Source organism: Billgrantia campisalis (assembly GCF_022341425.1).
In the GTDB taxonomy this organism is placed as follows: Bacteria; Pseudomonadota; Gammaproteobacteria; order Pseudomonadales; family Halomonadaceae; genus Halomonas; species Halomonas campisalis.
Genome location: NZ_JABFUC010000006.1, coordinates 169,520 through 261,131, shown reverse-complemented (window position 1 = coordinate 261,131; position 91,612 = coordinate 169,520). Strand labels below are relative to the sequence as shown.

Annotated in this window: 87 protein-coding genes and 2 pseudogenes (1 of these 89 only partly in view); 29 read left to right on the top strand and 60 right to left on the bottom strand. The window is 66.1% G+C overall.

Going from position 1 to position 91,612, the window contains the following annotated elements; genetic code table 11:
* Positions 1-382: site-specific integrase (locus HOP52_RS09675; protein WP_238977166.1), on the bottom strand; the 382-nt coding region annotated here is incomplete at its 3' end.
* Positions 383-692: 310 nt separating this feature from the next.
* Here HOP52_RS09675 and HOP52_RS09670 point away from each other — a divergent pair.
* The 4 genes from HOP52_RS09670 (at position 693) to nfo (ending at position 4,404) form a co-directional block, all read left to right on the top strand.
* A complete protein-coding gene (locus HOP52_RS09670; protein WP_238977165.1) occupies positions 693-1,658 on the top strand; it encodes an integron integrase in 966 nt (321 codons plus the stop codon).
* 290 nt (positions 1,659-1,948) lie between these two features.
* Complete coding sequence (locus HOP52_RS09665) at positions 1,949-2,773, top strand: class I SAM-dependent methyltransferase (RefSeq protein ID WP_238977164.1); 825 nt, start codon at positions 1,949-1,951, stop codon at positions 2,771-2,773.
* Positions 2,774-2,845: 72 nt separating this feature from the next.
* A complete protein-coding gene (locus HOP52_RS09660) occupies positions 2,846-3,562 on the top strand; it encodes an aspartate/glutamate racemase family protein (protein ID WP_238977163.1) in 717 nt (238 codons plus the stop codon).
* Positions 3,559-4,404, top strand: a complete 846-nt coding sequence (gene nfo / locus HOP52_RS09655) for a deoxyribonuclease IV (RefSeq protein WP_238977162.1) — start codon at positions 3,559-3,561, stop codon at positions 4,402-4,404. Before HOP52_RS09660 ends, nfo begins: the two co-directional genes overlap by 4 nt.
* A gap of 23 nt (positions 4,405-4,427) precedes the next feature.
* Here the strand turns inward: nfo and HOP52_RS09650 are convergent, their stop codons facing one another.
* The 8 genes from HOP52_RS09650 to HOP52_RS09615 all read right to left on the bottom strand — a co-directional run bounded on the left by HOP52_RS09650 (position 4,428) and on the right by HOP52_RS09615 (position 11,839).
* The gene (locus HOP52_RS09650; protein ID WP_238977161.1) at positions 4,428-5,051 is read right to left on the bottom strand and encodes a LolA family protein; all 624 of its coding nucleotides are present in this window, start codon (positions 5,049-5,051) and stop codon (positions 4,428-4,430) included.
* Positions 5,052-5,053: 2 nt separating this feature from the next.
* On the bottom strand, positions 5,054-5,464 hold the full coding sequence (locus tag HOP52_RS09645; RefSeq protein ID WP_238977160.1) for a cupredoxin domain-containing protein: 411 nt from the start codon (positions 5,462-5,464) through the stop codon (positions 5,054-5,056).
* A 214-nt stretch (positions 5,465-5,678) separates the two neighbouring features.
* Positions 5,679-6,302, bottom strand: coding sequence for a response regulator (locus HOP52_RS09640; RefSeq protein WP_238977159.1), 624 nt, complete (start codon positions 6,300-6,302; stop codon positions 5,679-5,681).
* Positions 6,211-7,701 carry a cache domain-containing protein gene (locus tag HOP52_RS09635; protein WP_238977158.1) on the bottom strand — a complete coding sequence of 497 codons (1,491 nt, stop codon included), beginning with the start codon at positions 7,699-7,701 and terminating at the stop codon, positions 6,211-6,213. Before HOP52_RS09635 ends, HOP52_RS09640 begins: the two co-directional genes overlap by 92 nt.
* 112 nt (positions 7,702-7,813) lie before the next feature.
* The gene (locus HOP52_RS09630) at positions 7,814-9,139 is read right to left on the bottom strand and encodes a TRAP transporter large permease (protein WP_238977157.1); all 1,326 of its coding nucleotides are present in this window, start codon (positions 9,137-9,139) and stop codon (positions 7,814-7,816) included.
* 3 nt (positions 9,140-9,142) lie between these two features.
* A complete protein-coding gene (locus HOP52_RS09625; RefSeq protein WP_238977156.1) occupies positions 9,143-9,667 on the bottom strand; it encodes a TRAP transporter small permease subunit in 525 nt (174 codons plus the stop codon).
* 124 nt (positions 9,668-9,791) lie between these two features.
* On the bottom strand, positions 9,792-10,901 hold the full coding sequence (locus tag HOP52_RS09620) for a TRAP transporter substrate-binding protein (RefSeq protein ID WP_238977155.1): 1,110 nt from the start codon (positions 10,899-10,901) through the stop codon (positions 9,792-9,794).
* 500 nt (positions 10,902-11,401) lie between these two features.
* Positions 11,402-11,839, bottom strand: a complete 438-nt coding sequence (locus HOP52_RS09615) for a VapA/VapB family virulence-associated protein (protein ID WP_238977154.1) — start codon at positions 11,837-11,839, stop codon at positions 11,402-11,404.
* A 253-nt stretch (positions 11,840-12,092) separates the two neighbouring features.
* Between HOP52_RS09615 and HOP52_RS09610 the strand changes: the two genes are divergently transcribed.
* The gene (locus tag HOP52_RS09610) at positions 12,093-13,739 is read left to right on the top strand and encodes an FAD-dependent oxidoreductase (protein WP_238977153.1); all 1,647 of its coding nucleotides are present in this window, start codon (positions 12,093-12,095) and stop codon (positions 13,737-13,739) included.
* Positions 13,740-13,755: 16 nt separating this feature from the next.
* Here HOP52_RS09610 and HOP52_RS09605 read toward each other — a convergent pair whose 3' ends face one another.
* The gene (locus HOP52_RS09605) at positions 13,756-16,902 is read right to left on the bottom strand and encodes an ATP-binding protein (RefSeq protein ID WP_309675242.1); all 3,147 of its coding nucleotides are present in this window, start codon (positions 16,900-16,902) and stop codon (positions 13,756-13,758) included.
* Between the two features lie 267 nt (positions 16,903-17,169).
* Here HOP52_RS09605 and HOP52_RS09595 point away from each other — a divergent pair, with 267 nt between their 5' ends.
* The 5 genes from HOP52_RS09595 (at position 17,170) to HOP52_RS09575 (ending at position 20,438) form a co-directional block, all read left to right on the top strand.
* The gene (locus HOP52_RS09595) at positions 17,170-17,571 is read left to right on the top strand and encodes an antitoxin Xre-like helix-turn-helix domain-containing protein (RefSeq protein WP_238977152.1); all 402 of its coding nucleotides are present in this window, start codon (positions 17,170-17,172) and stop codon (positions 17,569-17,571) included.
* Positions 17,565-18,269: an RES family NAD+ phosphorylase gene (locus tag HOP52_RS09590; RefSeq protein ID WP_238977151.1), complete on the top strand. Its 705-nt coding sequence runs from the start codon at positions 17,565-17,567 to the stop codon at positions 18,267-18,269. The genes HOP52_RS09595 and HOP52_RS09590 overlap by 7 nt, the downstream gene beginning before the upstream one ends.
* A 149-nt stretch (positions 18,270-18,418) precedes the next feature.
* On the top strand, positions 18,419-18,751 hold the full coding sequence (locus HOP52_RS09585) for an MmcQ/YjbR family DNA-binding protein (RefSeq protein ID WP_238977150.1): 333 nt from the start codon (positions 18,419-18,421) through the stop codon (positions 18,749-18,751).
* A gap of 153 nt (positions 18,752-18,904) precedes the next feature.
* Positions 18,905-19,252, top strand: coding sequence for an antibiotic biosynthesis monooxygenase family protein (locus HOP52_RS09580; RefSeq protein WP_238977149.1), 348 nt, complete (start codon positions 18,905-18,907; stop codon positions 19,250-19,252).
* A gap of 328 nt (positions 19,253-19,580) precedes the next feature.
* Positions 19,581-20,438 carry an Nmad3 family putative nucleotide modification protein gene (locus HOP52_RS09575; RefSeq protein ID WP_238977148.1) on the top strand — a complete coding sequence of 286 codons (858 nt, stop codon included), beginning with the start codon at positions 19,581-19,583 and terminating at the stop codon, positions 20,436-20,438.
* 126 nt (positions 20,439-20,564) lie between these two features.
* Here the strand turns inward: HOP52_RS09575 and HOP52_RS09570 are convergent, their stop codons facing one another.
* On the bottom strand, positions 20,565-21,458 hold the full coding sequence (locus tag HOP52_RS09570; RefSeq protein WP_238977147.1) for a LysR family transcriptional regulator: 894 nt from the start codon (positions 21,456-21,458) through the stop codon (positions 20,565-20,567).
* A gap of 160 nt (positions 21,459-21,618) precedes the next feature.
* Here HOP52_RS09570 and HOP52_RS09565 point away from each other — a divergent pair, with 160 nt between their 5' ends.
* Positions 21,619-21,954: a hypothetical protein gene (locus tag HOP52_RS09565; protein WP_238977146.1), complete on the top strand. Its 336-nt coding sequence runs from the start codon at positions 21,619-21,621 to the stop codon at positions 21,952-21,954.
* Between the two features lie 213 nt (positions 21,955-22,167).
* On the opposite strand, the gene HOP52_RS09560 is transcribed toward HOP52_RS09565, so the two are convergent.
* Positions 22,168-22,656, bottom strand: a complete 489-nt coding sequence (locus tag HOP52_RS09560) for a MarR family winged helix-turn-helix transcriptional regulator (RefSeq protein ID WP_238977145.1) — start codon at positions 22,654-22,656, stop codon at positions 22,168-22,170.
* Between the two features lie 106 nt (positions 22,657-22,762).
* On the opposite strand from HOP52_RS09560, the gene HOP52_RS09555 reads away from it, so the two are divergent.
* The 4 genes from HOP52_RS09555 (at position 22,763) to HOP52_RS09540 (ending at position 24,776) form a co-directional block, all read left to right on the top strand.
* A complete protein-coding gene (locus tag HOP52_RS09555) occupies positions 22,763-23,722 on the top strand; it encodes a DMT family transporter (RefSeq protein WP_238977144.1) in 960 nt (319 codons plus the stop codon).
* A gap of 35 nt (positions 23,723-23,757) precedes the next feature.
* On the top strand, positions 23,758-23,898 hold the full coding sequence (locus HOP52_RS09550) for a VOC family protein (protein WP_238977143.1): 141 nt from the start codon (positions 23,758-23,760) through the stop codon (positions 23,896-23,898).
* A gap of 108 nt (positions 23,899-24,006) precedes the next feature.
* Positions 24,007-24,195, top strand: a complete 189-nt coding sequence (locus HOP52_RS09545) for a VOC family protein (protein WP_238977142.1) — start codon at positions 24,007-24,009, stop codon at positions 24,193-24,195.
* A 23-nt stretch (positions 24,196-24,218) separates the two neighbouring features.
* The gene (locus HOP52_RS09540) at positions 24,219-24,776 is read left to right on the top strand and encodes a GrpB family protein (protein WP_238977141.1); all 558 of its coding nucleotides are present in this window, start codon (positions 24,219-24,221) and stop codon (positions 24,774-24,776) included.
* Positions 24,777-24,876: 100 nt separating this feature from the next.
* On the opposite strand, the gene HOP52_RS09535 is transcribed toward HOP52_RS09540, so the two are convergent.
* From HOP52_RS09535 to HOP52_RS09520, 4 genes are all read right to left on the bottom strand, one after another.
* Positions 24,877-26,871, bottom strand: coding sequence for a methyl-accepting chemotaxis protein (locus HOP52_RS09535; RefSeq protein ID WP_238977140.1), 1,995 nt, complete (start codon positions 26,869-26,871; stop codon positions 24,877-24,879).
* Between the two features lie 203 nt (positions 26,872-27,074).
* Complete coding sequence (locus HOP52_RS09530) at positions 27,075-28,967, bottom strand: ABC transporter ATP-binding protein (RefSeq protein ID WP_238977139.1); 1,893 nt, start codon at positions 28,965-28,967, stop codon at positions 27,075-27,077.
* A 76-nt stretch (positions 28,968-29,043) separates the two neighbouring features.
* Complete coding sequence (locus HOP52_RS09525) at positions 29,044-29,499, bottom strand: PaaI family thioesterase (RefSeq protein WP_238977138.1); 456 nt, start codon at positions 29,497-29,499, stop codon at positions 29,044-29,046.
* A gap of 25 nt (positions 29,500-29,524) precedes the next feature.
* On the bottom strand, positions 29,525-30,127 hold the full coding sequence (locus HOP52_RS09520) for a LysE family translocator (RefSeq protein ID WP_238977137.1): 603 nt from the start codon (positions 30,125-30,127) through the stop codon (positions 29,525-29,527).
* A 98-nt stretch (positions 30,128-30,225) separates the two neighbouring features.
* Here HOP52_RS09520 and HOP52_RS09515 point away from each other — a divergent pair, with 98 nt between their 5' ends.
* Positions 30,226-31,620 carry an aminotransferase-like domain-containing protein gene (locus HOP52_RS09515; RefSeq protein WP_238977136.1) on the top strand — a complete coding sequence of 465 codons (1,395 nt, stop codon included), beginning with the start codon at positions 30,226-30,228 and terminating at the stop codon, positions 31,618-31,620.
* A gap of 114 nt (positions 31,621-31,734) precedes the next feature.
* Here the strand turns inward: HOP52_RS09515 and HOP52_RS09510 are convergent, their stop codons facing one another.
* The 10 genes and pseudogenes from HOP52_RS09510 to HOP52_RS19795 all read right to left on the bottom strand — a co-directional run bounded on the left by HOP52_RS09510 (position 31,735) and on the right by HOP52_RS19795 (position 40,851).
* Entirely contained in the window at positions 31,735-33,945 is a 2,211-nt protein-coding gene (locus HOP52_RS09510; RefSeq protein ID WP_238977135.1) for an OsmC domain/YcaO domain-containing protein, read from the bottom strand.
* Positions 33,946-34,157: 212 nt separating this feature from the next.
* A complete protein-coding gene (locus HOP52_RS09505) occupies positions 34,158-34,922 on the bottom strand; it encodes an SDR family NAD(P)-dependent oxidoreductase (protein ID WP_238977134.1) in 765 nt (254 codons plus the stop codon).
* A 195-nt stretch (positions 34,923-35,117) separates the two neighbouring features.
* The gene (locus HOP52_RS09500; protein ID WP_238977133.1) at positions 35,118-36,011 is read right to left on the bottom strand and encodes a dihydrodipicolinate synthase family protein; all 894 of its coding nucleotides are present in this window, start codon (positions 36,009-36,011) and stop codon (positions 35,118-35,120) included.
* Between the two features lie 82 nt (positions 36,012-36,093).
* Positions 36,094-36,429, bottom strand: a complete 336-nt coding sequence (locus tag HOP52_RS09495; protein ID WP_238977132.1) for a zinc ribbon domain-containing protein YjdM — start codon at positions 36,427-36,429, stop codon at positions 36,094-36,096.
* A 180-nt stretch (positions 36,430-36,609) separates the two neighbouring features.
* Positions 36,610-37,035, bottom strand: coding sequence for a GNAT family N-acetyltransferase (locus HOP52_RS09490; RefSeq protein WP_238977131.1), 426 nt, complete (start codon positions 37,033-37,035; stop codon positions 36,610-36,612).
* Between the two features lie 23 nt (positions 37,036-37,058).
* Positions 37,059-37,916, bottom strand: coding sequence for a glutathione S-transferase family protein (locus HOP52_RS09485; RefSeq protein ID WP_238977130.1), 858 nt, complete (start codon positions 37,914-37,916; stop codon positions 37,059-37,061).
* A 126-nt stretch (positions 37,917-38,042) separates the two neighbouring features.
* A complete protein-coding gene (locus HOP52_RS09480) occupies positions 38,043-38,537 on the bottom strand; it encodes a gamma-glutamylcyclotransferase family protein (RefSeq protein WP_238977129.1) in 495 nt (164 codons plus the stop codon).
* A 189-nt stretch (positions 38,538-38,726) separates the two neighbouring features.
* A pseudogene (locus HOP52_RS09475) lies at positions 38,727-40,330 on the bottom strand (IS1182 family transposase).
* 85 nt (positions 40,331-40,415) lie between these two features.
* Entirely contained in the window at positions 40,416-40,628 is a 213-nt protein-coding gene (locus tag HOP52_RS09470; RefSeq protein ID WP_238977127.1) for a type II toxin-antitoxin system HicB family antitoxin, read from the bottom strand.
* Positions 40,618-40,851, bottom strand: coding sequence for a type II toxin-antitoxin system HicA family toxin (locus HOP52_RS19795; RefSeq protein ID WP_422677700.1), 234 nt, complete (start codon positions 40,849-40,851; stop codon positions 40,618-40,620). Before HOP52_RS19795 ends, HOP52_RS09470 begins: the two co-directional genes overlap by 11 nt.
* 150 nt (positions 40,852-41,001) lie before the next feature.
* On the opposite strand from HOP52_RS19795, the gene HOP52_RS19840 reads away from it, so the two are divergent.
* The 4 genes from HOP52_RS19840 (at position 41,002) to HOP52_RS09450 (ending at position 44,628) form a co-directional block, all read left to right on the top strand.
* Entirely contained in the window at positions 41,002-41,286 is a 285-nt protein-coding gene (locus HOP52_RS19840; RefSeq protein WP_275298127.1) for a tyrosine-type recombinase/integrase, read from the top strand.
* Between the two features lie 180 nt (positions 41,287-41,466).
* Entirely contained in the window at positions 41,467-43,056 is a 1,590-nt protein-coding gene (locus tag HOP52_RS09460; RefSeq protein WP_238977126.1) for a BCCT family transporter, read from the top strand.
* Between the two features lie 119 nt (positions 43,057-43,175).
* Positions 43,176-44,081: a cation diffusion facilitator family transporter gene (locus HOP52_RS09455; RefSeq protein ID WP_238977125.1), complete on the top strand. Its 906-nt coding sequence runs from the start codon at positions 43,176-43,178 to the stop codon at positions 44,079-44,081.
* Positions 44,082-44,289: 208 nt separating this feature from the next.
* Positions 44,290-44,628, top strand: a complete 339-nt coding sequence (locus tag HOP52_RS09450) for a hypothetical protein (protein ID WP_238977124.1) — start codon at positions 44,290-44,292, stop codon at positions 44,626-44,628.
* A gap of 134 nt (positions 44,629-44,762) precedes the next feature.
* On the opposite strand, the gene HOP52_RS09445 is transcribed toward HOP52_RS09450, so the two are convergent.
* Positions 44,763-46,205, bottom strand: a complete 1,443-nt coding sequence (locus HOP52_RS09445; protein WP_238977123.1) for an FAD-binding oxidoreductase — start codon at positions 46,203-46,205, stop codon at positions 44,763-44,765.
* A 260-nt stretch (positions 46,206-46,465) separates the two neighbouring features.
* Here HOP52_RS09445 and HOP52_RS09440 point away from each other — a divergent pair, with 260 nt between their 5' ends.
* The gene (locus tag HOP52_RS09440; protein WP_238977122.1) at positions 46,466-47,173 is read left to right on the top strand and encodes a winged helix-turn-helix transcriptional regulator; all 708 of its coding nucleotides are present in this window, start codon (positions 46,466-46,468) and stop codon (positions 47,171-47,173) included.
* A gap of 60 nt (positions 47,174-47,233) precedes the next feature.
* Here the strand turns inward: HOP52_RS09440 and HOP52_RS09435 are convergent, their stop codons facing one another.
* Together HOP52_RS09435 and HOP52_RS09430 are read right to left on the bottom strand one after the other, a co-directional pair.
* Entirely contained in the window at positions 47,234-48,010 is a 777-nt protein-coding gene (locus HOP52_RS09435; RefSeq protein ID WP_238977121.1) for an alpha/beta fold hydrolase, read from the bottom strand.
* A 39-nt stretch (positions 48,011-48,049) separates the two neighbouring features.
* Positions 48,050-48,289 (bottom strand): annotated as a pseudogene (locus tag HOP52_RS09430) (GFA family protein); the annotation flags it as partial.
* 425 nt (positions 48,290-48,714) lie between these two features.
* On the opposite strand from HOP52_RS09430, the gene HOP52_RS09425 reads away from it, so the two are divergent.
* Positions 48,715-50,469 carry a putative bifunctional diguanylate cyclase/phosphodiesterase gene (locus tag HOP52_RS09425; RefSeq protein WP_238977120.1) on the top strand — a complete coding sequence of 585 codons (1,755 nt, stop codon included), beginning with the start codon at positions 48,715-48,717 and terminating at the stop codon, positions 50,467-50,469.
* 79 nt (positions 50,470-50,548) lie between these two features.
* Here HOP52_RS09425 and HOP52_RS09420 read toward each other — a convergent pair whose 3' ends face one another.
* From HOP52_RS09420 to HOP52_RS09370, 11 genes are all read right to left on the bottom strand, one after another.
* Positions 50,549-50,902, bottom strand: a complete 354-nt coding sequence (locus tag HOP52_RS09420; protein ID WP_238977119.1) for a DUF1428 domain-containing protein — start codon at positions 50,900-50,902, stop codon at positions 50,549-50,551.
* A 4-nt stretch (positions 50,903-50,906) separates the two neighbouring features.
* Positions 50,907-51,272 (bottom strand): YciI family protein, encoded by a 366-nt coding sequence (locus HOP52_RS09415; protein WP_238977118.1) that lies wholly within the window; start codon positions 51,270-51,272, stop codon positions 50,907-50,909.
* Positions 51,269-52,105 carry a YciI family protein gene (locus tag HOP52_RS09410; protein ID WP_238977117.1) on the bottom strand — a complete coding sequence of 279 codons (837 nt, stop codon included), beginning with the start codon at positions 52,103-52,105 and terminating at the stop codon, positions 51,269-51,271. The genes HOP52_RS09415 and HOP52_RS09410 overlap by 4 nt, the downstream gene beginning before the upstream one ends.
* An 81-nt stretch (positions 52,106-52,186) precedes the next feature.
* On the bottom strand, positions 52,187-53,416 hold the full coding sequence (locus tag HOP52_RS09405; RefSeq protein ID WP_238977116.1) for an RNA polymerase sigma factor: 1,230 nt from the start codon (positions 53,414-53,416) through the stop codon (positions 52,187-52,189).
* Positions 53,417-53,712: 296 nt separating this feature from the next.
* Complete coding sequence (locus HOP52_RS09400; protein WP_238977115.1) at positions 53,713-54,516, bottom strand: DUF2182 domain-containing protein; 804 nt, start codon at positions 54,514-54,516, stop codon at positions 53,713-53,715.
* Positions 54,513-55,142, bottom strand: coding sequence for a DUF1326 domain-containing protein (locus tag HOP52_RS09395; protein ID WP_238977114.1), 630 nt, complete (start codon positions 55,140-55,142; stop codon positions 54,513-54,515). The genes HOP52_RS09400 and HOP52_RS09395 overlap by 4 nt, the downstream gene beginning before the upstream one ends.
* 135 nt (positions 55,143-55,277) lie before the next feature.
* Complete coding sequence (locus HOP52_RS09390) at positions 55,278-55,862, bottom strand: TetR/AcrR family transcriptional regulator (RefSeq protein ID WP_238977113.1); 585 nt, start codon at positions 55,860-55,862, stop codon at positions 55,278-55,280.
* A 147-nt stretch (positions 55,863-56,009) separates the two neighbouring features.
* Positions 56,010-57,062: a serine hydrolase gene (locus HOP52_RS09385; RefSeq protein WP_238977112.1), complete on the bottom strand. Its 1,053-nt coding sequence runs from the start codon at positions 57,060-57,062 to the stop codon at positions 56,010-56,012.
* Positions 57,059-58,180 carry a heparan-alpha-glucosaminide N-acetyltransferase domain-containing protein gene (locus tag HOP52_RS09380; RefSeq protein WP_238977111.1) on the bottom strand — a complete coding sequence of 374 codons (1,122 nt, stop codon included), beginning with the start codon at positions 58,178-58,180 and terminating at the stop codon, positions 57,059-57,061. Before HOP52_RS09380 ends, HOP52_RS09385 begins: the two co-directional genes overlap by 4 nt.
* Before the next feature lie 50 nt (positions 58,181-58,230).
* The gene (locus HOP52_RS09375) at positions 58,231-59,460 is read right to left on the bottom strand and encodes an acetate/propionate family kinase (RefSeq protein ID WP_238977110.1); all 1,230 of its coding nucleotides are present in this window, start codon (positions 59,458-59,460) and stop codon (positions 58,231-58,233) included.
* Positions 59,457-60,875, bottom strand: coding sequence for a bifunctional enoyl-CoA hydratase/phosphate acetyltransferase (locus tag HOP52_RS09370; RefSeq protein WP_238977109.1), 1,419 nt, complete (start codon positions 60,873-60,875; stop codon positions 59,457-59,459). Before HOP52_RS09370 ends, HOP52_RS09375 begins: the two co-directional genes overlap by 4 nt.
* A gap of 203 nt (positions 60,876-61,078) precedes the next feature.
* On the opposite strand from HOP52_RS09370, the gene HOP52_RS09365 reads away from it, so the two are divergent.
* Entirely contained in the window at positions 61,079-61,486 is a 408-nt protein-coding gene (locus HOP52_RS09365; protein ID WP_238977108.1) for a RidA family protein, read from the top strand.
* A 10-nt stretch (positions 61,487-61,496) separates the two neighbouring features.
* On the opposite strand, the gene gntR is transcribed toward HOP52_RS09365, so the two are convergent.
* From gntR to HOP52_RS19605, 7 genes are all read right to left on the bottom strand, one after another.
* Positions 61,497-62,492: a gluconate operon transcriptional repressor GntR gene (gene gntR / locus HOP52_RS09360; RefSeq protein ID WP_238977107.1), complete on the bottom strand. Its 996-nt coding sequence runs from the start codon at positions 62,490-62,492 to the stop codon at positions 61,497-61,499.
* Between the two features lie 107 nt (positions 62,493-62,599).
* A complete protein-coding gene (locus tag HOP52_RS09355; RefSeq protein WP_238977106.1) occupies positions 62,600-63,112 on the bottom strand; it encodes a gluconokinase in 513 nt (170 codons plus the stop codon).
* A gap of 19 nt (positions 63,113-63,131) precedes the next feature.
* Positions 63,132-64,415, bottom strand: a complete 1,284-nt coding sequence (locus tag HOP52_RS09350) for a TRAP transporter large permease (protein WP_238977105.1) — start codon at positions 64,413-64,415, stop codon at positions 63,132-63,134.
* A 3-nt stretch (positions 64,416-64,418) separates the two neighbouring features.
* Complete coding sequence (locus HOP52_RS09345; protein WP_238977104.1) at positions 64,419-65,009, bottom strand: TRAP transporter small permease; 591 nt, start codon at positions 65,007-65,009, stop codon at positions 64,419-64,421.
* A 74-nt stretch (positions 65,010-65,083) separates the two neighbouring features.
* A complete protein-coding gene (locus HOP52_RS09340; RefSeq protein WP_238977103.1) occupies positions 65,084-66,154 on the bottom strand; it encodes a TRAP transporter substrate-binding protein in 1,071 nt (356 codons plus the stop codon).
* Positions 66,155-66,384: 230 nt separating this feature from the next.
* A complete protein-coding gene (locus HOP52_RS09335; protein WP_238977102.1) occupies positions 66,385-66,768 on the bottom strand; it encodes a hypothetical protein in 384 nt (127 codons plus the stop codon).
* 65 nt (positions 66,769-66,833) lie between these two features.
* Positions 66,834-67,673: a LysM peptidoglycan-binding domain-containing protein gene (locus HOP52_RS19605; RefSeq protein ID WP_275298126.1), complete on the bottom strand. Its 840-nt coding sequence runs from the start codon at positions 67,671-67,673 to the stop codon at positions 66,834-66,836.
* Between the two features lie 263 nt (positions 67,674-67,936).
* Between HOP52_RS19605 and HOP52_RS09320 the strand changes: the two genes are divergently transcribed.
* The gene (locus HOP52_RS09320) at positions 67,937-68,347 is read left to right on the top strand and encodes a glutaredoxin family protein (protein WP_238977101.1); all 411 of its coding nucleotides are present in this window, start codon (positions 67,937-67,939) and stop codon (positions 68,345-68,347) included.
* Here HOP52_RS09320 and HOP52_RS09315 read toward each other — a convergent pair.
* Together HOP52_RS09315 and HOP52_RS09310 are read right to left on the bottom strand one after the other, a co-directional pair.
* Positions 68,335-69,852 (bottom strand): PH domain-containing protein, encoded by a 1,518-nt coding sequence (locus HOP52_RS09315; RefSeq protein WP_238977100.1) that lies wholly within the window; start codon positions 69,850-69,852, stop codon positions 68,335-68,337. The genes HOP52_RS09320 and HOP52_RS09315 overlap by 13 nt on opposite strands.
* Positions 69,849-70,382, bottom strand: a complete 534-nt coding sequence (locus tag HOP52_RS09310) for a PH domain-containing protein (RefSeq protein WP_238977099.1) — start codon at positions 70,380-70,382, stop codon at positions 69,849-69,851. The genes HOP52_RS09315 and HOP52_RS09310 overlap by 4 nt, the downstream gene beginning before the upstream one ends.
* Positions 70,383-70,534: 152 nt before the next feature.
* Between HOP52_RS09310 and HOP52_RS09305 the strand changes: the two genes are divergently transcribed.
* The 3 genes from HOP52_RS09305 to HOP52_RS09295 all read left to right on the top strand — a co-directional run bounded on the left by HOP52_RS09305 (position 70,535) and on the right by HOP52_RS09295 (position 73,997).
* Positions 70,535-71,005: an aminoacyl-tRNA deacylase gene (locus HOP52_RS09305; protein WP_238977098.1), complete on the top strand. Its 471-nt coding sequence runs from the start codon at positions 70,535-70,537 to the stop codon at positions 71,003-71,005.
* Between the two features lie 198 nt (positions 71,006-71,203).
* Positions 71,204-72,919: a chloride channel protein gene (locus HOP52_RS09300; protein ID WP_238977097.1), complete on the top strand. Its 1,716-nt coding sequence runs from the start codon at positions 71,204-71,206 to the stop codon at positions 72,917-72,919.
* A complete protein-coding gene (locus HOP52_RS09295; protein ID WP_238977096.1) occupies positions 72,906-73,997 on the top strand; it encodes an extracellular solute-binding protein in 1,092 nt (363 codons plus the stop codon). Before HOP52_RS09300 ends, HOP52_RS09295 begins: the two co-directional genes overlap by 14 nt.
* Before the next feature lie 7 nt (positions 73,998-74,004).
* On the opposite strand, the gene fusA is transcribed toward HOP52_RS09295, so the two are convergent.
* The 6 genes from fusA to HOP52_RS09265 form a co-directional block, all read right to left on the bottom strand.
* Positions 74,005-76,050 (bottom strand): elongation factor G, encoded by a 2,046-nt coding sequence (gene fusA, locus HOP52_RS09290; RefSeq protein ID WP_238977095.1) that lies wholly within the window; start codon positions 76,048-76,050, stop codon positions 74,005-74,007.
* A 79-nt stretch (positions 76,051-76,129) separates the two neighbouring features.
* Complete coding sequence (locus HOP52_RS09285) at positions 76,130-77,140, bottom strand: ABC transporter ATP-binding protein (protein ID WP_238977094.1); 1,011 nt, start codon at positions 77,138-77,140, stop codon at positions 76,130-76,132.
* Entirely contained in the window at positions 77,140-78,123 is a 984-nt protein-coding gene (locus tag HOP52_RS09280) for an ABC transporter ATP-binding protein (protein WP_238977093.1), read from the bottom strand. Before HOP52_RS09280 ends, HOP52_RS09285 begins: the two co-directional genes overlap by 1 nt.
* Positions 78,123-79,463 carry an ABC transporter permease gene (locus tag HOP52_RS09275; RefSeq protein ID WP_238977092.1) on the bottom strand — a complete coding sequence of 447 codons (1,341 nt, stop codon included), beginning with the start codon at positions 79,461-79,463 and terminating at the stop codon, positions 78,123-78,125. Before HOP52_RS09275 ends, HOP52_RS09280 begins: the two co-directional genes overlap by 1 nt.
* Entirely contained in the window at positions 79,460-80,575 is a 1,116-nt protein-coding gene (locus HOP52_RS09270) for an ABC transporter permease (protein ID WP_238977091.1), read from the bottom strand. The genes HOP52_RS09275 and HOP52_RS09270 overlap by 4 nt, the downstream gene beginning before the upstream one ends.
* Positions 80,572-83,160 (bottom strand): ABC transporter substrate-binding protein, encoded by a 2,589-nt coding sequence (locus HOP52_RS09265; RefSeq protein WP_238977090.1) that lies wholly within the window; start codon positions 83,158-83,160, stop codon positions 80,572-80,574. The genes HOP52_RS09270 and HOP52_RS09265 overlap by 4 nt, the downstream gene beginning before the upstream one ends.
* Positions 83,161-83,369: 209 nt before the next feature.
* Here HOP52_RS09265 and HOP52_RS09260 point away from each other — a divergent pair, with 209 nt between their 5' ends.
* Positions 83,370-84,236: an SDR family oxidoreductase gene (locus HOP52_RS09260; RefSeq protein WP_238977089.1), complete on the top strand. Its 867-nt coding sequence runs from the start codon at positions 83,370-83,372 to the stop codon at positions 84,234-84,236.
* 22 nt (positions 84,237-84,258) lie between these two features.
* On the opposite strand, the gene HOP52_RS09255 is transcribed toward HOP52_RS09260, so the two are convergent.
* Entirely contained in the window at positions 84,259-85,227 is a 969-nt protein-coding gene (locus tag HOP52_RS09255; protein WP_238977088.1) for a YbgA family protein, read from the bottom strand.
* A 172-nt stretch (positions 85,228-85,399) separates the two neighbouring features.
* On the opposite strand from HOP52_RS09255, the gene HOP52_RS09250 reads away from it, so the two are divergent.
* The gene (locus HOP52_RS09250; RefSeq protein WP_238977087.1) at positions 85,400-86,521 is read left to right on the top strand and encodes a site-2 protease family protein; all 1,122 of its coding nucleotides are present in this window, start codon (positions 85,400-85,402) and stop codon (positions 86,519-86,521) included.
* 8 nt (positions 86,522-86,529) lie between these two features.
* Here the strand turns inward: HOP52_RS09250 and HOP52_RS09245 are convergent, their stop codons facing one another.
* The 4 genes from HOP52_RS09245 to HOP52_RS09230 form a co-directional block, all read right to left on the bottom strand.
* On the bottom strand, positions 86,530-87,534 hold the full coding sequence (locus HOP52_RS09245) for a M28 family peptidase (protein ID WP_238977086.1): 1,005 nt from the start codon (positions 87,532-87,534) through the stop codon (positions 86,530-86,532).
* A 21-nt stretch (positions 87,535-87,555) separates the two neighbouring features.
* Positions 87,556-89,910, bottom strand: a complete 2,355-nt coding sequence (locus HOP52_RS09240) for a TRAP transporter permease (RefSeq protein WP_238977085.1) — start codon at positions 89,908-89,910, stop codon at positions 87,556-87,558.
* Positions 89,911-89,986: 76 nt separating this feature from the next.
* A complete protein-coding gene (locus tag HOP52_RS09235; protein ID WP_238977084.1) occupies positions 89,987-90,934 on the bottom strand; it encodes a TAXI family TRAP transporter solute-binding subunit in 948 nt (315 codons plus the stop codon).
* Positions 90,935-91,150: 216 nt separating this feature from the next.
* Positions 91,151-91,612, bottom strand: partial view of a methyltransferase gene (locus HOP52_RS09230; RefSeq protein ID WP_238977083.1) — the end only. Its footprint extends 741 nt past the window's final position; only the last 462 of its 1,203 coding nucleotides appear in the window; its start codon lies off the right edge, out of view — the gene reads right to left on this strand; its stop codon occupies positions 91,151-91,153.

The window sequence follows — 91,612 nt, the reverse complement described above, 5'->3', positions numbered from 1 at the left end:
AGCACAGTTCGAGCATCATGCGATGCTTGGGGTTGTGGCACGCCGTCAGGATCCGACGGACTTCGTCGCGGGTTAGCAGTTCCGGAATCCGCTGCGGCTTCTTCGGTACCACCGGCGATACGTCCACCGAAGGCCAGTGCAACACCTGCAGGTACAGGAACCGCACGCCGTACAGATAAACGCGGCAGCTGGCGGCGGACAAACCACGTTCCTGGACCAGATGGTTGAAGAAGTGTTGCAGGTCATCGGTGCTCAAGGTGTCTGGCGGGCGGTGGAAATAACGCGCCAGATCCGTGATCACCATTAGGTAAGTGGTGTGGGTACGTTGGGCGAAGCCACGTTGACGCATGGCCTCGATCATCTTCTGTCGTAAGGCAGTCATCGTCATCACTCCTGTTCTCTGACCCACGTGGGTCAATGAACAGTGTGGTGCGATGGGGCAAAAGACAGGATTCGACGACAGCTACCGCGAAGCGGTTTAGTTCAACAGTGATTGGACTGCACGTCCTGATATTGGATGAACGCATCTGCTCGTTCAACAATGTTCGCCAGCATGCTTCTTCCCCCCCTAACCTATTGATTTTTCCAACACCAAAGTATAGCTCGGCCACTCATGCAGAATTCGCGCGCTTGCGCGTTTTGCCGGAACCAATAATACTGTATGTATATCCATATCAAGAGGGAGCTGCCGTATGGATACGCAGACCAGACCGCCAAAGCTGATGGACCGTGTGAAGGCCACCATGCGGGTGAAGCGCTACAGCCCGCGTACCGAAAAAACCTACTGTTACTGGATACGCTACTTCATCCGATTCCATGGGATCCGGCACCCCGCCAGCATGGGAGCGCCAGAGGTGCGTGCTTTCCTGGAGTACCTTGCAGTGGAACGCCAAGTGGCAGCCGCCACGCAGAACCAGGCCCTGAATGCTATCGTCTTCCTCTATCGCCATGTTCTCGAGCAGCCCTTGGGAGAAATCGGTGAATTTTCACGCGCCAGGCGCCCTCGCCGGCTGCCGGTGGTGCTATCCCACGAGGAAGTGATGCGCGTACTGGGCCACCTTTCTGGCTCCATGTATCTAATGGGGACATTGATGTACGGCTCAGGGCTGCGGCTCATCGAAACATGCCGCCTACGTGTCCGGGATATCGATTTCCAACGTCAGGTTATTACGGTGAGAGCTGGCAAGGGCGACAAGGACAGAACCACCCTGCTCCCTTCGACCTGTATTCCCGCCTTGCAGCATCAAATCTCCACGGCCAAACAGCAACTTGACTATCGCCTGCATCATGGCCGTGTACCGGTGACGCTACCCCACGCGCTGGATCGCAAGTACCCGAATGCGGGTATTTCCTTGGCTTGGCAGTGGCTTTTCCCCGCCACCCGGCCCTGCTGCGATATGGATGGCAAGGTTGTTCTCCACCATATCCACCCATCGGCAGTGCAAAGGGCGGTCAGACATGCCATGCGCGCCGCATCGCTACCACGCCCCGGCTCCTGCCATACTCTGCGACACAGCTTCGCCACTCAACTGCTGAGCCAGGGAACGGATATCCGTACGGTGCAGGAGTTGCTCGGGCACAAGAGCGTGGAAACCACCCAGATCTATACCCATGTGCTGGGCAAGGGTTTTGCCGGGGTCCGCAGCCCTTTGGGGTAGCGGCACGGCATGAAGTCCAGCCACGCTACCGCCCTACCCTGCACGCCGTGGTGGTGCGCTGGCATCCGTGAGGTAGTCCCGGTGTTCCTTCGATGGGTTTCGTCAGTCCAATCTCTCAGCGGCCTTAATTCAGCCAGAGTATGCAAGAGTGGCGATGGATGCAAAATGGCCGTTGGTCGCAGCTTGTCGGGCACGGCTCAGCTGCGCCGGAAGCCGCGCCAGCCGCTACACTGATGACGACACCCTACCCTTCGACATAGACGCCATGGGAAACCATGCGAGGGGGCCCTATGACCGGCACCATGCCTGATATCCAGACCATCAAGGACGGCATGCGCAAGACCTGGATGGCCGGCGATTTTGGAGAAGTCGCCAAATTCATCCAGCACCACGCCGACGACTTTATCGCCAACCGCCATATCACCCCCGGCCTGCGACTGCTCGATGTCGCCTGCGGCACGGGGAACCTGGCGATTCCGGCGGCCCGCGCCGGGGCATCGGTCACCGGCATCGATATCGCCGACAACCTGATCGAACAGGCCCGCAGCCGCGCGCGTGCCGAGGGCCTGGATATCCGCTTCGAGGTCGGCGATGCCGAGAACCTCGCCCTGCCCGACGCCTCCTTCGATGCGGTGGTGAGCATGTACGGGGCCATGTTCGCTCCACGCCCCGAGTACGCCGCCGCCGAGCTGGTGCGGGTGTGCCGCCCCGGCGGCACCATCGCCATGGCCAACTGGATGCCCGAGACCTTTATCGGCGAGATGTTCAAGGTCGTCGGCCGCCACGCGCCGCCTCCGGAAGGCGTGCCCTCACCCGCGCTCTGGGGAGACCCCGCGACGGTGCGGGAGCGCCTGAGAGAGGGCATTACCGAGCTGCGCACCTCACCGGTCACCGTCATCTTCGAGTACCCGTTTTCCGTCCCCGAGGTGGTGGAGTTCCACAGGCAGTTCTTTGGCCCCATCGAGCGCGCCTGGGCCCGGCTTGAGGACGACGGCCGCGAGGCCCTGCGCCAGGACCTGGAGGCCCACTGGAGCCGGCATAACGAAGCCACCGACGGCAGCACCCGGGTCGAGGCGCAGTATCTGGAGGTCGTCGCCACCCGGGCGACGTCCTGACGCGACGTTGTGCGCCGGATAGCACGCGGGCTAAGCTGCGGGGCATGGTAACGACAAGGAGTCACCTGCCCCATGAAGACCATCGGCATGCTGGGTGGCATGAGCTGGGAGTCCACCGCCAGCTACTATCGGGCGCTCAATGAAGGCGTCAAGGCGGCCCTGGGTGGGCTGCACTCGGCGAAGCTGTGTCTCTACAGCGTCGATTTCGCGGACATCGAGCGGCTGCAGCATGCCGGCGACTGGGCGGCCACCGCCGAGATACTCTGCCAGGCGGCCCGGTCGGTGGAGGCCGGCGGCGCCGACTTCCTGATCATTGGCACCAACACCATGCACAAGGTGGCGCCCGAGATCGAGGCGGCGGTCGACATTCCGCTGCTGCATATCGCCGACGCCACGGGCCAGCGCCTGGCGGACGATGGCATCCGTCGCGTCGGCCTGCTCGGCACCCGCTTCACCATGGAGCAGGATTTCTATGCGGGCAGGCTCACCGAGGGGTTCGGCATCGAGGTGCTGGTCCCCGATGCCCTGCAGCGGGACCTCATTCACGAGGTGATCTACACCGAGCTCTGTCAGGGCCGGGTGCTCGACGCATCGCGCCAGCGCTATCTCGAGATCATCGACTCCCTGCAGGCGCATGGCGCCGAGGCGGTGATCCTCGGCTGCACCGAGATCGCCCTGCTGGTTCAGCAGGCCCATACCTCGGTGCCGCTCTATGACACCACGGCCATTCACGCCGAGCAGGCCGTGGCCTGGGCGCTGAGCGAGTCGATGGGAGGAAAGCCCGCGTGAAATACCTCGGAGCCCACGTCAGTGCCGCCGGTGGCCCCGACCAGGCGGTGTTGCGCGCCGTGGAGATCGGCGCCGATGCCTTTGCCCTGTTCACCAAGAACCAGCGCCAGTGGCGCGCCAAGCCGCTGACCGACGAGGCCATCGAGGCCTTCCGCACGGCCTGCCGCGAGCACGGTTTCGGCCCGGGGCAGATCCTTCCCCACGACAGCTACCTGATCAACCTCGGCCACCCGGACGCCGCCGGGCTCGAGAAGTCCCGCGCGGCCTTCCTCGACGAGTTCCAGCGCTGCGAGCAGCTCGGGCTCACCCTGCTCAACTTCCACCCCGGCAGCCACCTGAAGAAGATCAGCGAACGCGAGTGCCTGACCCGCATCGCCGACTCGATCAACCTGGCGCTCGCCGAAACCCGCGGCGTCACCGCGGTGATCGAGAACACCGCCGGCCAGGGCACCAACCTGGGCTGGCGCTTCGAGCACCTGGCCGAGATCATCGATCAGGTCGAGGACAAGACGCGGGTCGGGGTCTGCCTCGACACCTGCCACGCCTTCGCCGCCGGCTATGACCTGCGCACGCCGGAGGCCTGCACCGCGACGCTGGACGAATTCGACAAGGTGGTGGGTTTCAGGTATCTGCGCGGCATGCACCTGAACGACGCCAAGAGCGAATTCGCCAGCCGCGTCGACCGCCATCACAGCCTGGGCCAGGGCAACATCGGGCTGGACGCCTTCACCACCCTGATGCGCGACCCGCGCATCGACGAGATCCCCATGGTGTTGGAGACCATCGAGCCGGCGATCTGGGCCGAGGAGATCGCCTGGCTACGCGCTCAGCAGCCGGCCTGATCGCGATAAAGCCAATCCTTGTGTTACGGCGAGAAGTGATCGGCCGGCAACTCGGGATCGAGGTCGATATCCTCGAACCGCACCACCTCGAGTCGGGTGCCCTGGTCATCACGGCTGATCACCTGCAGTGGAAACAAGGTCTCGCTGTCGAGCCACAGTTCGTAGCGGGCCACCTCCCCGACTCGCTGGTCCGGCGCACCCTCCACGACCAGCTGCAGGGCACGCCGGCCCTGGAGGCTGACCTCACCGAGCTGCTGGAGCGTGCCCTGCTCCTGCAGGCGCTGGATATTGCGCAGCAGGGTGCCTACGTCCGACTGGTCCACCCGGTGTCCCCGGGCGCTGCGCACCATGCGGTTGAGCGGACTGAGCGACACGCTCGGCCGATTTCCCGGGCTGCCGAACGGCCAGAGCTGCACCCGCCGGGTCTCGGGGCTGTAGATCAGCACGGCGCCGCGGTAGGGCATGATCAGGTCCATGCGAATGAAGCCGGGACGCCGATAGCTGTAGCGGATCACCTCCTCGCCGCTGTCGCCCTGACTGCGCAGGGTCAGTTGATAGGCGTCGAGCTGTTCGAAACGCGCCAGCGCCGCCGCCACCGGGTTTGGCTCGAGGCTCAGGACCACCATCATCAGCAGCTCCGGTAGCATGATCACTCCACCACTTCCAGCACCCCGACCATGCCCTGCTCGCGGTGGCTCCGGAAGAACAACAGGCGCTCATCGCAGTAGAACTCGACACGTCCCGGCAGCCGGGGGGTAAAGCGAATCAGGGTCCCCTCGGTATCGAGCGAAACCTCGATATCGAGTCCCATTTCGGCAGAGCGGATCACCAGACTGTGGGGCGTGAGACCATACACCCGGCGTGCCGTCAGCTCCACCGGTATGCCGGCCCGTACCACGATATGCTCGGGTTCGAAGTAGTAGTTGCCACCCACCTGGGTGATGCGTTGCACACCGTCAGGGTCCATTCTGGCCATCTGGGGCGTCGTCTCCGTCCACGCCTTGCTGGCGATCACTAGAAGGCTGCTGACCAGCCCCCACCACAGAACTCGCTTCAGCATACGGCTGTTCATGTCGCACCACCCGCTCCGGCTCCGCATTCGCCGTCCATTACCCTGACTTCAGCATAGCAGTGAGAACGACGGCTCTCGGCGCCCTGAGTTTCCCCGACGCGGCCTGGGGCTTGGTCATGCTCACCCCGGAAGGGCAGGAACAGTTCATCGCTGCGGACCCCGAAGGCTTTCAGCCCGCCCAGGGCCAGTGGGAGATACCGGGCTACTCCAGCTCCACCAGCCCATGGCGCATCGCGTAGCGAAACAGGCGCGCCATGGAGTTGGTATTGAGCTTGCGATAGATATTGCTGCGATGCGACTCCACCGTGCGAGCGCTGATGGCTAGCGCCTCGCCGATGTCGCGACTGCTCATGCCTTCGAACATGAGCTTGAGGACATCGGTCTCGCGCTGGGTCAAGCGCCCCTCCTTCTCCTCGAGCAGGGCCCTGGAGACGCTGGAGCCGAAATGGCTGCGGCCACTCGCCACCTCGCGCAAGGCGAAGACCATATGCTCGGCGGAAGCGTCCTTGAGCACGTAACCAGCGGCCCCGCAGGCGACGGCACGGCGGATGTACTCTTCATTGTCGTGCATGGTCAAGACAAGGACCCTGATAGCAGGACAAGTCTCCCGCAGAATCCTGCAGGCCTCGAGGCCGGAGAGGCCTGGCATGGTGATATCCGTTACCACCACGTCAGGCTGCAGCGCCTGCGCCAGCGTCAACAGCTCCTGCCCCGAACTCGCCACCCCGACAAGATCAATGCCCGGCTGGGCCTCCAGCCGGTAGCGCAGGCCTTCCAGAACCAGCGGATGATCGTCCGCCAAAAGTACGCTTATAGACCCGTCCATCGCTTCTCTCTCCGCTTGCCTTGCTGGTAGCACGCTGATACGGCACCTTGAGCCTGATGCGCACGCCCTTGCCGGGCGCCGTATCGATCGTCAGGCGACCACCCAGCAGGTCGACTCGATCCTGAATGTTGCGTAACCCCAGACCGCTGCCATCCTGTTCCTGGCTCTGATCGGGGCGCCAGGCGAAGCCTTCACCATCATCCTCTATCTCCAGGTACACCCAACTCCGACGCCGCCGCACCTTCACCCTAACCTGATGGACCCTGCCGGCGTGCTTCTCGATGTTGTGCAGGCTCTCCTGGGTGATGCGATACAGCGCCGTTGCCAAGACCGGCTGACACTGCCGGCTGTCGATGTTCGACTCGAACTGAATCTGGACGGGCTTGCGCTCCACCAGGCCCGAACAGAGACTCTCCAAAGCCGCCACCAGCCCCAGATCGTCTAGCATGCTCGGGCGCAGGTCATAAGCGAGCCGCCTGAGGTCCTGGATTCCCGTTTCGAGGATGCGATCAGTCGCGGCCAGAGAGGAGGAGGCGTCAAGGTGATCTCCTCGTCCCAGGGCGTCATCGACACGCTCCAGTTTAAAACGCGCCGACACCAGCAGCTGGTTGATGCCATCGTGGAGCTCGCGGGAGATCCGCCGTCGCTCCTTTTCGAGGAAGCTGAAGGTCTTCTGGGCCATCCTGACCATTTTGCGATTCGCCACACGCGCCTCGCTCAGGTTGACCGCAAGGCCGATCACCGCAATGACGAGCAGGCAGGAAGCGGTAAAGAAAGCCATCAGAAGAATCGTCTTGCGCGCATTCCCGACCATGTGCCGTTCCATCTGACTGACGACCAGTTCAACGTCATCCAGATAGAGCCCCGTGCCAACCATCCACCCCCAGTCATCCAGGCCAATGGAGTAGCTAAGTTTGGGTTCCGAGTTACCACCGGAGGGCTTGTCCCAACGGTATTCGGTAAAGCCACCACCCGCTTGCGCCTTCCGGATGAGCTCCTGAATCAGCAGGTTCCCATCTTCATCACGGAAGTTCCACAGATCCTGACCCGCCAGATGCTCCAGGCGGGGATGGACGATATTCACTCCATCGTAATCGTAAACGAAGAAGTAGCCATCGGAACCATACTCCATGCGACGAAAGGCATCCGCCACGCGTCCTTGTGCCTGATTTCTGGACAAAGCAGGGTCTTCGTATATGTCACTGATCGCCGTATAGGCCAACTCCATATAATTCTTTAGCTCAGCCTTTTTGGCTTGCAGCAACCCATCCTTGAGGATGTCCGACTGCACCCCACTCAACCGCGCACTCTGATGGATAGCAAAGAAAGTGACACCTGCAATGAGAACCAACAGAGGTAGCAAGGTGAGCAGCGTCAGTTTGGTTCTGAACGTGAACACTGGCGCACACCTGTTCATTTATTATTGTTGAGCGATAAGCCCCGCCAACCTCTATGTCGGACGAGGATTGGCAGGGCCTGATCGCCAATTTTGCCCTAACGATTATAGCAACTCACCATCCTACCACCGCGGGCAACCATAGCACTACCTCTGGGAAAACGATGATCAACGCCAGGGCCAGGACCTGGATCAGGACGAAAGGAATGGCCCCCTTATAGATGTCGCCCGTGGTGATCCCCGGTGGTGCCCCCCCCTTCATGAACAGCAGCGACCAGCCGAAGGGCGGCGTCAAGAAGGAGGTCTGAAGGTTCATGGCGATCAGGATGGCCACCCAGACCATGGACATGTCGCCCTGGCTTGCCAGGAAGGGCAGAAACAGCGGTACGGCGATATAGGAGATCTGGATCCACTCGAGGAAGAACCCCAGGAAGAAGATCAGCAGCAGCATGAAAATCAGCGTGCCATACATACCGCCCGGCACCCATTCGAACATCGCCTCGATCAGGAACTCACCGTCCAACCCCCTGAAGGCCAAGGCGAAGACCTGAGAGGCGATCAGCACGAAGAAGATCATGCAGCTGACGCGCAGCGAGGTCTTTACCGTATCGGTGAACACCGCGAACGTCATGCGCCCGGAGATGATCGTCAACAGCAAGGCTCCCACTGCCCCTACCGAGGCGGCTTCCGTTGGGGCGGCTACGCCACCAATGATCGAGCCCAGCACGGCGAAGATGAGCAACAGCGGTGGCACTACCACCTTGCAAAAATCCTTGCATAGCGCCAGCTTGCTGACGGCGGCGCGCTCATCTTCATCGATGGCGGGCACATCGGCGGAAAAGAAAAACGCTAGCACCAGCAGGTAGGCCAGATACATGCCGGCCAGCAGCAGGCCGGGCACCAGGGCGGCGGCGAAAAGGCTGCCGACTGAAAGGTTCATGATATCCGCCAGCACCAGCAGTACCAGGCTTGGCGGGATGATCTGCCCCAGAGTGCCGGCGGCACAGATGGTGCCGCACGCGACCGTCTTCTTGTAGCCGCGGCGTACCAGGGTAGGCATCGCCATCAGGGTCAGTGTCACGATCACCGCACCGACGATTCCCGTCGCCGCCCCCAGCAGCACACCCACGATGATTACCGCCAGCGCCATCCCGCCCGGTAGGCCACCACACAGGTGGCCAATCACGTCGAGCATACGCTCGGCGATCTTCGATCGCTCCAGCATCACCCCCATGAAGACGAAAAGCGGGATCGCCAAGAGAGTGTAGTTTGAGACGACACCGTAGATCCGCGAGGGCAGCAGCTCGAACAGCCAGCCATCGAAGCCAATGAAGCCGAATACGAAACCGACGAAAGCCACTACGAAGCCAACCGGAATGCCGGTCATCACCAGGACGAAAAAGGCAACGATCATGGCCAGAGCGTAATATTCCAACGGCATGACTCAGGCACTCCCAGCGTAGTGTTGAATAAGGCGCCTGCTGTTCTCCAGCGCCTGCCGTACCGATTCTGTCGCCACGAAGACGAAACCAACGACCACCATGGACTTGGGTATCCAACGCCAGGGAAGCCCTGATGAATTCGGTGAGCGCTCACCGCGAATCATCGAGCTCTCGGCGAACGGAAAGCTGTAATGGATAATGAGCAGTGCACAGGGCAGCGCCACCAGGATCGCGGTGATGAGATTCAGCCATATCATGCCCACGGGGCTGAACCGGCTCGACAGAATGTCCACGCGAACGTGGTCGTCGAACTTCATGGCATAGGCGATCCCCATCATCGCCATGACCGACAGCAGGTACCACTCCAGCTCCTGAGCCCAGACCGCTCCAATACCCAGGGCATAACGACTCAGCATATTACCGAATATCAAGGCGATCATGATGACCATGGTCACTCCGCCAATAAAACCGGCAAGGCTCGTGATACGCTCGAGCAGGCGCTCGAGCGACTTACAGAAACGCAGCATGTGAACTCCCCCTCCGGGCGGGCACCCGGTGGACGTCAGGCAAGGTAAGCGGGACTTTCGAAAGGCCAGACAGAAAAAGCCCTTGGCTTCGATGCGGTTGTCGAAGTCAAGGGCCTGGACGAGGTTAGATCATGCCCTGTCCATAGTGGCTAATGGTATTGGCGAATACGGTTTCGCTGTTGGCCTGCCAGCCATCATGCTTCTTCTTGAATTCCCAGAAGCTGTCGTTGATTCGCTTCACCAGCGGGTCCTTGTTGGCCTCGCTCGCGAGAATGTCGCGTGTCGCCTCGAACAGGGCCATGATGACGTCGTTGGGGAGGGTGTTGAACTGAACGCCATGGTTATTCATCAGATCTTGCAGGGCGTCGCCGTTCTGGGCTTCGATCCAGGTATGGGAAGTGATATTGCAGGCTGCCGCCGCATTGTGAAGCACGGCCTGGAGGTCACTTGGCAGGGAATTGTAGGCGTCCTTATTGACAATGACCTCGGTGGTGGTGGAAGGCTCGTGCCAGCCCGAAGAATAGTAGTGTTTGGCCGCGTTATGCAGGCCCAGTGCCCGATCGAGATAGGGCCCCACCCACTCAGCCGCATCGATGGCACCGCGCTCCAGGGCGGCGAATATTTCCCCTCCAGGCAGTAGTCGGGCATTGGCACCGATGGCATTGTAGACATCGCCGGCCAACCCCGGCATGCGGATATTCAGGCCGCGGAAGTCTTCGACACTGGTGACGGGCTCACGGAACCAGCCCACCGGCTGCGCGCCGGTACAGCCCACTGCCAGAGGGATCAGGTTGTAGGGCTCGTAGGTTTCCTTCCACAGTTCGTAGCCACCGCCATGCGCCAGCCAAGCATTGAACCCCTGAAAGGTCATGCCGAAAGGTACGGTGGTGAAATACTGGGCAGCGAACGACTCCCCGGCCCAGTAGTAGGAGCAAGCATGATTCAGCTGAACCTGTTGCCCCCGGGAAACGGCATCGAAGCCATCGAATGCAGGTATCAATTCACCGGCGCCATAGACCCGGATCTTGATGCGCCCCCCCGACATCTCTTCCACACGTTTAGCGAAGTCCGTGGCGGAGCCAGGCCCCGACTGGAAAAACGGAAACCCGGAGGGCCAACTGGTGGTCATGCGCCAGTTGAAGGTTTCCCGGGCCTTGACGATACTCGGCGCCATGACGGTACCCACTGCGGCGGCACCAGTGTACTTGAGGAAATTACGCCTGTTGACGCTCATAAAATCTTCTCCTGGCGAACTCGAAAAAAATTACAAAGCATCAAGAACGCCCTTGTTTGTTTTAATGATAAAAATCGAACTGGTCAGAAACCTGACCCGTGCAGAATAAACCGATGAAATCGAAAATAAATCCGAAGGATTTCGCAAATTACCCTGCTGTTATTTCTTAGGGTGCATCACGCAGATCGATGTCCGTAGAACTACCTAGATTGGGTACAACCGCATGCTGCCGGGTGCTCGACACCTGCCACGCCTTCGCCGCCGGCTATGACCTGCGCACGCCGGAGGCCTCTACCGCGCACTGGATGAATGCGACAAGGTGGTGGGGGGAGGTATCTGCCACGCTGATGCGCGACCCGCGCATCGACGAGATTCCCATGGTGCCGAAGACCATCGAGCCGGCGATCCGGGCCGAGGAGATCGCCTGGCTACGCGCTCAGGTCGAGGGGGGGTTGCGGGGCGCCGACGGCGCCCCGGGGGGACAAAGCCAATGGCGCGACTCAGCTCCAGCTGCCCTTGCCGCCGCCGATGCCGGTCACGATGGAGACAGCGCCCGACTGGAAGTGGCCCAGCAGCTTGCTGTGCCGGTCGAAGAACAGCACGCTCAGATAGACCGGCGTTGACTGAAACTCGAAGCTCACGGTATCGCGATAGAGCCGGTCGAGATCGTTGGTATAGACATGCCCGAAGAGCGCGCCGCCGCCCGGCGAAGAGGCCCCGCCGGCGTGCCCGTCGAAGGTCTTGCCATCGGTGATGTTGACCTGGAACTGGAGGTAGAAGATCAGGCTGGCCACGCTTCCGGTAGCCCCGTAGGCCTTCTCGGAGGTCACCAATGCCTCGACGGCGTCATCGATCTGCTCAGGTTCGAGCTTGCCATGCATGGCGACACGGAAGTCGTGGGCGATCAGCTGCTTATCAATATCATGGGGAGCGTTCATCGGTCGGTACCTCGTGCGAGTGTCGTGGCAGGGGTCGTGGAATCGGCGGCCGGATGAAGCCGACCGCGGCTTTGCCCTATCCATTCCAGTCCCGATGCCGCATGACGTCAGCATCAGCTCGGTATCACCGCCAGCACAGGCGCCGGCCGCAGCAAGTCCCAACGGATCACTTCGGTATCAGCTGGTTCTGCCCCCTTGGTTGCAACGCGCCCTTGACCGACCCTGAAGCAAACCAATGCTTGGGGAGTACCATATGGACAATGCACCGCTGCGCGTCGCCATCATTGGCGGCGGCGTCTCCGGCCTGTCGCTGGCCTACTATCTGCAGAAATATGGCGGCGAGACGGCCCGGGAGATCGAGGTCACCCTCTTCGAGCGCAAGACCACCCTGGGCGGCAACGCCGAGACGGTGTGGGTCGACCTGGGCAGTCGGCGCCAACCGGGCAAGCCCGATTCCCCCTATCGGCGCTGGGCCGACCTGGGGGTCAACGATGTCAATTTGGCCACCTACGATCGCCTGCGCGCCGTGCTCGGCGAAATCGGCGAGTTGGACCGCATGAAACCGCTGGAGAATACCGAGAGCTATTTCAGCCGTGACGGGACGATTGCCCTGACCGATGACCGCGACCTGGTCCACGGTGTCAGCGATCCCGCCCACGAGCTGAGCCAGGCCGAAGGGGGCAAGCTGGCGCCGCTGATCACCGTGGTGCATCAGAGCGCCATCGACCTGGTGGAGAGCCAGCGGATTACCCCCCGCTATACGGTGGACGACTTCTTCGACGGCTGCGTCGCCGCTCCCTCCGAGATGCTGGCCGCCGCTGCGGATCGTTTGAAAATCGACATCGACTGGCAGGACCCGGCACTACCGGCCCGCCTGGAGCGTATCCGCGGCACCATCTACTACCCCCGCATCTCGGCCATGTACTTCGCCGACGATCGCGGCCCCGGCGGCATGCCGCTCCAGGCCCCCTTCGAGTACTACCGTATTCAGGAGGGCGGCTCGCCCCCGGATCGCCGCTACTTCGAGCACGGCGCCCAGCACTGGCTGGAGGCCCTGGCCGCCCATATCGCCAACCCGCAGATCCAGGGGCCCAGGGTCACGATTCTGCGCGGTATCGAAGTGGAGGCCAGCCTCTCGCCGCGAGGCGTGACACTCACCGAGCGCAACGCCGCCGGGGAGCGGCGCTGGGAGGCCGACCTGCTGATCATGGCCACCCATGCCGAGGATGCCCTGCCGATGTTGACGTTCGGCGACGGCCTGGCCGACACCCAGCGGGCCCTGCAGCATATCCTCGGCAAGGTGCGCTACACCCGCGGCTTCGGCGTCTGCCACACCGCGGCCGCCCGTCTCCCGCCCAATCGCAACCTGTGGCGCACCTACAATATCGAAGTGCGTGACCGCGAAGACACCTTCTTCCCCTACCGGATCGACTATGTGGCCAATCGCCACCAGAACGATGCCGGCAATCCCGCCTACGACCGGGCCGGCCTGCCCCAGTACTTCGTCTCGCTGGTGGATGACCTCAACCGGATTCCCCGTCGCGAGATGCTCGACCGGCGCCCCTCCCCCCTGAACGCGCCCGCGGCGCTAGCGAACGCCACGCCCGGCGAGGCGGGCTACCGGGACCGGCTGCCACCATTGGACCCCGAGCTGGAGGCCAAGGCCTGGACGATGTTCAAGCACAATGTGCTGGATGCCGACTGCCTGGAGGCCCAGGCGGAGGTCGCGCGCTATAACCGGACCGCCGCCCGGGGGCGCCTGGAGGGCCGCCAGGACGTATGCCCGCTGCTGTTTGCCGGCGGCTGGACCCGCGGCGCCGGCCTGCAGGAGCAGAGCCTGGAGCAGTCCGCGCAGATCGTCGCCCAGTTGCTCGGGCATACCGGTCAGTCGGACGCGTGACGCCCCGGGCTGTCGACTACAGCCGCGCGGCGGCCAGACAGGGCAGCGTCATCCGCAGGCCGGCGGCTTCGCCCCGGCGCCAGCAGGCCCGCAGGGCCTCCAGGGCGCCGGCCTCGCCGCTCTCGTCGACATGCTCCAGCCAATCGGCATGGGCCTCGATCAGGGCGCGGTGGTGCTCGCCCCAGGCACAGGGCTCCGCCGCCATCAGCCGGGTCAGGCGCCGGGCATAGTGGCGGGCCGCGGCGGGGCGGTGGTCAAGCAGGCAGACCTCCGCCGCCGCGATCAGGAAACGGTAGCCGTTGTGCCCCACACAGCCGGTATCGAGCAGCGCCTCGCCCTGTTCCAGCGTCGCCAGGCGAGCCTCGGGGGTCTCCTCCAGCAGCGCCCGGGTGCCCAGCACCCAGGGGCCGATAAAGGCCTTGAGTCCGTGCTGTTCCACCAGCTGCCAGGCGCGCTCGATGCTGGCTCGCGCCTCCGCGGGCCGCCCGGTGATCAGCTCGACCCGGGCGCGACTCTCCAGCAGAAAGGCCTCGAAGCGCCCCGACCCCAGGCCGCGAGCCACCGACAGCGCCTGCGCGACCTGCTCGTCGGCGCCGTCGGGCTCTCCCTGGGAAATCAGGATCCAGGCCGCGGTCAGCCGCGCCACCACCTCGGCGCGGCGATTGCCGACCCGCTTGCCCAGCTCGGCGGCATCGAAGCAGTCGGTCAGCGCCGCCCCGGTCTCGTTGGCGTAGATGCGGGCCGTGCCCAGCATGAACAGGTTGGAGGCCTCCAGGTCGGCGTGGCCGTGCTCCCGGCAGAGTGCCACGCAGTGGGTGAACAGCTCGTGGGTGCTGCGCATCTGCCCCTCGGCATAGTGGGCATCGCCGAGCCCGCTCAGGGCCTGGATCTCGGTGCGCACATCGCCGCCGCGGCGGGCCTGCGCCAGGGCCCGGGTCTGATAGGCCCGGCTGGTGGCGAAGTCGCCCCGGGGAAAATAGAGGTTGCCCTTGAGATAGAGCGCCTCGGCCAGGGGCAAGGGGTCCTCCAGCGCCTCGGCCAGGGGCAGCAGCTCGTCGAGTATCGCCTCCTCCGCCTCCAGGGCATCGAGCATGTTCAACGCCCGGGCCAGCCACAGGTCCGCGGTGATGCGCTGCCGCTCCTCCTGGGCAAAGCGGCGAGCCGCCTCGAAGTACTCCCGCGCCGCCTGAATACGCCCGGTCGCCATCGCGACCTGGCCCTGCAGCAGCGTCAGCCGGTACTCATCCTTCGGCGCATAGTCGATGGACTGGCACTGGGTCAGCAGCGCCAGGGCCTCCTCGTGCCGGTAGCGGGCCATTTCCGCGACCACCGCCTGCAGGAAGGCGCTTGGCGCCTCCAGGGAGCGTGCCCGATGAAGGTGGCGCGCCCGCAGCCCCGGCTCCGCCTCGCCATAGTGCTCGGCCAGGCGCAGGTGCAGGCGGTCGCGCTGTACCTTGGGAATCCCTTCATAGATGCCCTGCAGGATCAGGTCATGCACGAAGCGGTAGCTCCCCTCGCCCAGGGGACGCACCAGACTATGGCGCTGGGGGAGATCGGGCCGGTAGTCGGGCTGTCCCAACAGCTCCCGCAAGGCTGGCAGGGAGAAGCGCTGCCCCATGGCGGCGACGATGCACATGGCACGACGATCCAGGTCGGTGAGCTGGTCCAGCTTGGTCTGTACCAGGTTGGCCAGGCTCGCCGGCAAGCTGCGGTGGGGATGAAACAGCAGCAGCTGGGTCAGAAACAGCGGGTTGCCCTGAGCCTGGGTCACGCAGCGCGCGGCGTGCTCGGCGGGCACCGTGCCGAAGCTGGCCACCAGGGTCTCGGCCTCCTGGGGGCGCAGCGGGGGAAGCTCGATCAGTGTCAGCGGCGACTCGGGCAGCTGCGGCCTTAGGCGGGTCTCCAGCGGGTCCTGCTCCAGACGCGAGGTGAACAGCCAGATCACCGGCGCTTCCAGGGTCTCCTGGAGCAGCCCGGTCAGGGTGCCCAGCAGGGCCTCATCGGCCCAGTGCAGATCCTCCACCACCAGCAGCTGAGGGCGATGAATGGAGCGTGCCAGGATGATGTCGCGCAGTGCCTGGATCAGGCGCTGCGCGCGGGTCTCGGGGGTCATGGCCGCATAGAGACGCCGTGCGTCCGCCGGCTGGGCCAGCCCCAGCAGCGGACGCAGCAGCATGGCATGATCCTCCGGCAGGCGCAGCGCCGACAGGTGGGCGAGCAGGTGCGCCTCGTCCATCGTCTCATCCATCGCCTCGCCGGACCTCTGCAGTAGCGAACGCGTCAGCTGCATCAGCGGGCCTTCGTCGGCGCGGGTGCCGAAGTCCAGTACCTCGGCCTGATGGTGATCGGCATGGGCCGCGGCCATCTCGGCAAACTCGGCGCTAAGGCGGGTCTTGCCGATGCCGGCCACGCCACGGATGTAGATCAGATGGCCCGCCTGGTAGGCCCGGGTGCTCTCCAGAATGGCGTGCAACTGACCCAGCTGCACCCGGCGCCCCACCAGCTCGAAGCGGGCCTCCTGGGCCTCGTCCCGGGGGTGGCGATAGCGCAGCCAGGCCCCGCCCTCATCGTCGAAAACGAAGCGCTCCGCCAGCTGCACCGCCACCCCTCGCTCGACCCAGACGCCGCTCAGCCCCTCCGCTCTCGAAGGCGTGGCGCCAGCCGGCCAGCGACCGGCCTGGAGGTAGACGCCCCGGGCCACCCCCTGCTCCACCAGGGTCACGGCGCACAGCAGGCCACGCTGAGCATCGCTACGGTAGGCCCGGGGTAGCCCGAAGAGGGCCGCCCCCTCCTCCGTCAAGCGGCCGCCGAAATGCTCGACCCAAGTGGCCAGACTCATCGTGTCGGCGGCCACGGCGTGCAGCTGGATCAAGACGCGCTCGAGCTCCATGTCTTCGATCTCGGACGCTGGCGCGGCGGCGTCCTGACCGGCATCCGCCGCCAGGGCCTCGACCTCGACGCCGTAGATCTCGGCCAGGTGGCGGGCGGTGCGGTAGAGCACCGGCCGGCCGCTCTCGGCCCGCTTGATGGAAGCGATGGAGACGCAGAGGCGACGGTCGAAGCAGTGCTCGGCCAGGGCCTCCTGACTCAGCCCTAGCTGCTTGCGATGGTGTTTCAAGCGCTGGCGATCCAGCCTCAAGCGTCCGTCTTGGGGGTGTATCACGATGGGCTTCCTTTCCTGAGCACGCGCGACCAAACAACCGTCGCGCCTCATGCGTCATATCATATGAGCAAACAGTCATCCTAGCAGATCAAGACCCGGCACCAGAGTAGTAGCGGGACGATGGCTGGCACCGGCCGCCGGAGAACTTGGCGCCGCCAGGATGATCGACTGCGGCGATGAAGGCGGAGCTCGAAACCCAGGCTCGCTTTGTATCCATAGGCATTCATAGGTTAATATTGTGTCTATAGACACCGAGAGAGTATCGACATGAGCGCGATGGAAGCTGCAACCCACCGCAAGTCCACTGCAGCGACCGGGCTGAAGGCGGCTGTCGCGATTCTCGAGAAGTGGGGCGCGACCGGTGAGCAGGGCACGGCGATATTGCGTGTCTCCCGTAGCACCTATGCGCGGGCGAAGCGGCGCGACCCGGCCTGGGAGGTCAGCCTCGATGCCGACCAGCTCGCTCGCATCAGCCTGGTACTGAACATCCATTCGGCGCTGCGGGTGGTCTTCGACAACCCGGAGAACCTCTACGGCTTCATGTCCATGGCCAACCACAACGGCTTCTTCCATGGCCGCACGCCGCTGGAAGTGATGGCGCAAGGTGACTTCATCTCTCTCTACGAGACCTTCAAGCGGATCGACTCCCTGCGGGGGGCGCAATGGTGAGCCTGGGGGCCCTTCCCCGGCTACCAGGCAAGCAGCGGCGCGCCTACCGCCTGGTGAACTCCAAGTTCCCGCCGATCAACGTCTTCGATGACGTCGCCAGTGCCGAGGAGTTCCAGGCGCTCTATGAGCTGCAGGCGCTGACCAATCCACGCTTACAGAACGAGGCCGGTCGCCTCGACCTGATCCCTCCAGAAGCGATCCCCTTCGGCATTCCCGGATGCTCTTATGCGGTGGCGCCGTTCACCCATGTGAATCCTGATGGCTCGCACTTCAGTGACGGCAGCTTCGGCGTCCTCTACCTGGGAGACACCATGGATACGGCCCTGGCCGAGGTGCAGCACCATCAAGAGGCCTACTGGCGCCATGTTCCCGACCTGAGCTACGAGCGCTTCGTGTTTCGCGGCCTGGCCTGCGATTTCGACGAGGCGGGAATGGCGGATGGCTTGACGATTCACCGCGAGCACGAGATCTATTCGCCGGACGACTACCGCGCCTCTCGCCAACTGGGATTAGCCCTCAAGGAAGAGGGCACGCCGGGGCTGCGCTACCATTCGGTTCGCGCTTCCGGCGCCACCTGCTGGGCTCTCATGACCCCACGGCCGGTCGCGTCCATGGTGCAAGCCGCTCACTTCGAAATGATCTGGAGCGGCACCATCGTCGCGGTCAACCAAGTGGCGGCGGTGGCCGGCTCTCATTGAGTGCATTGACCCGGTCGCGATCCTCTCCCGCCGTCATGAGGCTTGCCCCACCGCCGCCCTGGATGCCCAGAGCGCCAGCTGGCAGACAAGGCCGGAAGAGCGATCTATCCTGAGAACGAGCCCCGTCCGGAGCATCTAGGGAGGCGGTGATGACAGAAGCCGAATTTCGTGCCCTGGCCCTGGGCCTGCCCGGGGTGGTGGAACATGCCGAGCAGGACCATCCCGACTTCCGGGTCGGCGGCAAGGTCTTTGCCCTGCTCGGTCGCCCCGAGACGACCTGGGCCACCCTGCTGTTGTCCGCCGAGGACCAGCCCGACATCGTCGCGGCCTGCCCCGAGGCCTTTCGCCCGGCCCCGGGCGGCGCGCCCGGCCACACCCAGGTCCACCTGAGCGAAGCGCCCCACCCGCGGGTCCGCGAAGCCTTGATCGCCGCCTGGCGGGACAAGGCCCCGCGACGCATCCGCGACCACTTCCGCGAATAGCCCACAGGGCCACGCCGGCCCATCGCCTCCCCCCTTTACCTATCCCCATAGTGGGTCGCCACCCGCCTGGCCAGATTCACCGTACAGCGGGCACGACAGGCGGAGGAGCGATGGCTCGCTCCCCTTCCAGCATGCCCAACAAGGAGTCCCGACATGATCGCCGTTATCTTCGAGGTCGAGCCCAAGCCCGGCCGCCGCGACCACTACCTGGACATCGCCGCCGAGCTGCGCCCGCTGCTGGACGAGATCGACGGCTTCCTCTCCATCGAGCGCTTCGAGAGCCTGACCCGGCCAGGCAAGGTCCTGTCGCTCTCCTTCTGGCGCGACGAACAGGCCATCGAGGCCTGGCGACGACTGGAGCACCACCGCGCCGCCCAGAACCAGGGGCGTGCCGTGGTCTTCGACGACTACCGGCTGCGGGTGGCCACGGTGATCCGCGACTACGGCATGCACGAGCGCGACCAGGCCCCCACCGACAGCCGCAAGCGGCATGGCGATTGATCCAGGGCTCCGTGCTCCGGTGAAGGTGGGGGGTAGGCCTGCTGCGGATCGAATAACCGGTGGTAAGCGATCCAGCGGTCCATCGAGGTGGGCGCAGCCCTGTTCCACCGCTACCCCGCCCCAGATGGCGCAGCAGTTCCTGCTGGACGCCCCCACGATGAACTGAGCCACCATGTGGCAACGAAGGATACGACCGGGTACTGGGACACGGGATAACTGGTTCCTTATCGTCGCTACGGAGAAGGAAAGCCGCACTATCGTGCCCCCCAGTGAGGGCCTCGCTGGCCTCTGGTAGCATCGTGTCGCCGAGGCATGACCAGGAGACGGCATGAAACTGATCCTTAGCCGCAAGGGCTTCGACTCCGCCGCGGGGGGTGTGCCGAGCCCCATCCTGCCCGACGGCCGGCTGCTGGCCCTGCCGATTCCGGATGCCGCCTCGACGATTCGCTATGGCGATATCACCGTCGACGGCACCTCGCTGGACAGCCTGGTCACGCCGCTGACCCGAGGCCGGATCCGCGCCGACGATGGCGCCCATCTGGATCCCGACCTGGGCGCCGGGATGCTGCCCCGGGCGCCTGGCTGGCGCCCGCTCTTCGGCCAGAGCGGCCAGGCCCAGGGGCACCTGCGCAACCAGGGGGTCGGCGCCGGGGATCTGTTCCTGTTCTTCGGACTGTTTCGGCGCATCGAGCGCCACGGCACCACCTGGCGCTGGGTGCCCGGCACGCGGCCCTGCCACCTCATCTGGGGCTGGCTGCAGATCGACTCGATCCTGCCGGTCGACGAGGCGCGCTCCCCGGCGTACGCCTGGGCGCATTATCACCCCCACTTCCGGCGCGGGGCCGATCCCAATAACGCGCTCTATCTGGCCCGCCAGCGCCTTGCCCTGCCGGGGCTCGACGCGCCGCTGCCCGGCGCCGGGACCTTCCCCCGCGCCGCGCCGGAGCGCCAGCTGACCGCCCCCGACGCAGAGCGGGTCTCTCAATGGCACCTGCCCGCCTGGTGCTATCCGCAAGGCAACCGCCCGCCGCTGAGCTACCACGCCAACCGGCAGCGCTGGCGGCGGCACGCCGATCACGCGGAATTGACCGCGGCGGCGCGGGGCCAGGAGTTCGTCCTCGACGGCGAGGCGTATCCCGAAGCCCTGCCCTGGGCGGGCGAGTTGATCCGACATCGAGCTGGGTAAGGCCTCCTAGCCCGATCGAGGCGGGAAGGGGAGCATCATCAGTGCATAGGGCCGGCCCAGCTACTCGAGCATCCCCAGGGGACGGAGGAGCGCGCCGACACAGTGATGGAGTCGAAGCATGGTGATCTAGCCGCGCAGGTCGCGAAAGGCCTCGATCACTCGTGCCGCCAAGGCTTCGCCGGCCTCACCGAGACCATCCCGACGCACCAGGGCCACCTGGTAGTCGCCCAACGGCGGCAGGGTATCGCCGTCGAGCCGTCGCAGCGGCGCTCGGATCAAGGCCAGGGGGAAGGGGGACACCGCCAGATCGGCGAGCATGGCGGCTTCCTGCCCCGCGCAGTGTTCACTGGTGTAGGCGACCCGATAGCTCAGGCCGGTACGGTCCAGGGCGTCCAGCGCCGCCTTGCGCCACGGACAACCGTGCTGGGCCAGTGCCACCGGTAACGGCGAGCGCTGGGCGGCGACCCCACCCTCGCGCCCGGCCCAGACCAGCGGTTCGCTGTGCACCACCTCATCCTGCGTCGACTGGCCATGCATGGCGACGGTGACCAGGATCAGATCCAACTCGCCGGCCTCCAAGCGCTGGCGCATGGCGGCACCGCTGCCCACCACCACATCGACCTGCACCGCCGGATGCGAGCGGGCGAACTGTGCCAGGACGCCGGGCAGGATGCGGGTCCCCACGTCGTCGGTGGTGCCGAAACCCACCCGACCCTCCAACGCGGGCGCCAGGAACTGGGTCACCGCCTCCTCGTTGAGCTTGAGCAGCCGCCGCCCGTAACCCAGCAGCATTTCGCCCTCCGGGGTGAGGCGCACCCGGCGCGCCTCGCGCACGAACAGCGTCTGTCCCAGGGTCTCCTCCAGGCGCTTGATCTGCATGCTCAGCGCCGAAGGCGTGCGGAACACCTGCCGGGCGGCACGGGTGAAGCTGCCGCTCTCGGCGATGGCGACGAAGGTCCGCAGCACCTCGATATCCAGCAACGGCAGCGAGGCACGTTCGACCATTGGCATCGGGGTCATGGTCATCACCTTTCAATATTTCTTAACGGTAAATGTAGAGCTTTTCGCTGGATTGATCAAAAGGCCGGGGCCATGCTTTTCCCCAGAGGTCGCGACCCTCCCATCAACCCGAAGCCATTGCCGATAGCCGCTGATGCGGCCGCCCGCTGGGAGGTGCCAGATGAGTCAGTACGAACCCTTTCACCGCGCCGAGTCCGCGCAGGACACACCACCGCCACCCCCTCCACCCCCTGCCAGGCTTGACTTCTATCTGCCGGCCACGCCGCCACTGGAACTGATTCATGCCCTCGAGCACTGGTGGTGGGCCTATCGCCGCCGCCGGCGCTTCCGCAAGAGCATGCTGCCGCTGCTCGAATACGACGACGCCATCCTCGAGGATCTCGGCTACTATCGCGACGACCTGCTGTGGGCGCTGCGCCTGCCGCTCAAGGAAGATGCCCTGCGTGCCCTGGAAGCCCGCCAGGCCCAGCGCCAGGAGGTAGAACACGGCACTTGAGAAGGCCAAGCAGGCCAGCGGCATGACGGTGCTGCTGGCCAATTGCCTGGGCCCCAGCGACGACTACATGGGCGCGGGTCGTTCCAGGGGCGGGGCAGGCCACAGGTTTCCCAGAGACGGATCACCGTCGCCTCGTCCTCGGGGCGATAGCCGCGGCGTCCGTGCTACCTCCATCACGCTCTCCTTGCGTCAGTGGGTGGCTCCCCGACCAGGCTACTCCCCTTCCAGGCCGTCGAGCAGCTTGCCGAGCAGCCTGTTCAGGGTCTCCTGCTCCTCGCGGCTCAGGCCGTCGAGCAGCCGCGCCTCGTTTTCCACATGACGGGGGATCAGCCGGTCGATCAGCTCCAGCCCCTGCTCCGTCAGGGAGACCAGGACGCCGCGGCGATCCTCGGGGTTGGGTGAACGCTGAATCCAGCCGGCACGTTCCAGGCGGTCCAGGCGATTGGTCATGCCCCCGGAGGAGATCATCAACGCCTCGAACAGCTGGGTCGGCGTCAGCGCATAGGGCGCCCCGGCACGGCGCAGTGAGGCCAGCACATCGAACTCTCCGGCCTGCAGGTCATGCGCCTTGAAGAAGGCGTTCAGCCGCCCCTGGGTGATCAACTGGCTGGTCTTCAGATAGCCCACCACCTCCATGGGCAAGAGGTCCAGCTCGGGCAACTCACGCTGCCACTGGCTCACCGCCTGTTTCACTCTGTTCATCGATCGGCCTCGCCACCATTGCCAACTATTAATCTTGACACTAAGATACTTCTCACAAAGTCACTCTATGTCGAGATACTTCATTGAAAGCTATAGGAGCCGAATGATGACCAAGGTCACCTCCCCGCACAAGGGATCCCCCCGGCCCGGCCTCCGGGCGCTCGGCTGCCTGCTGCTGGTCGGCAGCTTCCTCGCCCTGTCGCTGACGGTCGCCAAGCTGGCCGATGATGCCGGCGCCCCCCGGGTCAGCTTCCTGATGGTCGCCATGGCCGGCGCCGGCCTGGTACTGATGGGCCTCGCCGCGCTACGCCGGCGGCCCCTGAGCTTCAACCGTCGCACCCTGGAGTATGCCCTGGTGGCCGGTGCCCTGCTGGCCCTGCCCAATGCCCTGGCCTTCGTGGCCATCCGCCATGTGGGCGCAGGATTTATTTCGCTGAGTTTCGCCTTCCCGATCCTGATCACCTGGGTGCTGGCCGTCTGCCTGAAACTCGAGCGCCTGCGCCTGCTGCGCCTGTCGGGGGTGATCCTGGGGCTCGGCGGCGGCCTGGTGCTGGCCGTCGCCAAGGCCGGCGACATGAGCGGTGCTCCAGGCTGGGCCCTGCTGGTGATGGCCATGCCACTGGTGCTCGCACTCGGCAATATCTACCGCACCCTGCGCTGGCCCGAGGGCGGCTCACCGCTCTTCCTGGCGGCACTGATGCTGCTGGGTGGCGCTGCCACCCTGCTGCCCCTGTCGCTGCTCCTCGAGCCCGGTCAACTGCCGCTGCTATTTACCCGCGAGGCCGTGCTGCGGCTGCTGGCGGTGGAGGCCACGGTCTTCACGGTGCTCTACCTCTTCTTCTTCGTGCTGCAGAAGCTCGCCGGCCCCGTCTATCTGAGCCAGATTGGCGCCGTGGCGGCCGTGGTAGGCACCCTGATCGCGGTACTGGCCCTCGGCGAGGCAACGCCTCCCAACCTGGGCCTGGCCGCCCTGCTGGTCATCGCCGGCAGCCTGCTCTTCCAGCGCGGGGCCCGGGCCGCCTCCCAAGCCGTGAACTCGACAAGCTCCGGCCAAGCGTCTACCTAGTAGGGGACCCCCTATCCCACGGCCCGGGAGACCCTATGGCCCATCACATCACTCCACAGCTGATGTTCGAGGGCAGCGCCGAGGCGGCCCTGCGATTTTATGTGTCGCTGTTCGAGGAGGCCGAGATCACCCACCTGGAGCGCTACGGCCCCGATGAGGACAGCGCAGAAGTATGACTCCTGAGCGAGGTTCGGGCGGCCCGCCGTGACAGAGTGGTCTACGCTGAACGGCACCCTGGCCGGATCTCTCCGGTGCCGATCTGCCATCAGCGGAGGTAGTCCTCTATGCAACCACGGATCACCCTGATTACCCTGGGGGTCGACGCGGTGATGGCCCAGGCGCAGCGGGCCGGCGCCACCCATACCAAGTTTACCCACGAGACCTTCTGGGGCGGCTATGCCGGTTACTTCCAGTACCCCGACGGCCACCTATGGGAGGCGGCCTGGCCCCCCTTTTGGGAACTCGAAGAATGAGGGGAAAGAGGCAAGCGGCACCCATGACGGACGCGGAGTCCCTCGAACGCGCCATCCACGAGCGGGTGATGTTGGTTCCCTACGACCCGGCCTGGCCGGCGCGCTTCGCCACCGAGCGCACGCGCCTGCTGAGCCGGTTTCCCGAGAGCCTGCATGAGGTGGAGCATATCGGTAGCACCGCCGTGCCAGGCCTGCCGGCCAAGCCGATCATCGACATCATGGCCGGGGTCGACTCCCTGGCGGTCGCCGATGGGCTGATCGCGCCCTTGCTCGAATCGGGCTACGTCACCTCCGCCACGTTCAATGCCGCCCTCACCGACCGGCGCTGGCTGATGCGTCACGCCGACGGCCGGCGCACCCACCACCTGCACTTGGTGGTCCAGGGTGAGCGCCTGTGGCGGGAGCGGCTGGCCTTCCGCGACGCCCTGCGCGCCTCCCCGGCCCTGGCCGGGCGCTACGCCCTACTCAAGGCCGAGCTGGCGGCCCGCCACCCCGACGACCGCGAGGCCTATACCCGGGCCAAGGGCGAATTTATCCAGGCGGTGCTGCGCAGCGCTGTACCTATCACCGGTTATCGCTGAAACGCGCCTCCCCCCTCACTCAGGGCCAGCCACGCACGTGCCAGCCAGCCCCCGGCCCGGAGGATCTCGTCATCGCGGGCGCCGGCATAACCCCGCTGGCTCAAACGGTGGCAGGGCGACCCGTGCGGTCACGAGCACCCGCCTGGGCGGGCAATCGGGAGCGGGCCGCATCGTCGAGGCGCGGCGCTGGCGCCGGTGCCGCTTCGCGCAGCACGAAGCCGCCGACCCGCTGGGCCAGTCGTTCCGCCTGTTCGGTCAGCCGGTGGGCAGCGGCGCGGGACTGTTCGACCAGCAGGGCGTTCTGCTGGGTCATCCGGTCCAGTTCGCTGACCGCCTGGTTGACCTGGCCCACTCCATCGCTCTGCTCGGCGGCTGCCACGCTGATCTCGCCGAGCATCCCAGCCACCCGCTCGACGCCGTTGACCAATCCCTGTACCGACTCGCCGGCGGCGCGCACCTGGCTGCTGCCGCGGCTGACCTTGTCCCGGGAGGCGGCGATCAGGCCGCGAATCCCCCGTGACGCCTCGGCGCTGCGTCGCGCCAAGTGGCGGACCTCCTCGGCCACCACCGCGAAGCCCTGTCCATGCTGGCCGGCCCGGGCCGCCTCCACCGAGGCGTTGAGGGCCAGCAAGTTGGTCTGGAAGGCGATGTCGTCGATCAGGGTGACGATCTCGGCGATCTGCTCGGAAGTGGTCTGGATCTCTTCCATGAGGTCGACCACCCTGATCACCGCCGAGCCGGACTCCCTTGCCTCCGCGGCGGCTCCCTGGGCCAGCTCATCGGCCTGGCGCGAGGCGGCGGCGGTGTGCTCCACGGTGCTCGAGATCTGCTCCATAGAGGCCGAGGTCTCCTGTAGGCTCGAGGCCGCTCCCTCGCTGCGGCGCGCCAGATCCTCGCTGCCGGTGCTGATCGCCGTCGCCGCCTCGCGTACGGTGCGACTGCCGCGGCGCACGTCGAGCAGCACGTCGTGGATCTTGTCAGTGAAGCGGTTGAACTGGGTCGCCAGCTCGCCGATCTCGTCCCGGGATTTCACCGGCAGGCGCTGGGTCAGGTCAGCTTCGCCCGAGGCGATCTCCTGCATCTGCCCCGAGACCTCACGGATCGGTGCCGTCAGATAGCGTGCCACCGCCCCGGCGGCCAGGATCGCCAGCAGCAGGAACAGCAGGCCGAGCAGGCTCAGCTGCCAGGCCAGGCGGTTGGCACCGGCCAGCATCTCGTGGCGGGGGATCAGGCCGATCAGGGTCCAGCCAAGCTCCGGGGAGCGGTAGACGGTGGCATGGAAGGCCTCGCCGTCATGCTGGACCGCCTGGCTGAGCGCGTCGCCGCTGTGGGCCAGGGCCTGGAGCTGGGCCAGCGAGGGGTCGTCGAGCGCCTCCACGTGACGAAAGCCGGCGGCGGGATCACCCGGATGGGCCAGGACGGTGCCGTTCTCCTCCAGGAGCACCAGATAGCCCTGCTCGCCGAACTCGATCTCATTGATCATGCCCATCAGGCCGGCCAGCGACACGTCGACCCCCTGGACCCCGGCCACCCGGCCGTCATCGTCCTCCACGGTATGCACAGAGCTGATGATGGTGGCGTCGTCGGCGGCAAAGTAGTAGGCCTCGGTGCGCACGACTTCCCCGGGACGGTTCAGGGCCGCCTGGTAGAAGGGGCGTTCGCGCGGATCGTAGCCGGCACCGATATTACTCTCGGGCCATTGCACATAGCCGCCGTCGGCGGTGCCCAGATAGACATAGGCCAGGCCGGGGTGGGCGTTGGCGAAGCGCGAGTAGAGCGCATAGAGTTCGGCTTCCGTGCCGGCGTTGCGCGAGGGCGTCATGGGCCGGGTTTCGCGATTGTCGAGGTAGCGGGTCAGGGTGCCGTGGGCCTCGCGGACCAGCGGCTCCGCGGCCAGGAAGGCCGCGTCCTGGGCCACCTGATCCAGGAGGGTGGTGAGCGAGTAGTCCACCTGGCGAAGGTACTGGGCGCTGGCCTCGGCGAAGGCATCGACCGCCGCCTGGCGGCTCTGCAGGATCGCCAGGCCCGAGATCCCGGCGACCGCCGTCGCCAGGATCAGGCCGAAGGTCACCACCATTTTGTGGGTAATCGACACGGGGCGTTTCCTCGTTGTTATGGGTATCGGGATCGGGAGGGGGATGAGGCGCTGCCGGACAGCGAACGAGGAGAGTAACGGCCGGGGCCCCGAGAGACTTGAGGCGGATGTCGCCGATGGAGCAGTGGATGTCGTTTACTGGGGCACAAGGTGTCGGCACCGGGCCAGGCGGCGCGACGACGGCAACCGACTGCCGCTGGCCATTAGCGCCCCGACACCGACTCGGTCTGCACCGCCTCGTCGATATCCACGCCGATAAAGCCGCCGGACTGGCGCTGCCAGAGGGCGGCGTAGAGGCCGTCCCGGGCCAGCAGCTCCCGGTGGCTGCCGCTCTCGACGATCCGTCCCTCGTCGATCACCACCAGGCGGTCGAGCATGGCGATGGTGGAGAGGCGGTGGGCGATGGCGATCACCGTCTTGCCCTCCATCAGCGCGTAGAGCTGCTCCTGGATTGCCGCCTCCACCTCGGAGTCCAGCGCCGAGGTGGCTTCATCGAGCACCAGGATGGGCGCGTTCTTGAGCAGCACCCGGGCGATGGCGATGCGCTGACGCTGGCCGCCAGAGAGCTTGACGCCGCGCTCGCCAACGTGGGCGTCAAGGCCGCGGCGCCCCTGGAGGTCGATCAGGTCGTCGATGAAGGTATCCGCATGGGCCCGGCGCACCGCCTCCCAGATCGCCTCCTCGCTGGCATCAACGCTGCCGTAGCGGATGTTGTCGCGCACCGAGCGGTGCAGCAACGAGGTGTCCTGGGTGACCATGCCGATATGCCGGCGAAGCGACTCCTGGGTCACCCCGGCGATGTCCTGGCCATCGATCAGGATGCGCCCGCCCTCCAGGTCGTAGAAGCGCAGCAGGAGGTTGGCCAGGGTCGACTTACCGGCCCCGGAGCGGCCGATCAGCCCCACCTTCTCGCCGGGGGCGATGGTCAGGTCGAGGCCGTCGAAGACCCGCCGGCCCTCGCCGTCGGGGCGCGCATAGCCGAAGCGCAGCGCCTCGAAGCGGATCTCACCGCGGGGGACCGCCAGCGCCCTGGCATCGGGTCTGTCCTTGATGGCGGGCTCCCGGGCGATGGTGTTGATGCCGTCCTGCACCGTGCCGATATTCTCGAACAACCCGGCCACCTCCCAGAGGATCCAGTCGGACATGAAGCGGATACGCATCACCAGGGCGATGGCCACGGCGATGATGCCCAGCGACACCGCCTCCAGGTACCAGGCGCCGATGGCCATGGCCGCCACCCCGGCCAGCAGCAGGGAGTTGAGCACCGTCAGGCTCACGGTGAGCCAGGTCGCCAGGCGCATCTGCCGATAGACCGTGGTCATGAAGCCCTCCATGGCGTCCCGGGCATAGGCCTGCTCGCGGCGGGTGTCGGCGAACAGCTTGATGGTCTGGATGTTGCTGTAGCTGTCGACGATGCGCCCGGTCATCACCGCCCGGGCGTCGGCCTGGGCCATGGAGACCGCCCGCAGCCGCGGCACGAAGATCCACATGATGGCGATATAGCCGGCCAGCCAGAGCACCAGCGGCAGCATCAGCCAGGGCTCGGCGCGTCCCATCAGCAGCATGGCGCCGGTGAAATAGACGATCACATAGACCAGCAGGTCCATCAGCTTCATCACCGTCTCGCGGATCGCCAGGGCCGTCTGCATCACCTTCTGGGAGACCCGCCCGGCGAACTCGTCCTGATAGAAGGCCAGGCTCTGGCCGAGCATATGGCGATGCGCCAGCCAGCGGCCGATCATCGGGTAGTTGCCGAAGATACTCTGATGGGTCACCAGCGCCTGCAGCAGGGTCAGCAGCGGCAGGCCGATCACCACCAGCGCCGCCATGCCGGCCAGGCGCCAGCCGTACTCGGCGAAGAAACCCTCGCGCTCGGCGCCGGCCAGCCAGTCCACCAGCGCGCCCATGTAATGGAAAAAGAGCACCTCCGCCGCCGAGACCAGGGCGGTGAGCAGCGACATCACGATCAGCAGCGGCAGCACCGGCCGCGAGAAGTGCAGGATAAAGGCGAACAACCCCTGGGGCGGCGTGCCTCGGTTATCCGCCGGGTAGGGATTTACCCGAGTCTCGAAGTAGCGAAAAAGGGAGCGAAACATGGCAGCTGTCCGATTGCGTTCGGTGGCACGGGTCGACATGCCCGGCGCTCGCCCCGTGCGCCTTGCGGCGCGGTGCCTAGCGCGGCATCACCACCGCCAGGGTCACCGTGGCCTTCGCCACCAGCCGCATCTGGTCGAGAGCGTCGCCCGCCAGCAGCTCGGACTCCACCACGATCAGGGTGCGACCGGGCTTGAGCACCCGGCTGACGCAGCGCAGCTCGCGCCCCTTGGCCGAGCGCAGCAGGTTGATCTTGAATTCGGCGGTGAGCACGTTAGCCCCGGCGGGAATCAGCGTCGCCCCCGCCGCTCCGGCGGTGTGGTCGCCCACGGTGGCCAGCACCCCGGCATGCACATAGCCATCCTGCTGCTGGTGATCCTCGCGCACGGCCAGCCGCGTCTCGCAGTGGCCGGGGGCGATCGACACCGGCTCCAGGCCCAGCCCCCGGATGAAGGGAGCGGTGGTGAAGATCCGCTCCACCTCGGTGCGGTAGTCGGCATGGGCGGGCTGAAAGTCCGGGGTCTCGGCCATCATTATCACTCCTATATCCCTCCTCTGCTCACCCCAGTATGAATATCACGCAGGCGGCGGTAAGCCCACCCATCACCAGATTGAAACGTCGCCAGGCGCGCGGTGTGCGCAGCCAGCGGCCGATGGCGGTGCCGAACCCCGCCCACAGCGCGATGCAGGGCAGCGCCACCAGCTCGGCGAAGCCGGCCAGCAGCAGGGCATTGACCAGGGTATCGCCGCCGCTGGGCAAAAAACCCGCCATCAGCGCCAGGCCCATCACCCAGGCCTTGGGGTTGGCGAACTGGAAGGCCGCCGCCTGCCAGAAGCTCAGCGGCCGCCCTTCGCCGCCGCGCCGCAGGTCGGGCGGTGGCGCGGTGGCGATGCGCCAGGCCAGGTAGAGCAGATAGGCGCTGCCCACTATTCGCAGGATGGTCTGTACCATCGGATAGCGCTCGAAGAGCAGGCCAAGCCCCAGGGCGATGCCGGCGAACAGCAGAAAGCAGCCGCCCAGGATGCCGAAGATATGCGGCAGCGTCCTCAGGAAGCCGTAGTTGGCCCCGGAGGCGGTGAGCATCACATTGTTGGGGCCGGGGGTGATGGTCATGGAGATCATGTAGAGGGCCGCCGGCCCGAGAAATGCCAAGGCTTCCATTTAATTGCATCCATACAATTGTTGATTAATCACGCTATATCGCCTACATTTCCCAGCATAATCGGTGCAATTTTAGCGTCAAAGGTTTTATTGTCACCATGACAATCTGGCTACCACGACTCGATGAACAGGGCCCCCGCTACCGCGCCATCAGCGAGGCCATCGCCCGTGCGGCGCAGAGCGGCGAGCTGCAACCCGGTGAGCGCCTGCCGCCCCAGCGGCGCCTGGCCGACTCCCTGGGGTTCACGGTGGGCACCGTGACCCGCGCCTACGCCGAGGCCGAGCGCCAGGGCTGGGTGGCGGCCCGGGTCGGCAGCGGCACCTACGTGCGCGGCGGCGAGTCGCCGGGCGGCCGCGCCTTCCTGGCCAATCGTCCCGGCGACGACGGCGTGATCGACCTCAGCCTGAGCCTGCCGCCGCCTCACCCGCTGCGCGCCGCGGCCCTGGGGCGCGCCCTGCAGACGATCGCCCAGGACGACGAGGTGCTGGGACGCTGCGTCGAGTACCAGTCCGAGCGCGGCGTCCCCGCCCACCGTGAGCGGCTGGCCGAGTGGATAAGCGGGCTCGGCATGCCGGTGTCGGCGGATTCGCTGTTGATCACCCAGGGCGGCCAGCACGGCATCAGCCTGGCACTGCAGGCGCTGACCCGTCCCGGCGAGCGTATCGCCGCCGATGCGCTCACCTACCCCGGGCTGATCGGCGCCGCCCAGCAGGCCCACCTCAAGGTGCTGGGAGTGGCGATGGACGACCAGGGCATGGACCTGGACGCCCTGGCACGGCTATGCGCCCAGCAGCCGCCGCGGCTGGTCTACGTCACCCCCGATCAGAACAATCCCACCGGGGCTCAGCTCAGCGAGGCGCGGCGGGAGCGCCTCGCGGCCCTGGCCCAGCAGCACGACTTCTGGATCCTCGAAGATGGCGTGCAGTACCTGCCGGAAGACGAGCGCGGCACCCCGCTCTACCGGCTGGCCCCAGAGCGCACCCTGTTCGTGTTCAGCACCGCCAAGGTGCTCGCCGGCGGGCTGCGCATCGGCACCCTGGCGGCGCCGGCGGTGCTTCGCGAACGCCTCGGCGCGGCCCTGCGCGCCCAGAGCTGGATGGTGCCGCCGCTGATGGTGGAAGCGGTGTGCCGCTGGGTGGCAAGCCGCGACAGCGAGCGGCTGCTGGCCTGGCAGACTGAGGAGCTGGGCGCACGCCAGCGCCTGGCCCGTGAGCGTCTGGCGGCCTTCGCTCCCACCGGCCGCCCCCACGGCGCCAACCTGTGGCTGCCGCTGCCCGGCGAGCAGCGCAGTGCCGCCCTGCTGGAGGGGCTCGAGCGGCGTGGCCTGCGGGCCACCAGCGCCGAGCCCTTCTGCGTCGGCAGCGAGCCGGCCCCCCAGGCCCTGCGCCTGTGCCTGAGCGCCGCCGCCTCCCGCGAGGCGCTCAGCCGCGCCCTCGACCTGCTCGTCGAGGCGCTGGAGGAGCCCCCGCCCTCGCCCTGGCGCACCCTCTGAGCCCGGTCGGGTGAGCAGCGCCGGATAGCCGCCCCCAAACGCAAAGCCCCCGAGCCAGTGAATGAACTGACTCGGGGGCTTGATGATGGCGCAGCGCAGCAGCGCCGCTGGCGATCAGGCCGGGGCGCGCATCCCCGCCCGGGCGGCCCGCGCCGCATGCAGCTTCTGGTAGCTCTCGATCAGGCGCTGGTGCTTCTCCAGCCCTTCGAGCTGCAGGCTGGTGGGTGTCAGGCCGTGGAAGCGCACGCTGCCGGTCACCGAGCCCACCACCGCCTCCAGGGTCGCCGCGCCGAACATGCGGCCGAGGTTGTAGCGGAAGTCATCGAGTTCCAGCTCGTCGTCCAGCACGATCTCCAGCACCGCCTGCACCGCCCGGTAGAAAAGGTTGCGCTCGACGGTGTTGTCGTTGAACTGCAGGAACATGCCGACCCGCTCCAGGGCCTCTTCGTGCTGCTCGAGCGCCAGGTTGATCAGCAGCTTCAGCTCGAGGAGGGTCAGCTGGCCCCAGACGGTGTTCTCGTCGAACTCGATGCCGATCAGGGTGATGATGTCCATGTGCTCGTCGAGCTGGCTCTCCTCCAGGCGCTCGAGCAGGTCGGCCAGCTGGCCATCGCTCAGGCGGTGGAGATTGAGGATATCCTCGCGGTACTGCAGCGCCACGTTGGTGTTATCCCACACCAGGTCATCCACCGGGTAGACCTCGGAGAAGCCCGGCACCAGGATGCGGCACACCGGCGCGCCCAGGTCCTCGTGCACGGCCATGTAGGCCTCCAACCCCATCTCCTCGAGCAGGCCGAACAGGGTTTCGGCCTCTTCCTGGGTACTGCGAGAGCCGCTGCCGGAGAAGTCCCAGTCGCTGAATTCGATGTCCGAGCGGGCGCTGAAGAAGCGCCAGGAGATCACCCCGGAGGAGTCGATGAAGTGCTCGACGAAGTTGTTGGGTTCCGACACCTCCAGGGAGTTGAAGGTGGGCGGCGGGAAGTCGTTCAACCCCTCGAAGCTGCGCCCCTGCAGCAGCTCGGTGAGGCTGCGCTCCAGGGCCACGTGGAAGCTGGGGTGGGCGCCGAAGGAGGCGAAGACGCCGCCGGTCTTGGGGTTCATCAGGGTGACGCACATCACCGGGTACTGGCCGCCCAGGGAGGCATCCTTGACCAGCACCGGGAAGCCCTGGGCCTCCAGGGCCTCGATGCCCTCGACGATCTCCGGATAGCGCGCCAGCACCTCCTGGGGCACGTCGGGGAGTACCAGCTCCTCCTCGATGATCTGCTTCTTCACCGCCCGCTCGAAGATCTCCGAGAGGCACTGCACCTGGGCCTCGGCCAGGGTGTTGCCGGCGCTCATGCCGTTGCTGAGGTAGAGGTTCTCGATCAGGTTCGACGGGAAGTAGACCGTCTCGCCGTCGGACTGGCGCACGAAGGGCAGCGAGACGATGCCGCGATCGGCCCGGCCGGAGTTGGTGTCGATCAGGTGCGAGCCGCGCAGCTCCCCCTCCGGGTCGTAGATCTCGCGGCAGTGTTCGTCGAGGATCTCCGCGGGCAGTTCATCGTTCGGCCCCGGCTGGAACCACTTCTCGTTGGGGTAGTGAACGAAGTCGCTTGCCGCGATCTCTTCGCCGAAGAACTGGTCGTTGTAGAAGAAATTGCAGCTCAACCGCTCGATAAACTCGCCCAGCGCCGAGCAGAGCGCGCTCTCCTTGGTGGCACCCTTGCCGTTGGTGAAGCACATCGGCGAGGCGGCGTCGCGGATATGCAGCGACCAGACGTGGGGCACGATATTGCGCCAGGAGGCGATCTCGATCTTCATGCCGAGCTCCGCCAGATGGGCGGAGAGGTTGGCGATGGTCTGCTCCAGCGGCAGGTCCTTGCCCTCGATCCAGGTGCTGCCCTCGCCCATCGCCTTGCCCATCAGCAGCGCCTGGGCATCCTCGTCGATGTTCTCGACCACCTCGATCTGGAACTCGGGGCCCTCCTGGACCACCTTCTTCACGGTGCAGCGGTCGATGGAGCGCAGGATGCCCTGGCGGTCCTTGTCGGAGATATCCTCCGGCAGCTCCACCTGGATCTTGAAGATCTGCTTGTAGCGGTTCTCCGGGTCGACGATGTTGTTCTGCGACAGCCGGATGTTCTCGGTGGGGATGTCCCGGGCGTTGCAGTAGACCTTCACGAAGTAGGCCGCGCACATCGCCGATGACGCCAGGAAATAGTCGAACGGCCCCGGCGCCGAGCCGTCACCCTTGTAGCGGATGGGCTGGTCGGAGATGACCGTGAAGTCGTCGAACTTGGCCTCCAGGCGGAGGTTGTCGAGATAGTTGACCTTGATTTCCATGGGGCACCGGACGAGTTGGCGTGGGCAGAGCGAGGGGCGGAAAACCCGCCATTATCCAGCTTTTCACGCCATTCGTCTCGGGTGCTTGACAAAAATTCACCGGCCAGGCACCCGCCGGGCAAGAGCGAGTATGGCGAGCTACCCTCCCCGCGTCTTTCGACCGAGCTGAGCGGTCGATTCGACTCTGCCGCGACGAACCCCCACGCCACGCCTTACTGGGCGCAGTAGCCGCCGTCGACCAGGTAGGTGTTGCCGTTGCAGCCGGAGGCCAGGTCGGAGAACAGGAACACCGCCATGCCCGCGCACTCCGCGTTGGTGACGTAGCGCCCCAGAGGCACCCGCGCCACGAACGCCTGGTGCACCTCTTCGCCGTGGCCCGGATTGGCCTGGTCTTCGATGGAGCGCATCATGCGATTGTCCACCGGGCCCGGATTCAGGGTGTTCACCCGAATGCCCTCCGGGCCGAGCTCGGCCGCCAGGCAGCGCATCATCCCCACCACCGCATGCTTGCTGCTCACGTAGGGAGAAAGCCCCGAAGCACCGCGCACGCCGGCCACGCTGGAGGTGATCACCACGCTGCCGCCCCCGGCCTTGCGCAGCGCCGGCAGCGCCGCCTCCACGCCGAAGCGCACGCCGTGCACATTCACCGCAAACACCTTCTCCCAGGCCGAGTCGGAACGGCTGTCGAACGGCCCTACCTCACCCTCGATGCCCGCGTTGAGAAACACCCCGTCCAGCCGGCCGAAGCGCTCGAGCGCGGCCGCCACCATGCGCTCGTTGTCCTCGCGGCGGCTCACATCCACGGCAAGCCCCACCGCCCGCTCGCCCAGCGACTCGGCAATCGCCTCGACCGGGCCCGCTTCGCGGTCGGTGATCACCACGCTGGCGCCCTGTTCGTATGCCATGCGCGCCGTGGTCTCGCCGATGCCGCCCGCACCGCCGGTGATGACAATCACTTTTCCGTTCAAGCTGCTCATGTCCAACTCCAGAAACTGGGGGATGGGCAAGCCATGGGACGGCTCGCCGAACAGTCAATAGTCGCCGACACACGCCGGATAATAAAGCCACCAAGGGGCGTTTCCATCAAATATTTGACGTGTATCAAGCAGCTAAGGTGGTCATGGCTGCGCCACGGAACTCGCCATCTGAAACTGCGAATCACGCGCTTCTCGTCACGCCAAATCCAGCGCTTCCATCGTGGCCGCAAGCCGTTGGCGCCCTTCTCCGCTCAAGGACTTCAGCGGCTGCGGCAAGCACGGCGATTCCACCAGCCCCTGCAGCTCCGCAGCGGCCGCGACAACGCGCAGGCTGCCGCCGTTGTCGCGGAACAAGGCCCAAAGGGGAGCCAACCGCTCGGACAAGCGCGTCGCTTGCTCGGCATTGCCGGCCTGGGCAGCACGGGTTATCGCCAGTGCCGTGGCGGGGAAGACGCCCCCAATCACGGAGTACCAGGCCTCACAGCCCGCATTCAGGCCGGTGGCGGCAAAGGCATCGCCGCTCACCCCCAGGGTGACGTGGGAGGGTATCTGCTCGCGAAGACGCCCAACCCGCGCCCTTGCGGCCTCTGGCTCCACCGGCACACCGGGAATTTTGATGGACGCCACCTTGGGGAGCCGGGCGATCTGGCCATGAAGCTCGTCGGTGAAGACAAACTGCGTGGTGCCGGGATTATCGTAGACGCACAGAGGTACCGACAGCGCGTCCGTCGTCGCTTCGAAGAGCCCATAGACCTCGTCGGCGAACAGCTTCTGGTAGGACATTGGGGCGAGAAGCACCCCGCTCGCGCCGGCCGCCTGCGCCTTCTCAGCCAGGGTAAGCACATCGCGGGTGCGCAGCGCACCGATGCCGGCGATCACCGGGATCTTGCCCGCATGCTCCACCGCGAGCGCCACCACCCGCGCCCGCTCGGCCATCGTCAGATAGGCATAGTTCCCGGTGGAGCCCAGCACCCCGATCGAATCGACATCGGCTGCGACCAGGCGCTCGATCAGGCGAACGAAAGCCCTCTCGTCCAGACCGCCCTCATTCATCGGGGACAAGGGAAAGGCGCTTAACCCGGTAAACATGCTGGACACTCCCGAATGATTGAACACTGGCTACCTATGGAATCAGAGGATTTCCCACACCATCTGCAGCTTGATAGTTGGCTCAGGCCTTTTTCACAAACTGGGCGGTCACCATCATGTCGCCGGCACCATCCACCTTGCAGTCCAGCTGATGGTCCTTACCTTCTACAATGCGCCGAATGACGGCTTTAGTTCCGATTTTAAGCACAATCGAGCTGCCTTTTACCTTCAAGTCTTTGGCCAAAGTAACCTTATCACCCTCAGACAGCAACGTCCCATTAGCATCTTTAACCGACACGACATCTTCATCAACAACTTCTGACGGATTCCACTCATAAGCGCACTCAGGACATACTAGATGATCTTGATCCTGGTATACATACTCAGACTGACAGCTTGGGCAAGGGGGAAGCGACATGGATCTATTTCTCTAAACTAGATGAAGCCGCATATAGTACTGTTCGCCGGGCATGATAGCAAGTGCGTTTGCGTGATTTTTGGCATAGCCATAATGTCCGTAGTGATAAGCTATAACGCAGCTATAAGCTTCGAGCGCAACGAGATCCAGCACTCAAAAGACGAGAGTTTCATGGCTTTATTATGAATGGAGCTGCATCACCAACTCAGCATACCCGATATGTGAATCCCTCCTTTCGGAAACCTCCTGAAAGCCACAGCGCTTGTAAAACTCTACGGCCTGCTCATTCTCCTTGTAGACGCCCAGGGTGATCCGCTTGCGGAGCGACTTGACCTTTGTCATCAGCTGCTGACCAATCCCTTCTCCCTGACAACCGGGAGCCACGAACATCGCCGCCAGCGTATCACCATGCAGCGAGAAAAACCCTTTCACTTCACGACCCGATTCATAGACATACGTCTCTGAGGCTGGTATATAGATGTTTCTCATATCATCCAGCTTGGACTCCCAGAACGCACGATCAACAAAATCATGCGCTTTCACAGAAGATTCAAGCCAAATTCTTAAAACACTGTCCATATCTGAAGCAACAAACTCACGTATCATTTTTATCCTCATGACGCGAACGCTCAGCCGCGCGGTTTATCCGTGTCGGATGGAGCGGCTTGTTGGGTTTGCCTACGCGGCACATCGTGCAACAAGCCTAGTACTTCGTCTGTCGCACTGTGTTCGTATTTGTTCTGCGGAGGCCAGGGCCGGTTGCGCCAATCTGGTTCAAACGAAAAAGATGATTTTCTACGACCGGGAAGCAAGGTGCCATTTCCCGCTCCCTTAGCGTAATCGTAATAAAGCTTGATGATTTCCTCTCTTGTGACCTGCTGTGCAGCGGGGTGCGCGAGGCATGCATCGCGCCATCTGCGTACACGTGAGTATTGCTCATCATCGGGCAATTCAAATCCTTCGTAGTACTCCAGAAACCAAAAGCGCATGAAGAGCGGCGTGAACACGGTCTCAGCCCATCCGAAATCTTCGAAGAGAAACGGGCCGGATGGGGAGTGTGTATTCAAAAACGTATTGATCCGACCATACTGTTCCAGCATGCCCAGCTTGAGAGAATCGCGCCTTGTGATATCCTGATTGAGAATGTACGTATAGCCCTGGACACAAAAGTCCCCCTCCATTCTCACCAACATGCTTTCAATGGCACGTCGATATGGATCACGCTGTGCGACCGCCGGGTCCGGGTAGATGTTTTCCAGATACTCCAGAAGGACCATGCTTTCCTTGAGGATTTGTCCATCCTCAGTCTCCATGACTGGCAGCGCAGTCGTGCCTTGTGTCTTCGCAAGCAGCCAGGCAGGGCGGGGCCGGGTGATATCGATCACATGAAAGTTAACTGCGTTCCGCCTTCTCTTCAGATACAACAGAATTTCGAGCCGCTGGCAGAAAGGACATACTGGGATGTGATATACGATCGGCTTGGTCATAGTTTTCGCGCTTTCCTCATGCTACTGCGGGTCTTAGGAAGACTCCCCTCCCAACGCCGCCAGCTCGCGCGGCTTTGTAGTGGAGGCGAAGCCGCAACGAAAAAGCCGTCGCCGTGTCTGCCCTTGTTAACTGTGTATGGCACGCTGCTTTGCATCCCTTTCTTTATCACTATCCTCGATCGCCTCAACCGATGTGATTTTAGCTGCGATGTAATCCGATGGAAGCGATGCTTCGTTTGCACCAATCAGGACGTGATTCACATACCAAGAATACGGTTTTAAATTCTTATCGATATTCGTGGCAATATAGGTCGTTGCCGTTATCGAAGATCCGTCAAGAGCCGTGAGTGTTACTACTTTTTCATCATATCCATATCCAAGCCCCTCAGCCCTATCTAAAGCATTTTTCTCGCTCGGATCAATTTTGAACAAAACTCCGTATACGACATCCCCTGCGTCTGAGGTGAAATACGCATCGCATTTTCCGGAACCATCTTTGCTCGACTTATGAAACCGTAAGTCATGCCCGTTGAGAGCAAAGCAACCAAGAGCTTCTGCACTTGGAACCCGTTCTCTTAATCGAGAAAGTGACATATTCGATCCGTACGCGAAGTAGTGCATGACTTTCCCGAACAGTTAACGAGGCTGTAGAAAAACCCGATTCAGAGCCATTCCCACCGCCTCTCTTCTGAATTCTTTTACCGACCACCAAACGGACGATCATCTTGGCCACGGAGCCTAACTGACCATTTTGGCTCTTTGGTGATGTCAAAGCGCTCATCACCAGTTTCTGGCCTCCCAGCCCCTATATCACTTGCCTAATCGACCATAATTGGCGAGCTTCTCGATGTTGTGTATCAGGCAGTATAGCTGCCATTGCCCCTGGACCTTTTTCCGGCCTCTCAGGCTAAATCGGTCAAGCCCCTTGTTCGTACCGATGTTGCCAAACACCGGTTCTACCACCGACATTCGGTGGCTATAGACCTCTTTGCCATACTGACTGTCCACCCGGTGTTTCATCCAATCAGTGTAGCTAGGCAAACCTTTATTCTCGATGGTGAATGATACCTGCCGACCCGCTCCGTTGCGGTGGTCCGCCGAGGCCGGATTCTGCATGCATTGATGTTTCTTCGGGCAGTGTCGGCACTGCAGCAGTCGCCCCTCGAAATGAGCTCGGTTCTTTCCGTTCTCAGCCTCCCGCTGGCCCCGGTAGGTCAGGGACTCACCGGCCGGACAGATGCAGGTCATCGTCACCGGATCGAACTGGAATTCACTGGCCGGAATGATCTGTTTTCGGTTGGAAGGCCCGCGGTCCTGATGACGTTTTCCGTATTTGCCTTTCTGGGCGCTGAATTTTGGGTCGCGGCTACGGAATTGGTTGTCGGGAATGTAACCGTTGATCTGCTGTTCGTACAGATAGCGCATGTTGGCTTCGTTGGCGAAGCCAGTATCGGCCGTCACCACGGTGCCGTCTTGATAGATATCCGGACTGATGCCCAGTCGTCGGTAACGCTGCTCGATGCTGACCAGTACCGGCTTGAGCGTGTGGTGCTCCTGACCCTCGCCAAAGGCCTGGGCATCGATGATGATCTGGTGTTTCTTGTCGACTGCCGCCACCCCGTTATAGCCCTGGATCGTGCCTTTCCCGGTCGTCATCTTGGCACTTTCGTTGTCGGTGAGGTTGCTCTTCACCTCCTGGCTGCGCTTGCCCTTCCCCTGCCGGGGGCGCTGCGTGTTCAGGAACCGGTCTACCTTGGTCATGGCTCTGTCGAGGGAGAGGATCATCTTGGCATGGCGGATATCCCGTTCTATCTCTGCCTCGGTTTCCGCCTTGTCGCGCTGGAAGTGCTCGTCCAGGTGGTGGCGAATGAAGCGGCGCAGCTTGTCACGTTTCTCGCCGAGTTCCTTGAAGGTGCCAGACCACTCCTTGGCTGCATTGGACGACATCTTGCACCCGTCGATGGCGAAGAGTTCGTTGCCCAGCAGGCCCTGCTCGTGGCAGACCAACAGGACCTGCTCGAACAGAGCTTCGATCTCGTCGGTGTGGCCGCTGACGAATCGGGCGAGCGTGGTGAAGTGGGGTACCGTATCGCAGGACAGTGCCTTGAACAGGATATTCGTCTCGCAGCACCACTGCATTTCCCGGCTGGAGGTGATGCCCTTGGAGTAGGCGAACAGGATGATCTTGAGCAGGATCGCCGGATCGTAGGCACAACGACCGGTGTCGTCGTTGCGGTATCGGGGATGGAACACCGACAGATCCCCAGCTTGTGCTCGATCAGGTAGTGCACGGCATGCTCAAACGTGCCGGGTTGCAACTGGTCCAGATAGTTGATGGCAACCATGGCGTGCTGATCGTAGTCGTAGGGCTTGAACCTGGGCGTGCTGACGACTCTCCCTTGCCTTTTCCTCATCCTACCGGGCGTAGTCGGGGTTTTGCTACAGCCTCAACGCCGGCCATCAGCCGCGCGAGGCACGAGCGTCGGCTGGATGGCCTTGTTATGCATACATCAATCGCCCTCGCGGCTCCGGGATCGGCCGTCCAAGCTCCCGCGCAGTCTCGATCCACTCCCCAATGACCTGCTGAGCATTCGCCACAGCCTCTTCATAGGTTTCTCCGTCGGCCATGCAGCCTGGCAACTCAGGAACCTCCACGACGAAGGACTGGTCCTCATCGCTCCAGTAGATGATCATCTCGTACTTAATCGACATCAGTCTCTCCCAACCGGTACTTGACCAGGATACTCCGAACTTGTTTGACCTGATATGGCTTGGCCTTGCTCCCCTTGGGCTGCAGATTGAGTATCTCCGTCACCCCATCCCGAGAAAATATATGGTGACTGCCTCTGACCCGTTCCTCGAAACCGAGCCGGACCAGAAGCTGACAGAGGACTGAGAACTCAACGTTCGTATCTGAGCTTCCCGACAGGATCATCTGCCTTATCTTTGAGTATCTTCCCATTGCCTGATCATCCTTATGCCCCTTGGATTCCAGTCTGCATAACTGTTAAGCAGGCGATGAAGGCCGCATCGCTGCCGCGCCCCGGCACCTGCCACACCCTACGACATAATCGCTACCCAGTTATTGAGCCAAGGCACGGATATCCGCACCGTTCAGGTGCTACTCGGGCATAAAAGCGTGGAGACTACCCAGATCTATACGCATGTCCTGGGAAGGCTTTGCCGGTGTACGCAGCCCGCTGGGTTAGCGAAAAACCTGACACCCGGGCACGCTACCGCCCCTACCCGGCATAGCGCGATGGCCTCCTGCCACCTTCCTGCGGTAGTCCGTTTTCCGGGGCTGTTCGGCTCGTGGTCTGCTCCCTGCCAACGGCCGTCTTCGGCGGCCTTGACCAACCAGCCTATGTAACCTTTGACGGGCTGGCAAAGAAAAGCAACGGCTAACATGGTCACAAGGCTGAGCCTGTCCTGCGGCCAGGGTCGGCTTGCCCCAGGCTTTAGACTTAGGTCGAAGATTGCTAGAATGCCGCCGCTCTAGTCGGCGCCATGGCTCATCGGCGCACACACTCTCCGCAACTAGAGCGTCCTGATGTCATCCCAGAACACCCCCTCCCCCGCCGCCCCCTCGGCGCTGTCGCGCCTCGGCGATCCCATCGTGCTGCTGCTCACGGTCGGTTTCATCGTCGCCTTCGTCGGCCTGTCGCTGTTCGATATCGATCGGGTGGCCGACAGCATCGGCGCCGGCTTCGCCTGGACGGCGGCCACGCTCGGCACCTACTTCCAGCTCCTGCTGCTGCTGACCTTCGTCATCGCCATCGGCGTGGCCATCTCGCCGGCCGCCGGGGCGCGGGTCGGCAATCTGGAGAGCCCGCAGATCGGCACCTTCAAGTGGCTGTCGATGATCATGTGCACCCTGCTGGCCGGGGGCGGCGTCTTCTTCGCCGCCGGCGAGCCGGTCTACCACTTCGTGGTGACTCCGCCGGCCTTCGAGACCCAGGCGGGCACCGCCGAGGCCGTGGCCGGCGCCCTGGCCCAGTCGTTCATGCACTGGGGCTTTCTGGCCTGGGCGGTGCTGGGCTCGCTCAGCGCCATCGTGCTGGCCCATGCCCACTACGTGAAGGGCCAGCCGCTGCAGCCGCGTACCCTGCTCTACCCGGTGTTCGGCGAGCGCATCATGAGGGGCGCCTTCGGCAGCCTGGTGGACGCCTGCTGCGTGATCGCGGTGGTCGCGGGCACGGTCGGCCCCATCGGCTTTCTCGCCACCCAGGTGAGCTTCGGGCTGCACGAGCTGTTCGGGGTCAGCCAGGGCTATGGCACCCAGCTCGGCATCCTGGTGTTGCTGGCGGCGGTCTATGTCACCTCCGCGATGACCGGCATTCATAAGGGCATCCAGATCCTTAGCCGCTTCAACGTCTTCCTGGCGCTGGCCATCGCCGCGGTGATCCTGGTGGCCGGCCCCACCCTCTTTCTGGTTAACGCCTTCGCCCAGGGCTTCGGCGAGTACCTGTCGTCGTTCTTCGCCATGGCCACCATGACCGCCGAAACCGCGCCGGCCTGGTGGATGCAGTGGTGGACGGTGTTCTTCTTCGCCTGGTTCATCGGCTACGCGCCGCTGATGGCGATCTTCGTGGCACGTATCTCCCGCGGGCGCACCATCCGCGAGATGATCCTGGCCGTGGCGGTAATGGCCCCGGTGGCCACCACGATCTGGTTCACCCTGCTGGGCGGCTCCGGCATCCACTACCAGCTGACCGGGGTGATCGACCTGGGTGAAGCACTCAACAACTTCCAGTTCGATGTGGCTACCCTGACCGTGGCCCAGGCGCTGCCGGGCGGCACCCTGATGGCATTGGCCATCCTGCTGCTGACCAGCATCTTCGTGGCCACCACCGGCGACTCCATGAGCTATGCCATCGCCGTGGTGTGCGCCGGCCACGACGCGCCGAGCCCGCTGGTACGTGCCTTCTGGGGCATCGCCATGGCGCTGATGGCGGGTATCCTGCTCTACATGGGCGCGGGACAGATCGGCGCCCTGCAGCAGTTCATCGTGATCACCGCGATTCCGGTCTCGCTGATCCTGCTGCCCACTCTGTGGACCGGCCCCCGTGCCGCCTACGCCCTGGCGCGTGAACAGGGCATCCTGCCGACAGCCGTGAAGCAGGCCAAAGCAGCCGGCTGAACGGCCTCGCGCCAGACGGCAGCGGATTCGCCCTTGAAGTCGCATCCGCTGCCGCTGTCGTCGCTCCCCTGTGCAATGGGGTTATAGAATGAGAAAAATTGCATAAAACGAGAACAGTCATGCAAGCCACCCTTGAACAGCACGCCCTGAAAGTCTCCATCGTCGTGACCCTGGTGGTCTCCAGCCTGGGGGTCACCTTCGGCCTGCTGGCCGGCTCCCAGTCGATCCTCTTCGACGGTGTCTTCTCCACCATCGATGCCGCCATGTCGGGCCTCGCCCTGGTGGTGTCGAAGCTCGCCATGCGCGAGGCCAGCCAGCGCTTCCAGCACGGCTACTGGCATCTGGAGCCGCTGGTCGCCGCGCTGAACGGCAGCATCCTGATGCTGCTCTGTTTCTATGCCTTCCTGAACGCCGTGCAGGGGCTGATGGAGGGCGGCCGCGAGCTCGATTTCGATATCGCCATCGCCTACGCGGGGGTGGTGGCCATCGTCTGCTTCACCATGGTGATCTACCAGAAGCGCATCAACCGGCGCGCCCAGTCGGAGTTCGTGCGCATCGACATGCAGGGCTGGATGATGGCCGCGCTGATCACCACCGCCCTGTTCGTCGCCTTCCTCATCGCCCTGCTGCTTCAGGGCACCCCCCAGGCGCACTGGACCCGCTACATCGACTCGCTGCTGCTGGTGGTGCTGACGGTCTGCTTCATGCCAGTGCCGATCGGCATCGTGAAGCGGGCCATGAAGGAGGTGTTCTTGATCGCGCCGAGCAAGATCGACCGCGAGGTGCACGCCGCCATGGCGCCGGTGATGGCGCGCGAGGGCCTGCTGGAGTACTTTAGCCATGTGGCCAAGGCAGGCCGCGGCCACTTTATCGAGATCCATATCGTCACCACGCCCGACTTTGCCGTGGGCCAGGGCGTGGCGCTGATGGACGAGATTCGTGAGCAGATCAGCGCCGGGCTCACCATCCCGCCAGAGCGGCGCTGGTTCACCGTGGCCTTTACCGCCGACCAGCGCTGGGCTTAGGCGCGGCAGGCGCCGCACGGCCTGGCGGGTGGCGACGGCCCGGAGCCGGTAGCGCAATAGTTGGCGATGGCAGCAGCCAACCATCAGGAGGCCTCCGCCTGTCGAGTTGCGCTATGTCAATTGAGTTTGCTGCCCTGCCTAAGGCAACATGGACCACAGGAAACCAAGCAAGGATGGATGAGCCACGGCATACCGCTGGAGAAGCCACATGCAACCGCTGAGCTATTACTACTACAACGTGCTGGAAAGCCTCGAAAAGCCGTGCGATGTGCCGACGGACCGCCTACAGGAGGGCTACGATATCCTGTATCGACATGGCGGGCGGATCGAAGTTGACCTGATACGCAAGGCCGAAGAGGGCAACGCCAGGGGGGAGCCGTACCACTGGTACGAAGCCCTCGATGACGAACAGCGCGCGAAATTGCACAAGGCGCTTACTGGCGGCGACCCCGCCAAGATCCTCAAGGTCATGCAGCGCAACGGGTATGCCGGCGTTCTGTATCACCATGCATGGGAGCACTTCCGGGAAAAGTCGGGGGTTGCCTAGGCATCCTGCTGTACGATTTCGAATCGTACGGTATTGAAAGGGCCCGCGAGAGATCGCGGGCCTTTTGGGTTGTGAATACACGCCTTCTGCTGGCGCAGTGCCGGCGTGACTGCCTCAGCGATCGCCTTGCGCCGTTAGGCATTGCCTTGCCCCGGCCCTGTCCGGGCGGGCGGAATGTTGCGATTGACCCGGAACCGGTTGTCCGGATCCCAACGGTGCTTGATCTCGGCGAGTCGCTCAAGGGCGGGGCCGAGGGCCGCTTCCATTCGCTCGGGGCCTTCGTCCTCGGTCTGGAAGTTGATGTAGGCGCCACCGGTGGAGAACGCCTTGAGGTCCTGCCAGGCCTCGCGGGCCCAGGCGATGTTCGCCTCGTCGTCCTCCGGCTGCTCCCAGGCGCCGCCTGCGTTGAAGACGTAGCGGGCATCGCGATTGCCCACCGGCGAGTGGTCGTTGTCGAGCTGATTCAGGGCGCCGCCGAGCTGGAACAGGATCACCGCCGAGTGCGGCGAGCGGATGCGCCCGGCATGCTCGATCGCCTTCTCGCAGAGCGCAGGCTCGATACCCGGCAGATACTCGCTCTTCCAGTAGTAGCGCCGCCCCTTGGGCTGGGTGGCATCGAGCAGCTTTTGCATCTGCGCATAGGGCCGACGCACCAGCACGTCGCCGATGGGCTCGCCAAACCCCTTGATCGGCGCGACCGCCGCTTCGCCCGCCTCCGGATCGCCGCTGTGGCAGGCGAGCAGCGCCACGATCGGCTCACCATGGTACTCCTTTGGCAGCCAGGGGGCCGGCGGCGCCGGCCGCATCAGAGCCACCAGGGTCAGCTCGGGCGGTGCCTCTTCCGCCAAGCGCCGATAGAGCTCGAGTACCGCCGGAGCCTCGCTGGCGGGCCAGGCCACCACGCCTCCCACCACCTCCGGGCCGACGGGGTACAGCCGGTAATCGAAACCGGTCACCACGCCGAAGTTGCCGCCACCGCCGCGCAGGGCCCAGAACAGGTCGGGATTCTCCTCGGCACTGGCATGGACCAGTTGGCCATCGGCGGTCACTACGTCCATGCCCAGCACATTGTCGGTGGTGTAGCCCCAGCGCCGGGTCAGGTAGCCAAAGCCACCCCCCAGGGTGAGCCCGGCGATGCCGGTGGTCGAGATGAAACCCAGCACGGTGGCCAGGCCATGCACCTGGGTCTCGCGATCCACGTCACCGAGCACGCAGCCCGCCTGGGCATGGGCCACCCGGCGGTCGCGGTCGACCCAAACGCCGCGCATCAACGAGAGGTCGAGCATCAGCGCGCCGTCGGCCACCGCCAGCCCGGCGATATTGTGACCGCCGCCCTTGATGCAGAGCAGCAAGTCATGCTCGCGGGCAAACCGCACACACGCCATCACGTCGGCGACGCCCAGACACCGCGCCACCAGGGCCGGCCGGCGGTCGATCATCGCATTCCACAGCCGGCGCGGTGCCTCGTAGTCCGGGTCGTCGGGCATCAACAGGGGGCCCTGCAGCTGCGCCTGCAAACCGTTGAGCACCTCCGGTGTCAGGTCGATCTCGCGACCCTCCAAGGTTATCGCTCTCATGTCGGCTCTCCTCGCGAAGGATGTTGAAGGGATCTGCTACCCTCTTGGTTTGCGTAGCCCCTGAGGTTGCGCCACCCTCAATGCATGGCTGGCATGGATCGACAGCCATTCCCTTTCAGGGGGAGGGATACGATAGAGCCTAGCAGCAACGCTCAACGATGATTGATTCACGATCTGAACCGCTTCGCCTGGTGCGGCGTCGATCCTCGGTAATAAGTAAAGCCACGCCAACGGCGACAAGACTGCTGGGAGGGAAACTGATGGCTGACTGGGGATATGGGCAGTTCTGTCCCGTGGCCATGGCCTCGGAGGTGCTGGGCACCCGTTGGACCATGCTGGTCGTGCGTGAATTGCTGTGCGGCAGTCACCGCTTCAATGACCTTCGCCGGGGCTTGCCTCACATCTCACCGGCCCTGCTGTCGAAGCGGCTGCGCGAACTGGAAGAGCTGGGGGTGGTGAGGCGTCACCTCGACCCCAACAGCGGGACGCCATTGTACGAACTGACGGAAGCCGGCGAGGAGCTAAGGCCCGTGATCATGGCGATGGGGTGCTGGGGGCAGCGCTGGCTGGAGACGCAGCTCTCCATGAAGAACCTCGACCCGTCGCTGCTGATGTGGGACATGCGACGCAACCTGAACCCCGACCCGCTGCCTCCTCACAGGGTCACGATTCAGTTTCTGTACCACGATGTGACCCCCGGCCAGGCGAAATGGTGGGTGGTCTTCGACAAGTCGGGCGAGGATGGCGTCGTCGACCTCTGCAAAAAGGATCCCGGCCACGATGTCGATCTCTATGTGGTCAGCGACCTGCGTAGCATGACCGCCATCTGGATGGGCCTGATGACGGTTCAGGAAGCCCTCGACGCCGGCAAACTACAGCTGACCGGATCACGCCAGCTGCAGAGCAGCATGCAGACCTGGTTGGGGCTGAGCGTATTCGCCGACGAGCCCAAGCGGGTCTCTGCATGACCGCGCCCACGGCTCATTGAAAGGTGAGCTGGGCGCATTGTTTGTGCGAAGGCTGTGATGCTACGACAGAAGGAATCGAGATACCGACTGTACGTATTGCTCAGGGTTCGTCGTCATGCCCTCATGCGCCTGGCCGGCGAGTTCCTCTACCTGCACGTTCGGCAGCACCGAGGCCAAGGCATCCGTCAGAAACAGCTCTCGCGGGCTTTCGCTGCCAAACTGCAGCATGACGGGGACACCTAACCCCGCCGCCTTTTCCAGGTCGAAACGGTGGTTCGCCAACGCGCGCATATCGCCGAGCGACGCCTTGGCATCAGCGACGATCGGCGGCCAAAGCGACGTTGCCTGAAGCGCCTCAAGCTCCGTCTCCGGGACGAGCAGGGTGTCGCGGAAGAAGGTGATAACAAATGACTCCCAGCGCTGTGCCCGAGCCAATTCCTCCAGTCGCCTCAACGTCTCCGCTCCCAGGAGGTCCGGCCTGGGCGGTTCATAGAGCACCAGCTTGGCGATGCGGCTCGAGAGCGCCATGGCCGCAGCCAGTGCCATGTGCGCTCCATAAGAGTGCCCCAATAGAGATACCGGTTCGTCGATCACCTCCACTACCGCGCCAACATCCCCGGCCTCGTCCATTACGCCATGCCATTCCGTCGCATCCGTTTCACCGCGGCCACGCCGGGCAATGGAATAAACGGTAAATTGCTTGGCAAGCATCGGTTTGACGAACTGCCAGTTCGTCCGATGATCGGTGAAACTGCCATGCACGAGGACAAGCGGCGGACCCTGGCCGTCCTGTTCATAAGAGACGGTTGCGCCGCTAGGTGAACACACATGATGCATCGGGGACCTCCATGCAAATCAGCTAAGCAAGTCGCTTGTTCATGACTCCCCCTCTTCCAGGCCCAGCCGTCGGTGCCACTCGGCGATGCTCTCTTCAGGGTAGCCGGCGAAACACTGGTCATGCTCCCGCGCCTCGACCTCCACCCAGCTTGGCTTGCCGTCCAGCAGCAGGTGAACCCGCTCGGGCGGAGTCGGTAGTTCGCTGTCGATGGCCGAGGCGAAGGGGTGGACCAGTGCCGGCCAACGCGGGTCGTAGACCCACAGCGCCGAGGCGCAGCGGTCGTCGGGCATCAACAGCGGCCCCTGCAGCTGCCCCTGCAAACCGTTGAGCCCCTCCGGCGTCAGGTCGATCTCGCGACCCTCCAAGGTTATCGCTCTCATGTCGGCTCTCCTCGCAAAGGAAGTTGTAGGGATCTGCTACCCTCCCTAGTGTGAGTTACTCCTGCTGTTGCTCCGCCCAGAATCCATGCCCGGCATGGACCGAGCGTCATTCCCTTTCAGGGGGAGTGATAAGAAAGAGCCTAGCAGCAACGCTCAACGATGATTGAGCCATGACCTGAACCGCCCGAGTGGCAGAAGCGCAACCTTCCACGGCAGATGGTCGCGAAATGCATCCGGGCATCATCGGCGGCGGCGCGTGCGGGCACATCCAGGCGCACCGCTTCCCGTGGACGGTCACAATTCGCTTGAGGGATAGGCAGCGCATGGCATTCAGCGACGGACCTCGTTTCCTGGAAGCGGCCATTAAGAAGTCCGACTACTCGGTGGTCATTACTACTGGCGAACTGGCCCCACCGGGGCCGGTGTTCGTGCACGCCAATGATGCCTTCACGCGCATGACGGGCTATACACGCGAGGAGCTTCTGGGCGCCACGCCACGCATCCTGCAAGGCCCGGACACTGATCGAGCGGTCCTGAATCGGCTCAAGTCGAACTTGCGCGCCGGCGATTCCTTTGAGGGTCGCACCTGGAATTACCGCAAGGATGGCACGCCGTACCTGGTGGAGTGGACCATCACGCGTTTGCGCAATGATGGCGAAGGGGCCGACTATTTCTTTTCCGTGCAGCAGGAGGTCACAGACCTGCATCCGCCCCAGGACAGGCTGGAAGGTCAAACCCGGAAGTTGAATGTCCTCCTCAATTCGACCGGGGCCAGCCACGATCCGATCACTGGTGCCCTGAACCATCGGGGCATGTTGCTGCGGCTCCAGCGTCTCATTGACGAGACGGCAGCCGCGCATTCGGTGACCGGGATCGTGTCGTTGCAATTCAGGCGCCTGGACCGCATTGACCAAGCCTTCGGCGTCGAAGCCATCAACCAGCTCTTGTGTGATATCAGTGAGCGTCTCGAGAGCCGTCTCGAAGCGACCGAATCGCTCGCCCGCTCCCATGCCCACACTTTCGCCGCTGTGATCCCTGCCGATGCCGGTGCGGCAAGCGACCCGGACAGTCATCTGATGACGCGGGCACGCGCGCTCGTCGCCGCTGTCACGGAAACAGGCTTCGAAGTCGGCGGTGAATCCCTCCAGATTGAGGTCAGTGCGGGGATCGCCCGCGCGCCGACCGATGGCCGCCACGCACGCGAGCTCGCGCTGCTGGCAGAAGAGCTAACCGACGGTGCGGCCAACACCGACGTGGACTCCATCCGCTGGGCGGATCACGGCATCAAGGAGACACAGCGCTGCGAGATCAAGCTCGAGGCCGACCTGCAGCGTGCCGTCACCGAGCGGGAGTTGGTGCTCTTTTATCAACCCGTCATGGATCTGGATAGCGGTGAGGCGGTGGGGGCGGAGGCGCTGGCGCGCTGGCCCCAGCCCGACGGCCACGCCCCCATCGGGCCGGATCGCTTCATCCCCCTGGCCGAAGAGCTGGGGCTCATGGATGAGCTTGGCGAGCAGGTCTTCGAGAACGCCTGCCGTCAACTGCGACGCTGGCAGGAACTACCAGGCAACGCGGCGTTCTGGGTGTCGGTTAACGTCGCCCCTTCTCAGCTCCGTGATCCGACCCTGGTCGAACGCTTTATCGCCATCACGCAGGCAACGGGCGTGTCGCCGGCTTGCGTGAAGCTCGAAATTACCGAGAGTGCGCTGGAATTCGGCCTCGACGAGGTCAGCCATGTCATCGTCGAACTCGCGGCCGCGGGCTTCCCTCTCGCCCTGGACGACTTCGGCACGGGCTACTCGTCGCTGGGACGGCTGATCGATATGCCGTTCAACCTGATCAAGGTCGATAAAGTCTTCATCTGGCAGACGCCTGACGGACGCGGCGCGGGCGTCGTGGCCAGCCTCTCGCAATTGAGCAGCCACCTCCAGATCGACGCCCTGGGCGAGGGCGTAGAGACCGCCGCCCAAGAGGCCTTCTTGCGCACTCTCAACTACCGCTACGCCCAGGGCTTTTTCTACGCCAAGCCCATGGCGGCGGCCGACTTCGTGGCCTGGGCGGGATGGCCGGCGGATTAAGCATGGCGCCGGATCAGCCATATGACCGATCCGGAACATCCGCTGACCTGGCGCCACGAGGCAAGGCAGGCTGGAGTGGCTACTCCTCCACGACGACTTCGAAGCCGCCGTAGATCAGCCGTTTGCCGTCGAAGGGCATGGGATTCACGTCGGGCTGCAGACGCGGGTCCTCCATGACCTTGGCCATCCCCCGGTCGCGTACCTCCCGGGAGGGCCAGTGGATCCAGGAGAAGATCACGGTCTCATCCGGCTGGCATTTCACCGCCATGGGAAAGGAGGTGAGCTTGCCCTCGGGCACGTCGTCGCCCCAGCATTCCACCACGTTCAGGGCGCCATGCTCCTTGAAGACCGTCGCCGCCTCTCGAGCGTGCTGGATGTACTGCTCACGGTTGGCGGTGGGCACCGCGGCGGCGAAACCATCGATGTAGGTCATGGGGTCACTCCTCGTCTCTGGGAGGCAGTTCCCGCACCGGGCGCACCTCGATGGTGCCGAAGCGGGCGGGGGGTATGCGGTTGGCCAGCTGCAGGGCCTCGTTCAAGTCACGAGCCTCCAGCAGGTAGAAGCCGGCCAGTTGCTCCTTGGTTTCGGCGAAGGGCCCGTCGGAGATCAGCACCTCGCCGTCGCGAACCCGCAGGCTGGCGGCGCGCTCCACCGGCTGCAGGGCCTGGCCGGCCAGGTAGTGGCCCTGCTCGGTCAGGCGCTCCACACCGGCCAGACACTGCTGGTTGAGGTCGTGCCACTCCTGCTCACTCATTGCCTCGATCAGGCGCTCCTGGTAATAGACCAGCGCGGCATATTTCATGGTTCGCTCTCCTCGCTCATGGGGCAGCGGCCGGTCTGGCAGCCGATCATCCAGTGCACGCCGAAGCGGTCGGTGGCCATGCCGAAGCCCTGCGCCCAGAAGGTGGGCGCGAAGGGCATGGTGACCTGGCCGCCCTCGGCCAGGCGCTGGAACACGGCCTCGGCCTGGTCGAAGGCTGCATACTCCAGCGACACCCGGGCGCCCTGGGGCGCCTGGTAGCAGTCGTCGGCCATGTCCGCGCCCATCAGCCGGCGGCCGCGGACGTTGAGGGAGGCGTGGATGATCCGGTCGTGCCGCTCGGGCGGGGTATCTCGGGCAGCCGGGGTCTCGCCATAGGTAATCAGCGCCTCCAGCCGGCCGCCGGTGACATCGGCGTAGTAGGCCATCGCCTCGCGGCAGGTGCCGGGAAAGCCCAGGTGCACATTGAGTTCGCTGGGCAGGCGCGCCAGGTCGCAGTGCTTGTCGAGCCCGGCGCTGGGTTCGAAGTCCTCCAGGCTGAAGTAGCGGCGCAGCTCCAGGGTGACGTCGCCGTCTTCACTGGGCCACTGCTTGGCCCACTCGATGGCGGTCTCCAGCGAGTCCGCCTCCAGCACGGTGTAGCCGGCGAGGAGTTCCTGGGTCTCGGCGAAGGGGCCGCCGGTGACCAGCACCTCCCCGTCGCGCCGCTCGAGCCGGCAGCCTTCGCGGCTCGGTCGCAGGCCGTTGCCGGAGACGAACACCCCGGCCTCGGCCAGTCGGCGGTTGTAGTCCGCCATGGCTTCGAGCACGCCCTGATCGGGCGGGTCGCCGGCTTCGGTCGACGCATCGGCCTTGCGCATCAGCATGTATCGCATGAATTCCACCTCCGTTGGCTGGTTGCCTCCCTGAGTCGCGTGACAGTCGGCAAGATCGACAGCACAGCGCGATTTTTTTGATTATTCCTCCAGCGCGTTCAGCTCGGCCAGCCGGCGCTGCAGGAAGCGGCGCTCCGGCTGCTGGATGGTCAGCGCCAGGGCCCGCGCATAGGCGAGCCGAGCCGCCTGGCGATCACCGGCGCGGCGAAGCAGGTCGGCCCGGGCAGCATGGAAGAGGTGGTAGTTGACGATGGCTTTGTGGTCGGCCAGGGCGTCGAGCAGCGCCAGTCCCGCCTGGGGGCCATCGCGCATGGCCACGGCCACCGCGCGGTTGAGGGCCACCACCGGCGAGGGCTGCCGGCGGTAGAGCGCCTCGTAGAGCAGCGCGATCCGCGCCCAGTCGGTGGCCTCGGCGCTGGGCGCGCGGGCATGCTCGGCGGCGATCGAGGCCTGCAGGGTGTAGGGGCCAGTGGGGGTCAGGGCCAGCGCCTGGGCCAGGCGGGTCAGACCTTCACCGATACGCCCCCGGTCCCAGCGGGCACGGTCCTGCTCCTCCAGGGGAATCAGCTCACCCTGCGCCCCCTGACGGGCGGCACGCCGGGCGTCATGCAGCAGCATCAACGCCTGCAGGCCGAGCACCTCGCCCTGGGGCAGCAGCCGGGCCAGCGCCTCGGCCAGCTCCATGGCCTCCGCCGACAGGCTGACATCGACCAGCGACTCGCCGGCACTCTGCGAATAGCCCTCGTTGAACACCAGATAGATCACCCGCAGCACATCGGGCAGGCGCTCCGGGAGGGCCCTGGCGTCGGGGATTTCGTAGCGAATGCCAGCCTCGCGGAGCTTGCGCTTGGCCCGCACGATGCGCTGGGCCAGGGTGGCGGGCTTGTGAAGCAGCGCATGGGCCACCTGCTCGGTGGTCAGGCCGCACATCTCACGCAGGGTCAGCGCCACGCGCTCGTCCAGGGCCAGGTAGGGGTGACAGCAGGTGAACAGCAGCCGCAGCGGGTCGTGGGCGATGCTGCGCTCGTCGAGGCTGACCGTCGCTTCCTCGGGTACCACGAGATGGGCATAGTGGCGCGAGGTCTGGCGGCGGCGGATCTGGTCGATGCCGCGGCGCTGGCCGGTGCGGATCAGCCAGGCGGCGGGATGCTCGGGCACGCCCTGGCTCGGCCACTGCTGAACCGCGGCCATGAAGGCCTCCTGCATCGCCTCCTCCGCCAGCTCGAAATCCCCCAGCAGACGGATCAGCGTCGCCAGCACCCGGGGGGAGTGCTGTCGATAGAGGCGCTCGATGGTGAGATCGCGATGCATGGTGCTATGCCCTCCTCCGCTGAGTGGCAACCGTCACTGCAACCTTAGGCTTTGTCCGAAAAGTGCCTGCGCTCGGTCATACGGCGTTAAAAATCGGCTCGTGCGCGAGTCCGATCAAAGTACTCATTTACACCCCGTAAACTCCGTCTTTTCGCCGATTTTTGCCTTGTCTGACCATCGCTCGTCGACTTTTCAGACACAGCCTAGCCGCATCGCGCGAAAGCGTCGCTCATACCCGCTCGGCGTAAGCTCCACCCGGCGGCCGAGCCGCCGGATGAAGCTGGGATCGGCGTACCTCAATGGGCGTGCATCGGCGTCGCCGAGGGTACCAGGCTTGGCAGCCAGGCCGGGTCCAGCATCACCAGCAGGCCGAGCACCATCAGCAGCGCCCCGGTGGGCCGGACGATGCGCCGGCCGTGACGCGCCACCTTCTCGACGAGCATCAGCGCGGCGAGCGGCGCCATCCAGGCCAGGTTGGCGATCCCCACCACGAACATCACCAGCATCAGCGCCCAGCAGCAGCCCAGGCAGAACAGGCCGTGACGCGCCCCCAGGGCGAAGCCGCCGGCCAGGCCCTGCCGATAGTGGTTGAGCAGAAAGGCGCGGGGCGCTCGACACTTGTCCAGGCAGCGCTCCTTGAGCGAGGAGAACTGGAAGGCCCCGGCGAGCAGCAGCACGCCACCGGCCAGCCACTCGGGCCGATGGTGCAGCCAGTGCCAGTGCATCGACAGCCCCTCCAGCAGTGCCATGGCGACCAGCGCCGCCAGGCCGAAGGCGGTCCACACCGCCAGATAGCCGCCGAGAAAGCCGCTACGCGCCAGCGCCGGATGGCGCTGGCCGGCAGAGGCTCGCTGGAAGAGGCCAACCATGGGCAGCGTGCTCGGCAGCATCATGGCGGCAATATGCACCTGCCAGGCCACCAGAAAGAGCGCCAGACTGGCCCACAACGCCAAGCCGTCCACCCTCAGTTGGTGGTGGTGCACCCACTGCACTTCGCCGGTCAATTCGGCGAGGATGGCCAGCAGCCAAGCCAACACAATGATCCCGATGAGCAGCGGAGCGCGCCCCCAGGCGGGGCGCGCTTGAGTGACGGCGCTCATGGCTGGTGCTCCATCATCCAGGCGGTCTGGATGGCGTTGTGCCCGTCGAAGGACCAGCTCATGGCGTATTGCGGCAGGTCGACCCGGTAGCGCCGCGACTTGCCGAGATAGGCCGGGGCCCCCTTCACCGTGGTGAAGGCGCTGTCGTACAGCGTCGCCGTGGTGCCATCCGGCGAGGACTGGATCGGCGCAAACTCCGCCTCCAGCATCCCTTCGACCTTGAGCTGTCCACTGGCCTGATGGGCCTCGTGAGTGATCGCCACCCGCTCGACGGCCACCAGTTCACCGACCAGGCTCGCCAGGTCGGCCAGCGGCCCGCCCAGCTTGCCGCCAAAGGCATCCAGCAGGGCCTCGACCTGCTCGTCATTGGCCCGGCTATCGACCAGCAGCACCGAGCGCCAGCCGCCCGCCAGGGCATTGCCGGGAATATGGGCGACGTTCACCAATGTCAGGCCCGAGACGTCGACGCCGCGTGCTTCTCCCCGCTCCAGGTGAAAGGCGATCACCCCGAAGCATTCGTTGCCGTCGGGGTCCTCGCCGATAAAACAGGGACAGGACACGGCACAGGAGCAGATCTCCAGCATGCTGCCTTCGAGACGATAGCCCGACTCCATTGCGGTATTCATCTTCCACCTCCATAGCACAGGATGGGGTTACCCGAGCGTGGTGGCATGCCGTGGGCTTGCGCGGCAGTGGCCACGCCGGGAGCACTCGCTCCACAGGCCGCCTGTGGCGGCCACATCCCTGGCAGCTCGCCCCGCTTACCCTACGGATCGGGTCGCCGCCGAGAAGTAGAAATCCAGCATCTGGTCGAGCGGGGCGGGATCGCGCAGCAGGCGACTGCGCAGTGCAGCGCCCTCCCAGCAGTTGAGCAGCAGATTGGCCAGTTCTCGGGGATCCGCCTGCTGGGGGATCTCGCCCTGCCGACGGGCCTCCTCCAGGCAGCTGGCGATGCGGCAAGAGATCTCGCTGAAGCAGGCCTCGATCTTCGCCGCGAAGGTCGGGTTGACGCCGGATAGCTCCTGACCCAGACCGCCCAGCATGCAGCCCAGGTAGCCGTCCCGGCGGTACTTCTCCCGCGACAGCTCGAAGAAGCGGCGGGCGCGGGCCAGGGGCGTGAGGCCCGGGTCCTCCAGAGAGAGCTCCAGCCCCCGGTGCACCTCCTCCATGTAGCGATCAATCACCTGCAGAGCGAAGTCTTCCTTGCTCTGAAAGTGGTGATAGAAGGAGCCTTTGGGCGTCCCTGTGGCCCGCAGCAGCGCCTGGATACCCAGGTCGTTGTAGCCGTGTTGAAGCAGCATCTCGAGTCCCGCGTCGAGCAGACGCTCGCGTGTCGTCATCGCCATCCAATTCTCACTAGACTGACCGGTCTATTCTCAACATAGACCAAGCGGTGGCACCGTCAAGGTGAAGCCCTGCCCAGAGGGTTCGGCTTGGAAATTGAGCGTTTGGTTTGAAGAACAAGGCGTTTGGCGAGAAAACCCGGCGGCCGGTCACGGCTCCAACAGCAGGCCCGACTCGCGTATCGCCCGGCCGATCTCGGCCAGCGCCCGCTCGCTGCGTGCCACCTCGGGCTCGCCGCGGACACAGGCCACGACCACCAGCTGGCGCCCCTCGCCCACCGCGGAGGCGATGCCGGCATCGCAGGCCAGGCGATGCTGGGTGCCGGTCTTGTGGGCGAAGCGGATACCGGGCCCGAAGCCCGCCTTGAGGCGCGGCTCACCGCTGGCGGTGGCGGTCATGATGGCCAGCAGATCGGCGCCGGCCTGAGCGCCCAGCGCCTGCCCCTGCGCCAGGGCGGCGAGCAGGTCGGCGAAGACGTCGAGCCCCCCACCGTTGAGGCCGCCGGCGTAGTAGCGGGCGAAGGCCGCATCCAGGCTCGGCAGGCGCAGGGCCCGCTGCGGGACCTCGAGCCGACGCGCCAGCCAGGCCAGCCGCCGGGCGTCGTCGGGCTGCTTCTGCAGTTCGATGAAGTCGAGGCCGGTCAGCTCACGAGCCGCCGGATGCAGGGCCCCGTAGACCTGGCGGCGCACCTCCACCAGGGGGGTGATCGGCCCCAGCCGCTGCGGCTCGCCGACCAGCGAGGCGGCACGCCGGTTGATGGCCTCAAGCCCCAAGTGCTCGATCAGCATATCGGTGGCGGTGTTGTCGCTCACCGTGAGCATCGCCACCAGCAGGTCGCCGAGGCGCAACGGCGTGCCGGGCTCGGCCCAGTTGGTGGGGCCGGCACCGTCCACATAGTCGCTCTCGCGCAGGACCAGGCGCTGGTCCAGCGTCAGCTCGCCCGCCTCCACCCGGGCCATCAGCTCGATGGCCACCGGCACCTTGACCAGCGAGGCCAGGTACCAGGGCTCGGTATCCCGCCAGCCGACCCGCGGCGCGCCAGGGGCCAGCGGGCGCACGTGCACCCCCAGCTCGCCGTCGAAGGCCTCCTCGATGGCGGCCAGGCGCGACTCGAGCCGAGCCGGCCAGCCGGGCTCGGCGGCGGCCGGCGCCGCGAGCAGCAGGCCGGCCAGGGCCAGCACCGTTGCCAGTGTCCGTTTCATCGCCGCGCCCCCATCCAGCGCAGCAGGGCGATCCAGCCCGCCGCCCCCAGCACCAGCGCCACGCCGATGCCCAGCGTCTGCGGATAGCTGTAGACCTGCCAGGCCTCGAGCAGGAAGCGCAGGAGCAAGAAGATCACCACGATATGAAAGACGAACGCCTTGAGGGCGTCGCCGCCGATCAGGGTGATCGGCCGCAGGGCCCGCGCCGCCCCGGCCCCGCCCCACAGACAGAGCGCCAGGATCACCAGGGCGCCGCCCAGGCTGAACAGCATGAAAGCGAGTTCGGGAGGATGCTTGCCCCGGTTCCTGGCCACCGCTATCAGGGCCTCGTAGAGTTCGGGCAGCGCCAGTGCGAAAAAGCCCAGCAGCATGGCCACGCCCAGGCCCCCTACCCCGAGCACCAGCCGCCGCCGGGTCGCCGGGGCGGCGTAGCCGCGCAGCAGCGCCTCGCCGATCAGCAGACCCAGCATCACCAGCGGCAGGCGCGATAGCTGCCCCCAGGCGTAGTGGCTGTCGTCCTCCACCAGGATCGCCTTGAGCGGCTCGACGCCCCAGAAGTGGAAGTGTCGCTCCAGGGCGCCCGCCAACAGGGCCACCGCCACCGGCGCGACCAGCCGCGACCACAGCGGCAGACGCCGCCACAGCGGCAGCACCCAGGGCAGCCACAGCAGGGCGATGGCGTAGAAGCCGAGGATCTCCACCCAGATCGGGAAGCGCTGGTACAGCAGGGCGTCGAGGATGTCCTGGGGCTCATAGAGCGGCAGCATCTCGACGATGGTCAGCACCTTGTACCAGAACAGCACCTCGAGCCCGCGCAGCAACAGCTTGAGACGCCGCCGCGGCCAGCCGGGCTCGCCGACCCTGGGCAGGAAGGCCACGGCCAGGGCGATGCCGAACACGGTGATGAACAGCGAGGAGGAGAACTTGGTCAGCAGGTGGATCGGCACCATGCCCCAGTCGGGCACCTGGCGAATGCCATAGAGCCCGCTCACCGCATGGCTGATGATCATCAGCGCGATGGCGATGCCCCGGGCCAGGTCGATGGCCTCGATGCGCGCCACGGGCGTCGGCAGCTGCGGCCGTTCGGTGAGCCTCAGGATGATGCCCTTCCCCGGCATGTGGCCCTCCTCAGGCTCGGCCCTGACTCAGTGCTGTCGAGGGGCCCGGTCTACGCTAGCGCGCTGGCAGTATACCAGGCGATCATGCGCTCTTCGTCGGTGGGGATCACCCACAGCCCCACCCGGCTGTTCGCCGCCGCGATATCGCTGGAATCGGCCCGATTGGCGACTGGGTCGAGCGCCGCCCCCAGCCACTGGCAGCCTTCCACCACCGCGGCACGCACCGGGGCGGCGCGCTCGCCGATGCCGGCGGTGAACACCAGGTGGTCCAGCCCACCCAGCGCCGCCGCCAGGCTGCCGATCTCGCGCACGATGCGGTAGACGTAGAGCTCGATCGCCTCGCTGGCTTGGGGGGCACCGCTCTCCAGCAGCTCGCGCATGTCGCCGCTGATGCCGGACACCCCGAGCAGCCCGGACTCCTTGTAGAGCATCCGCTGCACGGCCTCGGCGGACATGCCCTCCTGCAGGATCAGGTGCAGCACCAGGCCCGGGTCGAGGCTGCCGCTGCGGGTGCCCATCATCAGCCCCTCCAGGGCGGTGAAGCCCATGGTCGAGGCCTGACTCACGCCGTCGCGCATGGCGCACAGGCTGGCGCCGTTGCCCAGGTGGGCGACGATCACCCGCCCCGGGGGCGTCCCCTGGGCCGGCCCGCTCCCCGCCCTGTCCGGCAGCACCCGCTCGTTGAGGGTGCGGTTGATATAGTCGTAGGAGAGACCGTGGAAACCGTAGCGCACCACCCCCGCCTCGCGGTAGCGGCGCGGCAGCGGAAAACGCCGGGCAACCTCGGGCTGGCCGGCATGAAAGGCGGTATCGAAGCAGGCTACCTGGGGCAGCGCGGGGCGCAGCGCCGAGAGTACCCGCACCGGGGCGAGCCCATAGGGTTGGTGCAGCGGCGCCAGGGGGTTGAGCGACTCGAGGGCCGCCAGGGTCGAGGCATCCAGGCGCACCGGGTCAGTATGGTCGTGCCCGCCGTGGACGATGCGATGCCCCACCGCCGCGATATCGCCCAGGTCCGGGTGGGCCTCGACCCACGCCAGCAGCCGCTCCAGGGCGGTGTCGTGATCGAGCTCGGCGGGCAGCGCGTCCAGCGCCGAGCCGGCGGTCTCCAGCGCCCTGCCCTCGGCGTCGTGTAGGCTCAGCCGTGCCTGGCCGCCGAGACCGGCCAGGTGGCCGCGAAAGCGCAGCGCGAGCTCGCTCAGCTCACCGCCTTCCGGTGCGCCGAACAGCGCGAACTTGAGGCTCGAGGAGCCGCTGTTGATGACCAGGATCTCGCGCATCATACCCCCACCCGCTGCTGATAGGAGGCGGCCAGCAGCGCCAGGGCGCAGGAGGCCAAGCGGGTGATGGCGTCGTCGGCGCGGCTGGTCAGCACGATGGGCACCCGGGCGCCCACCACCAGGCCGGCGCCGGTGGCGTCGGCCAGGTAGGTCAGCTGCTTCATCAGCATGTTGGCGGATTCCAGGTCAGGCGCCACCAGGATATCGGCCCGCCCCGCCACCGGCGAGACGATGCCCTTGGCGGCTGCGGCGGCTTCGGAGACGGCATTGTCGAAGGCCAGCGGACCGTCGATGACCCCGCCGCGGATCTGACCGCGCTCGGCCATCTTGCACAGCGCCGCCGCCTCCAGGGTCGAGGCGATCTTGGAGTTGACGGTCTCTACCGCCGAGAGAATCGCCACCTTGGGGTTGGCGTTACCCACGGCGTGGGCCAGGTCGATGGCGTTCTGCACGATATCGCGCTTGGCGTCCAGCTTGGGGTCGATATTGATCGCCGCGTCGGTAATGAACAGCGGCCGCGGGTAGGTGGGCACATCGAAGGCCATCACATGGCTGATGCAGCGCTCGGTGCGCAGCCCGCCGTCGCGCTTGACCACCTCGTGAAGCAGCTCGTCGGTGTGCAGCGCCCCCTTCATCAGTGCTCCGACCCGTCCCGCACGCACCATCGCCACCGCTTCGGCGGCAGCGGCATGGCTGTGGGGCACGTCGACCAGCGGAAACTCGCTGATGTCGATGCCGGCCGCCTCGGCGGCGGCGCGGATCTTGGCCTCGGGCCCGACCAGCACCGGGCGGATCAGCCGGTGGCGCGCCGACTCATAGGCCCCCATGATCGACACCTCGTCGACCGGGTGAACCACCGCCATGTCCACCGGCTCGGGCAGGTCCGCCGCGGTGAGCAGCTCGTGCAGGCGAGCGCGCTCGGCCATGCGCACCCGCGGCAGCACGGTACGCGGACGACGAATCTTCTCGGTGGGCGCCTGCACCTCGGCCTCGCCCTCGATGACGATGCGGCCGTTCTGGTTGGTGCAGCGACAGTCGAAGATGATGCGCTTGCGCGCCTCGTCCTTGCTGCGCACCTTGACGCTGACCTGCAGCACATCGCCGAGTCGCACCGGCTCGCGAAAACGCAGTGTCTGCCCCAGATAAATGGTGCCGGCGCCGGGCAGTTCGGTACCCAGCACCGTGGAGATCAGCGCCCCGCCCCACATGCCGTGGGCCACCACCTCCTGAAAGCGCGTGCTCTTGGCGAAGTCCTCGTCGAGATGTGCCGGGTTGATGTCGCCGGACATGATCGCGAAGAGCTTAATGTCGTCCAGGGTCAGGCGCTTCTCGAGCGAAGCGCTCTCGCCGATGTCGATTTCGTCGAAGGTACGGTTCTCAATATAGCCGTTGCCGTCCATTAGCTCGTGGTTATCCATCCGGTGGGTCTCCATGGGATAGGGATGGCGCCCAACATACTGCAACGCAGCATGGGGCATCCAGTCAGCATCGACGATAGCTTGACCGATATCAAGGCCGAAATCCGGCCCGGCGCGGCTTTCGCGGGGCGGTGTCTAGGCAACTACTATTAGACAACTACTATAGTGACTCAGGCCCCTGGACGTGCAAGAGAGACACCGCAATGCCCGACTACCGCAACGATCCTACGCTGGCGATACCGGCCTTTCCCGGCAGCCATCTCGTACTCGATGACCATTACGTGTTCGTCTCGGGGCTGACCGTGGCTGATATCCAGGGCGGTGAGAGCGTGATGGGCGATATCGGCGAGGAGACCCGCTGGGTGATGCGTCGCCTGGCGCGCATGCTGACCTATGTGGGGGCGGATGTGGCCGATACGGTGCGGGCCGACGTCCACCTGACCAACCTCGACGAACTGCGCAACATGGACGCCGCCTACGCCGAGTTCTTCGACCATCACCGCTATCCGGCGCGCACCTGCACGATGACACCGCGCCTCTACGGCGGCGCCAACGTGGAGATCACCCTGATGGTGCGCCGGCGCCGCGAGGCGCCGGACTCAAACGACTGAGCCGCCGGGCTCACAGCGTCATACCGGGCTCGATGCGATAGCCCAGATCGATTGCCGCTTCCCCTCCCGCCTCGCCGCGGATGCGCCTGAGCAGCTCGCTGGCCGCGCGTTCGCCGATGGCCTGACGCGGCGTGATCACGCTGGCCAGCCGCGGCGTCATCACCTGTCCCACGTCATGGCCATGAAAACCGGCCACCGCCAACTGCTCGGGCACCTTCACGCCGCGGCGCAGGCACTCGAAGTAGGCCCCCACCGCCACGTCGTCGTTGGTGCAGAAGATTCCATCGGCGGTCGGATAGTCGCTGAGGATTTCCCCCAGCAGGGCGGCCCCGACGCTGTAGGAGGAGCGCTGACTGCGCTGCAGGGTGACCGGCTCGAGGCCCTGCTCCTGCATGGCGCGGCGGTAACCCGCTTCACGCTGGCGGGTACGCTCATCGAGGCGCACCGCCAGGTAGATGATCCGGCGACGGCCGCGGCGAATCATCTCGCTGACCATGTCGTAGGCGGCCTGGACATTGTCGTAGCCCACCGCCTGGTGCAGCGGCGGGGTCAGCGAGTCCATGATCTCCACGGTGGGGATGCCGGCGGTCTCCAGCATACGCAGGCTACGCGGGCTGTGGTGGCTGTCGGAGAGGATCACGCCGTCCACGTTATAGGAGAGCAGCGAGGCCAGGCTGCGCTCCTCCAGCTCCTGACTGTAGCCGTAGTGGGAGAGCATCAGGTGATAGCCCGCCGGCTCGGTGATCGTCTCGATGCCGACGATCACCTCGGCGAATACCTGATTGGTCAGCGACGGCACCAGTACGCCGATGGCATGACTCTTGGCCTTGGAGAGAATATCCGGGGCCCGGTTGGGGATATAGCCAAGCTGCTCGGCCACCTCGAAGATGCGCTGGCGAAGCCCCTCCGAGACCGTGGCCGGGTCGCGCAGGCAGCGGCTCACGGTCATCTTGGTGGCGCCGACCTTATCGGCGATATCCTGAAGTGTAGGGCGTTTCTTTTTCACGGCTTTCAGCTGACTTGGCGATGAGCCCTATCCAGGGCGGAACGTGGCGGCGCAGCCAAGATACCCGACTTGTCCCGTCAACGCATGCCCGTCCCACTACCCTCGGGTCAAGGCATGCGCAGCCAGTCCATGCAGGCCTCCACAATGCACTGCGGAGAACGGCTGACTGACAGCGCCAAGGCCTCCCCTTCGCTCGGCGGCTCCAGGTCGGCCAGCTGGCTGTCAAGCATCTCATCCCCCTTGAAGAAGTGCTCCGGCCGAGCCATCAGGCGCTGTCTCAGCAGTGTCCGTTCGCCATGTAGGTAGAGAATCCGCAGTGCCGGGTCCGCGTTGCGTAGCAACTCCCGGTAGCGGCCTTTCAGGGCCGAGCAAGCGATCACCAGGCTGGCATCGTGACGCCGGTAGTCGCCAAAGAAGCCGGCCAGAGTCTGCAGCCAATCCTGTCGGTCGCCGTCATCGAGCGGCGTCCCGTTGGCCATCTTGGCGATGCTGGCCGGTGAGTGGTGGTCATCGCCATCGATGAAGTCGGCTTCGAGTCGTTTGGCGAGCAGGCGACCGACATGCGACTTGCCCGAACCGGATACGCCCATGACCAGGATGCGATACGTGGCGTCTGACATGATGACCTCCTTGTCAGTGTCAGTTGCCGCGCACGGCGGTCAGGTCAGGCAGCCAGGTAACCAGGCCCGGAAAGGCGATCAATACCACCAGCATTACCAGCAGCGCCGCGTAGTAGGGCAGCATCGCCTTGACCAGCGACTCCATCGACACCTTGCCCACTCCGCAGCCGACGTAGAGGCAGGTCCCCACCGGTGGCGTCAGCAGGCCGATACCGAGGATGAAGGCCATCAGTACGCCGAAGTAGGCCGGGTCGATGCCCACCGAGGTGACGATCGGCATCAGCATCGGCGCCATGATCACCATCGCCGGGGTCAGGTCCATGACGAAGCCCACCACCAGCAGCAGAGCGGCGACGATCAGCAGCAGCAAGAACGGCTCCTGGGTGATCGCCTGTACCTGGCCCACCAGGGTCTGCGGCACCATGTTAATGGTCAGAAACCAAGCGATCACCGTGGCGAAGGCCAGCAGCAACAGCACCATGCCGGTCAGCCGCGCGGTGCGGATCAGCATGCCCCACAGGTCACGCAGCCCAATCTCGCGATACACTAGCAGGGAGATGAGCAGCGAATAGAGCAGCGCGGCCACCGCCGCCTCGGTGGCGGTAAAGACCCCACCGATAATCCCGCCGATCACGATCACCGGCAGCACCAGTGCCAGCCAGGCGGATTTGAAGGCCTGCCATAGCAGGTCGAAGCGGAACTTGCGTGTCTGCCCGGCATGCTCGATGCCGGCCATGATGAAGGTGGTAACCATCAACGCCAAACCGATCAACACCCCCGGCACGATCCCGGCAATGAACAGCCGACTGATCGAAGTCTCGGTCACAATGCCGTAGAGGATCAGCGGAATCGAGGGGGGAATGATGATGCCGATCACCGACGAGACGGTATTGATCGCCGTGGCATGAGGGGCGGAGTAACCCTGCTGCTTCATCGAGGGGATCATCATCGAACCGGTAGCCGCGGTATCGGCTACCGCCGAGCCGCTGATGCCGCCGAAGAACATCGAGCCGGTGATTGCCACCTGGCCAAGACCGCCGCGAATGAAGCCGACCAGCGCACCGGCCAGCCCCATTAAGCGTTGGGCAATACCTCCAGCGCTCATCACTTCGCCGACCAGAATGAAGAAGGGAATCGCCAGCAGCGGAAAGCTATTGACGCCGCGAATCGACTGCTCGATCAGAATGGACAGCGGAATATCGGAGAGCACCGCCATGACCACCGCCGCCACACCCAGCCCGAAGGCAATGGGCAAGCCCAGGGCGATAGAGGCGAACAGGATACCAAGAAAGATCCAGAGCATGGCTCAGCGCCCTCCCTGAGGGGTAGATGACCAAGGTGAGCGAATCAGCCTGATGCACTGCCAGGCACGCCACAGGGCCACGGCCCCGATGAAGGCGGCACACAGTACCAACGCGATGTTGATCAGGTTCCAGGGCACGCCGAGGATGGCGGTGCGACCGGTGGAGCGCGACAGCACCAGGTAGCCGCCATACAGCATCACCCCCATCAGGCCGGCGATGATCAGGTGCTGAATCAGGTAGAGCCCGTAGGCGGCACGCGGCTTGAGGCGGCGCACCAAGTAGTCCACGGCGATATGTTCGTAGCGGGCGAAGGCCGCCGCGGCACCGATAAAGACCAGCCAGATAAACAGCATGCGCGCCAGCTCATCGGCCCATGGCAGCGAGCGGTTAAGCAGCGAGCGGCCGATGACGTTGGCCGAGACCGAGACGATCAGGGCGACCAGGATGGCGGCGATCAGTTGCTCCATGGCCAGGGTCAGCCAGCGAAAGACGGCAGGCCCCTTACGGGTTTCGAAATCGAATTCCAGCGGCTTGCGATTGGGGTCGTCGAGATAGACACCGGGGTCGGCCGGTGGCGGCGTTGAGGATGTCATGGAAGACTCCGGCGACAGGGCAAGGGGCGAGTTCCCCTTGCCCTGTCCTGTCAATGGGCGAAAGGAATCGGTGGTTACTGGACCGCGTTGGCAATCGCTTGGATTTCGGCGATCAAGTCTTCGCCAATACGCGGTGACCACTCCTCATAGACCGGCTGCACGGCCTCCTGGAAGGCGGCGATCTGCTCGTCATCGAGGCGAGTGATCTGCATACCGCGCTCCTCGAGCTGGCTGCGCGACCAGTCATCGTACTCCGCCGACAGCTGGATCTCGTACTCGGCCGACTGGCGTGCCGCTTCCTGAACCAGTGCCTGATAGGCAGGGTCGAGGCGATTCCAGGTGCGCTCGGACATCATCATGATGAAGGGCGTATAGACATGGCGGGTTTCGGTACCATAGTCCTGCACTTCATTGAAATTGGAGGTGAGAATGGTGCTCCAGGGGTTCTCCTGCCCATCGACCACGCCCTGCTCCATGGCCGAGAAGAGTTCACCAAAGGCCATCGGCGTGGGGTTGGCGCCCAGCGCCTCCCAGATGGCGAGGTGAACAGGGTTCTCCATGGTCCGTACCGTCAGGCCGCGCACATCCAGACCCGCCACATCCTGCGGGGAGGTTACCGGCCGGGCGCTGTTGGAGAGCTGGCGATAGCCGTTCTCGGAAAAGGTCAGCGCCTTGATCCCGGTGTCCTCGAAGGCATCGAGCATGCCCTGAGCCACCTCGCTGTGCATGACGGCGATGGCCGCTTCACGCGACGGCAACAAGAACGGCAGGTCGAAGGCGGCGAGCTCGGACACATAGGTGGTGGCAGCCGAACTCGACGGGTAGGTCATGTCCAGGGTGCCGGTCTGCAGCATCTCCATCATCTGCACGTCATCACCCAGCTGGCTGTTGGGGAAGACATTGACCGTGATGCGCCCGTCGGTGCGCTGTTCGAGAATGTCGCCGAAATAGCGGCTGGAAATGTACTGGGGCGAGGTTTCCGATAGCCCGATCCCCATGCGGATGGTGTGGCTGCCGTGATCGGCCACCACCTCGCCCTCGATGGCGGGCGGATCGGAGAGCTCCGGACTCTGGGCATGGGCCATGCCCAGGCTGAGGGTGGCCGCACCGGCCAGAGTGAGCGTACTGCGCCAGATAGGCGTCATGGCGAAATCTCCATTGCAGATTGTCGTTGTTGATGCACAAGCCAGGGGCGCCTGAGACAAGAGAATAGGCCCGAGGCATCGAATGACCGGTCAGTGTTACCGGTAACATTCAATGCCAGAAGACTAGAAGGACCGCACCCGGCTGTCAATGCGGCAAGCGCCGCCCTGCCCTAGACCTTAGTCGCAATCCGGCGTGTGGCGTACCAAGGCGCCGGGTCGAAGCACCCGGGTCAACCGCCGCCGTCTTGCAGCACCTCGACGCTCTCCAGGGTCAGCCGACGCCCCTCCGCCGGCGCATACTGAAACTCGCCCACGACCCGCACGCGCTCTCCCAGGTGGGGGGCGATCGCCTCGTGGGGGAAGATCTCGACGCGGTTGAGGTCGGCGTCCTCGATCCAGTAGTGAAGCGGGTCGTCGAAGTGACGCACCTCGCCCTGGGTGGCGATGACGGCACCGTCATGCCCCGCCGGATCGGCGGCCAGCACCGCCAGGGTCACTTCCCGGGGAGCGTCTTCGCCGCCGCAGGCGGCCAGGGCGGCGAACAGTCCCGCCACCCCCAGGGCCCTCACGCGAGCCCGGCGGCTCGACTGTCTCGACTGTACTGCTGCACGCATTGCGGCCTCCCATCGGCCGGTCAAAGGATGGCCGCGACCGAGCTGCCCCGGCCGCGGGCGCTGGCTCAGGGCAGGATCAGGGTCATGCCGGGCCAGACATGGTCCGGGTTCTCGAGCACATGCTCGTTGGCCTCGTGAATCTCCGGCCAGCGGTTGGCATTACCGTAATAGCGACCGGCAATTCCCGCCAGCGACTCTCCGCGGCGCACCCGGTAGAGGGTGCCGCCCTGAACCCGCGAAACCAGGCGCTGGTCCTGCTCCAGCTCGTCCCCCAATTGCTCGAGGTCGGCCTGCCGGGCGGCATCACCGCCGCCGGCCCGGCGCAGATCCCGCTCGGCCGTACGCATCGCCTGGGCCGTCAGTCGCGCCGACGCCTGGGCCGACTCAAGCTCCAGGGTGCCGCCCTCTTCCGGTGGCAGCCGGCTGCGCAGGGCGGCCAGTTCCGCGTGGTGCTCGCGGTACTGGATGTCACGCTCGCGCTCGGCCTCCTGCAGCGCCTGCTCGAGCTCGGCCACGCGCACCGCCAGCGCATTGACCTCTTCGCTGGCACCCGCCTCATCATTGAGCGCCTCGCGGGCCTCGTCCGCCATCTCGGCCGCCTCGGCTGCCTTCTCGCGCGCCTCGGCCAGCTGCGCTTCCAGCGTCTCGATCTGCCCTCGCAGCGTCTTCGCTTCGCTCTCCTGCTCCGCCAATTGGCTTCTGGACGCCTCCAGCTCGCTTTGCAGCGATTCCTGCTCGGCCTGCAGCGCCGCGTGCTCGTCCTGCAGCGCCTGGTAGGCCTCAGCGTCCTGTTCGGCCAGCGCCGGGGCAGCCAGGGCGGCCACCAGCACCCCCGTGGCAAGCAATCCGGGCAGTGGCAGCCGGCGTTTGGCGCCTTGAGACGCGTCGAGGAAAGAATCGGTCATGGTGGTGTCTCCCTGCAAATGCATTCGGCCCGCCACACCATGCAGCAGACCTATCGATATCCGAGACGCGGGTATGACCCGCGGTCATCCCACGCACTGCAGTATGGACAGACCGAGGCCAGGTTTCTTGCCGTCGCTTCAACGCAATAGCGTTTCGCGCCAGCGCAACACAGCCGAGGATGGCATCCTGGCGGCTGGGACGGCATCATGGGCATCCGAATTCATCGTTTCATTCACCGACCCACGAGACTCAACCCAACCTCATGAGACTTCTGATTCGCTACTTCTTCCGCGGCGTTCGCCTGGTGCTCACCCCCGTCATGCTGACCGCCGAGAAACTCTCCACCCCCACCCGGAGCGTCGAGCGCAGCGCCGAGCAGCAGGCGCTGGTCGACGAGCAGTGCCGGTCGCTGGCGCTCTACCAGTTCCGGGCCTGTCCCTTCTGCATCAAGGTGCGTAAGGAGCTGGCGCGCCTGGGCCTGGATATCGAGCTGCGTGACGCGCGTCACGACGCCGAGCACCGCGAGGCGCTGGAGGCCGGCGGCGGCCGCGTCAAGGTGCCCTGCCTGCGCATCACCCACCCGGACGGCCGCGACGAGTGGCTCTACGAGTCCGACGAAATCATCGCTTGGCTGCAGCGCCGCTTCGACACGGCCGCCCCTCAGGCCGCCTGATCGGCCTCCACGCTGGCCAGCAGCCGGTTGGCCAGCGCGTAGGCGTCGTCGCAGGCCAGGAACGGCAGCGTCACCCGGCCATTTGCCAGGTGCAGCCGCAGCGTCGCCACGCCGCGCCGCCGCTGCAGCCAACTCTGCTGGACGCTCGCCGAGACCAGGCTGCGCAGGGGAAACAGGCTAGTGCGCTGGCCCCATAGCCCCTGGCGCACGCGCAGGTAGTCGCCCTCCCGGGCCCAGCCCAGCGCCAGCCAGCGCAGCTGGGCCAGCCCGGCCGCCAGCGGCAGCAGCCCCGCAGCGAGCAGCCCCCAGGTCATGGGAGCCAGGCTGGCCGGGCCCACCAGGGCGCCAAGCCCCAGCAGCGCCGCCGCCAACCCCAGCAACAGGCGCCAGAACAGCACGCGCCGATAGAGCCGGGTGACCCGCGCCAGGGGCTGACGCATCGACAGCCCGGGCCAGAGTACCGCGCTCAGCTCCCGTCCCTGAGCCGAACTCAGCCCCGGCACCAGGAAACGGCGCGCCTCGGCGGCCTCCCCGCCGCCCAGCGCACCGAACTGATGGCAGACCAGGTAGCCCCGCCCGAGCAGGCGCCCCAGGCCGGTCTGCACCCATTCCACCACCTGCAGCCGCGACAGCGTCAACACCTGCTCCTGGCGGTGAAAGAGCCCGCTGACCTGCACCTGGCGGTCGCCCTCATCACGCAGCACATAGCCGTGGAAGCGCCACCAGGCGGCCAGCACCGAGAGCAGCGCCAGTGCCGCCACCACCGCCAGGATGCCCAGCGCCACCGCCAGGGGGGCCGAGGCCGGCAGCCAGGCGCGCAGGTCGAGATGCGGCAGGTGGTCGTGGACCCAGCGCTCCAGCGGCTGCACCAGCGGCGAGAGCATCGCCGCAACCACATAGACCGAGCGGCTGGTCAGGCCGTGCAGCGCCAGCGCCCCGGGGGTGATGGCGAAGCGCACCCGCGGGGCTTCGTCGGCCTCTCCCGCGTCCTCTGCGGCCGCCTGCTGGGCGGCGTCACTCGCGCCCCGCAGCCGCCGCCCCAGCGCCTCGGCGATTTCGCGGCGGATCCCCGGCAGCTCGATGCGCGAGGCCTCCCCGGCCAGGGTCTCCAGCTGCCACTGCACCACCCCGAAGGGCCGCATATAGGCGGGCTGATGCACGGCGATATGCTGCACATGGGCGGCGGAGACCTTGAATTCGCGGTGCTCGAAGAGCCCCTTCTGGATGACCAGCACCTCGCCCTCGAGCCGGAAGCGAAAGCGCCGGTAGTAGAGCAGGCTGAGCAGCACCGCCAGCAGCAGCAGCAGGGCCCCGCCCAGCGCCAGCTCGCGCAGCCCGACTCGTTCCACCAGCGCCAGGCCGGCGCCGGCGCCCAGCAGCAGCGGCAGGTGCTGGCGAATCAGCGAGAGCCCCGAGGTAATCAGCAGCAGCCCCACCGCCCAGGGCGACAGCCGCTGCCAGCGCGCCAGCCGCGCGTCGGCGGTCTCGGGTCCGGGGGGGTTCATGGTGCCTCCGACGACGAGGGCGACGTGCCTTCCAGGCGTGCCAGCAGGTGCTGCTTGACCGCCTCGGCGCGGGATGCCGGCAGCCCCTCGAGCAGCAGGTCGGCGCCGCGCCCACCGGCGGTGAAGCAGGCCAGCCGCACCAGCCCGAAGGCCCGCTCGACGGGGTTGCTCAGCGTCTCGACGTGCTGGAGTCGCACCAGCGGCAGCACCTGGGTACGCCGCACCAGCAGGCCGCGCCGGTAGATCAAATCATGCTCGCGCACCCCGTAGGCGCGCCGCCGCGCCTCGACCCAGCCCAGCCCCACCGCCGCCAGGCCGACCAGGGCCACGGCAGTGGCCGCCACCAGCTGCCACTCAGCCGCCGCCTCGTGCTGGACCGGGAAGAACAGCACCAGCAGCGTCACCAGCGCCCAGCGGCCCAGCAGCGACACGGCCTGGCAGGGCGCCAGGCGAGGCGAGACCGGGGTGAGCGGCGCCTGCTCCAGGGCCGGCAGCGAGTCGAGGTCGAGGGGATCATTGGTGAACGGCACGGCGGCTCCTGGTTTCTAAGGGGATAGCGCAACCCGCCCATGGCCGGCCTCTTCCTGGGCGCTATGCTGTAGGGCGTGGGAACCGCAACTTCGCGAAAGGAGGCACGGTAATCTGACAATTGTCGGCCCTGGCGGCCGAAGGAGAAAGTACCATGGCCATTCCGATGACCATCCGCGAATACCTCAGAGCCTGTGATATCGACTATGAGGAGGTCAAACACCCGCGTGAGGTCAGCACCAGCCGGCTCGCCCAGGCGGCGCATGTCAGCGGCGACCAGCTGGCCAAGGCGGTCATGCTGCATGCCGACTCGGGCTGCCACCTGGCCGTGCTGCCCAGCAGCTGCGATGCCGACCTCGAGGCGCTCTCGCAGCTGTTCCATGAGCGCGTCGAGCTTGCCTCCGAGTCCGAAATCATCAGCCGTTTCAGCGACTGCGACCCGGGCGCCACGACTCCGGTGGGCCAGGCCTACGGGCTGCGGGTCTACGTCGACGACATGCTGCGGCATCAGCCGGACATCTATTTCGATGCCGGCGACCACGAGACCCTGCTGCATATGAGCGGCAGTGAGTTCAACCGCCTGATGGGCGACAGTCCGCACGGGCACTTCAGCCGGCACCACTGAGCCGCCCTCGCCCATTAGTCACAGGCTCACCCCGGGGCCGCAGTCGCCTGCCGCGGCCCCTGTTTTTGTGCCCGCCGCTATTGCCGCCGGCCATCTCCTGCCTCCCCCCCGGCGCTTGCCTTGACGAGGCCTGGCGCCTACACCTTGAGCATGGAAAGCTCTCCCGCTCCGACCGGCCCGCCCCGTGGCCCGCTCGGCATGCTGCGATTCCTGGGGCTGGTCATGCTCGGCGCCATCATCGGCGCCGTGGCGGCGCTGCTGGCGGTGGGCTTCGTGGCGGTGGTGCTGTGGCTCAATGACCTGCTGCTGATCTCGCCGCGCAGCCGGATGATGGTCGAATCCCCCGGCGTGCTGGTGGTCGCCACCCTCGCCGTTCCCGCCCTGGGCGGCCTGGTGGTCGGGCTGCTGCACCGCGGCATTCCCGAACAGCGCCCCCATACCCCCGCCGACGTGATCGCCGCCGTGCAGACCCGGCGCGGCCGCCTGCCGGCACGGGCCGGCGGCCTCTCGGCGGTGAGCGCGATGGTCTCGCTGGGCGCCGGCGCCTCGGTGGGGCAGTACGGCCCGCTGGTGCATCTGGGCGCCACCCTGGGCTCCCAGGTGGCGCGGCTGCTGCGCCTGGGGCGCTCCAACGACAACGTGACCATCGCCTGCGGCGTGGCGGCGGCCATCGCCACCGCCTTCAATGCGCCGCTGGCGGGGATCCTCTTCGCCCACGAGGTGGTGCTGCGCCACTACGCGCTACGCGCCTTCGCCCCGGTGGCCGCCGCCGCCCTGGTCGGCCATGTGATCGCCACCGGCGTGCTCGAACGGGGCGCGCTCTTCCACGTCGCCGACCCGGCCCTGCCGGCCCCCTGGGAGTTCGCGGTGTTCCTGGCCATCGGCGGCGTCGGTGCGCTGCTGGCCGGCGCCTACCTGCACGCCATTCTCGGCGTGGGACGGCTGTCCCAAGCCCTGCCCGTGGCCCCGGCCCTGCGCCCCGCCTTGGCCGGGGCCCTGTTAGGGCTCGCCGCCCTGTGGGTACCCGATATCCTCGGCATCGGCCAGGAGACCCTGCGCTTTGCCACCATCTTCGGCGCCTACGGCAGCGGCGAGCTGGTCGTGGTGCTGCTGCTCAAGCTGGCGGCCACGGCGCTTTGCCTGGGCATGGGCTTCAGTGGCGGCGTCTTCAGCCCCGCCCTGGTGATCGGCACCCTGTTCGGCGCGCTGTGCGGCAGCCTGGTGAGCGAGCTGACCGGCGCGCCCCTGGAGACCTTCGTGTTCTACGCGGTGTGCGGCATGGTGGCGGTGACCGCACCGGTGATCGGCGCGCCCCTGACCAGCCTGCTGATCGTCTTCGAGCTGACCGGCAGCTACGCCCTGACCACCGCGGCGCTGGCCAGCGTGACCCTGGCCAGCCCCATCGCCGCCCAGCTGTTCGGCCGCTCGCTGTTCGATATCCAGCTCAGGCAGCGGGGGCTGGACCTCTCCGCCGGCCGCGGCCGGGCGCTGCTGCGCAATAGCCCGGTATGCGACCACCTGACCCGGGACTGCGTCGCCCTGGACCCGGTGACACGGGTCGCCGAGGCGATAGGCCGGCTCAGTCAAGCCGACCACGGCGAGGGCCACCTGGTCGACCGCCGGGGGCGCTACCTGGGCTGCGTGACCCTAGCCGAGCTGGAAGCCGCCCGCGAAGGCGGCGATGGCCGCGAGGCGGTCGGCCGCCTGCCGCTGCGACAGCGGCCGACGCTGAGTCCGGACGCCTCGCTGTGGGAGGCCATGCAGCTGCTGCAGGAGGTCACCGGCGAGGCCATTGCAGTGGTCGACAACGCCGATGGCGAACGCTTCCTGGGCGTGGTCTACGAGGCGAGCATCACCCGCGCCTACCTGCGGCGCAGCGACGAGATGAGGCGAGAAGAGCATGAGAACGGCTGATCTGCGCGGCCTGGTGATAGGCTGCCTGCTGCTGACCACGCCGGCCCTGGGCGACTCGGACCCGGCGGCGCTGACGGTGCTGAGCTGGGGCGGCGCCTACGAGCGCGCCCAGCGCACGGTGCTCTTCGAGCCCTTCGCCGAGGCCAGCGGCATGGCCGTGGAGGCGGCCCGCTACGACGGTGGGCTCGCGGCGCTGCGCGAGGCCGTGGCCAGCGGCGAGGTGCCCTGGGACCTGATCGACATGACCCGCAGCGAGGCCATGGCCGCCTGCGACGAGGGCCTTCTCGAGACGCTCTCTCCCACCCTGCCGGCACCCGCCCCCGACGGCACCCCGGCAGCGCAAGACTTCCTGCCCGGGGCCCTGGGCCGCTGTGCCATCACCCATACGGTCTTCGCCACCGTGGTTGCCTATCGGCGTGACGCCTTTCCCGGCCGGCGCCCCACGCGGATCGCCGACCTCTTCGACCAGCAGCGCTTTCCCGGCCCGCGTGCCCTGCAGCGCACCCCCGGCGCCAACCTGGAGTGGGGGCTGCTCTCCTATCGGGTTCCCCGGGAGGAGCTCTATGAGCTGCTGAGCACCCAGCGCGGCCTGCGCCTCGCCCTGGAACGGCTCGATGGCCTAGATGAGATCCGCTGGTGGACGGGCGGCGAGGAGTCGCCGCGACTGCTCGCCGACGGCGAGGTGGTGATGGCCTCGGGCTACAACGGCCGCTTCTTCGACGCCATGCTGCGCGACGAGGCACCCATCGAGATCCTCTGGGACGGCCAGTTGCAGGAGCACGAGACCTGGGTCATCCCGCGGGGCAGCCGCCATCCCGACGCCGCCCGTGACTTCATCCGCTTCGCTACCACCACCGAGCGGCTGGCCGAGTTCGCCCGTCATATTCCCTACGGGCCGGCGCGCCGCTCGGCGTCGCTGCAGGTCACCACGCATCCGGAAACCGGCATCGACATGCGCCTGCACATTCCGACCCACCCGCTCAACGCCGAAGGTGCCATCTTCAAGGACGAGGCCTGGTATGCGCGCACCCGGGAGCGCATCGCTGCGTACTTCGAGGACTGGCTGGAGAGCCGTTGAGTGGATGTCATGGCTCTTCTTCCCCGGGCCGATAGGCTTTGCGCAGGTCGCGCTGCAGCGCCTCCGGCGCCGGCTCGTAATGGCTGAACGCCAGGGTGTAGCTGCCCGCGCCACCGGTCAGGGCGTTGAGCCGACTGGGGTAGTCGGCGAGTTCGGCCACCGGCACCAGCGCCTGGATGCTGACCTGGTCGCCCACCGTACGGGTGTCCTGGATCCGCCCGCGGCTGGCCGCGAGGTCCGCAGTGAGATCGCCCATGGCGCTGCCCGGCCCCTCGACCACCAGCTCGGCAATGGGCTCGAGCACGATGGGGGAGGCCTTGCGCACGGCGTCCAGAAAGGCCTTGCGGCCGGCGATGACGAAGGCGATCTCCTTGGAATCGACCGGATGGGTCTTGCCGTCGTGCACGATAACGCGGATGTCCTGAAGCGGGTAGCCGGCCACCGCGCCGCTGGCCATGGCCTGGCGCACTCCCTTCTCCACCGCCGGCAACAGGGTGGCGGGTATCACCCCGCCGCGAATCGTATCGGTAAACTCGAAACCAGCGTCCCTGGGTAACGGCTCGACGCGCAGGAAGACTTCACCGAACTGCCCGGCCCCGCCGCTCTGCTTCTTGTGACGGCAGTGCCCCTCCGCCGCCACGGTCACGGTCTCCCGGTAGGCGATCGATGGGGTATGGGTCTCGACCTCCACGTGGAAACGCTGGCGCAGCCGCTCCAGGGCCATGCGCAGGTGCAGTTCACCCAGCCCGCGCAGCACCGTCTCCTGGGTGGCGGCGTCCTGCTCAACCTGCAGGCCCGGATCCTCCTCGACCATGCGCGTCAGTGCCTCAGAGAGTTTCTGCTCGTCACCGTGGCGGGTGGCCTGGATGGCCAGGCCAAACACCGGGGCGGGCAGCTCGACCGGGCGCAGGCGAATATGGTCCTCGTCATGGGAGTCGTGCAGCACGCTATCGACGGTCACGTCTTCAACCTTGGAGAGCGCGCAGATCTCGCCCGGACCACAGCGTTCGACGTCCAGATGCTGCTGGCCCTGGAGACGGAACAGGGTCCCTACCCGGAAGGGCTTGCGCGCCTCCCCGACGTACAGGCGGGTCTCCCGGGTCACGGTCCCCTGGTGGACGCGAAACACCGCCACCTTGCCGCGGTAGGGGTCGTGCTCGACCTTCACCACGTGGGCCAGGACGTGGGCCTCGGGGTCGGGGCGGGCGCGGTACTCCCGGATACCCTGCTCATCCTCACGCAGGAAGGGGGGCGGATTGCCCTCCAGCGGGTTGGGCATCAAACGTGCGAAGACCGACAGCAGCTCGGCGACGCCGGCGCCGGTGGTCGCCGAGGCGAAGCAGACCGGGACCAGGTGGCCCTGGCGCAGCGCCGCCTCGAAGGGCGCGTGGAGCTGGGCGGGGTCGAGCTCCTCGCCCTGCTCCAGATAGAGTGCCATCAGCGCTTCATCCAGCTCCACCACCTGGTCAACCAGCCTCTCGTGGGCCTCGGCGACGGAGGCGAAATCCGCCACGCCGTCGGGAGCGAAGAAGCAGTCCGAAACCCGCCGGGCGCCGTCCGCAGGCAGGTTGAGGGCCAGGCACTGGGGGCCGACGCTGTCGCGCAGGGTGTCCAGCAGCGCCTCGAGGCCGCCGGGGACGGCATCGATCTGATTGACGATGATCAGCCGACACAGTCCGCGCTGCTCGGCCCACTGCAGCAGGCGCCGGGCCATGGCATCCAGGCCGCCGGCGGCGCTGATCACCACCGCCACGGTCTCCACCGCCGGCAGCACCGACAACGCCGCCCCCTGGAAATCGGCATAGCCGGGCGTGTCGATCAGGTCGATCCAGGTATCTTCCCACGCCAGCCCCAGCACTGCGGGGCTCACCGAATGCTGCAGCCCCTTCTCCAGCGGTGAGGTATCGCTCAGCGTCGTGCCCTTCTCCACGCTGCCGGGGGCCGCAATCTCGCCGGCGGCCGCCAGCAGCGCCTCGGCGAGCGTCGTTTTGCCGGTGCCGGCGCCGCCGGCCAGGGCGATGTTGCGAAGACGCTCAGGGGCTCGTTCGACCATGGGATCCTCCGCCAGGCTCGTGGCTGCCGACCGGCAACGTTGACTAAAGCGTAGCAGGGCGAGCCGCCAGGCGAGCCGCTCAGCGGTGCAGCCAGCAGGCCGAGAGGTGGTTCTCGCGGGGCGTGAAGTCGGGCGGGTCGTCGCGGTCACAGAGCCCGGCCATGGCGTGGGGGCAGCGGGGATGGAAGCGGCAGCCGGTGGGGGGCTGGATCAGGCTCGGCGGCTCGCCCGCCGGCACCTCGCGCAGCCGGCGCGCGTTGGCCGCGTCGGGGTCGGCGATGGCGGCGAGCAGCGCCTGGGTATAGGGGTGCTGGGGATGGTCGAGCAGCTCATCCACCGCGGCGCTCTCCACCACCTGGCCGGCATACATCACGAAGATCCGCTCGGCGAAGTGGCGCACCGTGGAAAGGTCATGGGTGATGAAGACCAGGGTCAGCTCGCGCCGTGCCTGGATGCCGCGCAGCAGGTTGAGGATCTCGACGCGCACCGAGGCGTCGAGCATCGACACCGGCTCGTCGGCGATGATCATCGAAGGCGCCAGGATCAGCGCCCGGGCGATCACCACCCGCTGCTGCTGGCCGCCGCTGAGCATATGCGGAAACTTGCCCAGATACTCCTCGGCCGGGGAGAGCCGCACCTCCTCGAGCACCGCGCGGATGCGCCGCTCGCGCTCCTGCCGGTCCTTGATGCCATGCACGATCAGCGGCTCGGCGAGGATGCGGCGCACGTCGAGAAAGGGTGGCAGCGCACCGTAGGGGTCCTGCTGGACATAGCCTACCTCGGCCCGGTAGGCCTTGAGCTCGGCGGGGCTGAGCGATTGCATCTCACGCCCGGCGAAGCGTACCGAGCCGCGGGTCGGGCGATGCAGCCCGAGCAGCGTGCGGGCCAGGGAGCTCTTGCCGCAGCCGCTCTCGCCGACGAAGGCCACCGCCTCGCCGCGCTCGAGGGTGAAGTTCACCCCGTCCACCGCATGCACGGCGCCGACGCGCAGAAAGCCCCACTGGCGCAGCTCGAACCAGGTGTGCAGGTCGCGCACCTTGAGCAGCGATGCCTCGGCGTTGGCGGGTAAATCGGCCCGGGATGTCGCCATCACGCCCCTCCTCCGGCCTGGGTGTCGTCATGCAGCCAACAGCGCACCCGATGGCGCTCGGCCAGCCGAATCGCCCGGGGGTCGCGGGAGCAGGCCGCGAAGCGATGCGGGCAGCGCGCGGCGAAGCGGCAGCCCGCGGGCGGCTCGAACAGGCTCGGCGGCTGGCCGGGAATCGCCTGGGGGCGGCTGCGCTGGCGCAGCTTGGGCACGCTGGCCATCAGCATCTGCGAATAAGGGTGGGCGGGGTCGGAGAAGAAGCGCTCGGCGTCGCTGACTTCCACCAGCTGCCCGGCGTACATCAAGGCCACCCGGTCGGCCAGCTCGCTGGAGGTGGCCACGTCGTGGGTGATCAGGATGAAGCTGGTGCCCAGTTCGCGCTTGACGCGCTTCAGGGCGTTCATGATGCTCGCCTGGGTCAGCACATCCAGCGCCGAGGTGGGCTCGTCGAGAATCACCAGCTCCGGCTCGGCGACCAGCGCCATGGCCAGCACCGCCCGCTGGCGCATGCCGCCGGAGAGCTCGAAGGGATAGCGGGTCATGAAGTCTGTCGAGATGCCGACCAGGGCGAAGACCTCGGCGGCCCGCGCCAGGGCTTGGCGCCGCGGCCAGCGGCGCAGCACCCGCAGCGGCTCGGCGACCTGCTCGCCCACCTTGACCACCGGGTTCAGGGCGTTCATCGAGGCCTGCATCACCAGCGCCATGCGCGACCACTGCACTTCGCGACGAAAGCGCTCGTCGGAGAGCGCCGTGAGCTCGGTGTCGCCCAGATGGACCCGCCCTCCCTGATGATGGACGTTGCGCGGCAGCACCCGCATCAGCGCCTTGGCCAGCGAGCTCTTGCCGCAGCCGGACTCGCCCAGCACCACCAGCGCCTCGTTGCGCTTGAGCTCGAAGTCGATACCGTCCACGGCGTGCACCACGCCCTGCCGGGTCTGGTAGTGGAGCTGCAGGTCGTCCACACGAAGCAGCGGCGCATCGCCCATCACAGACTCCTCAGTCGCGGATTGAAGATCCGGTCCAGGGCGAAGCCGAGCATGGCGAAGCCCAGGCCGGTGAGCATCAGCAGCACCGCCGGCGACACCACCCAGTAGTAGTAGCCGTTGTAGAGTGCGCTCTGGGACTGGGCGTCATTGAGCACCTTGCCCCAGGTGGGCAGCACCGGGTCGCCCAGGCCCAGCACCGCCAGCGAGGCCTCCAGGAACACGAAGGTGGGAATCAGGGTGACGAAGGTGGGGATCAGCACCGGCAGGATACGCGGGATCATGTAGCGCATCACGATGCGCAGGTTGCCGGCGCCATAGGCCCGGGCGGCCTCGATATAGGGCGCCTCGCGAATCGGCAGCAGCATCGCCCGGTACATCTTGATCCCCGCGCTGAAGATGCCCAGCACCACCACCACGCCGAGCATCAGCCAGATACTGGTGGAGTAGAGGGTGCCAACCATCACCAGGATCGGCAGCAGCGGCAGGATCATGTTGACCTCGGTGAGCCGCTGGATCACGGCGTCCACCCAGCCGCGATACCAGACGCCCACCGCGGCGATCACCAGGGTGGTCACGGTGGTGCCCACCGCCGCCAGCAGGCCGAAGGCCAGCGCCACCGGGGTGCCCCACATCAGCGCCAGGCTGAGATCGCGCCGCTGGTGGTCGGTGCCGGCAATGCCGTGCACCCGGCCGTAGAGCACCAGCTCGGCATCGATGCCCGCGGTATCGTCGAACACCACGGCGTCGAGCAGCAGCCGGTAGCGACCGGGCAGGACCTGAGGCTCGCCCTCGATCTCGGGGTCGGCCAGCAGGCCAACGTGGGGGACCAGGCCGCCCAGGCGCCGCTCCAGGGCACGGTCCTGGGACAGCGAGATACGATCCTCCCGCCCGATGCGGTGGCCGCCCAGGGCGATCTCGCGCCCGTCGGGGGTCTGCCACGCCAGCCGCGCGAAGGGGCGCTGCGGATGCCCTTCGGCGTGCAGGAAGAGATTGAGCTCACTGGGAAAGCCGGCGTAGTCGTAGTCGACCTCGAGGGGGATACGCAGGCGCCGTCCGCCCTCGAAGGGCACTTCCTCCACCTCGGCGTCCTCGCTGGAGGCGATCAGGGTGCGCGCCTCGCGGCCGCCGGTGAGCCGGTCGAGCCACACCGGCGCGGCGTTCACCGGGTGCAGCTGCCAGGGCTCGCCCCCGCGCCACTTCTCCAGGGCCTGGGAGTAGGGAATGGCGATCACGGTGTAGAGGGACAGGCCCACCAGCAGGGCGATGATCGCCATGCCCACCAGCGCCGAGGGGTAGCGGCGCAGTTCCTCCCAGTGCTCTCGCCAGCGTGCGCCGATCATCGCCGCCCTCCTTCGATGCGCACCCGCGGGTCGAGCAGCGCGTAGAGAATGTCGAGCAGGAACACCGTGACGGCCAGCAGGTAGGCGAAGATCACCACCCCGCCGATGATCACCGGGGTGTCGCGGTGGCCGATGGCCTGGAACAGCAGCGAGCCCAGCCCCGGCCAGTTGAACACCTGCTCGAGGATGATCGCCCCGCTCCACAGGCCGATCAGCATCAGCAGGAAGCTGGTGATGATCGGCGACAGGGTCGGCCGCAGGATGTAGCGCCGTTCGATCAGGTTCGACGGCAGGCCCTTGGCGCGGGCCATCTCCACATAGTCCTCGCTGGAGTGGATCAGAAAGAAGGTGCGCCAGGAGTAGATGGAGATGAAGATCGACGACAGGAACATGGCGACCAGCGGCAGCAGCATGTGGCGCAGCACGCTGGCGGCGTAGTCCCAGCGCCCCTCCGGCGGCGGTGCCGTGACCATGCCGCCCGCCGGCAGCACCGGCACCACGAAGGCGAACAGCAGGATCAGGAAGATGCCGTAGAACCAGCCCGGGGCCGCCGAGGTGGGGGCCAGGGCGATCACGCTGCGATCCAGGGTGCTGCCGTAGCGTCGTGACAGGAACAGCGCCGCGAACACCGAGACGAAGAACACCAGCAGGTTGGCGCTGCCGAACAGCAGCAGCGTGGCCGGAAGCCGCTCGACGATGATGTCGTAGACTTCCCGGGAGCCGCGGTCGCTGTGCATCTGCTCGGCGCGCCCCAGGTCGAGCCGCATGGCCCGCTGCAGGTAGTCGACGCTGCGCACCACGAAGGGCTGGTCGAGGCGCAGCCGCTCCACCTCCAGCGACACCTGGCGACTGATCAGCTCGTTGCGCTCCTCGGAGGAGAGGTCCTGGAAAGCGGGGTCGGCGCGCACCGCCTCGGCGGCCTGGCTGCGGATCTGCACCAGGCGCAGCTCGTCCACCTGCCCGCCCATGTTGGCGATGACGATGGTCAGGTAGACCCCCACCAGCACGGTGAGCAGCAGCGCCACCAGGCGCTTGCCGGCAAACAGCAGCATGTGCCGCAGGTCGCGCAGCAGGCCGCGGCGGGGCGGCGGCGCCATAGGGGAATCGTTCATCGCGCATTCTCCATGCCGCCGCGCGGCACCGTGGCAAACACATGGGAGGCGAAGGCCGGCAGCGCCACCCGCCGACTGGTGACGGCGAGCTCCAGGCTGTTGGCGCCGACGCCCAGTGCCGCCAGGGCCTCCGGCGACAGCCGGATGCGCCACTGGCCGTCGCCCTGAGCCTCGGCCTGGCCGCGCCGGGCTAGCTCGCCGCGGCCGTCGAACAGCAAATACTGCACCTGCTCGATGGCCTCCTGGGGATAGGGCTCGCCCTCGAAGGTCACGGACAGCTGGAAGTCGGCGCCTTCCAGCCCCTCCCCGCCGCCGGCGGCCCAGGGGCCGTTGTCCGCTCCCACGGCCACGCGGCCGCTCTCCACCACCATGGGGCCATCCAGCGTCAGCTCCGGCACCATGGGCGTGGTGAAGCGCAGCCACTTGTCGGCCGGGTCCGGGAAATCGGCGAAGCGGCGCAGCACCACGCTGCCCTCCACCGGGTGAACCGAGTGCAGCTGGAAGGGGCCGTTGCCGATCCAGAAGTGGCCGCGCTCGGCGTGCCAGTCGGTCAGCGCGGCGAAGCGCGCGGCGATCTCGTCGTCATCGAGCCACTCGCCCAGCACCTCGGGGTAGAGCCGCGTGCCGCGCTCGCGGGCCTCGCGCAGGTGGCGCTCGAGAATCGGCAGACTGGGGCCCGCCACCAGGCTCATCCAGTCCACCTGCAGGCGGTCGGCCTTGTTGGAGGAGAACGCCAGCTCGCCGCTGCCCTCGGCGAGCATGCCCAGGCTCAGGGTATGCCAGGGCGTCGGCGTCGGCGCCCTGGCCGCCACAATGGTCTCGGCATCGGGGTAGATCTGGTCGCTGTAGATGTCGATGACCAGCGGGTCCTCGGCGACGATGTGCCAGCCGCGGAAATGCCGCAGGAAGGCCTCAAACACCGGCAGGTGGGCGATATCGAACAGCGGGCTCTGCTCATTGGCGCGCTCGAAGGTCAGGATCCACGGCAGCACGAAGTCGGCCAGCGAGAGGCGTGAGCCGTCGTGCCAGCGCTGCTCGAAGAGCGTCGGGTCATAGGTCACCCGCACCCGGGTCCGCGCGGTGATGCCGTCGGGATGCTTGTCGGCGACGGGAATGAAGCGCCCCGCCTCGCCGTCCCAGTCGATCCAGGCTTCGTCGGGCACGGTAATGACCTCGGCGCTCTCCACGCTCAGCCAGTCCAGGGTACGCTCCACGGGGACGCCCTGCTGCACGGTGACCTCGGCCGCCGCGAGCCGCTGAGGCAGATAGAGGCCGGTGAAGGGGTCGGGCATCACCACCGGATCCTGGGTGGCGCGGATCAGCATGGTGTCGAAGACCCAGTTGCTGCCCGCCACCGGATTCCAGGGCTCGGTGAGGATGCCCGGGGTGCCGAACACCATCTGCCCGCCCACCCGGTCGGTATAGCGCAGGGTGTAGGGCCACAGCGCCGACCCGGAGAGTCCGCCAGCGAGGTCCACCGCCACCTCGACGTTGGCGGCCCGCGCCGAGGCGTTGAGCTGGTCCACCAGCCAGATGCGCACCGAGTCCTCCAGCGCCAGCTCCAGGGCCCGCGCCATCATCGCCTGGCGCTCCTCCCAGGTCGCGTAGTCGCGCCGCTGCAGGCGGTCAGCCAGCTCGTCGAACTCAGCCACCGGCTCATAGGCCTGCCACAGCGGCTCGGCGCGGCCCCGGGGGGTGTAGTAGAAATTGAAGCCCTCGGCCTGGTCGCGCTGAATGACGGTGGTGATCCAGCTGCCGGTGTAGAGGTGCCAGTGCCCGGCGCGGGGGTCGCTGGCGATCCACAGGCGCGAGGCCTCCTCGGCGGTGCGATAGCGCCGCTCGACGACGAAGCCGATATCCTCCATCAGGTTGGCGATGTAGTCGCCGATTCGCCGACGCTCGTCTTCGGTGCGGATCAGCACCCGCAGGCGTACCGGTTCGCCCGCATACCACCACTGCCCCTCATCGAAGCGGGCGCCCAGCGCCTCCATCTCGCGGTGGATCACCTCGATGGCGGCCTCCGGGTCGTGGGCGTAGCGCAGCTCCAGCTCGCGGGCCACATCGGCCAGGCGCGCGTAGTCGGGAAAGGCGGTGGAGAGTGGCAGGTAGCGGGGCACCGCCAGCCCGCCGTAGATCTCCTCGGCGATATGGCGGCGGTTGATCAGGCGATTCAGGGCCTCGCGGATGGCCGGCACATGGAAGGGATTGAGGGAGCCGTCGGCCAGCTCCGGCCCGGCGGGGTTCAGGGTCAGCTCGCTGGAGGTGCCGTAGGAGAGGTCATAGGCGGTGTGCAGGGAGTCGCGCAGGCGGTTGAACACCGTGGGGCTGGAGATGCCCTGGGTGAAGAGCTGGTGGGTGCCCGCCTCGATCAGCCCAGTGACGCGGCCGACTTCCGCCTCGCGGGTGAACACCAGCTGGTCCACCAGCGCCCCGCGGCGGCCCTCGAGCTGCGCCGAATCCACGGCGTCGCTGACCTCGCCCTGTATCGGCGGCTGACGCGCCGGCGTGGTGAACGCCGGGCGAAGCGCCACCGCCAGCACCGCCAAAAACAACAGCAGGCTGAGCGCCAGTACGACTCCCCTCATGTTTCCACCACTGCAGTGTGCCTCGGCAGGGTCGGTGACCCACGTATGGCATCATTCTTACTGATACCCTAGACAAGTGGACAACCTTGGAGTTGCGGCAAATTCAACGCTTGAGGCCTTGCACTCGGCGGACGAGACCGCACAATCGCCCTGCCATGCCTGCCCGCCCCCGCCAGGGCGGCGCTACCCCACGCCTCAGGAGCCGAAAGATGCAAGCGAGTCAGGATTCGACGAGGCGGTGTGTGCTGATCACCGGCTGCTCCAGCGGTATCGGCCACGCCGCGGCCCATGCCCTGGCCAGGCGCGGCTGGCGGGTCTTCGCCACCGCCCGCCGCGAGACGGACGTGGCCAGGCTGCGGGACGAGGGGCTGGAGTCACTGCGCCTGGACCTGGCCTGCAGCGCGTCGATCGCCGACGGCGTGGAAAGCGTGCTGGCGCGAAGCGGCGGGCGGCTGGACGGGCTGTTCAACAACGGCGCCTATGGCCAGCCGGGCGCCGTGGAGGACCTCTCCCGCTCGGTGCTGCGCGAGCAGTTGGAGACCAACCTGCTGGGTACCCATGAGCTCACCTGCCGGGTGCTGCCCACCATGCGCCGCCAGGGCCATGGGCGAATCGTGCAGAACAGCTCGGTGCTGGGCTTCGCCGCCCTGCCCTACCGCGGCGCCTATGTCTGCTCCAAGTTCGCCCTGGAGGGGCTCACCGACACCCTCCGCCAGGAGCTTGCCGGCACCGGCATCCGGGTCAGCCTGATCGAACCGGGACCGATCACCAGCCGCTTCCGGGAGAACGCCCATCGGGCCTTCCTGGCCAATATCGATGCCGAGCACAGCGCCCACGCCGAGACCTACCGCGCGGTGGAGAAACGCTTGGCCGGCAGCGATGGCGGCGGCGCCTTCACCCTGGGACCCGAGGCGGTGGTCAAGCCGCTGATCCACGCCCTGGAGAGCCGCCGCCCCCGGGCACGCTACTACGTCACCCTGCCCACCCACCTGTTCGGCACCCTGAAGCGCTTGCTCAGCACCGCGGCGCTGGACCGGGTGCTGCTGCGCGCCACCCGGGATGAGCGGCGGGCCTGAACATGCGTGAGACCACTGTCGCTCAAATGGCGTTGCGCAACCCCAGCTCATAGGGGTGGGGATCGAGGTAGGTCTGCTCGCGGATATAGTCCGAGCCGTGGCGCTTCAGGTAGTGGTTGAGCAGTCGAACCGGCACCGCCAGCGCCACATGGCCCAGGCGATACTCCTCGATGGACGCGAGAAGGTCCTGCCGGGTCTCGCCGTCCAGCGCCTCCTTGAGGTAGCCGAACACATGCATCAGGGCGTTGGTGTGGGTCTTGCGGGTGGCGGGACGGGCCAGGGCCGCCATGAAGCGCTGCCGGTAGTGGGCCAGCACCTCGTCCAGCGGCCGCTTGCTGGACTCGGCCAGGTAGCGCCCCAGCTCGCGATAGGTCTCTACGTGATGGGCCATCAGCAGGTACTTCTGGCGGCTGTGGAACTGCAGCAATGCATGATAGCCGGGGTGGGCCTCGACGTGGCGCTTCCAGTCGTCGAAAGCGTAGACCCGGGTGATGAAGTTCTCGCGCAGCACGGCATCGTTCATGCGCGCCTCCTCCTCCAGCGGCAGCTCGGGGAAGTGGCGGCGCAGTTCGCGGACGAAGGCGCCGGCGTCCGAATGGCTGGGCATGCCGTTGTGGTGATAGACCTTGACCCGCTCGAGGCCGCAGCTCGGTGAGCCCTTCATCAGGATAAAGCCGCGCAGGTGGCGATGGCCCTCGATGAAGGCGCGACTGACCTCGGCGAGCGCATCGGTCACATCGAGGCTCGGGTCTACGGTGCCCTGCACCCGGGGCGGCTCGCCAAGCGCCCCGACCAGGCGGATGGGCTCGCGCGGCACCCCCAGCCCGGCCTCCAGCTCGGGACAGAATGGCTCGAAGCGAAAGCGCTCGGCCAGCACCTCCAGGCAGTAGCGGGAGCGCTTGTGACCGCCGTTGTAGCGCACCTGCTCCCCCATCAGGCAGGCGCTGATGCCCACCGGGATCCCTTGGGACGACTCGTGTTGCTCTGCCATGGACCCGCTCTCCCCTGTCGTCTCGTCACCTGTCACCGCGCCGCCCGGCCTGAGCGCGCGTCCTGCCCATTGTGTCAGAGTGCCGGCTGGCCACGCGAGCGGTCCCGATGTCATGGCGGACGGTCGACTAGGCTAGGGGGAACGCTGTCCTTGCTACCCCGGGAGTTCGACGATGTTCAAGTCCGTGCTGGTGCTCGGCCATTTCCGCGGCATTCGCTTCGAGATACACATCAGCTGGCTGATAATCTTCGCTCTACTGATGGTGAGCATGAGCACCGGCTTTCAGCAACACTATCCCGACTGGTCGATGACGACCGCCATCGGCACGGCGCTGGTCACCTCGCTGGTCTTCTTCGCCTCCATCGTCGCCCATGAACTCGGTCATAGCCTGGTGGCGATCAGCCGCGGGGTGCCGGTGCGGGCCATCACCCTGTTCGTCTTCGGCGGCGTGGCACAGATGGTCCGTGACCCCGAGCGTGCCAACGACGAGTTCTGGATCGCCATCGCAGGACCGGTGGTCAGCTTTGCCCTGGCGCTCACCTTCGGGCTGCTGGCCGGGCTGACCGCCGAGTGGTACGAGCCGGTGTCAGTGGCCCTGGGCTGGCTTGCGCTGATCAACCTGGTCGTGGCGGTCTTCAACCTGGTACCGGGTTTTCCCCTGGACGGTGGGCGCGTGCTGCGTGCCCTGGTATGGAAAGTCACCGGCGATGCGCGCAAGGGCAACCTGACCGCCCGGGTCAGCGGTCGGATGGTAGCCTACGGCCTGTTCGGGGTGGCGCTGTGGAACATCCTGGTCATCGGCAACCTGGTCGGCGGGCTGTGGATCATGCTGATCGCCTGGTTCCTGCTCACCATGACCCAGGCCCAGAGTCGCCTGTTCGACATGCGTGAGCGGCTCGCGGGCATCGTGGCCCGGGACCTGGCCGAGGCGGGCGTACCCAGCGTTGACGCCGACTGCCGCCTCGACGACTGGGTCTATCATCACGCCCTGCCCGCCGGACGACGCGCCGCCATGGTGGGCAACCCCGACCGGGTCGAGGGGCTGATCAGCCTGAGCGACACTCAGCGGATTCCCCGCGAGCAGTGGCCCGATACGCCGGTAGCCGCAGTGATGACCCCGCTGAAGGCCCTGCACCACGTGGCCCCCGACACCCCGGCCGACGCCATTCTGCAGTTGATGAATGAACACAGTCTCAATCAGGTTCCGGTCATGCAGGGCCGCCGCGTCAGCGGCTGGATTGACCGTCAGCGGCTGCTGCGCACCATCGAGCTCTATCTGGAAGTCGGCCGCTGAGCGCGGCATTACGGTCGGGCCAGCTCCTCCACGGCGCGGGCTAGAGCCAGGGTGACCCGCGCCATGGTCTCGTAGTCCAACGTGTCCCAGGTGTCGTGCGGGCCGTGATAGTTCGGGTTGCGAAAGTTGGCGGTGTCGGTGAGCATCAGCGCCGGGTAGCCCATCTCCCAGAAGGCCCAGTGATCCGAGCGGCGGATATCGCGGATCAGCTCCGGCGCGGCCAGCCCCTCCGCGGGCACCTCGGCATGGTCGCGAAAGGCGCCGGTCGCCTCGCGGACCAGGCGCCGTGAGGCCAGGTTGCCGACGAAGGCCACGAAGTTACCGGTGCTGGGGTAGACAAGGTCGAGCAGCGGCGGGTGGCGCTGGCTGTCGGGCGCATCGGTAAAATAGCCAAGCATCTCCAGCGAGATCATGCCAACGATATCGTCGCCCCGGGCTCGCGCTTCACGGGCGTAGCGCAGGCTGCCCATGGCGTCGCTGCCGAAGAAGGGCGCCTCCTCGTTGACGAAGGCGACCAAGTGCACGCTGCGCTCGAGCTCGGCCTCCTGCAGCAGCCGGGCCAGCTCGATCAGCACCGCCACGCCCGAGGCATTGTCATCGGCGCCGGGGGTGCCGCGCAGGGTATCGTAGTGGGCGCCGATGACCAGCACCTCGTCGGCCCGGTCGCGGCCCGGCAGCCGCACCTCGAGATTGTGGAAGGTCTCATCCCCGGTCGGCACGGGCTGGCGGTGCGGCTCGTGTCCGGCCTCACGCAGGGCGTCCTCGATGGCATCGGCGGCCGCGTGCAGGGCCTCGGGGCGCCAGTAGTGGCGCTCGCCGATCTCGTCGGAGAGCGTGCGCACATGGCCCAGCAACCGATCCCGCACGGCCTCGCCCCGGGCATCCAGAGGCGACGGCTCACCGCGAAAAGCGCTGCCCGGCATCTGGAACATCAGCCAGTAGCCACTCCCCAGGACCAGCAGCAGCAGGCCCACCAGCCCCATGAGGGCGAGGGCAAGGGGTCGATTCCACATGACAGGCACCTCCCTTTGCCATCAGGCCGGTCCCGCCGACCGGCGCAGCCGATACCACTGGGAGAGATAGACCAAACCATACAGGCTCAGGCCAAGGATATCGGTGAACCAGTTAGGCTGGATCAGCATGAAGGCCACCCCCAGCAGCACCAGCCGTTCCACCACCAGGGTACGCGTGCGCACGAACCCCTGCACCCCCGCCGCAAAGGCCAGCATCCCCACCAGGGCGCTGGCGAAGATATGCAGGATCGAAAACCAGCCATCGACGTCGATCTGCAGCAGCTGGGTGTTGAAAATGAACATGAACGGCAGGATGGCGGTGCGCATGTCATAGATGAAGCCCTGCACACCGGTACGGATCGGGTTGCTGCGGGCGATGCCCGCCGCGGCATAGGCCGCCAATCCCACCGGCGGCGTATCATCGGCCAGGATGCCGAAGAAGAACACGAACAGATGCGCGGCCAGCAGCGGAATGGCAAAGCCGAATTCGTTGCCCAGATTGTAGATGACCGGCGCGGTCAGCGTGGCCATCACCACGTAGTTGGCGGTGGTCGGCAGGCCCAGCCCCAGGATCAGGCTGGCCACCGCGGTGATCAACAGCACGATGACGAACTGGGTGGTGACATCGAAGTCGCCGACATTGCCGCCGAAGAACTCGACCACCGGTAGCGTGATGGTGCCGATGCCCCCGGCCATCGCCGCGCTGAGGATCTGGATGATCTCGGTCAGCCGCAGCCCCACCCCGGTCTGGCTCACCGAGCCGACGATGATCCCTGCCGCGGCAACGGCCACCGCGATGCCCACCATGTTGCGCGCCCCGGCGATCAGTCCGTGGAACAACGTGACCAGCCCCGCCTGTAGGGCCGGCAGCAGCGGACGTCCCTGTAGGTAGGCCTTGATCGGCTCCTGTACCAGTATCAACCCCGCCAGCGAGACGATAGCGAACATCACCGCATAGCCGGGGGTACGACGTTCGATCACCAGGAAATAGACCAGCACCGCCACCGGGATCAGGTAGTGAATGCCCCCGATGAAGGTCTTCCAGCGAGGTGGCAGTTCATCCCGCGGAATGCCGTGCAGCCCCAGCTTCAGCGCTTCCAGATGCATGATATAGAAGAGTGCGAAATAGGCCACGAAGGCCGGGATTACCGCCGCCCGGACCACCTCGATATAGGGAACTCCGACAAATTCGGCGATGATGAAGGCTGCCGCCCCCATCACCGGTGGCATCAGTTGGCCGTTGGTCGATACCGCCACCTCGCAGGCCCCCGCCTTATGGGCCGGGTAGCCGGTACGCTTCATCAGCGGAATGGTGAAGGTGCCGGTGGTCACCACATTGGCCAGCGACGAACCCGAGACCATGCCGGTCATGCCCGAGGCCACCACCGCCGCCTTGGCCGGCCCCCCGCGCATATGACCGAGAAAGGAGTTGGCCACATCGATGAAATACTTGCCGGCCCCGGCCTTGTCGAGCATCGAACCGAACAGCACGAACAGGAACACGAAGGCCGTCGAGACTCCCACCGGCACCCCGAAGATGCCCTCGGTGGTCACGTACTGCTGGCTGATCGCGCGCGCCAGGCTGGCCCCGCGGTGGGCCAGCAGGTCGGGCATCCACTGAGCCAGCCAGGGAATGGCCCCACGCGGCCCGGCCAGCTGGTAGAGGAAGAAGATCCCTGCGATCACCGCCAGCGCCGGCCCCAGGCTGCGTCGCGTCGCTTCCAGCAGCAGCAGCATGAACAGCAGGCCGATCCACACCTCACGGTCGATCGCCAGGCCCTGGCGAGCCTGCAGGCCCTGGTAGTCGAACACCAGATAGAGGGCGCCGAGCCCGGCCAGCAGGGCGAACAGAAAGTCGAACCAGGGCACCCGGTGGAGCTGCTCCAGACGCAGCGACACCAGCACCCCTGCGCTGAGCGCCACTCCCACCCCCATCGCCAGCCAGCCGGACACACTCAGCGGCGTGACCTCGGCCACCAGCATCACCGCGGTGGCTCCGACCCCCAGGCTGATGCCCCCCACGACCAGCAGTTGAAAGATCGTCGGCCGCTGGCGGCCACGAACGGCGGGAAAGACCAGAAAGGCCAGGGTGATACCGAAAAACACATGGATCGCCCGCTGGATCACCACATCCACCGCCAGCACGCTGGCCACGGCGAGCTGGAACAGCGACCAAGCCAGGGCCATGGCCACGATCGTCCACAGCAGCGGACCGCTTGGCATTCGCGCCCCGGTCTCGACGGTTTCGACCAGTCGGCGGGCTTCGCGCGCGGCTTCTTCATCGAGCCGCCACTGCTCGGCGGGACCGACCCCGGCAGAACGAGCGCTATCCGGCTCGGGATCCGGAGGTCCCGGGCGAGGATGCTTCTCGGTCATGCGGGCACCCCGTGATCATACCTTCAACAGCGCCAGGACTTGCGGCAGGCAAGCCCTGGCGTCACCCGAATCACCCTCAGAGCAATCCGGCTTCCTGATAGGCACGCTCGGCGCCCTCATGCAGCGGCGCCCCGAGACCGGTCAGAAAGTCCTCCGCGGTCAGAAAGTTGAGCGCCGGATGGATCTTGGTGAAATCCTCCAGGTTGTCGAGGATCGCCTTGGTGATGCCATAGACCACCTCTTCATCGAGGTCGGTGGTCGTCACGAACAGCGCTTTCACCCCGAACAGGGTAATGTCCTCTTCCTGGCCCCGGTAGGTGTTGGCCGGCACCTCGGTAAAGGCAAAGTAGGGGAACTCCTCGACCAGCGCCTCGAACTCGGGCTCATCCATGGGCACGAAGACCACGTCCCGGGTAGTGCTGATATCCTGCAGCGCCGCCCCGCCGATGCCGATGGTGTAGAAGAAGCAGTCGACCCGGCCGTCACGCAGGAAATCGACGCCTTCCGGAGCCGTCAGGTTATGGGCATTGAAATCCTCGAGACTGATATCCAGGGCCTCGAGCGCCTGCTCCACGGTGAAGCGAATGCCGGAGCCGGGGTTGCCGATATTGACCCGCTTGCCAACGATATCGCGCACGCTGTCGACACCGGCATCGCGGTCGCAGACCAGATGCAGCGGCTCGGCATGCAGCCCCATCATGGTGCGCAGCTGTGGCACGGCCTCGCCTTCAAAGCCTGCCTGGCCCTCGTAGGCCTGGAAGACCACGTCGGACTGGGCCAGCGCCATGTCGAGCTCGCCCGCAGCCAGGGCCCGGGCATTGAAAGCCGACCCGCCGGTGGCCTCCACCGTGGCCCGCACGCCGATATCGGCCTGGTTGATGATTTGGGATGTCGCCCCGCCAACGGGATAGTAGATGCCCACCACGCTGGCGGTACCAATGGTCAAAAACTGACGCTGGGCGGTAGCGTGATGGGCGAAGAGCGCCAGCGCCAGGGCCAGTAGCGTTACGATGAGTCGTTTCATGTCAGCCTCCTCCCGGTAATGCGGAATAGGAAACACGGCTCCCTGCGGCCCCTGGCTGAACCCACCGCCCCGTTGCAACGTCCGTCTCTATCGGCGATGGGGCCAGTTCGCCGACAAGACGTGTTGCACGGTGTGCTCATTTACACTCTAGTGTAGTGCGCCAGGCCAGACTCGCACCGCTGCACGGCTGCCATGGGTCGCGTTTCTAGCGCCACCTCAGAGGGGCAAGGACGCCCTGAGCAGCAAATTGCGCGGCGTCAGCTCACGCGAGCAGAAGGTGCCGAGCTCGATCTCGAAGCCGGCCTCTTCGAGCAGCAGCAGGCGATCCAGCGCCAGCCAGACTTCCAGCGGGCGGCGAAACAGGTGGCGCACCAGCTCAAGGCGCGATACCTCGCGCTGACGCTGCCGCCCCGCCCGCTCCAGAGCCGCCCAGTCGAGGCGTTCGGGCAGCGTCAGCCCCTTCTGGTCGGCCGCCCAGCGGCAGAAATCGGCAAAACCCTCGGGAAGCCGGCCGTAGGCCAGGCTGGGAACCGGCAGATAGCTATCCTGGCCGCGGATCTCGCGCTGCAGCAGATCGAAGCCGAGCCGCCAGCCGTTGGCGCGCTCACGCTTCAGGCGCACGTTACGCGGGGCGGTCACGGTCTCCTGCACCGCCAGGGCCAGATCCTCCCGCGACAG

What these genes read in the sequence shown, in the direction of transcription:
- HOP52_RS09520 (WP_238977137.1), bottom strand. Translation starts at nt 30,127, where the DNA reads ATGGAAGCCTTGGCATTTCTCGGGCCGGCGGCCCTCTACATGATCTCC.
- HOP52_RS09240 (WP_238977085.1), bottom strand. Translation starts at nt 89,910, where the DNA reads ATGACCGAGAAGCATCCTCGCCCGGGACCTCCGGATCCCGAGCCGGAT.
- HOP52_RS09650 (WP_238977161.1), bottom strand. Translation starts at nt 5,051, where the DNA reads ATGCTACCGGAGCTGCTGATGATGGTGGTCCTGAGCCTCGAGCCAAAC.
- HOP52_RS09665 (WP_238977164.1), top strand. Translation starts at nt 1,949, where the DNA reads ATGACCGGCACCATGCCTGATATCCAGACCATCAAGGACGGCATGCGC.
- HOP52_RS09405 (WP_238977116.1), bottom strand. Translation starts at nt 53,416, where the DNA reads ATGCATCGCGATCTCACCATCGAGCGCCTCTATCGACAGCACTCCCCC.
- HOP52_RS09450 (WP_238977124.1), top strand. Translation starts at nt 44,290, where the DNA reads ATGCAACCGCTGAGCTATTACTACTACAACGTGCTGGAAAGCCTCGAA.
- HOP52_RS09595 (WP_238977152.1), top strand. Translation starts at nt 17,170, where the DNA reads ATGAGCGCGATGGAAGCTGCAACCCACCGCAAGTCCACTGCAGCGACC.
- HOP52_RS09555 (WP_238977144.1), top strand. Translation starts at nt 22,763, where the DNA reads ATGACCAAGGTCACCTCCCCGCACAAGGGATCCCCCCGGCCCGGCCTC.
- HOP52_RS09260 (WP_238977089.1), top strand. Translation starts at nt 83,370, where the DNA reads ATGCAAGCGAGTCAGGATTCGACGAGGCGGTGTGTGCTGATCACCGGC.
- HOP52_RS09580 (WP_238977149.1), top strand. Translation starts at nt 18,905, where the DNA reads ATGATCGCCGTTATCTTCGAGGTCGAGCCCAAGCCCGGCCGCCGCGAC.
- HOP52_RS09435 (WP_238977121.1), bottom strand. Translation starts at nt 48,010, where the DNA reads ATGCATCATGTGTGTTCACCTAGCGGCGCAACCGTCTCTTATGAACAG.
- HOP52_RS09550 (WP_238977143.1), top strand. Translation starts at nt 23,758, where the DNA reads ATGGCCCATCACATCACTCCACAGCTGATGTTCGAGGGCAGCGCCGAG.
- HOP52_RS09620 (WP_238977155.1), bottom strand. Translation starts at nt 10,901, where the DNA reads ATGAGCGTCAACAGGCGTAATTTCCTCAAGTACACTGGTGCCGCCGCA.
- HOP52_RS09295 (WP_238977096.1), top strand. Translation starts at nt 72,906, where the DNA reads ATGAGAACGGCTGATCTGCGCGGCCTGGTGATAGGCTGCCTGCTGCTG.
- HOP52_RS09540 (WP_238977141.1), top strand. Translation starts at nt 24,219, where the DNA reads ATGACGGACGCGGAGTCCCTCGAACGCGCCATCCACGAGCGGGTGATG.
- HOP52_RS09285 (WP_238977094.1), bottom strand. Translation starts at nt 77,140, where the DNA reads ATGGCGACATCCCGGGCCGATTTACCCGCCAACGCCGAGGCATCGCTG.
- HOP52_RS09320 (WP_238977101.1), top strand. Translation starts at nt 67,937, where the DNA reads ATGAGACTTCTGATTCGCTACTTCTTCCGCGGCGTTCGCCTGGTGCTC.
- HOP52_RS09485 (WP_238977130.1), bottom strand. Translation starts at nt 37,916, where the DNA reads ATGACCAAGCCGATCGTATATCACATCCCAGTATGTCCTTTCTGCCAG.
- HOP52_RS09590 (WP_238977151.1), top strand. Translation starts at nt 17,565, where the DNA reads ATGGTGAGCCTGGGGGCCCTTCCCCGGCTACCAGGCAAGCAGCGGCGC.
- HOP52_RS09570 (WP_238977147.1), bottom strand. Translation starts at nt 21,458, where the DNA reads ATGACCCCGATGCCAATGGTCGAACGTGCCTCGCTGCCGTTGCTGGAT.
- HOP52_RS09630 (WP_238977157.1), bottom strand. Translation starts at nt 9,139, where the DNA reads ATGCCGTTGGAATATTACGCTCTGGCCATGATCGTTGCCTTTTTCGTC.
- HOP52_RS09255 (WP_238977088.1), bottom strand. Translation starts at nt 85,227, where the DNA reads ATGGCAGAGCAACACGAGTCGTCCCAAGGGATCCCGGTGGGCATCAGC.
- HOP52_RS09415 (WP_238977118.1), bottom strand. Translation starts at nt 51,272, where the DNA reads ATGAAATATGCCGCGCTGGTCTATTACCAGGAGCGCCTGATCGAGGCA.
- HOP52_RS09300 (WP_238977097.1), top strand. Translation starts at nt 71,204, where the DNA reads ATGCTGCGATTCCTGGGGCTGGTCATGCTCGGCGCCATCATCGGCGCC.
- HOP52_RS09235 (WP_238977084.1), bottom strand. Translation starts at nt 90,934, where the DNA reads ATGAAACGACTCATCGTAACGCTACTGGCCCTGGCGCTGGCGCTCTTC.
- HOP52_RS09265 (WP_238977090.1), bottom strand. Translation starts at nt 83,160, where the DNA reads ATGAGGGGAGTCGTACTGGCGCTCAGCCTGCTGTTGTTTTTGGCGGTG.
- HOP52_RS09500 (WP_238977133.1), bottom strand. Translation starts at nt 36,011, where the DNA reads ATGTTTACCGGGTTAAGCGCCTTTCCCTTGTCCCCGATGAATGAGGGC.
- HOP52_RS09660 (WP_238977163.1), top strand. Translation starts at nt 2,846, where the DNA reads ATGAAGACCATCGGCATGCTGGGTGGCATGAGCTGGGAGTCCACCGCC.
- fusA (WP_238977095.1), bottom strand. Translation starts at nt 76,050, where the DNA reads ATGGTCGAACGAGCCCCTGAGCGTCTTCGCAACATCGCCCTGGCCGGC.
- HOP52_RS09365 (WP_238977108.1), top strand. Translation starts at nt 61,079, where the DNA reads ATGCCCGACTACCGCAACGATCCTACGCTGGCGATACCGGCCTTTCCC.
- HOP52_RS09525 (WP_238977138.1), bottom strand. Translation starts at nt 29,499, where the DNA reads ATGATGGCCGAGACCCCGGACTTTCAGCCCGCCCATGCCGACTACCGC.
- HOP52_RS09625 (WP_238977156.1), bottom strand. Translation starts at nt 9,667, where the DNA reads ATGCTGCGTTTCTGTAAGTCGCTCGAGCGCCTGCTCGAGCGTATCACG.
- HOP52_RS09495 (WP_238977132.1), bottom strand. Translation starts at nt 36,429, where the DNA reads ATGTCGCTTCCCCCTTGCCCAAGCTGTCAGTCTGAGTATGTATACCAG.
- HOP52_RS09565 (WP_238977146.1), top strand. Translation starts at nt 21,619, where the DNA reads ATGAGTCAGTACGAACCCTTTCACCGCGCCGAGTCCGCGCAGGACACA.
- HOP52_RS09395 (WP_238977114.1), bottom strand. Translation starts at nt 55,142, where the DNA reads ATGAATACCGCAATGGAGTCGGGCTATCGTCTCGAAGGCAGCATGCTG.
- HOP52_RS09610 (WP_238977153.1), top strand. Translation starts at nt 12,093, where the DNA reads ATGGACAATGCACCGCTGCGCGTCGCCATCATTGGCGGCGGCGTCTCC.
- HOP52_RS09250 (WP_238977087.1), top strand. Translation starts at nt 85,400, where the DNA reads ATGTTCAAGTCCGTGCTGGTGCTCGGCCATTTCCGCGGCATTCGCTTC.
- HOP52_RS09370 (WP_238977109.1), bottom strand. Translation starts at nt 60,875, where the DNA reads ATGGATAACCACGAGCTAATGGACGGCAACGGCTATATTGAGAACCGT.
- HOP52_RS09245 (WP_238977086.1), bottom strand. Translation starts at nt 87,534, where the DNA reads ATGTGGAATCGACCCCTTGCCCTCGCCCTCATGGGGCTGGTGGGCCTG.
- HOP52_RS09615 (WP_238977154.1), bottom strand. Translation starts at nt 11,839, where the DNA reads ATGAACGCTCCCCATGATATTGATAAGCAGCTGATCGCCCACGACTTC.
- HOP52_RS09355 (WP_238977106.1), bottom strand. Translation starts at nt 63,112, where the DNA reads ATGTCAGACGCCACGTATCGCATCCTGGTCATGGGCGTATCCGGTTCG.
- HOP52_RS09585 (WP_238977150.1), top strand. Translation starts at nt 18,419, where the DNA reads ATGACAGAAGCCGAATTTCGTGCCCTGGCCCTGGGCCTGCCCGGGGTG.
- HOP52_RS09425 (WP_238977120.1), top strand. Translation starts at nt 48,715, where the DNA reads ATGGCATTCAGCGACGGACCTCGTTTCCTGGAAGCGGCCATTAAGAAG.
- HOP52_RS19795 (WP_422677700.1), bottom strand. Translation starts at nt 40,851, where the DNA reads ATGATCCTGTCGGGAAGCTCAGATACGAACGTTGAGTTCTCAGTCCTC.
- HOP52_RS09400 (WP_238977115.1), bottom strand. Translation starts at nt 54,516, where the DNA reads ATGAGCGCCGTCACTCAAGCGCGCCCCGCCTGGGGGCGCGCTCCGCTG.
- HOP52_RS09455 (WP_238977125.1), top strand. Translation starts at nt 43,176, where the DNA reads ATGCAAGCCACCCTTGAACAGCACGCCCTGAAAGTCTCCATCGTCGTG.
- HOP52_RS09515 (WP_238977136.1), top strand. Translation starts at nt 30,226, where the DNA reads ATGACAATCTGGCTACCACGACTCGATGAACAGGGCCCCCGCTACCGC.
- HOP52_RS09410 (WP_238977117.1), bottom strand. Translation starts at nt 52,105, where the DNA reads ATGCGATACATGCTGATGCGCAAGGCCGATGCGTCGACCGAAGCCGGC.
- HOP52_RS09670 (WP_238977165.1), top strand. Translation starts at nt 693, where the DNA reads ATGGATACGCAGACCAGACCGCCAAAGCTGATGGACCGTGTGAAGGCC.
- HOP52_RS09335 (WP_238977102.1), bottom strand. Translation starts at nt 66,768, where the DNA reads ATGCGTGCAGCAGTACAGTCGAGACAGTCGAGCCGCCGGGCTCGCGTG.
- HOP52_RS09510 (WP_238977135.1), bottom strand. Translation starts at nt 33,945, where the DNA reads ATGGAAATCAAGGTCAACTATCTCGACAACCTCCGCCTGGAGGCCAAG.
- HOP52_RS09640 (WP_238977159.1), bottom strand. Translation starts at nt 6,302, where the DNA reads ATGGACGGGTCTATAAGCGTACTTTTGGCGGACGATCATCCGCTGGTT.
- HOP52_RS09490 (WP_238977131.1), bottom strand. Translation starts at nt 37,035, where the DNA reads ATGATACGTGAGTTTGTTGCTTCAGATATGGACAGTGTTTTAAGAATT.
- HOP52_RS09275 (WP_238977092.1), bottom strand. Translation starts at nt 79,463, where the DNA reads ATGATCGGCGCACGCTGGCGAGAGCACTGGGAGGAACTGCGCCGCTAC.
- HOP52_RS09345 (WP_238977104.1), bottom strand. Translation starts at nt 65,009, where the DNA reads ATGACATCCTCAACGCCGCCACCGGCCGACCCCGGTGTCTATCTCGAC.
- HOP52_RS09445 (WP_238977123.1), bottom strand. Translation starts at nt 46,205, where the DNA reads ATGAGAGCGATAACCTTGGAGGGTCGCGAGATCGACCTGACACCGGAG.
- HOP52_RS09505 (WP_238977134.1), bottom strand. Translation starts at nt 34,922, where the DNA reads ATGAGCAGCTTGAACGGAAAAGTGATTGTCATCACCGGCGGTGCGGGC.
- HOP52_RS09340 (WP_238977103.1), bottom strand. Translation starts at nt 66,154, where the DNA reads ATGACGCCTATCTGGCGCAGTACGCTCACTCTGGCCGGTGCGGCCACC.
- HOP52_RS09280 (WP_238977093.1), bottom strand. Translation starts at nt 78,123, where the DNA reads ATGGGCGATGCGCCGCTGCTTCGTGTGGACGACCTGCAGCTCCACTAC.
- HOP52_RS09560 (WP_238977145.1), bottom strand. Translation starts at nt 22,656, where the DNA reads ATGAACAGAGTGAAACAGGCGGTGAGCCAGTGGCAGCGTGAGTTGCCC.
- HOP52_RS09575 (WP_238977148.1), top strand. Translation starts at nt 19,581, where the DNA reads ATGAAACTGATCCTTAGCCGCAAGGGCTTCGACTCCGCCGCGGGGGGT.
- HOP52_RS09385 (WP_238977112.1), bottom strand. Translation starts at nt 57,062, where the DNA reads ATGAAACGGACACTGGCAACGGTGCTGGCCCTGGCCGGCCTGCTGCTC.
- HOP52_RS09375 (WP_238977110.1), bottom strand. Translation starts at nt 59,460, where the DNA reads ATGATGCGCGAGATCCTGGTCATCAACAGCGGCTCCTCGAGCCTCAAG.
- HOP52_RS09315 (WP_238977100.1), bottom strand. Translation starts at nt 69,852, where the DNA reads ATGAACCCCCCCGGACCCGAGACCGCCGACGCGCGGCTGGCGCGCTGG.
- HOP52_RS09420 (WP_238977119.1), bottom strand. Translation starts at nt 50,902, where the DNA reads ATGACCTACATCGATGGTTTCGCCGCCGCGGTGCCCACCGCCAACCGT.
- HOP52_RS09645 (WP_238977160.1), bottom strand. Translation starts at nt 5,464, where the DNA reads ATGCTGAAGCGAGTTCTGTGGTGGGGGCTGGTCAGCAGCCTTCTAGTG.
- HOP52_RS09440 (WP_238977122.1), top strand. Translation starts at nt 46,466, where the DNA reads ATGGCTGACTGGGGATATGGGCAGTTCTGTCCCGTGGCCATGGCCTCG.
- HOP52_RS09530 (WP_238977139.1), bottom strand. Translation starts at nt 28,967, where the DNA reads ATGTTTCGCTCCCTTTTTCGCTACTTCGAGACTCGGGTAAATCCCTAC.
- HOP52_RS09390 (WP_238977113.1), bottom strand. Translation starts at nt 55,862, where the DNA reads ATGGCGATGACGACACGCGAGCGTCTGCTCGACGCGGGACTCGAGATG.
- HOP52_RS19605 (WP_275298126.1), bottom strand. Translation starts at nt 67,673, where the DNA reads ATGACCGATTCTTTCCTCGACGCGTCTCAAGGCGCCAAACGCCGGCTG.
- HOP52_RS09305 (WP_238977098.1), top strand. Translation starts at nt 70,535, where the DNA reads ATGGCCATTCCGATGACCATCCGCGAATACCTCAGAGCCTGTGATATC.
- HOP52_RS09350 (WP_238977105.1), bottom strand. Translation starts at nt 64,415, where the DNA reads ATGCTCTGGATCTTTCTTGGTATCCTGTTCGCCTCTATCGCCCTGGGC.
- HOP52_RS09480 (WP_238977129.1), bottom strand. Translation starts at nt 38,537, where the DNA reads ATGCACTACTTCGCGTACGGATCGAATATGTCACTTTCTCGATTAAGA.
- HOP52_RS09545 (WP_238977142.1), top strand. Translation starts at nt 24,007, where the DNA reads ATGCAACCACGGATCACCCTGATTACCCTGGGGGTCGACGCGGTGATG.
- HOP52_RS09380 (WP_238977111.1), bottom strand. Translation starts at nt 58,180, where the DNA reads ATGCCGGGGAAGGGCATCATCCTGAGGCTCACCGAACGGCCGCAGCTG.
- HOP52_RS09470 (WP_238977127.1), bottom strand. Translation starts at nt 40,628, where the DNA reads ATGTCGATTAAGTACGAGATGATCATCTACTGGAGCGATGAGGACCAG.
- HOP52_RS09270 (WP_238977091.1), bottom strand. Translation starts at nt 80,575, where the DNA reads ATGAACGATTCCCCTATGGCGCCGCCGCCCCGCCGCGGCCTGCTGCGC.
- HOP52_RS09460 (WP_238977126.1), top strand. Translation starts at nt 41,467, where the DNA reads ATGTCATCCCAGAACACCCCCTCCCCCGCCGCCCCCTCGGCGCTGTCG.